At 43.4% G+C, this 115,343-nt stretch carries 102 protein-coding genes and 2 other annotated features (1 of these 104 running past the window's edge); of the genes, 72 read left to right on the top strand and 30 right to left on the bottom strand.

Features of this window, described 5'->3' with window-relative positions; genetic code table 11:
* From IGJ12_RS14600 to IGJ12_RS14590, 3 genes are all read right to left on the bottom strand, one after another.
* Positions 1-419, bottom strand: the start of a protein-coding gene (locus IGJ12_RS14600; protein ID WP_016612937.1) for a helix-turn-helix domain-containing protein. 634 nt of this gene lie to the left of the window's left edge; only the first 419 of its 1,053 coding nucleotides appear in the window; its start codon is at positions 417-419; its stop codon lies beyond the left edge, outside the window.
* 243 nt (positions 420-662) lie between these two features.
* Positions 663-980: a DUF960 domain-containing protein gene (locus IGJ12_RS14595; protein ID WP_005233624.1), complete on the bottom strand. Its 318-nt coding sequence runs from the start codon at positions 978-980 to the stop codon at positions 663-665.
* Between the two features lie 318 nt (positions 981-1,298).
* A complete protein-coding gene (locus IGJ12_RS14590; protein WP_005227923.1) occupies positions 1,299-1,913 on the bottom strand; it encodes a 50S ribosomal protein L25/general stress protein Ctc in 615 nt (204 codons plus the stop codon).
* 300 nt (positions 1,914-2,213) lie between these two features.
* On the opposite strand from IGJ12_RS14590, the gene IGJ12_RS14585 reads away from it, so the two are divergent.
* From IGJ12_RS14585 to udk, 3 genes are all read left to right on the top strand, one after another.
* The gene (locus tag IGJ12_RS14585) at positions 2,214-2,930 is read left to right on the top strand and encodes a pseudouridine synthase (protein WP_430619159.1); all 717 of its coding nucleotides are present in this window, start codon (positions 2,214-2,216) and stop codon (positions 2,928-2,930) included.
* Between the two features lie 14 nt (positions 2,931-2,944).
* A complete protein-coding gene (locus IGJ12_RS14580; protein WP_016612934.1) occupies positions 2,945-3,628 on the top strand; it encodes a YjjG family noncanonical pyrimidine nucleotidase in 684 nt (227 codons plus the stop codon).
* 83 nt (positions 3,629-3,711) lie between these two features.
* Positions 3,712-4,335: a uridine kinase gene (udk, locus tag IGJ12_RS14575; RefSeq protein ID WP_005227927.1), complete on the top strand. Its 624-nt coding sequence runs from the start codon at positions 3,712-3,714 to the stop codon at positions 4,333-4,335.
* Between the two features lie 352 nt (positions 4,336-4,687).
* Here udk and IGJ12_RS14570 read toward each other — a convergent pair whose 3' ends face one another.
* The 3 genes from IGJ12_RS14570 to IGJ12_RS14560 are packed head-to-tail and all read right to left on the bottom strand — an operon-like array spanning position 4,688 to position 7,167.
* On the bottom strand, positions 4,688-5,161 hold the full coding sequence (locus tag IGJ12_RS14570) for a GNAT family N-acetyltransferase (RefSeq protein ID WP_196043802.1): 474 nt from the start codon (positions 5,159-5,161) through the stop codon (positions 4,688-4,690).
* Positions 5,162-5,172: 11 nt separating this feature from the next.
* Complete coding sequence (locus IGJ12_RS14565; RefSeq protein ID WP_005233642.1) at positions 5,173-6,489, bottom strand: sensor histidine kinase; 1,317 nt, start codon at positions 6,487-6,489, stop codon at positions 5,173-5,175.
* Positions 6,490-6,492: 3 nt separating this feature from the next.
* Positions 6,493-7,167, bottom strand: a complete 675-nt coding sequence (locus tag IGJ12_RS14560; RefSeq protein WP_005233644.1) for a response regulator transcription factor — start codon at positions 7,165-7,167, stop codon at positions 6,493-6,495.
* A gap of 131 nt (positions 7,168-7,298) precedes the next feature.
* Here IGJ12_RS14560 and IGJ12_RS14555 point away from each other — a divergent pair, with 131 nt between their 5' ends.
* The 6 genes from IGJ12_RS14555 (at position 7,299) to IGJ12_RS14530 (ending at position 13,511) form a co-directional block, all read left to right on the top strand.
* Positions 7,299-8,021 (top strand): polyphosphate polymerase domain-containing protein, encoded by a 723-nt coding sequence (locus IGJ12_RS14555; RefSeq protein ID WP_005233646.1) that lies wholly within the window; start codon positions 7,299-7,301, stop codon positions 8,019-8,021.
* Positions 8,011-8,688, top strand: a complete 678-nt coding sequence (locus IGJ12_RS14550; RefSeq protein ID WP_005233649.1) for a DUF4956 domain-containing protein — start codon at positions 8,011-8,013, stop codon at positions 8,686-8,688. Before IGJ12_RS14555 ends, IGJ12_RS14550 begins: the two co-directional genes overlap by 11 nt.
* A gap of 15 nt (positions 8,689-8,703) precedes the next feature.
* Positions 8,704-10,560 (top strand): carbohydrate-binding domain-containing protein, encoded by a 1,857-nt coding sequence (locus tag IGJ12_RS14545; RefSeq protein WP_430619158.1) that lies wholly within the window; start codon positions 8,704-8,706, stop codon positions 10,558-10,560.
* A 170-nt stretch (positions 10,561-10,730) separates the two neighbouring features.
* Positions 10,731-12,215 carry an ABC transporter permease gene (locus IGJ12_RS14540; RefSeq protein ID WP_430619157.1) on the top strand — a complete coding sequence of 495 codons (1,485 nt, stop codon included), beginning with the start codon at positions 10,731-10,733 and terminating at the stop codon, positions 12,213-12,215.
* 10 nt (positions 12,216-12,225) lie between these two features.
* Positions 12,226-12,891 carry an ABC transporter ATP-binding protein gene (locus tag IGJ12_RS14535; protein WP_005233653.1) on the top strand — a complete coding sequence of 222 codons (666 nt, stop codon included), beginning with the start codon at positions 12,226-12,228 and terminating at the stop codon, positions 12,889-12,891.
* 167 nt (positions 12,892-13,058) lie between these two features.
* A complete protein-coding gene (locus tag IGJ12_RS14530) occupies positions 13,059-13,511 on the top strand; it encodes a YaiI/YqxD family protein (RefSeq protein WP_008379406.1) in 453 nt (150 codons plus the stop codon).
* 52 nt (positions 13,512-13,563) lie between these two features.
* On the opposite strand, the gene IGJ12_RS14525 is transcribed toward IGJ12_RS14530, so the two are convergent.
* Positions 13,564-15,306: an ABC1 kinase family protein gene (locus tag IGJ12_RS14525; protein ID WP_016612930.1), complete on the bottom strand. Its 1,743-nt coding sequence runs from the start codon at positions 15,304-15,306 to the stop codon at positions 13,564-13,566.
* A 182-nt stretch (positions 15,307-15,488) separates the two neighbouring features.
* Here IGJ12_RS14525 and IGJ12_RS14520 point away from each other — a divergent pair, with 182 nt between their 5' ends.
* The 12 genes from IGJ12_RS14520 (at position 15,489) to IGJ12_RS14465 (ending at position 28,288) form a co-directional block, all read left to right on the top strand.
* On the top strand, positions 15,489-16,583 hold the full coding sequence (locus IGJ12_RS14520; protein WP_005233659.1) for a D-alanine--D-alanine ligase: 1,095 nt from the start codon (positions 15,489-15,491) through the stop codon (positions 16,581-16,583).
* A gap of 86 nt (positions 16,584-16,669) precedes the next feature.
* Positions 16,670-18,019 carry a UDP-N-acetylmuramoyl-tripeptide--D-alanyl-D-alanine ligase gene (locus IGJ12_RS14515; RefSeq protein ID WP_430619156.1) on the top strand — a complete coding sequence of 450 codons (1,350 nt, stop codon included), beginning with the start codon at positions 16,670-16,672 and terminating at the stop codon, positions 18,017-18,019.
* A gap of 290 nt (positions 18,020-18,309) precedes the next feature.
* The gene (gene cshA, locus IGJ12_RS14510) at positions 18,310-19,836 is read left to right on the top strand and encodes a degradosome RNA helicase CshA (RefSeq protein WP_010749100.1); all 1,527 of its coding nucleotides are present in this window, start codon (positions 18,310-18,312) and stop codon (positions 19,834-19,836) included.
* Positions 19,837-20,038: 202 nt separating this feature from the next.
* Positions 20,039-20,404: a holo-ACP synthase gene (gene acpS, locus IGJ12_RS14505; RefSeq protein ID WP_016612927.1), complete on the top strand. Its 366-nt coding sequence runs from the start codon at positions 20,039-20,041 to the stop codon at positions 20,402-20,404.
* A 121-nt stretch (positions 20,405-20,525) separates the two neighbouring features.
* Positions 20,526-21,647 (top strand): alanine racemase, encoded by a 1,122-nt coding sequence (alr, locus tag IGJ12_RS14500; protein WP_008379416.1) that lies wholly within the window; start codon positions 20,526-20,528, stop codon positions 21,645-21,647.
* A gap of 9 nt (positions 21,648-21,656) precedes the next feature.
* Positions 21,657-22,028 carry a type II toxin-antitoxin system PemK/MazF family toxin gene (locus IGJ12_RS14495; RefSeq protein WP_005227961.1) on the top strand — a complete coding sequence of 124 codons (372 nt, stop codon included), beginning with the start codon at positions 21,657-21,659 and terminating at the stop codon, positions 22,026-22,028.
* Between the two features lie 8 nt (positions 22,029-22,036).
* Positions 22,037-22,333 (top strand): hypothetical protein, encoded by a 297-nt coding sequence (locus IGJ12_RS14490; protein ID WP_016612926.1) that lies wholly within the window; start codon positions 22,037-22,039, stop codon positions 22,331-22,333.
* Between the two features lie 305 nt (positions 22,334-22,638).
* Positions 22,639-23,706 (top strand): 23S rRNA (adenine(2503)-C(2))-methyltransferase RlmN, encoded by a 1,068-nt coding sequence (gene rlmN / locus IGJ12_RS14485; RefSeq protein ID WP_010749104.1) that lies wholly within the window; start codon positions 22,639-22,641, stop codon positions 23,704-23,706.
* A gap of 196 nt (positions 23,707-23,902) precedes the next feature.
* Positions 23,903-24,586 (top strand): DUF969 domain-containing protein, encoded by a 684-nt coding sequence (locus IGJ12_RS14480; protein WP_005233676.1) that lies wholly within the window; start codon positions 23,903-23,905, stop codon positions 24,584-24,586.
* A complete protein-coding gene (locus IGJ12_RS14475; RefSeq protein WP_005233677.1) occupies positions 24,587-25,507 on the top strand; it encodes a DUF979 domain-containing protein in 921 nt (306 codons plus the stop codon).
* Positions 25,508-25,537: 30 nt separating this feature from the next.
* Positions 25,538-26,185, top strand: coding sequence for a pyroglutamyl-peptidase I (pcp, locus tag IGJ12_RS14470; protein ID WP_034872152.1), 648 nt, complete (start codon positions 25,538-25,540; stop codon positions 26,183-26,185).
* 441 nt (positions 26,186-26,626) lie between these two features.
* Entirely contained in the window at positions 26,627-28,288 is a 1,662-nt protein-coding gene (locus tag IGJ12_RS14465; protein ID WP_005233679.1) for a peptide ABC transporter substrate-binding protein, read from the top strand.
* A gap of 100 nt (positions 28,289-28,388) precedes the next feature.
* On the opposite strand, the gene IGJ12_RS14460 is transcribed toward IGJ12_RS14465, so the two are convergent.
* The gene (locus IGJ12_RS14460) at positions 28,389-28,724 is read right to left on the bottom strand and encodes a DUF3899 domain-containing protein (RefSeq protein WP_005227990.1); all 336 of its coding nucleotides are present in this window, start codon (positions 28,722-28,724) and stop codon (positions 28,389-28,391) included.
* An 84-nt stretch (positions 28,725-28,808) separates the two neighbouring features.
* Here IGJ12_RS14460 and opp3b point away from each other — a divergent pair, with 84 nt between their 5' ends.
* From opp3b to IGJ12_RS14435, 5 genes are read left to right on the top strand one after another with little or no spacing between them, the layout of a single operon-like run.
* On the top strand, positions 28,809-29,750 hold the full coding sequence (gene opp3b / locus IGJ12_RS14455; RefSeq protein WP_005233681.1) for an oligopeptide ABC transporter permease: 942 nt from the start codon (positions 28,809-28,811) through the stop codon (positions 29,748-29,750).
* Positions 29,750-30,793 (top strand): ABC transporter permease, encoded by a 1,044-nt coding sequence (locus IGJ12_RS14450; protein WP_005233683.1) that lies wholly within the window; start codon positions 29,750-29,752, stop codon positions 30,791-30,793. The genes opp3b and IGJ12_RS14450 overlap by 1 nt, the downstream gene beginning before the upstream one ends.
* On the top strand, positions 30,793-31,845 hold the full coding sequence (locus IGJ12_RS14445; RefSeq protein WP_216593164.1) for an ABC transporter ATP-binding protein: 1,053 nt from the start codon (positions 30,793-30,795) through the stop codon (positions 31,843-31,845). Before IGJ12_RS14450 ends, IGJ12_RS14445 begins: the two co-directional genes overlap by 1 nt.
* Before the next feature lie 14 nt (positions 31,846-31,859).
* On the top strand, positions 31,860-32,798 hold the full coding sequence (locus IGJ12_RS14440; RefSeq protein WP_005233685.1) for an ABC transporter ATP-binding protein: 939 nt from the start codon (positions 31,860-31,862) through the stop codon (positions 32,796-32,798).
* Between the two features lie 30 nt (positions 32,799-32,828).
* Positions 32,829-33,827 (top strand): RNA-guided endonuclease TnpB family protein, encoded by a 999-nt coding sequence (locus IGJ12_RS14435; protein ID WP_008379437.1) that lies wholly within the window; start codon positions 32,829-32,831, stop codon positions 33,825-33,827.
* A gap of 145 nt (positions 33,828-33,972) precedes the next feature.
* Here the strand turns inward: IGJ12_RS14435 and IGJ12_RS14430 are convergent, their stop codons facing one another.
* Positions 33,973-34,803 carry an NUDIX domain-containing protein gene (locus IGJ12_RS14430; RefSeq protein ID WP_005233702.1) on the bottom strand — a complete coding sequence of 277 codons (831 nt, stop codon included), beginning with the start codon at positions 34,801-34,803 and terminating at the stop codon, positions 33,973-33,975.
* A gap of 50 nt (positions 34,804-34,853) precedes the next feature.
* Positions 34,854-35,129 (bottom strand): hypothetical protein, encoded by a 276-nt coding sequence (locus IGJ12_RS14425; RefSeq protein WP_430619155.1) that lies wholly within the window; start codon positions 35,127-35,129, stop codon positions 34,854-34,856.
* A gap of 356 nt (positions 35,130-35,485) precedes the next feature.
* Here IGJ12_RS14425 and metG point away from each other — a divergent pair, with 356 nt between their 5' ends.
* From metG to IGJ12_RS14375, 10 genes are all read left to right on the top strand, one after another.
* Positions 35,486-37,492 carry a methionine--tRNA ligase gene (metG, locus tag IGJ12_RS14420; protein ID WP_005233704.1) on the top strand — a complete coding sequence of 669 codons (2,007 nt, stop codon included), beginning with the start codon at positions 35,486-35,488 and terminating at the stop codon, positions 37,490-37,492.
* A gap of 262 nt (positions 37,493-37,754) precedes the next feature.
* Positions 37,755-40,433, top strand: coding sequence for a cation-translocating P-type ATPase (locus tag IGJ12_RS14415; RefSeq protein ID WP_008379442.1), 2,679 nt, complete (start codon positions 37,755-37,757; stop codon positions 40,431-40,433).
* Positions 40,434-40,604: 171 nt separating this feature from the next.
* Complete coding sequence (locus tag IGJ12_RS14410; RefSeq protein WP_034872150.1) at positions 40,605-41,033, top strand: hypothetical protein; 429 nt, start codon at positions 40,605-40,607, stop codon at positions 41,031-41,033.
* Positions 41,034-41,520: 487 nt separating this feature from the next.
* Positions 41,521-43,023 carry a ribosomal protection-like ABC-F family protein gene (abc-f, locus tag IGJ12_RS14405; RefSeq protein ID WP_101699362.1) on the top strand — a complete coding sequence of 501 codons (1,503 nt, stop codon included), beginning with the start codon at positions 41,521-41,523 and terminating at the stop codon, positions 43,021-43,023.
* Positions 43,024-43,492: 469 nt separating this feature from the next.
* Positions 43,493-44,566, top strand: a complete 1,074-nt coding sequence (locus IGJ12_RS14400) for an ABC transporter ATP-binding protein (protein WP_430619154.1) — start codon at positions 43,493-43,495, stop codon at positions 44,564-44,566.
* On the top strand, positions 44,566-45,447 hold the full coding sequence (locus tag IGJ12_RS14395) for a carbohydrate ABC transporter permease (protein WP_008379450.1): 882 nt from the start codon (positions 44,566-44,568) through the stop codon (positions 45,445-45,447). Before IGJ12_RS14400 ends, IGJ12_RS14395 begins: the two co-directional genes overlap by 1 nt.
* A gap of 4 nt (positions 45,448-45,451) precedes the next feature.
* Complete coding sequence (locus tag IGJ12_RS14390; protein ID WP_005228015.1) at positions 45,452-46,270, top strand: carbohydrate ABC transporter permease; 819 nt, start codon at positions 45,452-45,454, stop codon at positions 46,268-46,270.
* Positions 46,254-47,546: an MBL fold metallo-hydrolase gene (locus IGJ12_RS14385; RefSeq protein ID WP_005233728.1), complete on the top strand. Its 1,293-nt coding sequence runs from the start codon at positions 46,254-46,256 to the stop codon at positions 47,544-47,546. Before IGJ12_RS14390 ends, IGJ12_RS14385 begins: the two co-directional genes overlap by 17 nt.
* A gap of 16 nt (positions 47,547-47,562) precedes the next feature.
* Positions 47,563-48,846, top strand: coding sequence for an ABC transporter substrate-binding protein (locus IGJ12_RS14380; protein WP_005233730.1), 1,284 nt, complete (start codon positions 47,563-47,565; stop codon positions 48,844-48,846).
* Between the two features lie 175 nt (positions 48,847-49,021).
* A complete protein-coding gene (locus tag IGJ12_RS14375) occupies positions 49,022-50,569 on the top strand; it encodes a bifunctional metallophosphatase/5'-nucleotidase (RefSeq protein WP_430619153.1) in 1,548 nt (515 codons plus the stop codon).
* Between the two features lie 43 nt (positions 50,570-50,612).
* On the opposite strand, the gene IGJ12_RS14370 is transcribed toward IGJ12_RS14375, so the two are convergent.
* The 3 genes from IGJ12_RS14370 to IGJ12_RS14360 are packed head-to-tail and all read right to left on the bottom strand — an operon-like array spanning position 50,613 to position 52,200.
* The gene (locus IGJ12_RS14370; protein WP_005233739.1) at positions 50,613-50,774 is read right to left on the bottom strand and encodes a hypothetical protein; all 162 of its coding nucleotides are present in this window, start codon (positions 50,772-50,774) and stop codon (positions 50,613-50,615) included.
* A gap of 33 nt (positions 50,775-50,807) precedes the next feature.
* On the bottom strand, positions 50,808-51,158 hold the full coding sequence (locus tag IGJ12_RS14365) for a hypothetical protein (protein ID WP_196043791.1): 351 nt from the start codon (positions 51,156-51,158) through the stop codon (positions 50,808-50,810).
* A gap of 19 nt (positions 51,159-51,177) precedes the next feature.
* Positions 51,178-52,200 carry a lactonase family protein gene (locus IGJ12_RS14360; RefSeq protein WP_034878296.1) on the bottom strand — a complete coding sequence of 341 codons (1,023 nt, stop codon included), beginning with the start codon at positions 52,198-52,200 and terminating at the stop codon, positions 51,178-51,180.
* Positions 52,201-52,318: 118 nt separating this feature from the next.
* Here IGJ12_RS14360 and IGJ12_RS14355 point away from each other — a divergent pair, with 118 nt between their 5' ends.
* The 8 genes from IGJ12_RS14355 to IGJ12_RS14320 all read left to right on the top strand — a co-directional run bounded on the left by IGJ12_RS14355 (position 52,319) and on the right by IGJ12_RS14320 (position 61,115).
* Complete coding sequence (locus IGJ12_RS14355; protein WP_042890673.1) at positions 52,319-52,672, top strand: PTS glucitol/sorbitol transporter subunit IIA; 354 nt, start codon at positions 52,319-52,321, stop codon at positions 52,670-52,672.
* A 15-nt stretch (positions 52,673-52,687) separates the two neighbouring features.
* Complete coding sequence (locus tag IGJ12_RS14350; RefSeq protein WP_005233743.1) at positions 52,688-53,869, top strand: AI-2E family transporter; 1,182 nt, start codon at positions 52,688-52,690, stop codon at positions 53,867-53,869.
* A gap of 282 nt (positions 53,870-54,151) precedes the next feature.
* Complete coding sequence (locus IGJ12_RS14345; protein WP_086372380.1) at positions 54,152-54,733, top strand: TetR/AcrR family transcriptional regulator; 582 nt, start codon at positions 54,152-54,154, stop codon at positions 54,731-54,733.
* Positions 54,734-54,752: 19 nt separating this feature from the next.
* Positions 54,753-55,289: a flavodoxin domain-containing protein gene (locus tag IGJ12_RS14340; RefSeq protein ID WP_008379457.1), complete on the top strand. Its 537-nt coding sequence runs from the start codon at positions 54,753-54,755 to the stop codon at positions 55,287-55,289.
* A gap of 530 nt (positions 55,290-55,819) precedes the next feature.
* Positions 55,820-56,746, top strand: coding sequence for an ROK family protein (locus IGJ12_RS14335; protein WP_101699360.1), 927 nt, complete (start codon positions 55,820-55,822; stop codon positions 56,744-56,746).
* 129 nt (positions 56,747-56,875) lie between these two features.
* Entirely contained in the window at positions 56,876-59,143 is a 2,268-nt protein-coding gene (locus IGJ12_RS14330) for a helix-turn-helix domain-containing protein (RefSeq protein WP_430619152.1), read from the top strand.
* Between the two features lie 19 nt (positions 59,144-59,162).
* Complete coding sequence (locus tag IGJ12_RS14325; RefSeq protein WP_430619151.1) at positions 59,163-60,464, top strand: family 20 glycosylhydrolase; 1,302 nt, start codon at positions 59,163-59,165, stop codon at positions 60,462-60,464.
* A 150-nt stretch (positions 60,465-60,614) separates the two neighbouring features.
* Positions 60,615-61,115, top strand: coding sequence for a GNAT family N-acetyltransferase (locus IGJ12_RS14320; RefSeq protein WP_005233764.1), 501 nt, complete (start codon positions 60,615-60,617; stop codon positions 61,113-61,115).
* Between the two features lie 238 nt (positions 61,116-61,353).
* On the opposite strand, the gene IGJ12_RS14315 is transcribed toward IGJ12_RS14320, so the two are convergent.
* The 4 genes from IGJ12_RS14315 to IGJ12_RS14300 are packed head-to-tail and all read right to left on the bottom strand — an operon-like array spanning position 61,354 to position 65,716.
* Positions 61,354-62,658, bottom strand: a complete 1,305-nt coding sequence (locus IGJ12_RS14315; protein WP_086372375.1) for an alpha-L-fucosidase — start codon at positions 62,656-62,658, stop codon at positions 61,354-61,356.
* A gap of 25 nt (positions 62,659-62,683) precedes the next feature.
* Positions 62,684-63,181 carry a hypothetical protein gene (locus tag IGJ12_RS14310; protein WP_008379463.1) on the bottom strand — a complete coding sequence of 166 codons (498 nt, stop codon included), beginning with the start codon at positions 63,179-63,181 and terminating at the stop codon, positions 62,684-62,686.
* 18 nt (positions 63,182-63,199) lie between these two features.
* Complete coding sequence (locus IGJ12_RS14305) at positions 63,200-65,071, bottom strand: beta-N-acetylhexosaminidase (RefSeq protein ID WP_430619150.1); 1,872 nt, start codon at positions 65,069-65,071, stop codon at positions 63,200-63,202.
* A gap of 15 nt (positions 65,072-65,086) precedes the next feature.
* Complete coding sequence (locus IGJ12_RS14300) at positions 65,087-65,716, bottom strand: DUF624 domain-containing protein (RefSeq protein ID WP_429947790.1); 630 nt, start codon at positions 65,714-65,716, stop codon at positions 65,087-65,089.
* Positions 65,717-66,012: 296 nt separating this feature from the next.
* Here IGJ12_RS14300 and IGJ12_RS14295 point away from each other — a divergent pair, with 296 nt between their 5' ends.
* From IGJ12_RS14295 to IGJ12_RS14265, 7 genes are all read left to right on the top strand, one after another.
* Complete coding sequence (locus IGJ12_RS14295) at positions 66,013-67,371, top strand: alpha-L-fucosidase (RefSeq protein ID WP_430619149.1); 1,359 nt, start codon at positions 66,013-66,015, stop codon at positions 67,369-67,371.
* 55 nt (positions 67,372-67,426) lie between these two features.
* Positions 67,427-68,380, top strand: coding sequence for an ABC transporter permease (locus IGJ12_RS14290; protein WP_008379472.1), 954 nt, complete (start codon positions 67,427-67,429; stop codon positions 68,378-68,380).
* A gap of 15 nt (positions 68,381-68,395) precedes the next feature.
* Positions 68,396-69,310: a carbohydrate ABC transporter permease gene (locus tag IGJ12_RS14285; protein ID WP_008379474.1), complete on the top strand. Its 915-nt coding sequence runs from the start codon at positions 68,396-68,398 to the stop codon at positions 69,308-69,310.
* Between the two features lie 21 nt (positions 69,311-69,331).
* Entirely contained in the window at positions 69,332-70,984 is a 1,653-nt protein-coding gene (locus IGJ12_RS14280; protein ID WP_430619148.1) for an extracellular solute-binding protein, read from the top strand.
* 84 nt (positions 70,985-71,068) lie between these two features.
* Positions 71,069-74,116: an alpha-mannosidase gene (locus IGJ12_RS14275; RefSeq protein ID WP_430619147.1), complete on the top strand. Its 3,048-nt coding sequence runs from the start codon at positions 71,069-71,071 to the stop codon at positions 74,114-74,116.
* A 6-nt stretch (positions 74,117-74,122) separates the two neighbouring features.
* Positions 74,123-76,378 carry a glycoside hydrolase family 3 N-terminal domain-containing protein gene (locus IGJ12_RS14270; RefSeq protein WP_430619146.1) on the top strand — a complete coding sequence of 752 codons (2,256 nt, stop codon included), beginning with the start codon at positions 74,123-74,125 and terminating at the stop codon, positions 76,376-76,378.
* Positions 76,375-77,760, top strand: a complete 1,386-nt coding sequence (locus IGJ12_RS14265) for a glycoside hydrolase family 1 protein (RefSeq protein WP_016612898.1) — start codon at positions 76,375-76,377, stop codon at positions 77,758-77,760. Before IGJ12_RS14270 ends, IGJ12_RS14265 begins: the two co-directional genes overlap by 4 nt.
* A gap of 69 nt (positions 77,761-77,829) precedes the next feature.
* On the opposite strand, the gene IGJ12_RS14260 is transcribed toward IGJ12_RS14265, so the two are convergent.
* Positions 77,830-78,690, bottom strand: coding sequence for a MurR/RpiR family transcriptional regulator (locus IGJ12_RS14260; RefSeq protein ID WP_008379484.1), 861 nt, complete (start codon positions 78,688-78,690; stop codon positions 77,830-77,832).
* A 216-nt stretch (positions 78,691-78,906) separates the two neighbouring features.
* Between IGJ12_RS14260 and rpsO the strand changes: the two genes are divergently transcribed.
* The 4 genes from rpsO to celB all read left to right on the top strand — a co-directional run bounded on the left by rpsO (position 78,907) and on the right by celB (position 84,551).
* Complete coding sequence (gene rpsO / locus IGJ12_RS14255) at positions 78,907-79,176, top strand: 30S ribosomal protein S15 (protein WP_005228072.1); 270 nt, start codon at positions 78,907-78,909, stop codon at positions 79,174-79,176.
* Between the two features lie 294 nt (positions 79,177-79,470).
* The gene (pnp, locus tag IGJ12_RS14250; protein ID WP_008379486.1) at positions 79,471-81,588 is read left to right on the top strand and encodes a polyribonucleotide nucleotidyltransferase; all 2,118 of its coding nucleotides are present in this window, start codon (positions 79,471-79,473) and stop codon (positions 81,586-81,588) included.
* A gap of 219 nt (positions 81,589-81,807) precedes the next feature.
* Positions 81,808-83,208, top strand: coding sequence for a glycoside hydrolase family 1 protein (locus IGJ12_RS14245; RefSeq protein WP_008379488.1), 1,401 nt, complete (start codon positions 81,808-81,810; stop codon positions 83,206-83,208).
* Between the two features lie 2 nt (positions 83,209-83,210).
* Positions 83,211-84,551 (top strand): PTS cellobiose transporter subunit IIC, encoded by a 1,341-nt coding sequence (celB, locus tag IGJ12_RS14240; protein ID WP_034872146.1) that lies wholly within the window; start codon positions 83,211-83,213, stop codon positions 84,549-84,551.
* A gap of 81 nt (positions 84,552-84,632) precedes the next feature.
* On the opposite strand, the gene IGJ12_RS14235 is transcribed toward celB, so the two are convergent.
* The 5 genes from IGJ12_RS14235 to mvk all read right to left on the bottom strand — a co-directional run bounded on the left by IGJ12_RS14235 (position 84,633) and on the right by mvk (position 90,929).
* Positions 84,633-86,555: a heavy metal translocating P-type ATPase gene (locus tag IGJ12_RS14235; protein ID WP_051154593.1), complete on the bottom strand. Its 1,923-nt coding sequence runs from the start codon at positions 86,553-86,555 to the stop codon at positions 84,633-84,635.
* A gap of 294 nt (positions 86,556-86,849) precedes the next feature.
* On the bottom strand, positions 86,850-87,890 hold the full coding sequence (gene fni, locus IGJ12_RS14230; RefSeq protein ID WP_016612893.1) for a type 2 isopentenyl-diphosphate Delta-isomerase: 1,041 nt from the start codon (positions 87,888-87,890) through the stop codon (positions 86,850-86,852).
* The gene (locus IGJ12_RS14225; protein ID WP_005233792.1) at positions 87,887-88,969 is read right to left on the bottom strand and encodes a phosphomevalonate kinase; all 1,083 of its coding nucleotides are present in this window, start codon (positions 88,967-88,969) and stop codon (positions 87,887-87,889) included. Before IGJ12_RS14225 ends, fni begins: the two co-directional genes overlap by 4 nt.
* Positions 88,970-89,005: 36 nt before the next feature.
* The gene (gene mvaD / locus IGJ12_RS14220; RefSeq protein ID WP_034872145.1) at positions 89,006-90,004 is read right to left on the bottom strand and encodes a diphosphomevalonate decarboxylase; all 999 of its coding nucleotides are present in this window, start codon (positions 90,002-90,004) and stop codon (positions 89,006-89,008) included.
* Positions 89,997-90,929, bottom strand: a complete 933-nt coding sequence (gene mvk / locus IGJ12_RS14215; protein ID WP_172634709.1) for a mevalonate kinase — start codon at positions 90,927-90,929, stop codon at positions 89,997-89,999. Before mvk ends, mvaD begins: the two co-directional genes overlap by 8 nt.
* Before the next feature lie 305 nt (positions 90,930-91,234).
* Between mvk and IGJ12_RS14210 the strand changes: the two genes are divergently transcribed.
* Both IGJ12_RS14210 and IGJ12_RS14205 read left to right on the top strand, forming a co-directional pair.
* Positions 91,235-91,879 (top strand): deoxynucleoside kinase, encoded by a 645-nt coding sequence (locus IGJ12_RS14210; protein ID WP_008379503.1) that lies wholly within the window; start codon positions 91,235-91,237, stop codon positions 91,877-91,879.
* Between the two features lie 90 nt (positions 91,880-91,969).
* Positions 91,970-92,875, top strand: a complete 906-nt coding sequence (locus tag IGJ12_RS14205) for a magnesium transporter CorA family protein (RefSeq protein WP_008379505.1) — start codon at positions 91,970-91,972, stop codon at positions 92,873-92,875.
* Here IGJ12_RS14205 and IGJ12_RS14200 read toward each other — a convergent pair.
* Positions 92,872-93,507 carry a pentapeptide repeat-containing protein gene (locus tag IGJ12_RS14200; protein WP_005233801.1) on the bottom strand — a complete coding sequence of 212 codons (636 nt, stop codon included), beginning with the start codon at positions 93,505-93,507 and terminating at the stop codon, positions 92,872-92,874. The two genes, IGJ12_RS14205 and IGJ12_RS14200, sit on opposite strands and share 4 nt — an antisense overlap.
* A 332-nt stretch (positions 93,508-93,839) precedes the next feature.
* On the opposite strand from IGJ12_RS14200, the gene nox reads away from it, so the two are divergent.
* From nox to IGJ12_RS14175, 5 genes are all read left to right on the top strand, one after another.
* The gene (gene nox / locus IGJ12_RS14195) at positions 93,840-95,174 is read left to right on the top strand and encodes a H2O-forming NADH oxidase (protein ID WP_008379508.1); all 1,335 of its coding nucleotides are present in this window, start codon (positions 93,840-93,842) and stop codon (positions 95,172-95,174) included.
* A gap of 102 nt (positions 95,175-95,276) precedes the next feature.
* Positions 95,277-95,400, top strand: a sequence feature (ribosomal protein L20 leader region).
* A 47-nt stretch (positions 95,401-95,447) separates the two neighbouring features.
* Positions 95,448-95,969, top strand: a complete 522-nt coding sequence (infC, locus tag IGJ12_RS14190; protein ID WP_005228103.1) for a translation initiation factor IF-3 — start codon at positions 95,448-95,450, stop codon at positions 95,967-95,969.
* Positions 95,970-96,029: 60 nt separating this feature from the next.
* Positions 96,030-96,230 (top strand): 50S ribosomal protein L35, encoded by a 201-nt coding sequence (gene rpmI, locus IGJ12_RS14185; RefSeq protein WP_003128650.1) that lies wholly within the window; start codon positions 96,030-96,032, stop codon positions 96,228-96,230.
* A gap of 63 nt (positions 96,231-96,293) precedes the next feature.
* Positions 96,294-96,653, top strand: coding sequence for a 50S ribosomal protein L20 (gene rplT, locus IGJ12_RS14180; RefSeq protein WP_003128653.1), 360 nt, complete (start codon positions 96,294-96,296; stop codon positions 96,651-96,653).
* 194 nt (positions 96,654-96,847) lie between these two features.
* Positions 96,848-98,467: an ABC transporter ATP-binding protein gene (locus IGJ12_RS14175; protein ID WP_142968531.1), complete on the top strand. Its 1,620-nt coding sequence runs from the start codon at positions 96,848-96,850 to the stop codon at positions 98,465-98,467.
* A 24-nt stretch (positions 98,468-98,491) separates the two neighbouring features.
* Here the strand turns inward: IGJ12_RS14175 and IGJ12_RS14170 are convergent, their stop codons facing one another.
* Positions 98,492-99,067, bottom strand: coding sequence for a helix-turn-helix transcriptional regulator (locus IGJ12_RS14170; RefSeq protein WP_034872143.1), 576 nt, complete (start codon positions 99,065-99,067; stop codon positions 98,492-98,494).
* A gap of 549 nt (positions 99,068-99,616) precedes the next feature.
* Between IGJ12_RS14170 and IGJ12_RS14165 the strand changes: the two genes are divergently transcribed.
* From IGJ12_RS14165 to IGJ12_RS14140, 6 genes are all read left to right on the top strand, one after another.
* Positions 99,617-100,216 carry an MptD family putative ECF transporter S component gene (locus tag IGJ12_RS14165; protein ID WP_016609843.1) on the top strand — a complete coding sequence of 200 codons (600 nt, stop codon included), beginning with the start codon at positions 99,617-99,619 and terminating at the stop codon, positions 100,214-100,216.
* On the top strand, positions 100,213-100,914 hold the full coding sequence (locus tag IGJ12_RS14160) for an energy-coupling factor transporter transmembrane component T (RefSeq protein ID WP_430619145.1): 702 nt from the start codon (positions 100,213-100,215) through the stop codon (positions 100,912-100,914). Before IGJ12_RS14165 ends, IGJ12_RS14160 begins: the two co-directional genes overlap by 4 nt.
* On the top strand, positions 100,911-102,347 hold the full coding sequence (locus IGJ12_RS14155) for an ABC transporter ATP-binding protein (RefSeq protein WP_194199215.1): 1,437 nt from the start codon (positions 100,911-100,913) through the stop codon (positions 102,345-102,347). The genes IGJ12_RS14160 and IGJ12_RS14155 overlap by 4 nt, the downstream gene beginning before the upstream one ends.
* A gap of 141 nt (positions 102,348-102,488) precedes the next feature.
* Complete coding sequence (locus IGJ12_RS14150) at positions 102,489-103,196, top strand: response regulator transcription factor (protein ID WP_034878320.1); 708 nt, start codon at positions 102,489-102,491, stop codon at positions 103,194-103,196.
* Positions 103,186-104,544: a sensor histidine kinase gene (locus IGJ12_RS14145; RefSeq protein WP_301387896.1), complete on the top strand. Its 1,359-nt coding sequence runs from the start codon at positions 103,186-103,188 to the stop codon at positions 104,542-104,544. The genes IGJ12_RS14150 and IGJ12_RS14145 overlap by 11 nt, the downstream gene beginning before the upstream one ends.
* Positions 104,545-104,651: 107 nt before the next feature.
* Entirely contained in the window at positions 104,652-105,290 is a 639-nt protein-coding gene (locus IGJ12_RS14140; RefSeq protein WP_061053303.1) for a PepSY domain-containing protein, read from the top strand.
* Between the two features lie 68 nt (positions 105,291-105,358).
* Here IGJ12_RS14140 and IGJ12_RS14135 read toward each other — a convergent pair whose 3' ends face one another.
* On the bottom strand, positions 105,359-105,529 hold the full coding sequence (locus tag IGJ12_RS14135; RefSeq protein WP_008379536.1) for a hypothetical protein: 171 nt from the start codon (positions 105,527-105,529) through the stop codon (positions 105,359-105,361).
* A gap of 90 nt (positions 105,530-105,619) precedes the next feature.
* On the bottom strand, positions 105,620-106,054 hold the full coding sequence (locus tag IGJ12_RS14130; RefSeq protein WP_008379539.1) for an acyl-CoA thioesterase: 435 nt from the start codon (positions 106,052-106,054) through the stop codon (positions 105,620-105,622).
* Positions 106,055-106,243: 189 nt separating this feature from the next.
* Positions 106,244-106,448: a binding site (T-box leader), on the top strand.
* A gap of 488 nt (positions 106,449-106,936) precedes the next feature.
* Between IGJ12_RS14130 and hisS the strand changes: the two genes are divergently transcribed.
* From hisS to IGJ12_RS14110, 4 genes are all read left to right on the top strand, one after another.
* Positions 106,937-108,235 carry a histidine--tRNA ligase gene (gene hisS, locus IGJ12_RS14125; protein WP_034872142.1) on the top strand — a complete coding sequence of 433 codons (1,299 nt, stop codon included), beginning with the start codon at positions 106,937-106,939 and terminating at the stop codon, positions 108,233-108,235.
* Positions 108,236-108,246: 11 nt separating this feature from the next.
* Positions 108,247-110,022: an aspartate--tRNA ligase gene (gene aspS, locus IGJ12_RS14120; RefSeq protein ID WP_016612881.1), complete on the top strand. Its 1,776-nt coding sequence runs from the start codon at positions 108,247-108,249 to the stop codon at positions 110,020-110,022.
* Between the two features lie 156 nt (positions 110,023-110,178).
* Positions 110,179-111,054: a YitT family protein gene (locus IGJ12_RS14115; RefSeq protein WP_005233887.1), complete on the top strand. Its 876-nt coding sequence runs from the start codon at positions 110,179-110,181 to the stop codon at positions 111,052-111,054.
* A gap of 197 nt (positions 111,055-111,251) precedes the next feature.
* Positions 111,252-113,120, top strand: a complete 1,869-nt coding sequence (locus IGJ12_RS14110; protein WP_430619144.1) for an acyltransferase family protein — start codon at positions 111,252-111,254, stop codon at positions 113,118-113,120.
* Between the two features lie 78 nt (positions 113,121-113,198).
* Here the strand turns inward: IGJ12_RS14110 and dhaL are convergent, their stop codons facing one another.
* Genes dhaL through dhaM form a run of 3 tightly spaced genes read right to left on the bottom strand, consistent with a single transcriptional unit; the run spans position 113,199 to position 115,203 of the window.
* A complete protein-coding gene (gene dhaL, locus IGJ12_RS14105; protein ID WP_005233893.1) occupies positions 113,199-113,804 on the bottom strand; it encodes a dihydroxyacetone kinase subunit DhaL in 606 nt (201 codons plus the stop codon).
* A 14-nt stretch (positions 113,805-113,818) separates the two neighbouring features.
* Positions 113,819-114,802 (bottom strand): dihydroxyacetone kinase subunit DhaK, encoded by a 984-nt coding sequence (gene dhaK / locus IGJ12_RS14100; protein WP_008379550.1) that lies wholly within the window; start codon positions 114,800-114,802, stop codon positions 113,819-113,821.
* Positions 114,799-115,203, bottom strand: a complete 405-nt coding sequence (gene dhaM, locus IGJ12_RS14095) for a dihydroxyacetone kinase phosphoryl donor subunit DhaM (protein WP_005228160.1) — start codon at positions 115,201-115,203, stop codon at positions 114,799-114,801. Before dhaM ends, dhaK begins: the two co-directional genes overlap by 4 nt.
* Positions 115,204-115,343: the final 140 nt, after the last annotated feature.

Here is a 115,343-nt window from a genome sequence, read left to right as displayed (position 1 = left end):
AGTTGATAAGGTGCTAAAAAGTTAGAAAAGGATGAAAAGCGCCGATGCAAACTGGATGGGCTGAGATAATAGCGTTTGTAGAGGTCTGCAAAGGAAATAGTCGGCATTTTTAACAAGAGCAAGAGTAGCTGATAATTTACACTTTTATTGAATAATGCAGCAATCATTTCCATATGGGGGAGGGAGCAACTGGCTGATTGCTGCAAATGACGGTCTGCACGAATGTGCCCTTGTTGTACATCATAGTGGAAGAATGGGTCCTCGTTTAAATAGCTTGACAGCAGCCGGCGGATCGTTTTGACAGAGATATTTTGGGCGGAAGCAGCTTTATTCAAAGGCAGGGGATTTTCGGTTAAAAGTGTTGTGGAGAGTCGCAGCATTTGCATAATATCTTTTTCAAGGATATTTTTCAACATCATGCACCTCTTTCAGCTAAATTTTGCAACTGTCCTTATTATAAGGGAACTTCATTCGTTATTTTCACTCGCAAAAAATAGTCAATAAAACGTAATAAAAAACGATGTTTTTGTCGAGTATTTATTTGAAATTGCTGCTAGACAGAATTAAATGAAAGGAGGTATGCAAAAAAAAACCGCCTTCTAAAATAAAAAGGGTGGTTTTTTATATAGGTGTCGTTATAAAAAGAGAATGGCGAATGGGCGTTAACGAGTCTCGCTAGGCAATAAAATCGTTTGCCGTTGCCCATCGTCATATACATAGACTTTTTGGGGATACAGGTCGGAATACCGGTACGGTAGATCAACACCAAGTTCGATTTGACTTTGGGCTTGAGAAAAAAGCAGGGTGACACGACCATGATTGTTTTGGACTTCAAAGGTGAGCAGATTTGTCAACGGAATAAACCCTTTTAAATCAAGATCAATGATTAACCATATACTATCGATCAGTTCGCTAGGTAGTGTTTGAACAATACCGCCAGAAGCGTAACGACTGCGGTGATCATCAAATGTTTCAAACATAATAAACCCCTCCTTCAAGTAGGCTTGCCATTAACATCAAATTTGTCTATTTATCATAATGAAGAACCGTCAAAAATGCAACTACTTCTGCTTTTCTTTTTGGTCAGCGACGCATTTTAACTATTTTCTTAAAAATTTGTTGGGTTGGCTGGACCAAGCTTTCCCAAAGACGTCTTTCAATGGGAAATAGTCAGTTGCAGCATACCAGCTCTTCGTAAGAATGAAAAGGACTCTTGAAGGGAAATCCCTTCAAGAGTCCTACATTTCTTAGAAGTGTCTGTTGATTGAAGACGTGGTCTTAAGAACGGTGTTCTATGATTACTCTTCGTCTTCACCGATAACTGCTGGTTCAGCAGCTTCGCCGGCTTCTTCATCTTCAGAGATTTCTTGTGGTTCAGTAACCGCAACGATTTGTTCTTCTGGATCGGTCACGATCGTGTACTCGTCGTTCTTAGGCAGATCAGCCACTGTTAATGAATCGCCGATCTCTAATGACGTCACATCGATCTCAACACGTTCAGGCAATTTGTCTGGTGTTGCTGATACAACGACTGTATACAAGTTTTGTGCTAGAACACCACCAGCTTTGACACCAGCAGATTCACCAATTAAGGTTACTTCTGCTTCTACTTCTGTTTCTTCATTCATATCGACAGATAGGAATTCAACGTGGGTTAAATTGCGTGTGAAGGTATCTGATTGATACTCTTTGATCAGTGTATTGACTTTTTTGCCTTCTAAACTGATCGTGATTACGGTATTCAATCCATTTTCACGCAAGATTTTTTCTAATTCTGCTGCATTGACAGCAATCGGTGTGCTTTCTACTTTGTACCCATTGACAATTGCAGGTACTTTTCCTTCGTGACGCAACTTGTTCCGTAAAGAACGTGGGCGAACTTCTCTTTTCGTAACTTCTAATGATACTGACATAACTCAATTCCTCCTAAAATTTTCTCGTTAGTAACGAGATTTTTTAAGCAAATTTTGTTAACTCTGCACATTAAGTGGTACGTGAGTGAAAACACGCAAAAGGGCAGTTGTGTACACAACTGCCCCAGAAAGTTTTGGTTCAACTTTTCTCCACCAGGTCATAACGCTGTGTATGAGAAACTATATTTACTTTACTCTTTAACCTTACGCAAAAAGACAAAGAAAGTCAAATCATTTGAAATCCTGGCAGTTTCCTTTCGCTAAATCCTAAGCTATAATAGCCACTATGGAGAAAAATTTATGCGTTTAGATAAAGTGATCGAGCAACAATTGAATACATCCCGGAAAGAGATGAAACGGTTGTTTCAGCAAGGAAAAGTCTTTGTGGATCATAGGATTGAGCGAAGGCCCGAGCGCAACGTCGATAGCAGCTTGCATCAAATCATGGTTGCGGGGCGGCAGTTGGAAACACAGGAACGCTATTATATCGTCAACAAGCCCAAGGGTGTCGTTACAGCCAATCTGGATCAACAGCACCAGACAGTGATCGCTTTGATTGCACCCGAAGATCAACATCCTGATCTTTATGCCGTCGGTCGATTGGATCGGGACACGGAAGGGTTGGTATTAGTTACGACGAATGGTCAGTTAGGCTATGACTTGCTGCATCCCACCAAAAAGGTGACCAAGCGATATGAAGTGGTGGTCAATGACTTGGTGACTCCTGAGGATGTGGCGGCATTTGCTGCAGGGATCACCTTTCATGGTGGTGTCACTTGCAAACCAGCTGCCCTAACGATCATCGATGCCCGAGCGGATCATTCCTTTGTTTCGTTAGAAATTGCTGAAGGCAAGTTCCATCAAGTGAAAAAGATGTTTTTATCCCGAGGGAAAAAAGTCATTCATCTGAAACGAACAGCGATGGGTTCGCTGGTTCTACCAGATGATTTAGCAGTGGGCAGTTATCGCTCGCTGACGCAAGAAGAATTAAAAGGACTGGCGGCGCATTTCCGCTGAGAAAGAGGGAGAAAATGAAGTATAAAACATTATTATTTGATGTCGATGACACGATCCTCGACTTTCAAGATACCGAAGATCAAGCCTTAAAAGCACTGTTTGAAGCTCATGGCTTGGAAATGACTCCAGAGCGCAAACAAAGCTATCAAACGATCAATCATGATTTGTGGCAGCAGTTTGAGCAAGGGAAAATCACGAGAGACCAAGTCATCAATGAGCGTTTCGGCTTGTTTTTTGAAACGCAAGGCATTCAGGTCGATAGTCCAGCAGTTGAATTGGCGTACCGAGAATTTCTAAATGAAGGACATAAACTGTTAGACAACAGTGATGAGATCTTAGCGGAGTTGGCGCAGCATTTTGACCTATACGTGGTTACGAACGGGGTTTCTGAAACCCAGTACCGTCGCTTGGAAGATGCCAAATTGAAGCCCTATTTCCGTGATATTTTTGTTTCAGAAGACACGGGTTATCAAAAACCAATGAAAGAATATTTTGACTACGTGTTTGCCCGCATACCAAACGTTAAAAAACAAGAAACAGTCATTATTGGCGATTCACTGACTTCAGATATCTTAGGCGGACAATTGGCAGGGATCGACACGATTTGGTTTAATCCAAAGAAAAAAAACAGTGGTGAGATTCAGCCTACCTTTGAGATCGAACGCTTGCAGCAATTACTTCCTTTATTGCAGCACTGATTCTACAGAAACAGTAGTAATTTGCCGAATTTTCGCTATAATAGAACCAGTGTGAATTTTTTAAGATGAAAGAGGTTAATTGAATGACGAATGGCAAGCCCATTATTATTGGTGTGACAGGTGGATCAGGTAGTGGAAAAACAAGCGTGAGTCGGGCGATCTTTAATCATTTCCCCAACCATTCTATTATGATGCTTGAACAAGACTCCTACTATAAAGACCAAAGTGATCTGAGCTTTGAAGAACGGTTGAACACCAACTATGACCATCCTTTTGCATTTGATACTGATTTGTTGATCGATCACTTGCAGCAGCTGCTTGCATATCAAACGATCGAAAAACCTGTCTATGATTATGTCGCTCATACCCGCAGCGAAGCAACGATCATTCAAGAACCCAAAGAAGTCATTATCTTGGAAGGGATCTTGATTTTAGAAGATGAACGTTTGCGTAATTTAATGGATATTAAACTTTATGTTGATACAGATGATGATATTCGCATCATTCGCCGGATCAAACGTGATATGGAAGAGCGTGGCCGGACGTTGGATTCTGTGATCGAACAATACTTGACGGTCGTAAAACCGATGTATCATCAATTTATCGAACCGACAAAACGGTATGCTGATGTCATCGTACCAGAAGGCGGCGAAAACCACGTAGCCATTGATTTGATTACGACCAAAGTGGCAACCTTCTTATCCTAAGGTTTCTTGAATCCATCGATTTGAACGTTTCTTTTGAGAAGAAACAACTGGTTCATGTAAAACTGCTGATAAGTGCTCTTTCTTGAAAGATGTTTATCCGCAGTTTTTGATTTTATAAAAAAAAACAGTAGTATTCCGACTAATTTTATGGTAAAGTAATCCTCATGCGACGAGTCGAGAAGGTCTAGCATTAGCTGACCAGATTGATAGCAGAGGCACACCGCGTAAGCAACCTACCGGATTTGTAGGGTGTCGGAATATTCCTTTTGTGGAGATAGGGTATTCTACTAGCAATAGTACTGTGAGTGAAAAAAGCTGTGAACAATTTTGTTCACAGCTTTTTTTTGTTTATTTACGTGAGAGAACAGCGATAGATGGTGGAAGACTCTCCCCAAGGGTGGTATCCAGTGCCGATCGGTTCGAAAGCAAACTGCTCATAAAAAGTAGAAAGATCCGTACATAGATACAGAGAATCAAAACCAGCTCCAGCAGCGCGCTGTTTAGCTGTTTCGATCAAAAGGCGGGCACCGCCTTGGCCACGCCACAAAGGGTCCACATACAAGGCGCAAAGCCAAGGCGTCAAATCCATCCGACTGATGAAGTCGTTGGGGATCAAGCCGCCGCAGCCGATGATTTGATAAGGTCCGTCGGATGCCATCTCATCATTGACCAGCAGTAGCCATTGCGGCAAAATACTTGTTGAAAAACTATGGGTCAGGCTGTCTTCATAAACCATGAGGGAATCGGGGCCAGCCCACTGTTTTTGGAAGTAACGGATCGCTTCTGCTAAGTATTCAGGGTGTTCTTTAAGGGTGATGACCTGCATTTTTTTCTCCTTTATCCTTCTTTAGGTAAGCGAATCTGAAAAATAACCCCTCGTGGCTGCAGATCTTTGACCAGAATTTGTCCTTTGTGCTCTTCGACGATTTGCTTGGCGATCGCTAAGCCTAAACCATAGCCGCCGGTCTCCTTGGAGCGAGAACGATCCTCGCGGTAGAAGCGGTCAAAGATGCGAGCTTTCTCTTCATCGGAAATAGTTGGTCCCGTGTTTTTGACCTCGATCAGCCATTGCTTGTTAGAAATCTCCGATAAGAGCGTAATTTTATCACCACTGCTGGTATATTTTAAGGCATTATCTAGGAGAATCACGAGGACTTGATGAATTTTCTTTTGATCAAAGCAAGCGGTCGTTTTGGCAAAATTTTCGACAATAAAATGTTTTTGATCCAGTTCGGCAATTTCTTTGAAAGGTTTGACTAAGTCATCGATAAACGGAACTAATTCGACGGTTTCTTTCGTTAACAGCAGTTGATTGGAATCACTGCGGGCAATCGTTAGTAGATCAGCCGTTAATCCAGTTAGCCGTCGGGTTTCCGCTAACGCTTGTGCAATGCTTTCAGATTCTTCAATGATCGTATGATTGGGCTTGGTAAACAGGCGCTCCAGACTATTTTGAATGATCGTCAATGGTGTGCGCAGCTCGTGAGAAGCATTTTCGACAAATTCTTGTTGTTTCTTCCACGAGGCTAAAATTGGGCGCATGTTCAAGCTGGAAAGCAAGTAGCTGATCCCGATCGAGAGAATCCAGAAAAAAATCATCGATAAAATCAAGATGGTTTGGAAATTGTTCATGGCATTTTTGATTTGATTGGTGTTCGCTAAGACTTGGATATAGCCGACCCCGGCGTCATTGGTTGGGGCTTTGGTGGTGATTGAGCGAAACAAAAGTGTCTCTTCTTCCTCTGACAAGGACTGATCCACCACTGAAAAAGACGTGATACTGTCTAAATGGCTCGTATCTAAAGATAGACTTGCCAATTGTGAAAAACGGCCGCCTAAAGTCTGTTTGTTTAAAATCTCGCCGTCCTCAGACCAGAGGATCAACTGGGTGTTGAAGCGATTGGTACCAGGGATCTTCGGCATTGCACTATCTGGTGGCAATACCTCTAGATTGGATTGTGAAGCGCTGATCTCAGCTTGGATCAAGCGGGTATCTTTGACTGCTTGTTCCAAAGAAATATCGGTTTGACGATAAGCCGATTGGTTGAATAATTGGAGCACGATCGTTCCTAAAAGTAAGAAGACCAAAGCAAAGGCACTGACATTTAGGAGAAAGGAGTGCAGCCGTTGTCTCTTAGAGCGTTCTTTATTCATAGACTAGGCTCCTTGCATAATATAGCCGACATTTCGCAACGTACGGATCTCTTTGTCGATTCCTGTCTGGCGCAAGTGTTTTCGCAGATTGCTCATGTAGACTTCTACGACAGTCAGGGTCGTTTCTGAATCGAACCCCCAGATGCGATCAAAAATCTGTTCCTTGGTCAAAATAATGTTTCTATTTTGTAGAAAATAGAGCAGTAGCTCAAATTCTTTCCCTTGAATCGGTAAAAGCTCCCCTTGATAGCTGACCTCGTTGGTGCCAAGGTTACAGAGCAACCCATTATATTCCAGTGTATTTTCATTGAACAAACCTAAGGAGCGTTTTAGCAACGCTTTGATCCGCATCAATAATTCTTCCCGATAAAAAGGCTTGGTCAAATAATCATCAGCCCCTTTTTGAAAGCCGGTTACTTTGTCTTCTAAGCCGTCTTTGGCTGTTAAAATCAGGACGGGTGTTTGGAGTCCTTTTTTTCGTAATGCTGAAAGCACCTCATAGCCGTTCATCTCAGGCATCATCAAGTCAAGAATAATCAAGTCATAGATCCCCGTTTCCGCCTCGTACAAGCCTTCACTGCCATCATATGCTTGCGTGACTTCACCGATTTCGCTGACGATCTCTTTCATATTTTCAGATAATGTTTTGTCATCTTCGATTACTAATAATTTAATCATGTTCCCACCTCTTTAAGGATAAGAATAGCACGAATAGCATAAAAAATGCTTAAAAAAACTGTTTTGTCTTAAGCTGTATTTAAGATAGCTGCCGTAAATTCAGTGCATGGATTTCAAGGGAGGAACATTTTATGAAATTAAAAAAAGTCTTTCAAAGAAAAGAGACGAAATATCTATTGACTAAGGAGCAATTTCCAGCATTTCTTGGCGAGTTGCAGCAAAAAATGGCGATCGATGAATATGGGCAACACACGATTATGTCCTTGTATTATGATACCCAGGATTACCGCTTTATTCGTCATTCGATGGACAAACCGAAATACAAAGAAAAATTTCGGGTCCGCAGCTATGGGGTACCGACAGAGCAACAGTTGATTTTTTTAGAGATCAAGAAGAAAGTCAGTGGCGTGGTCTACAAACGCCGCGTTCCGATGCCCTATGCTGACTATTGCCGCTGGTTGCAAACGGGGGTCTTGCCGTCAATGGAGGAAGCCCCGCAAATCGCCGCGGAGATCCACTGGTTATTTAAGAAAAACCCGGACCTGCTACCAAAAGTCTTGATTGCCTATGATCGCCTGTCGCTGTTTGTTGATGATGATAGTGAATTTCGCGTGACGTTCGATCAAAACATTCGCTTTCGCACCTGCGATCTCATGTTAGGTTCCGGTAGTGACGGTGCACTAGTAGCACCGGAAGTCGGAGTGTTGATGGAAGTCAAAGCCCTCGGCTCTTATCCAATATGGTTTGTGGAACTGTTGAACAAATACAGTGTGCGCAAAGGCAGCTTTTCAAAATATGCCCAAACCTATCAACGGCATTTATTCAAGAAGGAGGAACGGTTACATGTTATCTAGTCTATTTTCTGGCGATACGAGCACCCTTGAATGGAGTAGCTTATTGATCTGTATCGCCGCCTCATTGCTTCTAGGATTATTAGTGGCAGCGATCCATATGATCCGCAATGTCTATACGAAAAACTTCGTCATTACCTTGGCAGTCTTACCGATTCTCGTTCAATCGGTGATCATGCTAGTCAACGGCAATCTTGGCACAGGGGTGGCGATCTTAGGTGCCTTCAGTTTGATTCGTTTCCGCTCGGTTCCCGGGGGTTCTAGAGAGATTACCAGCGTCTTTTGGTCGATGGGGATCGGTCTGGCAACTGGGATGGGGTATGTCGGCTATGTTGTCATTTTTTCCATTATCGTGGCGCTTTTCTTGACCCTTTTATATACGATGCCCTTTGGCGATCGACAAGCCACGAGTGAACGGGAACTGAAGGTCACGATTCCGGAAGATTTGGATTATCCACAATTATTCGATGATCTCTTTGAAAAATATACGCATTCTGCCAAACTGACATCGGTTCGAACGACGACGATGGGAAGCTTGTATGAATTGCGCTATCAGTTGCTGTTAAAAGACCAAGCGCAAGAAAAGCAAATCATTGATGAAGTTCGGGTTCGTAATGGCAATTTACCTGTTGTTTTAGGCAAGCTCACCGCTAACCGCGATGAGCTGTAGAAGGAGGAACCTTTTATGAAAAAACTCATTTATCCACTCTTGCTCTCATCGCTGCTCTTAGGCGCTTGCGGGCAAACCGATAGTACTAGCACGAGCAGCAGTTCCAGTTCCGCAGCAGCAGTTTCCAGTTCTGCCGCAGTGACCAACGTTTCAACGACCCTTGATGATTCTGTGGACTATTACGGTAGTTACGAAGAAGAAGATGTTGATGCTTCCTACGATGAGGCAACTGCTACGCAACTTGAATTGAATGGCAGCGACACGACGGCTGTTGATGGCGTTTCAGTGGAAGACCAAACCGTGACGATCACCCAAGCCGGCACCTATGTCGTCAGCGGGTCGTTAAGTAATGGCCAACTGGTTGTCAACGTCAACAAAGAAGAAAAAGTCCATCTGATCTTTGCTGGTGTCACGATCACCAATGAAGACGGGGCGGCCGTCGTCATCGAACAAGCAGAAAAAGTCATCACGACCTTAGCCAGTGATACGACGAATACTCTGACGGATGGCAGCAGCTACACCTTGGCTGAAGGCGAGACAGAACCAGATGCTGCCTTTTATAGTAAAGAAGATTTGTCCATCAACGGCGATGGGACGTTGGTGATCACAGGAAATTACAGCAACGGATTGCGCAGCAAAGATGATTTGGTTTTAGCAGGTGGTACGATTGAAATCACAGCGAAAAACAACGCCATCAAAGGAAAAGATTCCGTATCGATCTTGGCGGGGAACTACACACTGAACACCACTGAAGGAGATGGTATCCAAGCGAATAATACGGAAGATGCGGAAAAAGGCTACGTTGCGATCGATGGTGGTACCTTTACGATCCAAAGTGGTCGTGACGGGATCCAAGCAGAAACAAATTTAAGCATCCAATCAGCTGATATCACGATCAAAACGGCTGACGGAGCCCAAAGTCAGTCGCTAGTGACGGATGAAAGTTACAAAGGATTGAAAGCTGGCGGTGTGATGACCATCAGCAGCGGCACCTTTACGATCGATAGTGCGGATGATAGCTTGCATGCCAATGATACGATCAACATTGCAGGTGGCACGATCACTGCCAGCAGTGGCGATGATGGGATCCACGCCGACAATGAATTGACGATCTCCGACGGAACGATTTCTATCGAAGAATCCTATGAAGGATTAGAAGCAAGTGTAATCACGATTGCAGGTGGCACGACACACGTCGTGGCTAGCGATGATGGGATCAATGCCGGTGGTGGCAGTGATACGGATGAAACAACGGGACAATTTGGTCAAGACAGTTTTGGCGGCGGCCCTGGCGGCGGCGATACCGCGGATGACAGTAAACAGATCACGATCACTGGTGGAACGTTGGTCATTGATGCCGAAGGGGACGGCCTGGATAGTAATGGCAATGTCACCATGAGTGATGGCGTCGTCATCGTAAATGGTCCAACGACCGGTGGCAATGGTGCTTTGGACTATAACGGCACATTTGAACTCACCGGCGGCGTCTTGTTAGCGGCAGGCACGACCGATATGGCCATGAACGTTAGCGGTGGTAGTCAACAGTCGATCGGAATCAGTTTCGATCAAACCCAATCAGCCGAGACCCTAGTGACCTTAAAGGACAGTCAAGGTCAGACGATCTTGTCCTATGCCCCAAGCAAAAGCTACCAACACGTGGTTCTTTCCAGCCCAGATTTGACCGATAGCAGCTATACGTTGGTCAGTGGTGGGACGAATGATGCACAAGCAGTCTCCGGTTATTATGCTGGCGGAACCCTCAGTGATGGGACAGAGTTAGGAACATTGTCCGTCACGGATACTATCGCTAACTTGACCCAATCAGGTGCAACAGCGACAACCAATCAGATGGGCGGTGGTTTTGGTCGTTAGTTGAAGTTTCACCGATCATCACCAAATGGTTATCAATAAATCGAACAGATCGCAGGCAGCCGTTGCGGTCTGTTTCTATGATTCAAAAAATCAGGAGACGGTTTAAGGTCAATTTAAGCTAGGATCCTTATAGTCGAAAGACAATAAATAGCTATTCAGGAGGAACAAAGATGAATTTTTTGAAACGAGGTCTCCAAAGTTTATGGGCGAAAAAAGGCCGGAGCCTGTTGCTGATCGCCGTATTTTCTGCAATCTTGATTTTTGTATTGGCGGGTCTGACGATTCGCAGTGCGGCACTAGTAGCGACTGAAAATGCCCAGAAAAGTGTTGGCGCAACTGTGACGTTGCAAGCAAACCGCGAGCAGGCTTTTCAGCAAAGGAGCTCTTCTTCTGACAGCGATGACCAAAGCACCCGACCAGATCCAGGGAGTTTTCAATCGACACCAGTAGCGATTACTGATGCCCAAGCGATCGCCGATTTAGACGGGGTTGCCTCATATAGTTTTGAAGTCAGCACCTCTGCTGATGCCGTCAGCGGGATCGAACCGATCTCCAGCAGTGACTCATCGACAGAGTCAGAAGCAACCGATAGCAGCGAGACGGGGCAAATGGACGGTATGCCAGGAGGAATGCCTGGTGGGAATATGAGTACGGGTGATTTCCAAATCACTGGTGTATCAAGCAGTGCGGCGTATACGACTTTTTCGGAAGGAACAGCGACGATCACGGATGGAGAAGGAATTACTTCTGAGGATGAAGGTACGAACCAAGTCCTGATCGAATCCTCACTAGCTGAAGCGAATGATTTGGCGGTCGGAGATACGTTTTCGATCACTGATGCAGAGGACAATGAAGTAGAAGTGACGATCAAGGGAATCTATGAAACGAGTGAAGTTGGCAACAGCATGAGCCAAATGTTTAACTTTCTCAACCCAGCCAACACGATCATTGCCTCTTATACTCTTGCCAATACGTTGAGCGGCAATGAGGACACCATTGATTCAGCAACCTATACCTTGAGTGATCCGTCTGAGATGACAGCATTCGTGGAAGAAGCGGAAGGGTTGATCGATACAGAAACCTACAGCATTCAAACCAACGATCAAATGTATCAGTCGATGCTGACACCATTGAATAATGTCGCTAGCTTTGCAAAAAATATTATTGTGTTAGTTGCTGCTGCCGGTATCATTATTTTGACGTTGATCGTGATGATGTCGATTCGGGAACGTCGCTATGAGATTGGTGTATTGCTCTCTTTAGGCGAGTCACGGGCTAAAGTGATCCTACAGTTTTTCACAGAGATTTTTGTCTGTATGGTGTTTGCTTTAGGGATCGCGGCCGCTAGCGGCAATCTTGTCGGGAATGCCGTCGGAGAGCAATTATTGGCACAACAAACAGAGACAACGACTGATCAAGCAGCCACTGAAAACGCTGGTCCTGGAGGCGGGGAGATACCGCAAATGGGCGGAAATCGTGGTGGTTCTTTCCCATCCTTCACCCAATCAGCAGAAGTGGAGTCCTTGGAGATCACCGTTTCCCCTCAACAAATTGGTTTATTGGCATTACTCGGTCTAGGGATCAGTTTTGGCTCGATCTTACTCTCTTCCGCGGGCATTTTGCGGTTGAATCCGAAAAAAATCTTGGTTTCTTAGGAGGAACGACATGACATTACGAACAGAACAATTAGGATATTGGTATCAAAGCGAAGCAGAAGCGCTGTTTCGTGACGTTGATTTGACCTTTGAACCTGGCAAGATGTATGCGATCTTAGGTTCCAGCGGATCGGGGAAAACAACTTTCCTGTCACTGATCACGGGCCTAGATACACCGAAAGAAGGAAAGATTTTCTACAATGAAGAAACGTTAGCAAAAATCGGATTGCGAGAATACCGCCGCAAAGATGTTTCCATCGTGTTCCAAGCGTATAATCTATTGCCTTATATGTCGGCACTGGACAATGTGATCACAGCCATGGCGATCGCGAAGTCGCAGCAAGCCGATAAAAAGGCCTATGCTTTAGCCAACTTAGCCAAAGTTGGCATCACGGAAGAGCTGGCACTGAAAAAAGTGACCCAATTATCGGGTGGGCAACAGCAGCGGGTCGCTATCGTTCGCGCGTTGTGCTGTGAACATGAGCTGATCGTAGCCGATGAACCGACTGGAAATTTGGATGAAACGACATCTAAAGAAATCGTCAAACTGTTTCAAGAAATTGCCCATGAGCAAAAAAAATGTATCATCTTAGTGACCCATGAACAAGAAGTAGCAAAGGCTTGCGATGTCGTTTATGAGTTGAAGGAACGAGCATTTTCTAAAATTGAAAGGTGAGCTTTGCGTATGGTAACTGCTAGTTAGTGAGACAAAGATCGTCATTCTTATTCCCTCATTGAGCAAGACTGAAATGAAAATACCGCAAAGTCTGCTTGCATCTTCTAGGTGCTCCTCTTACAATAGAAGTAATTGTAAAAGAAGGAACTTTTGAGAGGAGCAAGCAGATGCGGCTTTTTATTGACGGCGACGGTTCGCCGGTGAAAAATGAAGTGATTGAACTGGCTCAGCAGTATCAGCTGCCGGTAGTGATCGTGACCAGTGTCGATCATTATACGACCAAAGACTATCCCGCCCATGTCCACTTTGTCTATGTCGACAAAGGCTCGGATCGCGCGGATTATGAAATCGTGAAGGAGATAGAACCCGGCGATTTTCTCGTCACCCAAGATTATGGCTTAGCCTCGTTAGTCTTGCCCAAAAAAGCACGAGTTTTTCACCATAACAGTACAGAGTATTTGCCAGAAACGATCGATTTTTTATTAGGTCAACGCTACTTAGGTGCGCAGATGCGTAAAGCAGGCAAGCGCACAAAAGGACCGAAGCCCTTTACGAAAGAGGATCGGGAAGTCTTCAAACGAATCTTTGAAAACGAATTGCGACAGACCCTTGCAAAATAAGCACCCTCAAGACCCAGCTTCTGCATGAAACACGGGAATTGAAGGTGCTTATTTATTTCTTACGAAAACGATCATAAAAGTATTTGCCGACTAAAGCTACGATCGCGAAAAATGCCAAGGTATATCCGAAGATCCCCATCTGATGGACGAAGGCTCCTTGTTGCGGGCTGGCGACCACCAATAAGGAAGAGCCAAGGATGACCGCAGCTAGAATAATACCGATCACCAGTCGATTGACCATCTGATCAAAGCGATCCAATAGCTGTTTTTGTTCGCGGATCTCTAAATTTAACCGGTGTTTACCAGTCGCAAAAGTGTCTAAGACAGCCAAGGTTCGATCAGGAAGATGGCTAAGTGCCCGCAAGCTTTTTGCGGTTGCCAAGGCGCTTTTTTTCACCTCGTCTTCAATACTCAGCTGCTGTAAGAAATATTTTTGTGCAAAAGGCTGAGTGACTTCCATCATTGATAATTCGGGGTCTAAGGCTTTGATCACACCTTCCAAGGTGCCAAAAGCCTTAATCAGCAAGGTGATGTCTCGATGCATCTGCAGTTGGTTATCATGGCAGATCGTGATGACTTCCCCCATCACTTTTTGCAAGTCGATATCCTTTAGCGGCATATTATAGTAGTTTTCAACAAATTTTTGAAGATCCTGATAGAAGGCGACTTCATCAAAGGAACTGCCGCTGCTGTTGCACAAACGCAAGACAGCTTTGCCGACTTCTTGGGTGTCTTGGGTATACAAAGCAATCAATGCATCAGCTAAGCGACTGCGTAATGACTGATCCAAGTGTCCCATCATCCCAAAATCTAAGAAAATCACTTGGTAAGGCGGCATAATCGCTTCTTCTTGCCACTTCAATGAATAATCAACACCGCCGAGGACACCGACGCGCTGTTTGACTTGGAATGGTTTTGGTCGGTTGGTTTGATCTGTGAAGACATGTAAAAAAAGATTGCCAGGATGCGGATCAGCGTGAAAGAAGCCATCTTCAAAGACTTGCTTCATAAAGTTTTCGACTAATAGCGTTCCCACTTGTTTTTTCACTGCTTTCACGGACTGATTGTCATAAACGATATCTTGATTGCTGCGGGTCAGCAAGCAGTTCAAACTTTCACCGGCCATGTAATCCATGACTAATACTTTTTGGGTGCACCATTCGGGATAAACTTTTGGCAATGCCAATTGCGGGTTTTGGTGATTGTTACGGTAGAATTCCTGCGCATTTTTCATCTCTTGTAAAAAATTTGTTTCATTGGCAAGGGATCGTCTGACTTCGCTTAACACGCTTTTTAAATCCACCACATTGGCTTCTGGAATTGCACGAACCAACGGTAGAGCCTTTTCAAAAAGATCGAGATCCACTTGAATCGCCGCAATGATTCCCGGATGCTGCACTTTGACGATCACTTCTTTGCCGCTGATCAAGTTTGCTCGGTGGGCTTGTCCGATGGAAGCTGAGGCGACTGGGATTTCATCAAAAGCGGAAAAAACTTCCGTTAGTGGCTGCTGTAGTTCTGCTTCCAGCAGTGCTTTGACCTTGGGAAATGGATCACTTTTGACATTGTCTTGTAACTGCTTGAAGGCATCAACGAAAGTGCTGGAAAGCAGGTCATTGCGGACCGAAAGCATCTGCCCGATTTTGATAAATGTTGGTCCTAATTCTTCAAACGCTTGACGCACCATTTCGGGATGCTGCTGTTTGCTGATATTTTGAACGACTTTGTATTTCAAAAAGACTTGAAGGATTTGTTTTAATCGTCCTTTTCTAGAAGGAGCAGTTTGTTCTGTCATAGGTCCCACCTCTTTAAACGTGCCGTGATATATTCATAGTACTGACAAAATGAAAAACATTCAACTAACGACTGTGTAAGCTTAAAGAAATTTCTGCAAGATTTAATGCCGGTTGGTCGATTTTGTGCTAAAATGTGGAAGACTTAGTTTGGTAGAATCAATGAATACAGGAGGAAATTCTTTTGAAAATCATTTTATTATACGGGGGACGCAGTGCAGAGCATGAGGTATCACTGTTATCCGCTTTTTCAGTTGTTAATGCTGTATATTATAATTACTACCAAGTTCAATTAGTAATGATCACTAAAGAAGGACGCTGGTTAAAAGGCCCATTATTGTCTGAGGCGCCAACGTCACCAGATACTTTGGCATTGACCAACGAAGAGACCAAAGGGGAAGAAATTTCACCTGGGGCCATCTATGAAGAAGACGCGATCGTCTTTCCATTGCTCCATGGACCAAACGGCGAAGACGGCACGATCCAAGGGTTTTTAGAAACCATCGGAATGCCTTATGTCGGTGCTGGTGTCTTGACTAGTGCCTGTGGGATGGACAAAATCATGACCAAGTACATCTTGCAAGCTGCGGGAATTCCGCAAGTTCCGTATGTACCAGTCTTGAAAAATGCGTGGAAAGAAAATCCGAAAAAGATTTTCGATCAATGCGAAGGCAGTCTCCTTTATCCGATGTTTGTCAAACCAGCCAACATGGGATCAAGTGTCGGTATCTCGAAAGCCGAGAACCGCGAAGAACTGCAAAATGCGTTGCAAGAAGCGTATCGCTACGATACCCGAGCGATCGTTGAACAAGGAATCGAAGCCCGTGAGATCGAAGTCGCTGTTCTTGGAAACGAAGACGTGCGGACCACCATGCCGGGAGAAATCGTAAAAGATGTTGCGTTTTATGATTACAATTCCAAATACATTGACAACCGAATCGAGATGCAGATTCCTGCGCAAATTCCCGAAGAAACACAAGCCAAAGCTCAAGAGTTTGCGAAAAAAGCCTATACGATGTTGGGCGGCAGTGGGTTGAGCCGTTGTGATTTCTTTTTGACCAATAAAAACGAGCTCTTTTTAAATGAGCTGAACACGATGCCGGGATTCACTGAATTCAGCATGTACCCACTGTTATGGGAGAAGACCGGATTGCCGTATGGTGATTTGATTGAAGAATTGATCCAATTAGGGATGAATCGTTTCAACCAAAGACGTTCTTTCTTGACGAATGTGGAAGAAGCAGAAGTTGAAGCAGAGAATGAAAAAGAAGCAGAATAAATAGCAGGAAGAAAGCCAGCTCAACTCAAGGAAAATACTTGAAGCGATCTTGTGCTTTCTTTTTTTGTAAAAAAGGAGCGAACCTGATGAATTTTACTGTAAAAGAAGCCGCTGCCGTATTTGGTCAGCCAATTGAAAATGAGACACCACTTGCCTCTGTGGAGTTTGACAGCCGTCTAATCAAAGAAAACAGTCTTTTTGTTCCCTTGGCGGGGACTCGGGATGGACATGAATTTGCCCAACAAGCCAAAGACAATGGTGCGATCGCGACATTGTGGAGTCATCCCACCATCCAACCACCGCAAGGCATCCTTGTGATCCCCGTCACGGATACTGTCAAAGCGTTCCAACAGTTAGCACGAGCCTACAAAGAAAAACTTGCGCCAAAAATCATCGCTATTACCGGAAGTAATGGGAAAACAACCACAAAAGATATGGTAGACGCGGTTATGGCACAAAAATACCAGACCTACAAAACTCAAGGTAATCATAACAATGAACTAGGCGTGCCTTTGACTATCTTGCATGCACCAGAAGATACGCAAGTGTTGATTTTAGAAATGGGAATGGACCATGCAGGAGAGATCGAAGTCCTTTCGCGCTTAGCAGAACCTGATGCTGCTGCTATCACGTTGATTGGCGAAGCCCACATTGAAAACTTAGGGTCCAGAGAAGGGATCGCCAAAGCCAAAATGGAGATCACCGCAGGATTGAAAAAAGACGGCTTCTTTATGATGCCGGTGGATGAACCATTGTTAGACCCCTTTGTTCCTAACTTGACGCAGCCCATTGAAACTTTTGGCTTAACAGAGGGAGATCTGCAAGGAGACATCGTAGAGGAATCGCAAGATCAAACGATTTTTACGGTAGCAGGTACGACTTTTACCTTACCGGTATTAGGCGGTTATAATGTCAAAAATGCCTTGATCGCGATTGGTTTAGGACGTCATTTTGGTGTATCAAATGAAGCCATCAAGGAGGGCTTGGCGCATTTTCAATTAACGAAAAATCGGACCCAATGGGTGACTGCCGGTAATGGAGCAGCGATTTTGAGCGATATATACAATGCCAATCCGACTGCCATGGGTCTCGTATTGGATAGTTTCCGCAAATTGCCGTTAGAAGGCCGACGGATCGCCGTATTGGCAGATATGCTTGAATTAGGACCAGATTCTGCACAAATGCATGAGCAGATGGCCGCACATTTAGATGACTCGTTCCAACTAGTTTTTCTTTATGGCAAAGAAATGCAAGCATTGCAAAAACGACTAGCTCAGTCACCACTGGCTGACAAGGTGCGCTATTTTGCGACAGATGAAAAACTACAACTGATCGCCTCCTTAAAGGAAACTTTAGAACCTTCCGACAGCTTGGTAATCAAAGGGAGCAATGGCATGGGCTTGAGCGAAGTCGTTGATGCACTAAAAGGAATGTAAAGCGGAGTTGAAATCTTGCTGAAACTTTCAAAACGTGTTATACTTATCTAACGCCGAAAGATGAAGCACAGAATGATTACTGTAAAAAACATTGACGTTTTGAGATAAAATGATGGCTGAGACAAACAACACTTGTTTTAGCCTTTTATAATGCCTTCGTGAAGCGGTTTTTCGGTACCGAGAGAAAGATAAGAGTAAATGGGACTACTCTTGTGTTTCTGAAGAACTAACCTACGCTTCGATGATAGAAAAACAGGCATCGAAAAGATGACCAGCCTAGGAGGATCCATTTGAAATTTAAAGATCTAGAATTATCCAACGAATTATTGACTTCTGTTGAGCGTGCCGGCTTTGAAGAAGCAACACCCATCCAAGAAGCAACGATTCCATTAGCCTTAGCAGGCAAAGACGTGATCGGTCAAGCACAGACCGGTACTGGTAAAACCGCCGCATTTGGTTTGCCAATGTTAGAAAAAATCGACCCAGCGAACCATCAACTACAAGGATTAGTGATTGCCCCAACCCGTGAATTAGCGATCCAAACCCAAGAAGAATTGTATCGTCTTGGTAAAGACAAAAAAATTCGCGTTCAAGCAGTTTACGGTGGAGCCGATATCGGCCGTCAAATCCGTCAATTAAAAGATCGTCCCCATATCGTAGTTGGTACGCCAGGACGTATGTTAGACCATATCAACCGCCACACCTTAAAATTAGGTACGGTTGAAACGCTTGTATTAGATGAAGCAGACGAAATGTTGAACATGGGCTTCTTGGAAGATATTGAAAAAATCATCAGCCAAGTGCCAGATGTTCGTCAAACGTTACTATTTTCAGCAACAATGCCGCCAGCAATCAAAAATATCGGCGTGAAATTCATGAAAGAGCCTGAACATGTTCAAATCAAAGCCAAAGAAATGACCGCTGATTTGATTGATCAATATTATGTTCGCTCAAAAGATTACGAAAAATTCGATGTCATGACTCGTTTGTTGGATGTGCAATCACCAGAATTGACGATCGTTTTCGGTCGTACGAAACGTCGCGTTGATGAATTGGCACGTGGTTTAGAAGCCCGTGGCTACAAAGCTGAAGGCATTCATGGGGACCTTTCTCAACAAAAACGAATGAGCGTTTTACGTTCATTTAAGAGTGGTCAATTAGATATCTTAGTTGCCACAGACGTAGCAGCTCGCGGATTAGATATTTCTGGTGTTACACACGTTTACAACTACGATATCCCTCAAGATCCTGAAAGCTATGTTCACCGGATCGGACGTACAGGTCGTGCCGGAAAAGGCGGAATGTCAGTGACTTTCGTTACACCAAACGAAATGAGCTACTTGCATGTCATTGAAAACTTAACGAAAAAACGGATGACACCAATGCGCCCACCAACCGAAAAAGAAGCTTTTAAAGGTCAATTAGGTGCCGCAATCGAATCTGTTGAAACAAAATTGGATGAAAATGGTTTGGATAAATACTTGCAAGCAGCCGACGATCTTTTGGAGCGTTATTCTGCACAAGATTTAGCAGCACTGCTTCTAAAAACAATGGCGAAAGATCCAGCTGATTTAGAACCAGTCAAAATTACACCAGAACGCCCATTACCTCAAGGAAAAAAATCATTCAATAAAAACGGACGTCGCAGCAATAACAGCAATGGCGGCAATCGTAACCGCAAAGAAAACGGTGGGAACCGTGGCGGCGGCAACGGCAATAAAGCCCGTGGTAACTATTCAAAAGATGGTGCCCGTAAAAACAATCGCCGTAGCAACGACAAAAAACGCGGTTTCGTTATCAGAAATAACCAAGACTAATTGAGTTTGTGGACCTTGTAAGGAAACTTGCAAGGTCTTTTTTATATAAAAAACAAATACGAGTGATTGAAAATCTTAATCTCCGTATAAACTCGTCAGATTTGAATGGTAATTCGCCATTTTTTTGGTAGAATGGTAACTAGCTAAACAAGGGCCAATTCCAATTTGGAAACCCCTATCTTAAGTAAAGGTAGCGAGAAGAATGATTAAAGGAATCGGGATCGATGCAGTCGAGCTGCTTCGAATGAAAGAATTAATTGAAAAAAAACCTCAGTTTATAACGCGTATTTTAACGGAGAAGGAAGCAAAATTATTTGCCCGTTTGCCCCTGAAACGTCAGGTAGAGTTCCTCGGGGGGCGCTATGCCTGCAAAGAAGCGTTCTCGAAAGCTTGGGGGACGGGGATCGGCAAAGTTTCTTTTCATGATATTGAAGTCTTGACCAATGAATTCGGTGCACCGATCGTTACCAAAGCACCGCACCCTTTAGAAAAAACGTTTGTCAGTATCACCCATACAAATGATACTGCCTTTGCACAAATTATCTTAGAATTATCGGATAGTGAGTAACCTGAGTGGAAGTCGTCACTTGGTGAAAAAACGACGATACTTTATGGACGAACAGCCGACTACATAAAACCAACTTAATTTGTTTGTCTGATCAAGCATTAGTAGAAAGAAGGAACTGGAAATGGTGGTTGCTTACCATAGACCAACGAAAGCGATTATTGATACGACCGCGATTACCGAAAACATCAAAAATGAGATTGCTCACTTACCAAGCGAGACGTTTCTTTTTGCGGTGGTAAAAGCCAATGGGTACGGGCACGGAGCGGTACAAACTGCTCAAGCAGCCAAAGAAGGCGGTGCAGCCGGTTTTTGCGTTGCGACGATCGATGAGGCAATCGAATTGCGAGAAGCAGGAATCACTGACCCGCTGCTGATTTTAGGGGTTGTGAACGTGCAAGATATTCCCTTACTTGCAGAATACGATTTTTCTTTTCCAGTCGCTTCGATGGACTGGTTGGTAGAAGCCGGTACTTATTTGGAGGAGAATCCTATAAAGACACCGCTTAAAGTACATGTCAAAGTGGATACCGGCATGGGGAGAATCGGTTTTTTGACCCCAGAAGAAGTGCTTCAAGCCGTTCTTTGGTTGGAAACTCATCCCACATTTGATTGGGAAGGAATCTTTACCCATTTCTCCACAGCCGATCAAGCTGATACAACTTATTGGGAAACACAGCACCAGCGGTTTAAAGAAGTCTTAACTGTTTTGCCTTATTTGCCGACATATATACATACAGGCAATAGCGCGACCTCCTTGTGGCACAAAGAGGCCGTTGGGAATATGGTCCGTTTTGGGATCGCGATGTATGGATTGAATCCGTCAGGTCATGCATTGAAGGAACCATTTTCCTTAAAACCAGCCCTTTCACTTGTTTCTGAACTGATCCAAGTGAAATTACTTGAAAAAGGAGCGGGGATTGGCTATGGTGAGACATATATCACGCCCCATCAGGAATGGATCGGCACTGTGCCTATCGGTTATGCGGATGGCTGGTTACGAAAAATGCAAGGCTTCTCACTCTTAGTAGAAGGTGAACCTTGTGAAATCGTCGGTCGGGTGTGTATGGATCAACTGATGATTCGTTTGCCGCGAGCCTTTGCTGTCGGTACAACGGTCACGTTGATTGGTGAGAATCATGGGAAACGAATTACGATGCAGGATGTTGCAGACCAGTTAGAAACGATTCACTATGAAGTAGCGTGCACCCTCTCAGCAAGGGTTCCGCGAGAATATAAAAGTTAGGGTGGTCCTATGGTAAAAAGGGGAGATATTTATTTTGCCGATCTTTCACCAGTCGTTGGATCGGAGCAAGGCGGAATACGACCGGTCTTGATCATTCAAAATGACTTGGGCAATCACTTCAGTCCCACCGTGATCATTGCGGCGATCACGGCAAAAATGGCGAAGCCGAAATTACCAACCCACATTGGGATTTCCGCTTCTTGCACAGGGATTGGCAAAGACTCCGTCATTTTGATGGAACAGATCCGCACGATCGACAAAAGTCGGTTGAAAGAAAAAGTTTGTCATTTAGACGATAAAGTGATGTGTGAAGTCGATGCTGCTTTGATGATCAGTATTGGTGTGGAGCCGACCTTTGCTACATCAACGATCGAGGTGTAAAACAAGCAATGGGGTATGTAGTATTAATAGTAGTTGTCATTTTATTGATTCTCTTTACTTATAAACATATTCGCCGTTTTCTTTCAGAAACCAAAAAGCGCAACGAAACCATGGAACAAGGGTATTACCTTGTCAGTCATACATATGAAGAGAAACGGGAACAGACCCATTATTACGGCGTTTTTCAACAAGGAGACAAAGAACTGATATTAGAAATGTCACTCCAGCTTTATTTACAGCTACAGCCACCGCAACGGGGGATGTTGACCGCCAAAGAAGGCCGAGTCCTTTCTTTTGAAGGGTGATCATGTGAAGAAAGCAGTGCCCATGAGAGAGTATCTCTTCAAGGAAAAGCAAACAAGCAGGAAAGAGCTGCTCCATTTATTTCACAGGAGTTGGTTCATTCACTGCTTGTTTTTTATGACTAAAATGTTTGTGAGAGCTATTTCAAGTAAGATGGCGTGATGGATGGGAACATTGAGCATCGAAAAAATGATCAACCAGCGCAGTAGAGCAACAGTTTTGCTTTGACAAACAACCAAGGTACGGTTGCTTTTCACAAAGAATTCAGTTATAGTATGTAGCGACTAGTTTGAAAAGAGGGAAAAAAGTGAACCCATCGATTTATGGACTTACCAAATCAGATCTATCTTTGTGGATAACTGAACAAAATGAAAAGAAATTTCGAGCCAACCAAGTGTGGGAGTGGCTCTATGAAAAACGAGTAACCAGCTTTGAAGAAATGACCAATTTACCGAAACCTTTGATTGAGAAACTGACGGCAGCCTTTGTGATCAATCCCCTGAAGCAGATGGTGGTACAAGAAGCCAGTGATGGGACCGTCAAGTATTTATTTCAATTGCCCGACAATCACATGATTGAAACGGTCTTGATGCGTCAAGAGTATGGCATGTCGGTTTGTGTGACGACCCAAGTCGGTTGCAACATCGGCTGTACCTTTTGTGCCAGTGGGTTATTAAAGAAACAGCGGGATTTAACAGCAGGCGAGATCGTGGCTCAAATCATGTTAGTACAACACTATTTTGATGAACGCAACGAGGGAGAACGGGTCTCTCACGTAGTCGTCATGGGGATCGGCGAACCCTTTGATAACTATGACAATGTGATGCATTTCTTGCAGATCATTAACGACCCAAAAGGTTTAGCGATCGGTGCGCGGCATATTACCGTGTCAACCAGCGGCTTGGCGCATAAAATCAAAGAGTTTGCGGAGAACGGCTTGCAAGTGAACCTAGCGATTTCGCTGCATGCCCCAAATAATGAAGTCAGAACCTCCATGATGCGGATCAATCGGAGCTTCCCGATTGAAAAACTGATGGCAGCGGTCGATTATTATTTAGAAAAAACCAATCGTCGCATCACGTTTGAGTATATCATGCTGGATCATGTCAACGACCGACCGGAACATGCCCGTCAGTTGGCAGCATTATTGAAGGATAAAAAGAAATTGTCTTACGTCAACTTGATTCCTTATAACCCAGTGAGTGAGCATGACCAATATGCTCGAAGTAAAAAAGCCGATGTGTTAGCTTTTTATGACATTTTAAAGAAAAACGGCATCAACTGTGTGATTCGTAAAGAACATGGGACAGATATCGACGCAGCATGCGGACAGCTGCGAAGCAAACAAATGAAAAAAGAAGCTTCTGCTTCTTAAACAAAAAAAACCAAAAGAAGGACTGCACAAGCGCAGTTCTTCTTTTGGTTTTTTATTATCTAAGCAATTAAAAAACACCTTAAAGAAAGCGTATTCCTGTAAAGAAAATTCAAAAAACATTGTTTTACAAGAAAAAAATAGATTATACTAAAAGCTGGTATTCATTAAAAATAACTTACTGTGAAAGGATGATTTGATGGAATGGATTAAATTAATTGGTATTCTAGTTATTTTAGTCGGCTTTTTGCTGAAGCTAGATACTATTGCTGTCGTAATCGTTGCTGGTTTTGTCACCGCGCTTGTATCGGGAATTTCTGTTGTTGATTTTTTAACAATGTTAGGAGAAGCGTTTGTCAATAATCGACTCGTTACACTGTTCTTGTTGACATTACCAATGGTCGGCTTGTCGGAACGTTTTGGCTTGAAACAGCAGGCCGTCATATTGATTGAAAAAATCAAAGGCTTAACACCAGGGAAGTTTTTGAGTTTGTACTTATTTATTCGGGAACTTGCTGGCTTTTTCTCTATTCGGATCCAAGGACATACGCAATTTATCCGCCCAATCGTTAACCCGATGGCGCAAGCTGCTGGGGAAAATAAATTTGGGGAACTGGATGAAAAAGATCAGGAAAAAATCAAAGCTCGGGCTGCCGCTAATGAAAATTTCGGGAATTTCTTTGCGCAAAATACCTTCGTGGCTGCTTCTGGTGTGCTGTTGATCGTAGGAACGTTGCAATCACTTGGATATGATGTGGCAGCTAGTTCGATCGCTCAAGCATCATTGCCGATCGCATTGATCGTCTTAGTTATTGCCACGTTATCGAACTTGCTCTTTGATCGCAAATTAGCAAAAAAATATGGCAAGAAGGAGGAGAAATAGATGGAAGGAATCGTTAACGGATTACTAGAATTCTTTTATATCTTGATTGGGCTGCTGTCGATCATGACGGCTGTCCGGGTTTTTCGTGAAGCAGACCATCCTACACGATTGGGCACCTCTGCCTTTTGGTTACTGCTAGGGGTCGTCTTTGCTTTCGGAAATTTTTTGCCGTATCTTGTGGACGGAATTTTGATCGTTTTGATGGGCTGTTTGACCTTCTTCAAACAAGTACAGATCGGTAAAATCGTCGACGTTGATGATGAAAAAGCCGAAGCGTCAGCAAAACGGATCGGTAGTACGATCTTCGTACCATGTATCAGCTTGGCATTGATCGCTGTGGTGATTTCTTATACACCATTAGGGGGCCAAGTGGGGATCGGGATCGCGTCGATCTTAGCACTCTTGTTGGCAGTCGTGCTAACTTCCGCTAAACCAAAAACAGTGTTAGACGATTCCGACCGGATGCTTCGCCAAGTCGGAACTGCCGGTATCTTGCCGCAGTTATTAGCAGCACTAGGTGTCATTTTTAACGCTGCTGGTGTTGGTGATGTGATTTCTCAAGGAATCTCTGGCGTCGTGCCAGAAGGCAATCGTTTTATCGGTGTCGTGGCTTACTGTTTAGGAATGATGATCTTTACTATGATCATGGGAAATGGCTTTGCAGCATTTACCGTTATAACTGCCGGTATTGGCGTACCTTTCGTAATGGCGCAAGGCGGCGATCCAGTTGTTGCTGGTGCTTTAGCAATGACCGCTGGTTTTTGCGGCACGTTGCTGACCCCGATGGCAGCCAATTTCAATGCACTGCCAGTGGCTTTGTTAGAGATGAAAGACCCTAATGGTGTCATTAAAGCACAAGCCCCAATTGCTTTATTATTGTTAGTGATCCACATCGCTTTAATGTACTTTTGGGCATTTTAGTGGTAAAACAGAGATGGAAGGATGATGGAAATGAAACTATTAATTACCGGATTTGATCCATTTGGCGGAGAAGCAATCAATCCTGCCTTAGAAGCAGTGAAATTACTGCCAGATACAATTCATGGTGCACAGATCGTGAAAGTAGAGATCCCCACTGTATTTGGGAAATCAGCGGCGATCGTCGAAGAGAAAATTGAAGAGGTCCACCCAGATGTCGTCTTAAACATCGGTCAAGCGGGCGGCCGGTTTGCCATCTCACCAGAACGAGTGGCAATCAATGTGGATGATGCCCGGATTCCTGATAATGAAGGCAATCAACCCGTCGATGAAGCGATCCAAACAGAAGGAAAGCCTGCCTACTTCACACAACTGCCAATCAAAGCAATGGTAGAAAATATGAAAAAAGCAGGAATACCTGCAGCCGTTTCTAATACTGCTGGAACCTTCGTCTGCAACCACATCATGTATCAAGTACAATACATGATCGATACAAAATACCCTGAAATGAAAGGCGGTTTTATTCACGTGCCATTTATTCCTCAGCAAGTCGTCGATAAAGCAGGACAGCCTGCAATGAGCATCGAAGACATCGCCAAAGGATTAACTGCAGCAGTGGAAGCTATCGTTGATTATGCCGACAAAGAAGATTTAAAAGCGATTGGCGGCGCGATCCATTAATCATTGAAGGACATCCTTTCGAGGACAAAACAAAAGTTCTTAAAATGAAAAGACCTGATCAGTAAGCATGCGATCAGGTCTTTTTTGTCTGAATTTGATAAGAAATCATCCTTGTTTTCTGCATGTTTACTTTTCTATCAGACATTTCTCATTTTGATGACTGAAATGAAAAAAGCAGACAGAAAATGAATGTAAGTTACATTTAACCATGTTTTTTTATTATTTTTTTCGCTTTATTTCTTATAAATAAAGAAAGGAAAAATAGCATTTAACGAATGTTTGATGAGAGTAAGGTAAGTAAATACCAAGAAAACTTTCTTCCAAAGGTGTTTTTTATCGAAAAAGGGATTGCTTTTTTAATAATTATTAATTAAAATCTTATCTAACTTCAGAAATCGAATGATTATTCTGAAAATTAATTCAATTAAGGGGTAGGACAGGATGAAAAATAAATGGGCCTATGGTTTAGTAGCTGTGTGTGGCGTGGTGTTAGCCGGCTGTACAACAGGCGGAACAAATAGTTCAAGCAATGACACAGCAACTAGCGGCGATAGCAACGCAGAACAAGTATTTAACGTAGTGGTTTCACAAGAAATGCCAAGTGCGGATCTTTCATTAGCAACCGATACGATCAGCTTCAGTGCATTGAACAATGTATATGAAGGACTGTATCGTTTGGATGCTGACAGCACACCACAACCTGCTGGTGCAGCTGAAGCAGCTGAAGTCAGCGAGGATGGACTAACTTACAAGATCAAATTGCGTGAAGATGCGAAATGGTCAAATGGTGACCCTGTTACAGCAGCGGATTATGTTTATGGCTGGCAACGGACGGTCAAACCTGAAACTGCATCAGAATATGCGTATCTATTTTCACCAGTCAAAAATGCGGATGCCATCACAGCTGGCGATACGGATCCATCAGAGCTAGGCATCAAAGCAGTGGGGGATTATGAATTAGAAATCACCCTAGAAAAAGCAACACCTTACTTTGATTACTTATTAGCATTCCCATCATTCTTCCCACAAAATCAAAAAGTAGTGGAAGAAAATGGCGATCAATATGCATCAACAAGCGACAATGCCGTTTATAATGGACCATTTGTCCTGACTGGTTTTGATGGACCAGGAACGGATACAGAATGGGCTTATGAAAAGAACGATCAGTATTGGGACAAAGACACTGTTAAATTACAAACGATCAACGTAAGCGTCGTGAAAGAATCCTCAACTGCCTTGAATCTTTTCCAAGATGGTCAAGCAGATGATGTCATCCTAACAGGTGAACTGGCGCAACAGATGGCTAACGACGAAGCATTCGTTTCTCAACCAGAAGCAACGACTTCTTACTTAGAATTGAATCAACGTGATGAAGATTCACCTTTCCGTAACGAAAATTTGCGTAAAGCAATCTCTTATGCGATCGACCGTGATGCCTTAGTAACATCCATCTTAGGTGATGGTTCAATTGCTTCAAGTGGTTTGGTTCCAGAAGGCATGACTTTCAGCCCTGGCGATCATACAGACTTCACAGAAGCAGCTGGCAGCGTCATTAGCTACGATCAAGAGAAAGCAAAAGAATATTGGGAAAAAGCCAAAGAAGAATTAGGAATCGATTCATTAGAATTTGATATCTTAGCTTCTGATACAGACTCAACCAAGAAAATCATTGAGTACTTGCAAGACACGATCGAAAAAACATTGGACGGTGTGAAAGTCACGTTAAGTCCAGTTCCATTCTCTGTTCGTTTGGATCGTTCAAATGCGGGTGATTTTGATACAGTAATGGGCGGTTGGGGTGCTGACTATGCCGATGCAAGTAGCTTTACTGACTTGTTTACGACAGGTAACTCATACAACCGTGGTCAATGGAGCAGTGAAGAATACGATGCAGCTGTAAAAGCAGCAGGTACGACCAATGCCAATGACCCTGACAAACGTTGGGAAGATTTAGTCAATGCAGAAAAAATCATTATGAATGAACAAGGTGTCATTCCAGTTTATCAAAAAGCGGAAGCACATTTACGTGCAACAAAAGTCAAAGGTGTTGTTGCTCACGCAGCGGGCGCACAATACGACTACAAGTGGACATCAATCGAATAATCACGAGTAGTTGACTTGAAATGCCGAAGAAAAGGCTGGGACAATTTCTTGTCTCAGCCTTTTGCTTCTCATTTCAATGAGTAAAAATATAAGAGTGAAATTAACTAGTAGCAATCATTAAAAAGAGCAATGAAAGGAATAACAAGAAGACACCAGGCCATAACCAAAAGGCGTAACTCTGTTTGCCGACTTGGGATAATTTCAGATAATCTGTTTTATTTTTGGAAAAAGCTTTCTTCATGGAATATTGAAAATGGTCAAAGAAACCAGAAGCAAATACCCATAAAAAACCGCCAATGATCAAAAAGAACAGCGCCCACAAGAAAAGGGCATCTGAAAGAGCTGCTATGGAAAATTCATTTTTTATGGCTAACCATCCGCCAGAAATTGCGAGGCATAGGAGGGGTATGAGCCCACTACTTTTTTTTATTTTCATGATCTGACTCCTTTTTAATGATTCGTACTATGTTAATTTACATAATTATTGAATAGAAGTCAAAATACTTAAGGGGGAAACTGCGTGAACAGCTTTTTGAAATATTTATTGAAACGAGTGTTCTACATGGTCTTAACATTATGGCTGATTGCCACGATCACCTTTTTCTTGATGCAATTTTTGCCAGGAACACCATATACGAATGCTGAAAAATTAAGTCCAGAACAAATTGCCTTGCTAAATGAGCAAGCAGGATTGGACAAACCGATCATTACCCAATATTGGCTTTATTTGACCAATCTACTAAAAGGTGACTTTGGGATCTCTTTCCAATTTAAAAACCAGCCAGTAGCGAATTTATTATCAGGAAGAATCGGACCTTCACTGCAACTAGGACTACAAGCGATCATCTTTGGTACCTTCTTTGGGATTATTTTAGGAACGATCTCTGCAATGAAACAAAATACTTGGGTCGACACAACGTCTACCTTAGTGGCGATCTTAGGGCGTTCGATCCCTAACTTTGTCTTTGCCGTTTTGCTGCAATATATTTTTGCCATCAAACTAGGGATCTTGCCGATTGCCAAGTGGGAGACCTTTGCCAGCACGATCTTACCGACCGTCGCCTTAGCGATGTCGCCGTTAGCGGATTCCGCTAGGTTTATTCGAACCGAGATGGTGGAAGTGCTGCATAGTGATTATGTCGAGTTGGCACGAGCAAAAGGTTTGAGCCGCTGGGAAATTGCCTTCAAGCACGGTTTGCGGAATAGTTTGATTCCGTTATTGACGTTGTTAGGACCGCTAGCTGTCGGTTTGATGACTGGTTCCCTTGTCGTAGAAAATATTTTTGCGATCCCGGGTATCGGTGAACAGTTCGTAAAATCAATCATGACCAATGACTATCCGACGATCATGGCGGTAACGATCCTTTATTCCGCAATGTTGGTCTTTGTGATTCTTGTTGTTGATATTTTATATGGAATCGTTGATCCGCGGATCCGAGTTTCAGAAGGGAGTCGTGGCTAATGGCAGAGAAACCTTACACAGCAAATGATGTTGCTGCCATCGATGCAGCCAAATTTCAACCGTTACAAAAAAATACCAATGAAGAGCGTGAAGCGATCGCAACCCCCTCATTAACCTTTTTCCAAGATTCGTGGCGTCGTTTGAAAAAGAACAAAGCCGCTGTTTTCTCAATCGTTTTGTTGCTGATCATTATTACGATCTCAATCATTACCATTTTTGTCTCGCCACATGATCCGACCGCGCAAAATGTGACCTTTACAAATCTGCCGCCGAAAATTCCCGGTATCAACATCAATGGCTTAAACGGCTATGCGATGGTGGGAGGCGAGCTAGTAGATAAGTATGCAGCTGCCAATGTACCTGACGGGACATATTTCCTTTTAGGAACGGATGGATTAGGTCGTGACTTATTGAGTCGTCTATTTGTAGGGACACGTATCTCCTTATTGATTGCGTTTATCGCAGCGATGCTAGATATCATCTTTGGTGTAACCTATGGTTTGATCTCTGGTCTTTTAGGTGGACGAATCGATAATGTGATGCAACGTTTCCTAGAAATCTTATCAGGTATTCCCAACTTGGTGGTAATGATCTTAATGCTGGTAGTTTTCGAACCTGGGATCTTCTCGATCGTGGCAGCAATGGCGATCACTAACTGGATTCCAATGGCGCGGATCGTACGGGCCCAAACAATGAAACTGAAAGATCAGGAATTCGTTTTAGCCGCAACAACGCTGGGGGAAAGCCGTCTTAAGATTGCGATGAAACACGTATTACCAAATATTTCCAGCGTGATCATCGTACAAATGATGTTCAGTATTCCCTCGGCGATTTTCTTCGAGGCCTTCCTAAGCTTTATTGGGCTAGGATTAAAACCACCTTCAGCATCTTTAGGGATGCTACTAAGCGATGGCTACAAAACCTTCTTGTTCCTGCCTTACCAAATGTGGGTACCGGCTGTGACCTTGTCTGTGATTATGATTGGGTTCAATTTGCTGGCAGACGGTTTGCGTGATGCCTTTGATCCGAAAATGAAAGAGTGATTGCTATGAAAAAAGTCTTAGAAGTGAAAAACTTAGAAATTTCTTTTGACACCTTTGCTGGGAAAGTCCAAGCGATCCGCGATGTCAGTTTCGATCTATACAAAGGAGAAACCTTGGCGATCGTGGGCGAATCCGGGAGCGGCAAGTCCGTGACAACCCGCAGTATCATGGGGTTATTAGCCAGCAATGCCAATGTCGATAATGGCCAGATCCTCTTCAATGGGACGGACATTTTGAAAAAATCCGAAAAAGAACTGCAAAAAATCCGTGGCAAGGAAATCGCCATGATTTTCCAAGATCCAATGACTTCACTAGACCCAACGATGCCGATTGGCAAGCAAGTGGCAGAGTCATTGATGAAGCACAACAAAATCAGTAAAAAAGAGGGCTTGCGACAAGCGTTGGAATTACTGAACCTTGTCGGCATCCCGAATGCTGAGAAACGCTTGAAAAATTATCCGCATCAATTTTCGGGTGGTCAGCGGCAGCGGATCGTTATTGCGATCGCGCTGATCTGTTACCCACAGATCTTAATTGCAGATGAACCGACGACTGCATTGGATGTAACGATCCAAGCACAGATCTTAGAGTTATTAAAAGATATTCAGAAGAAAATCAATTCGTCCATCGTCTTTATCACCCATGACTTGGGTGTCGTTGCCAATGTGGCTGACCGAGTAGCCGTGATGTATGGTGGGAAAATCGTCGAAGTGGGCACCGCAGAAGAAATCTTCTACAACCCGCAACATCCATACACCTGGGGCTTGTTGGGTTCGATGCCAACGTTAGAAGGGACAGGCGATCGTTTGTACGCGATTCCTGGTTCACCGCCGGATCTGTTGGACCCGCCAACCGGGGACGCTTTTTATCCACGAAACGAATTTGCTTTGCAGATCGATGCAGAACAGCAACCGCCGTTCTTTGATGTTTCACCGACCCACAAAGCAGCAACGTGGCTGTTAGCGCCGCAAGCACCGAAGGTAACTCCGCCGGATGAGATCTTGATTCGCTGGAAAAAATTCCAAGAAAAAAATACTCAGGCATCTGTCTAAAGGAGGAGAAACGGTTGGAAAAAGTTTTACTTGAAGTAAAGAATCTCAAACAATATTTTAACGTTGGCCGCAAAGACGAAGTCAAAGCCGTCGATGATATCTCCTTCCAAATCTATGAAGGAGAAACCTTTGGTCTAGTAGGTGAATCCGGAAGCGGAAAATCGACCACTGGACGGACGGTGATTCGTTTGAATAATCCTACCGGAGGCGAAGTTCTTTTTGATGGACAAGATGTTATGAAAATCAAAGGCAAGAAACCGCTGGCTGATTTTCGCCGGGAAGTTCAAATGGTCTTCCAAGATCCTTATGCCTCCTTGAATCCACGGATGAAAGTTCGCGACATTATTGCCGAAGGGATCGATATCAACGGATTAGCTAAAAATGAAAAAGAACGCAATGATCGGGTGGATGAACTCTTGCGAACCGTCGGACTAAACCCAAGTCATGGGACCCGTTATCCTCATGAATTTTCAGGGGGACAACGTCAGCGGATCGGAATCGCCCGAGCATTAGCCGTCGATCCAAAATTCATCATTTGTGATGAACCGATCTCGGCATTGGATGTTTCGATCCAAGCCCAAGTTGTCAACTTGCTGCAAGATCTGCAAGAAGAACATAAATTGACGTACTTGTTTATCGCCCATGATTTATCGATGGTCAAACACATCAGCGATCGGATCGGCGTGATGCACAACGGCAAACTGCTAGAAGTAGGAACCAGTGATGAAATCTATCATTACGGGGTCCATCCGTATACTGAAAGTCTTTTATCAGCGATTCCGCTGCCAGATCCTGACCATGAGCGTCAACGCAAACGGATCAAATACGTCAGCGAACCAAACGATAACCAAGAACGAGCAATGGAAGAGATCGCACCAGGACATTTCGTTTATGCCACGAAACAAGAAGCCAAGATCTACCAAGAAAAGTTAGCACAAAAAAAGGGGAACTAGCGTCAAAGGTATAGGGAGTGTTAGGAGGAGATGAAACTGGGTGTTTTAAAAGCATACAAATTTCGGATCTATCCTAATGGACAGCAAAAACAGTTTTTCATCGAAACCTTCGGCTGTGTTCGGTTTACGTACAATCAACTGCTGGAGGCGAAGATGGAGGAGCTGGCCAACAATGAAGCAAAGCAAGGGTTGACGCCAGCCAAACTAAAAAAGGAGTATCCTTTTTTGAAGGAGACCGATAGTTTGGCATTGGCGAATGCACAAAGGAATCTGGACCGAGCGTTTCGAAATTACTTTCAAAAGCGGGCTGGCTTTCCAAAAATGAAAACCAAAAAAAGTATTTGGCAATCGTATACTACGAATAATCAGCAGCACACCATTTACTTTGAAGAGGATCAAATCAAGCTGCCAAAGCTCAAAACACTGGTTCCAGTAAAAAAGCATCGGGAGATCAAAGGGAAAATCAAATCGGCAACGATCTCAGCGAAAAACAATGAAGAGTTTTATATCTCGATTCTTTGTTTGGAAGAGATCACACCACTCCCGAAACAGCAAGCGTCTATCGCGGTTGTTTATGATCCGCAGCAGCTGATCAAAGCCAACCAATCGGTACCGGTCACTTGTGAGCATGCGATCCAAACAAAACAGAAGCTGACACGAGCAGAACGCAAACTTCAGGTGAAAGCTACGGCGGTCAAACGGAAAAAAATCCTTTTGACTCAGGCACGGAATTATCAGAAGCTAAAAGGAAAAGTCGCTCGCCTCTATCGTTTTCACTGCTGTCAAAAGCGGGAATTCATCGATCAAGTCAGTTATCATCTCGTAAAACAGTACGATACAATCTATTTGGAACAAATTGCTGAAGAAACGGTTCTAAAAGCCGGTCATTACAGCATCAGCGATTGGCATCAGTTTGTTCGCAAAATCCAGTACAAAGCGCAGTGGTACGGCAAAGAACTGCGTTTTGTCACGTTGGACACGCAGGACCAACAGAAGCTAGAGCGGCTCTCAGGCGAAATGAGCAGCTGATCTGCTTGAACTGGAAGGAACGCCAGGGATCGCCTAGGGTATAGAAAAAATCTTTATGATTTTTGTTTCTAGGAACCACGTTCACTAATTATGATTAACCAGCAACCCCCTGCCAAACTACAGTTTAGCAGGGGGTTGTATTTTTTTACATTTTATCACCTAAAAATGCGTCATTTAAGCGATAGATCTTTGAGGGACGCCCGATGCCAACGGGCTTTTCGCCGACCTCCGTAAAATATTGAAGCATGGATTTTTTAAAGTTGGAATGATCGATCATTTTGAAATCGATCCCCAAAAACTTGGCGAATACTTTGCGGGCTTCCGTGATCGTAAAATCTTTGCCTAATACAAGAAGCACTTGCGGCTCGTGTTCCATCTTGTTGGCAACCCGTTTGAAGGCTTTGAGAATGATCGCGCTGTGGTCAAAAGCCAGCGTATCTTTTCCAACAGAGGCACCAGTCACCAGGTCAAGAATGATCTCGATCTCACCGCTGGTCAAATAGATTTGATTGGCTTTTCTTTCCAGAGAAAACCAGCGTACCTGATTCGCATCGTCCCCAGCACTTAAGGGCTCTTCACCAATAAATGCCAAATAGCTGACGGTGATTACCCACCCACGCGGATCACGACCAGGGGTGCTGAAGGTGTGCAGCTGTTCGATGTTTTGTTTGGAGATAGTGACCCCGATCTCTTCTTGGGTTTCACGGATCACACTTTGGCCTGTCGATTCATTCGGATTGACGAAGCCCCCCGGCAATGCCCAAGAATTGCGGAAGGGATGGCCTTTTCTTTGGATCAGCGCAATTTTGAGTTGTTCTTCTTCTTTGTTGTAACACATCAACACCATATCGACGGTTACGGAGGGTTTCTCGTATTTCGGCTGATCTTGTGCCTGATACCACGTAAGAAAGTCTGCTTCAGAAGCTTCTTTCTCATAGTAGTGTTTTTCAGCTGATTTTGAGGTAAATTCTTTCATTGGTTTCTCCTGCCTTAGATAAAGTAAGTAACTGAGCGCGATGGTTTTCCTTAACGGAAAAAATAAGGAACGATCAAATTAATGAAAAACAGTGCGAGATAAAGCCAAGAAGACCGAGGGTGTTCTTTGAGTGCTAAATAGCCCCAAAGAGCGAACCATAGCAGAAAAGCTACCCGTAGGATTGCCAGCGCTGTCGCAAAAAGCGCCGCGTAATCATGGCTGTTGAAGTAAGCAAACAAAAAGGGGTAACCTGTGGTTGAAAAGAGCAAGTGCCCCACAGAAAGCGCGGTTAAAAGCAAAAAATGCTGTTTGTTTTTTCGAGTCATAGCGTTCCTTTCTATAAGAGAAGTCTTCCTCATTATAGCAAAAGAAGTACCTGTTAATCAAAGAGAGATAAAACACCTTTATTTCTTATGAGATTCGTTGTCAGGATCAGATTCTTCCCCTAGAACATTGAAGTGAACGGCTATCTGCGCTATGATAACTAGTAGAAAAGAAATACTCAAATCTGCTGGTTTATTTGCTGCGTTTTAAGGACGAAAACGATTCCTTTGCTTCTTTTAGAGCATGAAGAAAGGTCTTATTATGTCCGCTTTTTTGATTAAATTTATAGCATTTTTGGGTTGCGAACTGTATACTACCTAAGTATACACTTTACTAGTGAAAAGGAGGACTTGCGTCCATGGCTGAAAAAGAAACATTCTATATTACGACGCCAATTTATTATCCAAGCGGCAAGCTGCATATCGGGAATTCTTACACGACGATCGCTTGTGATGCGGTAGCACGATACAAACGATTGATGGGCTTTGATGTCTTTTATTTAACGGGTGTCGATGAGCACGGTCAAAAAATCGAGAAAAAAGCAGAAGAACTTGGCGTAGATCCGCAAGAATACGTCGACAAAATGGCAGCTGACGTCAAGAAATTATGGAACACACTAGACATCAGTTATGACAAATTTATCCGTACAACGGATGACTACCATAAAACAGCCGTTCAAAAAATCTTCCAGCAATTGCTTGATCAAGGCGATATCTATCTTGGTGAATATGAAGGCTGGTATTCTGTTTCTGATGAAGAATACTTTACTGAAACGCAATTAGCAGAAGTTTACCGAGATGAAGAGGGCAAAGTCATCGGCGGCAAAGCGCCAAGCGGTCATGAGGTAGAATTGGTGAAGGAATCTTCTTATTTCTTCCGCATGAGCAAATACGCCGATCGTTTGGTTCAATACTATGATGAACATCCAGAGTTCATTCAACCAGAATCACGCAAAAATGAAATGCTGAATAACTTCATCAAACCAGGTTTAGAAGACCTGGCTGTTTCCAGAACGACCTTTAAATGGGGCATTCCTGTCACGGCTAGTCCTGAACACGTGGTGTATGTTTGGATCGATGCGTTATCTAACTATATTACGGCATTAGGCTATGGCTCAGAGGACGATTCCTTGTTCCAAAAATACTGGCCAGCTGACGTGCATATGGTTGGGAAAGAAATCGTGCGTTTCCATACGATCTATTGGCCAATCATGCTGATGGCCTTAGACTTGCCCTTACCGAAAAAAATCTTTGGTCATGGCTGGTTGATGATGAAAGACGGCAAGATGTCGAAATCAAAAGGCAATGTCGTTTATCCAGAAATGTTAGTGGAGCGCTACAGCTTAGATGCGTTGCGTTACTATCTATTACGGGCGGTTCCTTTTGGTAGCGATGGTGTGTTTACACCAGAAGATTTCGTTTCTCGTTTGAACTACGATCTAGCCAACGACTTAGGCAACCTGCTGAATCGGACGATCGCCATGATCAATAAATATTGTGATGGCTTAGTGCCCGATTATGCCTCAAAAGTAACGCCTTTTGATAGCGAGCTGTCAACGACTGCGGCCAATGTGGTTGGTCGTTACCATGAAGCCATGGATAAAATGGAATTCAGTACGGCATTGTCAGAAGTTTGGACATTGATTTCCCGTGCCAACAAATACATTGACGAAACCCAACCATGGGTGTTAGCCAAAGAAGAAGAAAAGCGCGCGGAATTAAACAGTGTGATGGTTCATTTGGCGGAAAGCTTACGCATCGTTGCGATCTTATTGCAACCGGTGATGACAGAAACACCAGCCAACATTTTCCAACAATTAGGACTGGCTTCTGTTGCCATGGATCTGAAAGATTTACGCTTTGGTGAATTTCCAAGTGGCACGAAAGTCGTTGCCAAAGGCACACCGATTTTCCCTCGGTTGGAACTTGAAACAGAAGTAGCCTACATCCAAAAGAAAATGGCTGAAGGGACACAAAGTCCAGAAGAAACAGTCAAATGGAATCCAGAAGAAACCACATTGCAATCAGACAAAGCCGAGATCAAATACGAAGACTTCGACAAGATCGAATTAAAAGTGGCAGAAGTCGTTGATTGTCAAAAAGTCAAAGGGGCCGACAAGCTGCTACAATTCCGCTTAGCTGCGGGAGATGATCAAGATCGTCAAATTTTATCGGGGATTGCTGAATTTTATCCAGAACCACAAGATTTGATCGGCAAAAAAGTCGTGATCGTTGCCAACTTGAAACCACGGAAAATGCGGGGGCAAGTCAGCCAAGGAATGATCCTTTCTGCAGAAGACAATGATGGTCGTCTGCAAATCGTGGAAGCGCCAAAAGGCATGCCAAACGGCTCGGTCATCGCTTGATTTTTAAGAGAAATTCTTTGTTGAATTTCAGCGAAAATAAAATTGCCAGACCCGAAAAGTTTTTGTATAATGTAGGTTATTGATATGAACATGAGGGAGTAATTGGCGGATTTTATCTGCGGCAGTATCACCATCCTGAAAGAAATTTCTGGTGCTGTCTTAAACAGTGAGACTTATGTATGCTTAGACAGTGCATACATAAGTCTATTTTTTTTCATATCATGTACAATAAAGGAAGAGTAAGTATAAAAGGAGGAGAAACATGTCAGAAGAAAACAAAAAGGAGCAGCTATCGCAGGCGTTTTATGCGCAAGAAGCGCAGCATGTTCTGGAAGAAATGCAAACAGATGCCAATGGATTAACGAACGATGAAGCGCAAAAACGCTTATCTGAGTATGGTCCCAACGAATTAGAAGAAGGCAAAAAGAAATCGATGGCACAAAAATTCTTTGAGCAATTTAAAGATTTGATGATCATCGTTTTGCTAGCGGCGGCAATTATCTCAGCAGTCGTTTCCCATGAAGTCGTGGACTCAATTATTATTTTAGCAGTTGTCATTATCAACGCGATCATGGGTGTTGTTCAAGAGGCAAAGGCAGAGCAGGCCATCGAAGCACTAAGAGAAATGTCCACACCAAATGCCAATGTACTGCGTAATGGTCATACCGTCACCATCAAGAGCGATGAATTGGTTCCGGGGGATATTGTCCTATTAGAAGCTGGCGATGTCGTACCGGCAGATTTACGCCTCTTAGAAGCAAGTTCGTTAAAAATTGAAGAAGCCGCTTTGACCGGTGAATCCGTACCAGTCGAAAAAGAATTGACTGTCATCGAAGGGACGGATGTCGGGATCGGCGATCGCGTCAATATGGCCTATTCAAACAGTAATGTGACCTATGGCCGCGGAAAAGGGGTCGTGGTCAATACAGGAATGGGAACCGAAGTTGGGAAAATCGCTGGCATGCTAGCTAGCGCCCAAGAAACCGAAACACCATTGAAACGTAACTTAAATGAACTAGGAAAATTCCTGACGATCGCCATCATTATCATTGCAGTGATCATGTTCTTTGTTGGAACGATCTTTAACAATACGTCATGGGTCGACATGCTATTGACTTCGATCTCATTAGCAGTAGCGGCGATCCCAGAAGGGCTGCCAGCGATCGTAACGATCATCTTAGCCTTAGGTACGCAAGTAATGGCGAAACGAAATGCAGTGATCCGTAAATTACCAGCGGTTGAAACCCTTGGGGCAACGGATATTATCGCTTCTGATAAAACTGGTACTTTGACGTTGAATCAAATGACCGTGGAAAAATTGTATGTCAATAACAAACAACATGCTGCTTCAGAAGATATTCCGTTAGACAACATGGCATTAAAAGTCATGAACTTTGCCAATGATACAAAATTTGGTGAAGAAGGCAACTTGATCGGTGATCCGACCGAGACCGCATTGGTGCAATTCGGGATGGATCAAGGATTCCATGTGCGGGATCTCGTCAATCAAGAACCACGGGTAGCGGATCTGCCCTTTGATTCTGACCGAAAACTTATGAGTACGATCCACCAACAAGAAGACGGCCGCTATTTAGTTGCTGTCAAAGGTGCACCGGATGTCTTACTAGGCAGAACCTCAAAAGTACTATTGGATGGCCAAGAGCTACCAATGACGAATGAAGAAAAAGAAAAAATCTTATTCAACAATACCGATATGGCAAAACAAGCGCTGCGGGTATTGGGAATGGCCTACAAATACGTAGATCAAGTGCCAGAAAACTTAGAATCAGAAATCGTCGAAAATGATTTGGTCTTTGCTGGCTTAGTCGGAATGATTGACCCAGAACGGGCAGAAGCAGCCGATGCGGTACGTTTAGCCAAAGAAGCTGGGATTCGTCCCATCATGATCACCGGAGACCACCGGGATACAGCTGAAGCCATTGCGGGACGTTTAGGGATCATCAAACCGGGCGATGATGATGCTGTCTTGACCGGCGCTGAACTCAATAAAATGAGCGAAGAAGAGTTTGCCCAAAAGGTAGCCCACTACTCAGTCTATGCGCGGGTATCGCCGGAACATAAAGTCCGCATCGTCAAAGCTTGGCAGCAAGAAGGCAAAGTCGTTGCCATGACCGGTGATGGGGTCAACGATGCACCATCACTGAAGCAAGCCGATATTGGTGTTGGCATGGGGATCACAGGTACCGAAGTTTCTAAAGGTGCTTCCGATATGGTCTTAGCCGATGACAACTTTGCTACGATCGTCGTAGCGGTGGAAGAAGGACGTAAAGTCTTCTCCAATATTCAAAAAGCGATTCAATACTTGCTAGCCGCTAACCTAGGGGAAGTTTTGACCTTGTTCTTAGCAACCTTGTGGGGTTGGGACTCGCTATTGCCGATCCACTTGCTTTGGATCAACCTAGTAACCGATACCTTCCCAGCAATTGCCTTAGGAATGGAGCCTGCTGAAAAAGATCTAATGAAACATGCACCGCGGGGACGCAGTTCCAACTTCTTCTCCGGTGGTGTGATGAGCAGTATCATCTACCAAGGGATCTTAGAAGCAGCAACCGTGCTGTTCGTTTATTGGTCAGCGATCCAATGGCCCGTTCACAATACGTACGATGCGATCCATGCCGATGCCTTAACGATGGCCTTTGCCACGTTAGGATTGATGCAATTGTTCCATGCCTTCAACGTCAAATCGATCCATCAGTCGCTCTTTAAAGTAGGAGCATTTAGAAACAAAGCCTTCAACTGGGCGATCCTACTTTCCTTTGCATTGATGCTAGTGATCTTCATTGTGCCAGGATTGAATGATATCTTCCGTGTCGCACACCTTGACTTGTATCAATGGGGCATCGTTTTAGGCGCCTCCTTTGCGATCATTCCAGTCGTTGAGATCGTCAAAGCGATCCAACGAGCAATGGGACGCAAATAAGCCAAAAATAAACAGAAAAACAACGAATGGTCTGCTGTCCTTCTCCATGGGCAGCAGGCCTTTTTTTGCTGGCTTATTTTCGATAAACCCTATGGCTGTTTCTTGACCTTTTCATTTGCAGCAAGAAACGGTAAAATAGAAGATAATAACAAAGAAAGTAGGGGACCCACTGTGCGACCAAACTTAGGTTTTTATGTACAAACAATCAACGATCTTGTCAAAGAAACAGAAGCGATCGGGGAGAAAATGAATCCCAATTATGAAGAGATCCGCAAAGCGATCGACGAGAAGAAAGAAGCAGAGGTAACACCTGAGCGGCTAGCTGAGATTACCAGAATTTTTAAAGAAGGCACGGACAAATACCGCTTGATGCTGGAAAAAATCAGCAAATTGCGTCCACCAGCGAATGTGATGGGGATCCATAAAAAATTCGAGCGAGCGTATATGAAATATGTTGCCGGCTGTGATGAGATGATTTTGAGTCTGGATAACAAAATCGACCAAGAAGCCTTTGATTCAGCTGAAGCTAAGCAAGATGAAGCAACGGACGAAATTTCTTTTGCTATCCAACGGATGACCGCTTTATTGTTAAAAAAATGATAAACATTCAAGTTAAACAAGAGTTATTTAATTTAACTGTTATGTTTTTCACATGTAAAATTTTTTTATCGGAGGTATAATGAATTCACAACCAACAACCTTTTTATTTTTCATTTTACTCCTTTTGCCATCAGGACTAACCAACCTGATGGTTTTTTTTTTGTTTTTTAATGAAATATTTCCATCAAAAGCGGGGATAGTTTGTGAACAAAATATAAAGTTGAAATAGCAAGGAATAGCAAGCTTGCGCTTTTTTGTCGATCAATGCTATACTTAGGGCACTATTAAACGAAATGAGGGATCCTCCATTGAAAAATTAACTAATTTGTTGAAAGCTGCATGAAACTGTTCCTCCAAGGGGATAGTCTGCAGATTTTCAGGATTGGTTGACTTTTTCAATGGAGGATCTTTTTGTGTACCTCTAAAAACTGATTCTGAAAATAGCTTTAGGTCTACTCTATTCCGTGAATAGAGACGAGGTATATTTATGTCGAATATCAGTATTAATCATTTAACTTTTGGCTTTGATAGCCAGGAACGGTTGCTTTTTGAGGATGCCAACTTGAACCTTGATACACAATGGAAATTAGGGTTGATTGGTAGAAATGGTCGCGGCAAAACGACCTTGCTGCGTTTGCTGCTCAATGAATTGCCTTATAGCGGCTCGATTACCCATGAGCAGCAATTCGTTTATTTTCCCTTAACAGTCGCTGACGAACAGCAACTGACGCTTTTTGTTTTACAAGAATCTGGTGAATTTGAGCAGTGGCGTTTGGAACGAGAATTGAACCTGCTGCAACTTGATCCAGAAGTTCTTTGGCGGCCCTTTGCCACTTTATCTGGCGGCGAGCAAACGAAAGTTCTATTGGCGCGTTTGTTCGTTGATGAAGAGAATTTTGCTTTGATCGATGAGCCAACCAACCATTTGGATGTGACTGCTCGCCAACATGTTGCCCGCTATTTGCAGCAAAAAACCGGGTTTATCGTTGTGAGCCATGATCGACAGTTTGTCGATGAAGTCGTCGATCATGTATTGGCGATCGAAAAAAGCCGCTTGGTGTTGTACAAAGGGAATTATTCAGTTTATGAACTGCAAAAGCAGCAAAAAGATGCCTATGAGCAAGAACAAAACAGCAAGTTGAAAAAAGAAATCGGTCGTTTGAAGCAGACGGCAGCCGAGAAAGCGGAGTGGTCCCGAGGACGCGAACGGGACAAATTAGGGTCGCCGACCAAAAAAGGCAGTGGGGCAATCTATGATACGGGGGCGATCGGTGCCCGAGCGGCACGGACCATGAAGCGCTCGAAAGCGATCGTTAAACGGATGGAAGATCAAATTCAAGACAAGTCTGCGTTGTTAAAAGATATTGAGTGGATCGATCCTCTGAAAATGACCCCGCTTGTTAGCCATCATGACGTGTTGCTGGAAGCAGAGCATTTTCAGCTCGGCTATGAGAAGCCTTTGTTTAAACCGCTGACGTTTGCGATCCGTCAAAAAGAGCGCTTGGGGATTCAAGGGGCCAACGGATCTGGCAAGTCCAGTTTGATTGCGAGTATTTTAGGTACTTTCGAAGGACAGCAGACAGGGAAGATCAAAACAGCCCATGGGATCACCATCAGTTATGTTCGACAAAACTACGAGGACAACTGTGGGATGCTGACAGAGTTTGCCCAAGAACATGGCTTGAATTATCAAGATCTGCTAAATAATTTGAAAAAACTTGGCTTGGAAAGAGCTGTTTTTCAAACGCCGATCCAGCAAATGAGCATGGGGCAGCGTAAACGCGTGGAACTAGCCAAATCATTAGCAACACCAGCAGAATTGTTTATCTGGGATGAACCTCTGAATTATTTGGATGTCTTCAATCAGAAGCAATTAGAGGAAGTAATCCATTTGGTGGAGCCTTCTATGCTGATCATTGAACACGACCGTTATTTTCTTGAGCAAGTCTCAACGAAATTGCTGACGTTGACGATCGATGAAGTCGAATAACTGAAGGGGAAAAAGGACGATTGTTTTCTTTGGGGAAACCGTCCTTTTTTGTTATTTTAATCGGAGAGATACTGACGATTTTAGTAAGTATTTAATAAGGGTGCTTTTGATAAAAAAGCTGTGTAAAAATAGTGTTATTATACACAGGTATGTATATTTGATAAAATTCATTCATTTTTTCATGAAAATTTTCGAAAAATGACGAAACGTTCGGGATTAGCGGGTAGAATTCCCTTTGAATCACTCATCGTTTTCTCATTGTTTGGTAAATTAATTAAAAATTCTTTCATAATTCCCATTGGTTTTTACAAAACATTTACAATAATAGTATCGAATAAAAACATTCGTTTGTTATGATTAAAATCGAATTTCTTTGAGCGTTTGACCGAAACATCAAGAGTTCGTTTTTTTTGTGACTTGAAATGCCAGTCAACTATTCGGAGGAAAAAGAGAAAATGGAGGGGCAGTTTTGATAGAAGTAGTCGGGTTGAAGAAGGTTTTTGATAATAAGTTCGAAGCCTTGAAAGCAGTAGATTTTACAATAGAAAAAGGCGATTTGGTTTGTTTGTTGGGACCTAGTGGTTGCGGGAAATCGACGATATTGAATTTGATCGCGGGGTTGTTAAGTCCCACCGATGGTGATATCCGCTTTAATGGTACTTCCGTTGTTAAGACGGAGCCGAAAGACCGCAATATCGGGTTTGTTTTTCAGAACTATGCCCTTTATCCCCATATGACTGTGTTAGAAAATGTCATGTTTCCCTTGACAGTCGGAGAGAAAAAAATCAAGAAAAACGAAGCACAGAAAATTGCTGAAAAGTTCATGAAGCTGACCAATATTGAAGAATTAAGTCAGAAAAAACCAGGAACCCTTTCCGGTGGACAACAGCAACGGGTCGCCATTACTCGTGCTTTGGTGCAAAGTCCAGAAGTGTTACTGCTGGATGAACCATTGAGTAACTTAGATGCCCGTTTGCGCTTGAAGATCCGTGAAGAAATTCGTCGGTTAGTCAAAGAAGTAGGAATCACTACGATCTTCGTGACTCATGACCAAGAAGAAGCTCTTTCTATCAGTGATAAGATTATTTTGATGAATGAAGGGATCATTCAACAAAATGATGATCCGCAAAACCTTTACTTAGAACCAAACAATCTTTTCGTAGCGAAATTCATTGGTAATCCAATCATCAACATCTTGCCAGTAGAAGTCAAAGAGGGACAAATGATCCATCCAGCATTCACGATCCCAGTTGACCGCTTTACCGACATTCGCTTCAAGAAACCATTGACAGACGGCCAATATACGTTAGGTATTCGTCCAGAAGATGTGCTGACCACCTTACAAACGGGGTTGTTCCAAACAGAAGTCAAGAGTGTGGAGCTGATCGGACGAGAACGAATCTTGAACTTTGATCTGGCTGCAAAACATATGAAATCGATCGTTAGTATTGAAGAGATCATTGAAGAAGGCGCGCAAGTGTCATTTGATTTTCATTACAAAAAAGCCTTTATCTTTGATGAAAAAGGAGAGCGGGTCTACTAATGTTCAAAAAAAATTATAACCCTGAGAATCAACCAAAGGCGTGGCTGTTTTTACTGCCTTCATTGGTCATTATTTTCTTATTCAGTGTGTATCCGCTGTTTCGTTCTTTCATCATGAGTTTCCAAAAAGGAACCTTGATTAACCAACAGTATGCTGGGCTTGAGAACTATCAAAGGGTTTTAACGGACCCCGTATTCTTTCGAGCACTGCAAAACACAGCACTGTTTGCTTTTGCGGTCGTGCCGATCTCGCTGATTCTCTCATTAGCGATTGCTTGGATCATTTTTGAAAAAGTCAAATACAAAAGTTTTTTTGAAACGATCTTCTTTATGCCCTATGTCACAAGTACGATTGCGATCGGGATCGTGTTTCGTTACTTTTTCAATGGCTCTTACGGGATCATTAATTATCTGCTAGGTCTTGTCGGCATTGCGCCAGTCAACTGGCTAGATAACGTCAACATGAGTATGACGACCTTGATCATCTTCGGCGTTTGGACGAGCCTCGCCTTCAACATTATTATCTTGTTGGCAGGAATGCGCAACATCGACAAAGAACATTATAAAATCGCAAAAATGTTTGGCGCTACCGATGGCGAAATTTTTCGGAAAATCACCTTTCCGCAGTTGATCCCGACCTTTGCTTTCTTGTTGACGGTCAATCTGATCAGTGCCTTTAAAGTTTATACCCAAGTATATGCTTTGTTTGGCGGCCAGCCAGGGATCGCTCGTAGTGCCACGACAGCAGTCTTTTATATCTACGACAAATTCCATATCGCCGGACGTCCGGGGATTGCAATGGCGGCAACCGTGATCTTGTTTATCATTATTTTGCTCGTCACCTTTATCCAAAATAAACTTTTGAAGAAAGTGGGCGAATAAACGAATGAAAAAAATTGTCACGATTGTTTCGATGCTGTTTTTAGCAATTTTAGCAGTGATCACGCTGTTTCCCTTTGTCTATATGATTTTAGCTGGTCTAATGACCTACAGTGAAGCAACCAGTATTCCACCGACGATCATGCCAGAGTCCTTCCAATGGAGCAACTACGGGGAAGTCTTTACCCGAGCACCGTTTTTACGCTACTTCTTCAATACGGTCTTTGTTTCAGCGGTCACTACCATAGCGACGCTGATCACGGCAATTTTAGCTGCTTTTGCATTAACGAGTCTTGAATTCAAATACAAGCGTCTCGTGATTGGTTTGATGATCTCCTTACTGATGGTTCCTTATGAATCCATCATCTTTACCAATTACAATACGATTGCTCGAATGGGCTTATTGAATACGTATAGTGCCTTGATCATTCCGTTTCTGACCAGTATTTTTTACATCTATTATTTAAACGGTTATTTACAAAGTATTTCTAATACCTTTTATAAGGCAGCCAAAATTGACGGTGCCAGCGACCTAGCTTATATCCGCCGAATTTTGATCCCCATGTCTAAACCAGCCTTGGTGACAGTCGGGATTCTGACGTTCATCTCTAGCTGGAATTCTTTCTTATGGCCGTTGTTAGTGACGAATGAGAAAAAATACCGTCTCTTAAATAATGGATTGGCTGCCTTTACCACAGAAAGCGGCAGTGACGTTCATTTACAAATGGCGGCAGCGACCTTGACCGTCATTCCAATTCTGATCATTTACTTGATCTTTAGAAAAGAAATTATCAAAGGAGTGGCTAAAGATGGCATCAAAGGATAAAACAACGATCACCTTCCATAGCGGAATTTTAACGATTGGAGGAACCGTCATCGAAGTTGCGTACAAAGATGCCCATATCTTTTTTGATTTCGGTTCGGAGTATCATCCAGAAACACCCTTACCAGATGAAGAATTACAAACGTTAGTTGCGCATCGCTGGATACCAGAACTGAAAAATGTCTACGATCCACGCTTAGACTACACGTACCAAGGAAGCGAAACGAAAGAATACCAAGAAACAGCAGTTTTTCTTTCCCACGCCCATCTGGATCATTCCAAGATGATCAACTTTTTAGACCCAAATATTCCTATGTACACCTTGAAGGAAACCAAAGCGATCCTCGAAGTGTTGAATCAAAAAGGGGACTTCTTGCTGCCCGTTCCTCATGAGGAAAAAAGCTTTGTCCGTGAATTGATCGGCTTAGAACCCCATGATGTGATTCGGATCGGGGAAATCGAAGTCGAGATCATTCCAGTCGATCATGATGCGTACGGTGCGGCGGCCTTGTTAATTCGCACGCCGGATCATTTTATCGCTTATACCGGTGATTTGCGTTTGCATGGCTATCACCCAGAGCGTACCAAAGAATTCTGTCAATTAGCCAAACACACGGATCTATTGATGATGGAAGGGGTCAGCATCAGCTTCCCAGAAAGAGAACCGGACCCCAAAGCGATCACGGTGGAAAGTGAAACAGAATTGATTGAGACCTTCGTGCGTTTGGTCAAAGAAAATCCCCAACGACAAATTACCTTCAATGGCTATCCAGCCAATGTTGAGCGCTTTATGGCGCTTGTTGAAGCCGCGCCGCGGACGGTTGTTTTAGAGGCGACGCAAGCTGCTTTGTTGAAAGAAATTTTCAATAAAGATGTACCGTTCTATACGATCGATGATCAAGTACCAGCGACTCTCGATCCAGCCTTCGCCATTTCTTATCAGGCATTATGTGCCGACACGAGCCAGTACCTTTGGCAAGCAGTCGCGCATTTTGAAAACTTGCAAACAGGTGGATTGTATATTCACAGTGATGCGCAGCCGTTAGGCGATTTTGATCCAGCTTATCAAGTCTTTTTGGATCAACTGGCAGCACTGGAGATCGAATTTGTCCGTTTGCCAAACTCGGGACATGCGAAACCAGCTGATTTAGATCAGATCATTGCCTGGATCGAGCCCCAACGATTGGTTCCAATCCATACGCTGAAACCAGAAAATCTGGTGAATCCGTATGGTGAAAGAATATTGCCGCAACGCGGTGAAAAAATTATTTTAGAGTGATAGAGGAGAGGAAAAAATGAAAACAAAGAAACTTGCATTTGCAGCAGCTGCAGCCGCGACATTGGTATTAGGGGCTTGTGGAAACAACAACGATTCATCTGGTTCTACCGAAAGTGATGAAATCGTTACAGAACTAAGCGAAGATACGACTGTCACCTTTTGGCATGCAATGAATGGTGCGCAAGAAGAATCATTGACGAAATTGACGGAGCAATTCATGGACGAAAATCCAAACATCAAGATCGAATTGCAAAACCAATCCAGCTACTCTGATCTACAAGCAAAGGTGAATTCAACCTTGCCTTCACCAAAAGATCTACCAACTATCACCCAAGCATATCCTGGTTGGTTATGGAATGCTGCCCAAGATGACATGTTGGTTGACCTTGGCGAATACATCAACGATGATACTATCGGTTGGGGTGACCAAGAAGAGATCCGCAGTGCCCTTTTAGAAGGCGCGCAGATCGACGGCGTGCAATACGGGATTCCTTTCAACAAATCAACAGAAATGCTGTTCTACAATGCAGACATGTTAGACGAGTATGGTATTGACGTACCGACAAACCTTGAAGAATTAAAAGAAGCTTCTCAAGAAATCTTTGAAAAATCAAACGGTGAAGTAGTAGGTGCTGGTTTTGACTCATTAAACAACTACTACGCCATCGCAATGAAAAACCAAGGTGTTGATTTTGACAAAGACTTGCAACTAGACAGCGATGAATCAAAAGAAGTCATCAACTACTACCTGGATGGTGTCAAAGAGGGCTACTTCCGAATCGCTGGTTCTGATCAATACTTGTCTGGACCATTTGCCAACGAGCAAGTCGCAATGTATGTCGGCTCAATCGCAGGGGAAGGTTTTGTTAAAAAAGATACCGAAGGCAAATTTGAATATGACGTAGCAGCTCGTCCAGAACCAATCAACTTGCAACAAGGAACTGACTTGTACATGTTCAACAGCGCAACACCAGAGCAACGTACTGCTGCTTTTGAATACATGAAATTCTTGACTTCTCCAGAAGCGCAAAAAACATGGGCAATCGATACCGGCTACATGCCAGTTGTTGAATCTGTTTTGGAAAGCGATGAATACAAAAACAATCCTGAAACAAAAGTGGCTGCCAAATTAGAAGATGCAACCAAAGAATTGTTCTCGATCCCAGTGATTGAAAATGCTGATCCTGCTTACAATGAAATGCGTTCAATCATGGAAAACATTTTGTCTAATACAGATCAAGATGTCGATCAATTGATTGAAAACGCAAAACCACAATTAGAAGATGCTTGGAACCAATAATTCTGAATTTCTTCGTCAAAATAGGGTATAATCAGGGAAACACCTGAGATGAAACACCAAAGGGTTTGTATCATAAGGTTTGAAGACGCAAGGAAGCAAAATTTGCTGGCTTTCGAGGGTTTTCGACTTATGCGCATGCCCTTTTGGTGTATTGAGGGGAAAAGGAGTCTTTTGAATGAAAATCACGTTTTTAGAAACGAGCGATATGCATGGCTATGTCTATCCAACCAATTTTGCCGATGACACGGAACAAGGATTCGGCGTGGCAAAAGTTGCCACCAAAATGAAAGAACTGCGCCAAGCAGCCACCGGACCGGTCGTAACGATCGAAAATGGCGACTTTATCCAAGGCTCGCCCTTAAGCTATTACATTGCCAAAAGCCAGCACTCCGTTGCCGCATTGACCGCTGTCGTCAACCACCTAGACGTTGATGTTCATGTCTTAGGCAATCATGAGTTCAACTACGGTCTGCCTTATTTGCAAGAAGCGATCGCCAGCTACCAAACGCCGGTACTTGCAGCCAATATTTTAAATGAAGCGGGGGAACCATTCTTTGGGCAAGCTTACACCATCATTGAAAAAGAAGGGGTAAAGATCGCGATTTTAGGAATGGTGACGCCCTATATTCCTCATTGGGAACAACCTGCGACGATTCGCGGGATGCAATTTGTCAGTATTGTTGAGACAGCGAAAAACTATGTACCTTACTTACGAGAACAAGCCGATATTGTTGTTGTCAGTTATCATGGCGGCTTCGAGCGTGATTTAGTCACTGGGGAACCGACTGAATTATTGACCGGCGAAAATGAGGGCTATCAATTATTGCAGGAAGTTTCAGGAATCGATGCCTTCTTCACAGGACACCAACATCGTGAGATCGCCACAAAAATCAATGGTGTCCCTGTTGTGCAGCCCGGTTATCGTGGAAGCTTTATCGGCGCCATCGAATTGACGGTTGAAAAAAATCAGACAGGGATTCATGTCACAAACAGTACGGCTGCGTTGATCCCTGTTGCGGATGCTGTCCCAGATCAAGAGACGTTGGCTTTGTTAGCACCCATCGAAGAAGAGTTACAAACATGGCTAGATCAGCCGTTAGGCAAAGTCAGTGGGGACATGCGAATCAACGATCCGATGGGGGCACGCTTGAAAGAGCATCCTTATATTGAATTCATCAATCGTGTTCAGATGGCTGCCAGCGGTGCTAAAATTTCTGGCACTGCTCTTTTCAACAATGAAGGCAAAGGCTTTGGCGCAACCATCACGATGCGGGATGTGATCACCAATTATATTTACCCAAATACATTAGCTGTAGTCAAAATAACAGGTGCCGAATTAAAAGCTGCTTTAGAACAAACGGCGGATTATTTAGCCGTTGTTGACGGTCAGATCGTTTTCAATCCTGCTTTTATTGAACCAAAACCGCAATATTATAACTACGATATGTATGAAGGCATCGAGTATACGATCGATCTTAGTCAACCCGTTGGTCAACGAATCACCCGTTTGGACTTTGAAGAAAAAGCCATTGCGATGGACCAAGAATTAGAGATCGTCATCAACCAATACCGTGCCGTGGGCGGTGGCAACTACGCCATGTTTTCTGCCGAAAAAATCGTTCGTGAGATTCAAGTCGATATGACGGAACTGATTGCTGACTATTTGAAACAGCATCCTCAGATCGAAGCTACGACGAATCAAAACTTTCTAGTGACGTTATAATAGCAAAACAGCCTGCGATGAATGAATCATCGCAGGCTGTTTCTTAATTTTCTACATTACGTACATAGTCATCAAAGTATTTTACCAAATCCGCTTTGACTTGTTGATAGTCTTCTTCGGAATAGTCTTTGTCTTCTAGTTTTGCTTCGAAAAATGGCATGGCCAATTCTTCTCGTAAACGATCCAACACTTGTTCTTGGTTCATAACGTCACCTTTTTCACTTTTGATTTGATTTCATCATAACAAATGAAATGAGGCTGTCAATGCTTCGTAAGTGTCTTTCATTTTTTCTAAACGATTTTTTAAAGAAACAAAATCATCGTCATCATGAAAAAGGACTTGTTTTAATTCAAAATAATAGATCTCAAAAGCATCAAAGAAAGCAATGACTTCCGTTGTTTGCAGCTCTTTGGCAGTATCACAGCGAATATAGGCTTTTTCAGCGATCGCATACGTTTCTGCAGTCGTTAATAGGACCAATGATTCATTGTATTTGCGGCTCGTCACTAGTTCAAAGGTTGATTGACATTTATTGTAGATATTAGAAAAATCTTTGAGCACGAGTTCCTTTGGTGTTTTATCAAACATGGGGGAATCCTCCAAAACTTTATTTTTTGAATAAGACGCAGACACATTCTGGTGCGTAGATGTCTTTTTCTAAGACAGTCAATTTGCCAGTGGCTTCATCGCGTTTGTATAACGTTAGGTTATCAGAATTTTGGTTGGCACAAACCAGATAATCGTTTGTCGGGTCCAAATCGAAATCGCGAGGGAAGTCGCCTTCTGTTGAGATTGATTGAACAAAAGCCAGGCCAGCGCCTTCATCGGTTACTTCAAAAACAGCGATTGAATTATGGCCGCGATTTGAGCTGTAAACAAAACGTCCATCGTTCGAGATCCGTACCGCAGCGCCACTGTTGAAATCCGTAAAGTCCGCAGGGATCGTTGGCACCTTTTGGATTTTCTCAAAACTGCCATCTGCTTGATTGTAGCGTAAAACAGTCAATGAGCTGTCTAATTCGCCCACTAAGTAAGCGTATTGGTTATTTGGATGGAAGACTAAGTGACGAGGACCAGTTCCGTCTTCTGCCACATAGACAGCTACTTCTGTCAGTTTGCCATCTTCTGAAATATCATAAGTATAGACCCGGTCCGTTCCAAGGTCACAAACTGCTAAACGTTGGTCTGGTGTTAAGTCAGTATAATGGACATGAGGTTTGTCTTGGTTTTCATGAGAGCCGACGGGTTCATCATGGTAGATGCTGTCCGTTGCTTCGATGCTGCCATCTTCTAGAATTTTATAAACATTCACTTCACCTTTGTGGTAGTTGGCACCATATAAAAGCTGACGGTTTTCATCAACTGCTACATAGCAAAGGGGTGCGCCTTCTTCCGTTGCGGTATTCAGCAAGGTAAAGTCTGGGGTATAAGCAGCGGCGCCGCCGTTGCCAGCTACTTCTGTGACGCTGTAAACTGCTTCTTTTTTACTGCGGGCAAGATAAGTCGGACTTTTTTCTTCCGCACATAAGGTCAAATCGGTCAGTGTTCCTTTTTCCGTATCTAAAGCGATCGAATAGATCCCCTTACTTTCGCGACGAGTGTACGTACCTAAATAAATCGTTTGCAACATAAAAAAACCTCCTAATAGTTTCATTCCTCTTTAATTCTACCATAGAATGCGGTTTTGGGCGGGTAGAAAAACTCTTTATGTTATAATAAACGAGAAGATAGAAAGGGGAGTTTGTCATATGAAAAAAGGGACGATCAAAGAAATTGGTCCACAAGCGATCGATTCGCAAGAAAGAATGATCATCTTCTTTGGGGAAGAAGCGACCGATACATTGCGAGAATATTCAGTCATCCAAACGATTCCTGATTCGCAAGCGTTAGTCGTAAAGAAAGAGGATCAGATTACTTTTGGTGATCAGACCTATCAAGTCCAATATGTAGGAACGGTGGCTAACCAAATCCTGCAAACGATCCAGCATGTGACCTTTGTCTTTGACGAAGTGCCGGCTGAAGAACCGCTTTCAAGTGCGATTTATTTAACGCCAACTGTTTTGCCGAACCTAGAAGTCGGCATGCAAGTGACGTACAACTAGGAGGCAAAGAATGTCATGAAAGAAACGCAGAAAAAGCCGCATTCCTGGTTTTGGAAATGGTTTTTAAACAATCAAGCAGTGACCAGCTTGCTGGTCATTTTATTGATTCTCTTAATTTTGCTGCTCTTCACGAAAGTTTCATATTTGTTTGAGCCTGTCTGGCAATTTTTAGCCATCGTCGGATTGCCAATCATTTTGGCGGGGATCTTGTATTACTTGATGAATCCCACTGTTGACTATTTGGAGCGCAAAGGAATCAAACGAATTTACAGTATTTTTGGTCTTTTTGTTTTGGTGGTTGGTCTGATTGTCTGGGGGGTGGTGGTCATCATTCCTAAGATCCAAGAGCAATCCATGAGTTTTGCGGATAATCTGCCGGGGTATTTGACGATTATTGAGAATAAGGTGAATGAAATCTTGTCTGATCCAATCTTCTCGCAAGTCCAAGATCAGATCGAAGCTTCCAATGAGAAGTTGATTTCTTCTCTGACGGATATCGTCCAAAATCTTTCCCGTAGTACGATTCAAAATCTAGGTAGTTTCTTCGGGGCCGTTGCGACGATCGTTTTAGCGGTCATTACCATGCCGTTTATTTTGTTCTACCTACTGAAAGATGGCCGCAAACTAGCCCCTTATTTTGTCAAATTTTTACCAACCAAAATGCGCCAGCCGTCACTGATCGTTTTAAAAGAAATGAATGACCAGGTATCCTCCTATATTCGGGGACAGCTGACAGTGGCGTTTGCGGTCGCAGTGATGTTTATGATCGGCTTTAGTATTATTGGCTTAGATTATGCCATCACACTGGGGATTGCAGCGGGATTTCTAAATTTGATCCCTTATTTAGGCTCCTTTTTGGCCATGATCCCTGCGGTTTTTTTAGGAATCGTCGGCGGACCAGTGTTACTGATCCAAGTTCTGATCGTCTTTGTTATTGAGCAAACCATTGAAGGACGCTTGATTTCGCCATTAGTTCTAGGAAATGAGTTGTCGATCCATCCTGTCACGATCCTGTTAGTCCTCTTGACTTCAGGAAAATTGTTTGGTCTTGTTGGGGTCATTTTAGGGATTCCTGTCTATGCGGCTGCCAAGGTGATCATTACCCATGTGTTTGAATGGTATACGCGGGTTTCCTCCTTGTATGAAGAGGAAGAACCAATCCTCGAAGCACCACCAGAGGACACCCCAGAAGTTTAGCAGCTTCGAGTGCAAAAGAGTCCATACGTATTATCAACGGTACAGCCTTTTTCTGTGGGCTGTACCTTTTTTGTGCGGATAAAAGAGCCAGCAATCACTGGGAAGTAATGCAAGATTTACAACCTATGAACGGTGATTTGGGAGAAACCGACAGTTCTTTATTCAATAGAAAGAGTGAGGGAGTAGTGTCTTGAACCCGATTGACTTCGCAGGAACAAAAGAATATAATCGAGTTATATAAATCGTTTATATAATGTGACTTGTGCTTAAGGAGGGACTTGGATGCCAAAACAACGAATAACAAAGGAAATGGTGGTTGATGCCGCTTTTGAGATTGCTCGAAAAGGCGGTATGGAGCAAGTGATTGTAAAAAATATTGCGGAAAGGTTAGGCTGTTCAGTCCAGCCCATTTATAGTTATTGCACCAATATGGAAGGACTGCGGACAGAAGTAGAGCAGAGAGCACGGCAATTTTTACAAGAGTTTTTAGAAGCCCATAGTGACACCCAGGATCTGTTTCGCAGTACCGGACACGCATATTTGCAATTGGCGAAAGAAGAACCCCAAATTTTGAGAATTTTTGTCTTACAAAAAAGAGCGAATGTTTCGTCATTAGAAGAGCTGTATCAGTTGGAGACGAATCCTCAAGTAGCCCAAAGGATTGCCGCCGATTTGAATATTAGCATAGAAACCGCCAAACAGCTACACATGCATATGCTCATTTACACGATCGGAATCGGTACGATTTTCGCAGTAACGACACCTGGTATTCCACTAGATGAAATCTATGCACAACAGGAAAAAGCTTACGAGATGTTTTTGAAACAGGCAATAGATGGCGCAAAAAGTAGGTCGCAGTCCTAACTGCAGGGAGGAATTCCTCATGAAAAATGGCATTATTGTTTATCAATCGAAATACGGCGCTGTCAAAAAGTATGTCCACTGGCTTCAAGAAGCAACAGGTTTTCCCTGCCTAGAAACCCCAAAAGCCAAAATAGCTGAAGTAATGGATTATGACACAATTATCTTCTGTGGGGGAATCTATGCTTCGGGTATTGCTGGACTGTCCTTTTTAAAAAAGAATAGCAATCAGCTAAAAGGCAAAGAGATACTCATCTTTTGTGCGGGAGCTTCTGTTCCTGAAAAAGTGGTAGTGAAAAAACTCAGAGAACAGAATCTCACGGGTCCGCTAAAGGACATCCCCTTTTTTTACGGAAGAGGACAATGGCAGGAAAGCAAAATGAACTTTTTCGATCGAACCTTAGTGAAAATGTTAAGAAAAGCGGCCGCTAAAAAAGAGCCACACACCTATGACCCACAGACGAAGGTACTCATGGAAGCCAATGGACAAGATTGCGATTGGACGGATAAAAAATACTTGGTTCCGTTGGTGGATTATTTGGAGCAGGAATTGTATTGAACGAGCACAAGCGCTTTATTGAGGTTTTATGAATCAAATGAGCAATAAGTGACCAGAGTGTAAGAACAGAACAAAATTAGTTTACTGCGAATAGATTTTTTGTTGTGACACCAAGAGTCTGCAACTAAGTTCTTAAAATTGTTTGATCTATTCCTAAAATTCAATGAGTAAGTAGAATGCCGATCACGCATGAGAGGATGTCTTATGCGTGACGGTTTTTTTGTTTATAGCTTATCTTAATAGAAAAAACGGGAGTAGCTGATTCCTTTGTTTATAAAATTCTCAGACATTGTATCTAATAGTTCTATTTTTTAGCTTTGCATGATGAACATTTTTGTGAAGCTGAACGTTAAACCAGATCATTCAAGTGCTAAAAAAATAAGCAGAGAAGCTATCTCTGTATGTACAATGTATATTCTTTCTAAATGCAAGATATCTTTCGTTGCGGGCTTTTTTATGGCTTGGACGGATTTGACATATTGTTGCAAGAAATACATATGGTCGCTGAAAACATTGGTTGCGTATACTGAATGCAAGACAAAAGAAAACCTTGTGAGGTCAAGAAAATGTGGATTTTAGCAATTGATATTGGCGGTACTGCTATTAAATGTGGGTTAGTGAATAGTCAAGGGGAACGCAGACAATTGACTCAATTTCCTATGAACAAGGAATATTCCACAGTCACGCAACGTATATGTCGACAGATCGATGCATTCTATGCAGCAGCATTTGATGGCATCGCTATTAGCTCAACGGGACTGGTTGATCCCCGAAGCCAAGAAATCGGGATGACATCACCTTTATATGAAGGATTTGGTAAAAGACTGGTTAAGCATTTGCGCAGTACATACCAATGTCCAGTGGCTGCCGAAAATGATGGCAACTGTGCGTTATTGGCAGAAAAATGGTTGGGTCACGCTCAAAATTGTGCGTCCTTTGCGACAATTGTCCTAGGTACATCCGTTGGCGGTGGCTTGATGATCGATCATCAATTGATTCGCGGCAAACACTTACTAGCAGGAGAGTTTGGTTATCTGCTTTTTCCGACCGAAAGGAAGGATTGGGAACTTTGGAGCATTGCAGGGTCAACCAGAACATTAGTAGAGAAAACAGCAAAACGTATCGGAGACCCAACAATCAATGGCCAGCGTATTGATACACTGGTTCAAGAACAAGATCCGCGATGTCTGCCAGTAGTAGCTGATTTTGTCGATAAACTGGCGGCGGCTTGCTATAGCCTGCAATATATGATTGATCCGGAAATCATCTTGATTGGCGGTGGAATCAGTGCGAGCCGTTTCTTGATCCCACATGTAAACGCACGATTAGCTATGATTGCTGAGCAGATTCCTAGTACTGTTATCGTGCCAAACATTTGTGCCTGTCGTTTCGGCAATGAATCTAATTTATTGGGCGCTTGTTATAACTGGTTAAGAAAATACAAGCCTGATAGCTGACTTGTAAAAAAGCATTGTTTTTTATTAAAATAAAGCGTATTTTATTAGAGTATCATACATTCTTTTCTCCTAAATAAGTACCGATAAATGAAAGCGTTTTTGAGCTTTCGAAATAACAGAGAATAGGTGATGCAAATGGGAAAGTACACGGAACTGAATCGTCAAAAACTATTTAGGGAAATCATTCGTGCCATCAGCTCTTATTTAATCGTATTTTTAGTGCCTTTTTTAGCCGTGTCATGGATTTGGTATGATACCTCTGTCAAAAGTATCAATGAACAGGTGATGCTGACCGCTAGAAACCAATTGATTCAGTTGAAATATTCTTTAGAAAATACGTTTATTCAATTGAATTATCTGACGCAAAAAATGACCAATGATCATGTTGTCTCAATGAAATATTTGCAGCATCCTTACTTGACCAAAGAAGCAAGAGAGGCCATGCAAACATACAAAATCACCAACGACTTAGTCGAAGAAGTCTATTTATATTATAAAGAGTCCCCAGCAACCTTGTATTCAACCGTAGGATCATTCTCTTTTGACACATTTTTGAAAAAAGTACTGCCGAAAAATGAAATGGGCCAGGAACAGTTAGCCGCACAATTGGATTCCTCAGCGCCTACATTGTTGACATTAGAAGGCGCCGGTGAGGAACAGCGCTATTCCCGCTTTTTTTATATCGTTCCCATTCAAAGTGAAGAGATGACTGTCTATGGCTCAGCGATCTATGAAATCAAAGAGAACAATTTGAAGAGAATTCTTGATCTTAGCAATAACGATGGGATCAGTAACACCTATATTATCAATGATGAGTACCAGTTATTAGCCAGTACCACCAATGATGAGTTAGCGCGCTTTTTAAATCATCCCGAACGCATGAAAAAAGGCATTCAAACAGGACGAATGCGGTTTGAACAATCAACGTATTTTGTTCAAGCGATTGCCAATAATGAATTGAATATTTCAGTGGTAGCCGTTGCTAATCCGAATCAAGCGCTGGCTTCAGTCAACCGTGTCCAAGAGCAGTTCGTCCTAGTATTTATTGCCATATTGTTTACGGGGATCACCGCAGTCGTGATGCTTGGTTTACGCAGTTATCGGCCGATTCGCAAAATCGAAAATCTGGTTCAGGAGTTTCATCGGGACCCCAAAATGACCCTTCATTCGATGGATGATGTCCATAATACCTTGGCGGCATTTTTGGTTGAGCACCAAGAACTACATCAGGAAGTCCGCCTGCAAACACCTCATGCCAGAGAGCAAGTGCTGCGCAAATTAATGAGCGGACGTTTTCGGTCCGAGCAAGAACTGGCTTTGCTTTTAGAAGCGGTTCATGTCTGCTTTCCTAAGTCAAATTACTTTGTGATCGCCATCGATACGAAAACTGTGGATTCCAAAGCCAAGCAAGGAGATAAAAAATTTCTGATCGATTATATCGAGGAAATCAAAGAGGCGGATTATACGGCATATGCGACGGAAATTTTATCCAAAGAAATGTTAGCCTTGACCGTAGGGTTTGTTGATGGCAAAGAACAACAAGAAATTGTGGATGCCATTGCGGAAAAAATTACCCATGCGATCTCCCTAACACCCACAATGGGTGTCGGTATGACGGTCGATCAACTAACCGCCATCAATGAATCCTATATCGAAGGGTTGGCAGCACTGGAAAATCAAGGGAGTCAAGGCAAGCAAATCAGCTACTATGCGGAGCTTTCCAAAGAGACCAATCATTTGCCAATCAATTATCCAGACAATCAAAAATTAAAATTGATCCAAGCCTTGAATCAAGGAAATATTGAGATTGCCAGTGAAACGATCCAGCGGTTGATCGAAGAAGGCGAGAGTAAACAGACTTCGCCTCGTGTCCAAAAAATGTATGGCTACTACTTGTTGAATACGATCGCGCAAGTCGGCGGTGAATTGGTGGGGGCAGAAGTACTGCATACCGCTTCTGAAAGTGCTGATTTCAACAGCTTGAATCAATTGCAGTCTGCCTTGTTAACGATTGCCCAGCAGATTTGCACGAAGGTGCAGAAACAGCCGCTGGATGATGAGTCGGAAATGAATGAGAAAATCTTCAGTTTTATCCAAGAAAATTACCATTCCTCACAGCTCTCCTTGGAATCGGTGGCAGAGGAGGTTGGTGTTTCTGTCTCTTATGTCAGCCGTTTTGTAAAAAAAGAAAGCGGCAAAACCTTCTCCAAATATATTCAAGAACTAAGACTGAAAAAAATCAAAGAGGAACTGATTGAAACAGATTTGCCAATCAAAGAAATTATTCGCAACAATGGGTATTATGATGTTTCCAATTATACGAGAAAGTTCCGAAAAATAGTGGGTGTGACACCAGGGCAATACCGTGAAATGAACCAAAAAATGAGAAATTATTGAAAGTATGGGGGAAAATGAGATGAACAAACAAGTTGATTTGACAAAAGTTCAGCAACGAGCAGCCGTCTTTTTTGAGGAAATAGGTTGGCAGTCGGCGAAAGATCCGTTACCGAAAATAGTGATCGATCCGCAGCTGGATGCTGATTTTCGATTTGAAAACCAAACAATCAGTGTGTCCTCGCCAGAACATGCCTTTTACGCGTTAACCAAATATGGCCGAGATCAGGCGACGGGTCAATTAGCACAGAAAAGCTATCTAGCAGCGCTTAAAGAACGCTGTCTGATGATCGATATCGGGCGCAAATTTTATTCGCTAGCTGATTTGAAAGCAATCGTCCGCAGCATGGCTTGCTTCCAATTCACGCATCTGCAACTTCATTTTTCGGAAAACGAAGGCTTTCGGATTGAATCCCAGCAATTTCCAGAAATTGTTTCGGAAGAATGTTTGACCAAGCAAGAAATTCGTGAATTGATTGCGTATGCTCAAAACCATGAAATTGCCATTATCCCTGATTTTGATTCTCCTGGTCATTTGCGTCAAGTCCTAGCACAAAAACCTCAATGGCAATTGCTGACAGCAGATGGCACTCGTGATGATCGAGCATTGAACATTTTGGATTCAGAAGCGGTAGCCTTTATTCAGGAAGTTTATCGGGAATATGCGCAACTGTTTGAAGACAGCACCTATTTTCACATCGGGGCCGATGAGTTTATTGATTTTGACCAGTTAGAAAACTTTCCACAAATGATCGAAGCTGCCCGCGAGCGCTATGGGGAAAAAGCCAGCGGAATCGAAGTCTTTATTGATTATGTCAATGAGCTGGCGGCCTTTGTTGAAAGTCTCGGCTTTGTTGTACGGGTCTGGAATGATGGGTTTTACCGCTTGAATCGCCAAGAGCAGACAACGTTGACGGAGAATTGTCAAATCTCCTATTGGACCCGTTGGAACCAGAATATGGCGCCGGCGGATGTCTTTTTTGAAAAGGGCTATACCATGATCAATCACAATGATAATTTTTTCTATTATGTCTTAGGAGAAGCAGCAGGGTATACCTACCCAACTTACGAAAAAATCAGCAATGAATTCCAGTTGACGACGTTTGCCAATGGACAACCAGTTGCACAGGAACAGCTTGCCCAAACACAGGCGATCGCTTTATCCGTCTGGGCGGATGTGCCTGAGTCTCAGACTAGTCGTGAAGTGATCCAAGCGATTTTTTGGCTCCAAGCGGCCATTAGCCAAAAAGTTTATAATGAACCCAATCAACCAAAAGAGACATTTCGAAAGCTTTATGATGGGTGGGAAGCGACATTTAGCTGATTGTTAGAGGAATTGGGTGAAAGGGCACATCGCTGACAACCCCTGTTGCTTTCTTTATGATGAATAAGTTTAGCGACAAGTGAAACAAAAGCCAATAGTATTTTGATAAAATGAACGTAACTCCGAGTGAGGGGAGAAATGGAGCAATAAGTGATCATAGACATTCAACCGTTGAAGAAAAAAGATATCCTTGAAATGGATCAAATGTTTTTAAAGCAAGGGTGGCCTTCTCGCCAGCAGCTCTTGATGGAGTATTTAAACGAGCAAGAAGCGGGGGAGAGATACATTTTGCTTGCCAAAATAAACAACAAAACTGCCGGGTATTTGACATTGGTCCCTCTAGCAAAGCACGGACCATTTAAAGGCTTGTACCCAGAAATTGTGGATTTTAATGTTTTTGAATCTTATCAAAAACAAGGGGTAGGCAGTCAGCTTTTAAAAGCAGCCGAAGAAAAGGCACGAGAAATAGCTGCCGTGGTGACATTAGGGGTAGGTTTACACAATGGTTATGGATCGGCCCAGAGACTGTATGTAAAACAAGGCTATATTCCAGATGGATCTGGTGTTTGGTTCAATAATCAGAATTGTGCGATGAATGTGCCTTGTTGTAACAATGACGATCTTGTTCTTTATTTGTCTAAGGAACTTTGACCCTCCCGTGGTAAGTACCTTTAAAAAAGGATTAATCCCGCAGCTTGTTTGCATGTTCTCATCACCTGTTCAACAAGCTAGCTCGCTACTTTCGTATAAGCGAATTTGGGGAGTTTTTGAAAAAATAGCCATAAAAAATGACTAGAAACGATCAGTTTCTAGTCATTTTTTTGTAAAGAAAGTAAGGACAATGTTTTTGTATCAATAAAATATTCATTTAGTACAGTGCAATAGGCGCTTATATTTCTTTTAAAGTGATTTCGACCACTGGTACCAACACATCTGGGGAGCAGACGGGTAAGCTGAGAACAAGGTCCTCTTTGTTGATGATGGCTTCCGTTGACGTGAGAACTTCCTCGGGATCAAATCCTCGATAAAACAACTCGGAGCCATCATGTAAGAAACGGATATGCTTCACGCATCCTGCAAGTCCCGGAAGATGCAAGGATTTGTAGGGGTAGGAGAAGAGGTGCAAGTAAAGTTTATTCCCGTTTTGGGTGTAACGACTGTCAATAGGCGGTTGAAAAGTGCTGGCACCACAGCCGATAATCGCTTGCTGATGATAATGCATCCATGAACCGATGGCTTCTAAATGGCCGCGAGTTGGTAAGTTGATTTCTCCACGAGCATTCGGGCCGATATTTAAGAGAAAGTTCCCATCTTTTGCTACTGTGTCAATCAGCATTTTGGTCATCATTTCACTGGATTTCCAGTGCTGAGCATCACGATCATATCCCCACGTTTCGTACATCGTTTGGCACGCTTCCCATATTAAAGGCAATCCATTCGCTTCTAATGGTTTGTCTGGTTGGAATTGCTCAGGGGTGGTAATCCCTCGGCCCAAATCCAAACGATCATTCAGTAACATCTCCGGCTGTAGACTTCGGCAAATTTCTTCGATTCGCTTACTATCCCAATCGGCTGCACCCTTGCCTTTTGACCAGCCCCAATCTCGATGGCTATAAGGAAAATCAAACCACATATAATCGATGGTTCCATAATTGGTCAATAGTTCGGTGACTTGACCAGCCAAAAAATCTTGATAACGGCGCATGTCCCGCTGGTCATTGGCTTGACGGGCTTGAATAGTCTCTCGTTGCGGATGCAGGCCGTCGAGCGTGAAATCTGGATGATACCAATCGATCAGCGAATGATACAGTCCGACCTTAATGCCTACCTTGCGAAATGCCGGCAGCAGTTCTGCTAAGAGGTCTCGCTTGAATGGGGTGTTGGTTACTTTGTAGTCGCTGAGCGCGGTGTCCCAAAGGGCAAAGCCTTCATGATGTTTCGTCGTGAAGACCATGTATTGAAAACCGGCCTTCTTTGCGGTTTGAGCCCATTCCTCCGCGTTGAAAAGATCAGGATCAAACTGAGAAAAATAGTTCTCGCGATAGGTGGTGGGTTCAATTTTTTCTGTCGTCATAAACCATTCGTGTCGAGCGCCAATACTGAATAGGCCGAAATGGATGAATAAGCCAAACCGATCATGGAGGAACCAGTTTGGATCAGGGTAGTTGGCAGGCCAATTCTTATACGTTCTCATTAAAAATCACTCCTTTTTCACTCACTTAAAGAAATTCTGTATTCGTCATGACTGTTTCTTGAATTTTCCAGCCATCTGCTTCCTTAACGAAAGTATGGTAAGCCTCTGTGATGTGATCACGGTAGGAAGAATCTTTTGGGCTGATCGTTTTCTGCTGCGCCGCGACCAGCATGGATCCTGTCTCTTGTTTAACGACTTCAAAAGAAAGCAGCGTGTGCTGCAGCTGTTCTTCTGCAAAAAAAGCAGCCAATTCTTGGCTCGTCTCTGCTCGCGCCGCTGCCACGAGCGTGGCGGCATAAGCTGTCGCATCTTGGTCAGAGGCTGCTTGTAAATTTTCTTTCAGCACTGCCAAACAAGCCTCCGCCGCTGCTTGATTTGTAATATTACCTGTCATCTCCAGTTTTTCTGAAGGTTGGGCATGAACTGGAGCAGAAGAATCGGTTGTTAGAAAATAGAGAAAGAATAGGCTAACAACAGCCAGCAAACTCACGATGATGGTTCGGCGCAGCAAGGATGTTTTCATAATTTCTCACTCCTTCTTTTAAACATCAGAAATTTTCCCCGCACTATAGATTCCATGAAATAAATTGCGACCCACAGAAGTGTTGCCGCTGAAAGGGGTCACCATTGGTAAGGACGGTTGAGTCAATTCTTCCAAAGTATCGAGCTCCCCGTCCAAGAAGGCAGTAAGCCGCCAGAGTGTCGTGTCGCAGCGCATCAGCAAGGCGCCGTAGCGCAGATCGATACTCTCAAAACCGAAAGGTCGATTCCAGTCAAACCAGACTTTACGATGGGCTTCATAAAGGGATTGCAAGGCGGATTTATAGACACTGAGCTCATCGACTGCTTGGCGCAATTCCGTGAAGTCCTTGCTTTTATAGGCACTGGTGATTTGGTCGGTAATACAAGCTTTTTGTGCCAAAACATCAGCCAGCTGCTGATAAAAGGCAAACATCGTTTGTGTGTCCCGTGTTGATTTCACAGCTGCCAACTCTTGAGCCAATGTTTGATAGTGGGATGCTAAAGAAAGATCGGTTAAGTTTTCCTGATACAAACCATACAGCAAGTCTTGGTAGAGCATTAGCTTGCTGGGGTTTTCTCCGTGAGGATTGTTTTCTGGTACACCTGCAGTTTGATCAAAACGATCAAGCAGCAAGAAATCGCTACTAACTGACTCGTGAAAGAGCTGGAATTTTTCATTTAATTTCTCTAACGAAAGGTCGTTTCCAAACTGCGCTTCACTGAAATATTGCAAACCTAGTAGCGCAGCAATCAATGGTGTTTCGGCTCCGTCGTCGCCCCAAAGTGTGGCATAAACTTCCTGAACATCGTTTTCTTTGGCGGCTTGCAAGGCATGACGCATGGTGGCAAAACTTTTGCCATAGTTCGGCGCCAAACCGTTCCAAGTCCAGATACCTCCAGCAAAGGCGATCGGCTGTTTTAATTCCCGATGTTTCGCAAACATTCGCTGATAAGAGGCATGATCATGGTGGTAATAATCCCAGTAAACCATTTTGACAGCAGGAAGGTCAGCAAACAATTCTGTGGGAAAACACACGTCTGGATCGTAATAATCACCAGTAGGTGCACCGATCCTAAAAAACATATCGCTCCACATCATCGGCTTAAAACCCACTTTTTGACAAAGCGCAGCTACCCGCTGCAGATGTTCGGCCATAATCGAGAAACGGTCTTTTAAACCGTGCAATACCAAATATCTTCCTTTCCCCAATTGGTGTGCTTCATCCATGCCAATGTGTAGCTGATCCGTCGTAAAACACGAACGGATCGAACAGATCGCTGCTTCCAAAAAGGTATATGTTTCTTCTTCTCCCACCAGTAAAATATCTTCCGTGTCCCGAATGTTTTTAGCAAATCCCCATTTTAAGGGATTCGTTAAGTGTGCCAATGTTTGAATCGCCGGAATCAAAGTTACACCTATAGATTGCGCGTAGCTATCAAGCTTCTTTAACTCACCTTGTGTATAACGGCCTCGTAAATGACCAAAATAAGGATACTCTGGAATTTCATAAGTGTCTTCCATATAAAGCGTGAGACGATTAAGCCCCATCTTGCTTGTCAATAGAATAAAGCGTTGCAGTTTTTCAACGGTCATTACTGCATTGCGGGACAGATCGATCATTGGTCCAATTGCTTCAAAATGCGGCTGTTCTTCTAAGACATAGACTGGGCGGTCTTCATGCACCCATAAAGTTAATGCCCGAAATAAATGGGCCTTTTCTTGATAGTAAATGATTGTTGCTAGCGGACCGTGGCAAATTTTCAGAGAACCGGGCCGTTGAATCAGCTGTAATGGATGCCCTTGCGGTGATTCTCGCAACGCTAGTTCCGGTAGTATGTTACTAAAAAAATCATCAAGATTTTCATTACTTTGGATAAAAATGTCTTTCATTACGAACGTCCCTTCTTAAGTTTCTTTTATCAGCAATGATTCTGAACGTTGGATCGCTTGAAAAGAGAACCAACTATTTGGAAAAAGGAAAAAAGGAACAAAGCCGATGACTAATAAAATCGGTAAAAAAGTCAAAATGATTGTAGTTACTAAGATTCCCAAAATCATCGCAATCGTTTGGGGAATACTGATAACCATCAGTATTACTGCTTGCTTAAAATAGTGAAGAAGGGGCAAGTCATAACGCAAATACACTGGCAGCAGATACAAGCTGATCAAAAGGGCACTGATAAACAACAGCAGCAAAAAAAAGTGAATCAAGCTATTTTGGATAAAGGTACTAGAGATGCGCAATTCTAGCCATAAGAAAAGCAGCAAACCCGCTTGCATGGCTCCTAATTGATTGGCGCGACGGAAATTTTTTTTCACGACAGTTCTGAACCAAGGCTTCAAAGCCGCTGGGCGTTCCTTTTTTTGGAAACTGCTGAAAAAAGCTTGGATAATCGTAGCGGTGGCAGGGAAAATGCCTAAAAATATCCCATATCGAAATACCCAATAAAACCAAAGAAACTGCAATTTTAGGCAATGGAGGAGCCATTCACCGACTTGATAGGAAACATGATAAAGGCCATTGGATTGTTTCATAAAATCCTCACTTTCTTACGGATTACCATTTTGTATCCGCTTTAATTGTTGTCCTTATCGTACCATTGATCCATGGATAATGGGCATGGATGAAAAAATCACACATCCCATACAGGAAAAACACAGCAAATATATTTGATCCGCTTTATTTCTCCTAACGTTTTTATGGAAGGAAGCTTTCTTCATTACAAATTTTACAAACGCTCTTGCTTGGTTTAACACAGTGAAAAAAGTTACATATTGTTAGATGAACTTTTTTTCGCTTACATTTAGAACAAAGAAAGGAGTGCAAATGCATGACAAAAATTCGCGGTGATATTGAAGAAGCCAAGGAGAGAGAGCAAGCAGCGTGGGTCCCAGAAACAGAAATGCTCAAGCAGCGTCTGGAATGGTTTCAAGACTTGAAATTCGGAGTGATCTTCCATTATGGGCTGTATGCCGAAGCGGGGATCGTTGAATCATGGCAATTATCTGAAAAAGATGAATGGGCTAGAGAAAACCAGCCCTATCGAGAAACTATCGAAGCACTGCGTTTGGATTATTGGCAGTTGATTAATCAATTTGAGCCGAAGAAGCTGGATACCCGTAAATGGGCCAAGATCTGTAAGAAGGCGGGATTTAAGTACTGTTTATTCACAACAAAGCATCATGATGGGTTTTCGATGTTCAACACAATGGAGTCAGAGTTTAAAATCGGCGGGAAATTAAGTCCCTTTAAACGCGACATTTTACAAGAAGTGTTTACGGCGTTTCAAGAAGCAGGGATTGTAACAGGAGCCTACTATTCTAAAGCTGACTGGTATTCTCCTTTTTACTGGTTGGATGATGACACCGTCAAAGGTCGTCATGCCAGCTATGACACCCACCTTCATCCAGATATCTGGGCGCGCTATGTGTCATTTGTGCATCGTCAGATTGTAGAGATTACTTCCAATTATGGAAAAGTCGATTTTCTTTGGTTAGATGCTGGTTGGTGCGGGCAAGGAAAAGAAGACCTACAAATGGATCGTTTAGCTGAGATTGCACGTGAGAAACAGCCGGAATTGATCATCGTTGATCGAATGATGGGTGGCCGTCATGAAAACTATGTGACACCAGAACGCAAAATTCCTGCATTAGCAGAAATTCCTAAAAAAGTTTGGGAAAGCAATATCCCGATTGGGAATGATTGGGGCTATGTGCCGAATGATACCTTCAAGAGCAGCCAAGAACTGCTGGAAACCTTGATTGAGGTAGTCAGCAAAGGGGGAAATTTGATTTTAGGTGTCGGCCCAACACCTGATGGCGAATTTACATTCGAAGAGACCCAACGCTTAGAAGAAATCGGCAATTGGTTGGCGCTATATGGTGAAGGTATCTATGAAACGCGGGCGAAACCAATAGCTTGGACAAATGAATGGCATTTGACCTATCAAAAAGAGGGCAAGGCTCATTTTGCATTTCGCAGTATCGCTGCAGGCGCTTGCGAACAGATTCCTTTAACAGAGATCGGCGCAACTGAAGAAGACGAGCTAATTGATCTAGCCACTAAAAAAGCGTTACCAGTCTATAAAAACGCTACCGAACCGTACCTCTTATGGTCGGATATCAGTCAGCCGAACGTTGGGGCAGTTGGGATTCGCGTTTCGACACATAGGGAAAAAAATACACATTGATTTGAAAGCGAATACAATTCATGATAAGGCTAACACCAAGCAAGGAGGAGGAAGAATGGAAACAGCGCCAATCAGACAAACCGTTTCAGTACCTAAAACAAAGAAACAAGATATAAAAATGAAGATCAAGAAAAATCGGCAATTGTACTTGTTTGTGTTGCCAGCATTTTTGATTATTTTGATTTTCTCTTATGGACCGATGTATGGAATCATTATTGCATTCAAGGATTATATGCCTTCATTAGGGATTTTGGGCAGTCCTTGGGTTGGATTTAAACATTTTCAACGTTTCTTCGATTCCTATTATTTTTGGGAACTCATCAAAAATACTTTAGGAATCAGTATCTATTCATTGGTTGTCGGTTTTCCGCTGCCGATCATCCTGGCATTGGCTTTGAATGAGATCAAAGACGGCCCGTTTAAAAAGATTACCCAAACAGTCACCTATGCCCCAAACTTTATTGCTGTGGTGGTCATGGTTGGTATGGTCATTGCTTTCTTATCTCCCTCAACAGGGATCATCAATCACCTATTAGAATTTTTGGGTTTCGAGCGGATCAGCTTTATGACTAATCCCCGTTGGTTTAAAACGATTTATGTCCTGTCCGGAGTTTGGCAAGGAACGGGATGGGGGTCTGTGATTTATCTGGCAGCTCTATCTGGAGTCGATACGCAACTGCACGAAGCGGCAACGATCGATGGCGCTTCTCGTCTGCAACGCGTTTGGTATATCAATATTCCAACGATCATGCCCACGATGGTGATCTTATTGATCATGAGCTTCGGCAGCTTGATGTCAGTTGGGTTTGAAAAAATCATCTTGATGCAGAATCCTTTGAACATGCAATCCTCGAATGTGATTGCGACCTTTGTTTACCAGCAAGGGCTGTTAGATGCGCAGTACAGTTTTGCTGCGGCAGTCGGCCTATTTAACTCATTGATCAATTCCGTATTGTTGATCGTAGTCAATCATATTGCCAAACGTTTAAGCAATTCTAGTCTATTGTAGGAGGGAGGACCAAAAGTGAAAACAACTTCTTTAATAAAAGATACCCGTGCTGATAAAATCTTTTTGATCTTTGTTTATGTGTTTTTAGCAATTTCATTGCTGATCGTTTTATATCCGCTGATCTATATCGTCAGTGCTTCGATCTCAAATCCGCATCTGGTAAACTCAGGTGAAATGTGGCTTTTACCAAAAGGAATCACCTTCGAAGGCTATCGAACATTATTGGGCAACAGCAGTATCTGGCGTGGCTATTTGAACACGATCTACTATACAGTGTTAGGAACATCGATCAATCTCTTGGTAACCTTGCCTTGTGCCTATGCGTTATCGCGAGAAGATTTTTATGGGCGACGAGCCTTCACCAATTTTATGCTGGTTACCATGTTCCTGTCTGGTGGCTTGATTCCCAGCTATTTGCTGATTCGCAGCTTAGGTATGCTGAATACCGTTTGGGCACTGGTGATTCCAGGGGCCGTCTCGGTTTACAATGTGGTTGTCACACGAACGTTTTTTCAATCCACAATTCCGCGAGAGATGGAAGAAGCAGCGATTGTGGATGGTTGTTCCGATTTTCGTCTATTCATGCAGATCGTTTTACCATTATCAACGCCGATCATTGCGGTAATGGCTTTGTTCTATGGCGTCGGACATTGGAACAGCTTCTTTAACGCATTGATCTATCTTTCTGATCGATCGATGTACCCGCTGCAGATGATTTTAAGAGAAATTTTGATTCTTCAAGATATGTCTTCAAATACCGTCAGCAATGTGACTTCAGAAATGGCGAATATGCTATACAGCAAACAGCAACTCGCTCAAGTCATCAAATACGGCGTCATGATCGTTTCTTCGTTACCGGTAATCATCGTCTATCCGTTCTTACAAAAGTATTTTGTCAAGGGCATGATGGTCGGTTCAATTAAAGGATAAAAAAATCAAAGGAGGAAGAAAATGGGATTAAAAAAGAAACTTTTAGGAATGGCGGGTGTCGCTTTATGCAGTACCCTCGCCTTGGGTGCCTGCGGCAATTCTTCAGATGAGGGAACTGGAGAAAAGAAAGAGGTTGCTATCAATCATGACAGCCAATTTCCAATCATCAAAGAAGGCGAAGAGCTGACCTTGAATATCATGGCACCAGGTGTGGGAATGGCCGAGTGGGAAGACATGCCGACGCTACAGGATTACCAAGAAAAAACCGGTATCAAACTGACTTATACGACACCGCCATCGGCTGACTTTAGTACGAAACTGAACTTAGCTTTTGCTTCCGGCGACTTGCCGGATATCGTTTACGGTGCTGGTTCGCAAGCACTGACGGCTTCGATGGAGATCGATTACGGTTCACAAGGGATTTTACTTCCCTTAGAGGAGTATATCACGCCAGAAATCATGCCAAATCTTTATGCACTGACGCAAGAAGATCCTTCTATTTTAAAATCGATCACCACGCCAGATGGGCACATTTACTCCTTACCAATGATCTCTCGGAATGCGACTTCAATCTGGTGGCAAGGCCCGATGTGGTACAACGGCACGTGGCTAGATAATTTAGGTGTATCAGAACTGCCGAAAACCACAGAGGAACTGCAAGAATTGTTGACGCGTTTCAAAGACGAAGATCCTAACGGAAATGGTCAAGCAGACGAGATTCCATTGACGGATGTCGATATGAACTCGACACGTGTTTGGTTGATGGCCGCCTTTGGCTTACGGACTCGCGGGATTCAAGTGGACGATGATGTGGTCTCCTACACACCGACATCAGAAAACTACAAAGCATTCTTGGAATACATGAATACACTTTACGATGAAGGCTTGCTGGATAAAGAAGTTTATGGACAGTCAGATGAGCAGAAAAAAGCGAAGGGTGAAAACAATCAACTAGGGCTTTTTGCCGACTATTTCAGCTTCTTTACTACTGGTCGCAGTGAGGCAGAGGCGATGAACGATCCGATCTTCCAACCGTTGACCTCTGAATGGGCACCAGAAGCCAAGATTCCTGGCAGTCCACGAATCTCTCGGGGAACTTTTGCATTGACCAATGTCAATCCTTCCCCAGAAGCTTCCATGCGTTGGGTGGATTACTTCTATTCGGAAGAAGGCACAAAATATATTGAACAAGGGCCAGAAGGTGTTCTTTGGGAGTACCAAGAAAATGCGGATGGCGAAAAAGTCCGGGTTTATGTGGATGGCATTGATACAGACAACACGGAAGACGAACGCGGCAAAATCACGCCGGCATATGGATTGACTACACCAAACATAGTCATTGATACAACAGGTGAATACCATATTCGCAAAACGGCTGATGAAGAACCAGATACTCGTTTTAGTGATTGGGTTGCACAAGAAACGGCAGAAAAGATGGAAGACATCGCTGAAGTACCATTCCCGCTACTGTATTTAACGATTGAAGAAAATGACAAAGTAGCAGCCACTGCCACTGATTTGACAACTTATGTAGAACAAATGGAAGCGAAGTTTATCACAGGTGTCGAGCCATTAGACAATTGGGACGATTATGTGAAAACGATCGAAGCAATGGGCATTGACGAATATGTCGAAGTCTATCAAACGGCCTATGACCGCTGGAAAGCAAACTAATATCATACGATAAGGGAAACGGGTCGAGACAATCAATCTCCACCCGTTTTTTTTCAAAAAATAGATAGAGGAGTCAAATGAAAAATGAGAGTTATGCAGCCTTACGAGTTTGAACGCATCCGAAAAATTTTCTACAAATTAAAACAGTACCGTGTACGCTATCAACAGCCAATAGACCCGCTTTTTTTAAAACAAGAGGATTGGGTACCGTATGAGCAAGGGAGTTATTTCGGAGAAAAAAACACCTATTATCAGCTGAAAGGCAGCTTTCAAGTTCCCAATGATTGGGTAGGGAATCCTTGTGTCTTACAAGTCTATTCAAGCCTCTCAGAGTGGGACAACACCACCAATCCCCAAATCAAAATTTATTTGGACGATACCTATGTCCAAGCTATCGATGTCAATCATCGAGAGGTCACTTTGGCTGAAGGATATCAACAAAAAGCAGTCAAACTGAAGATTGATCTGTTCTCGGGCCGTTCCGATAAACCATTCCCACTGCATATCAACTTATTGGCATTGGATCCTGTCGTCAATGAACTCTGGTTTGATTTTTATACGCTGTTTGATAGTTGGCGTGCCATTCGTGCGTTTGGCGGTGACGAAGCATTTTATCAACAAGTTCTTGGTCAAGTCGCCAATGTCTTGGATTTTCGTACGCCCTACTCAGCGGCATTCTATGAAAGTCTCGCAAAAGCCAAGCAACTGCTTGCGTCATGTTACTTACCAGCGCATACACCAAAACAAAAAGTGACGGCTGTCGGCCATACCCACATCGATCTGGCGTGGCTTTGGACGGCACAGCAAGCAATTGAAAAAGGTGAGCGCAGTTTCCAGACGGTCTTGAAATTGATGGAGGAGTATCCAGATTACACGTTTTTTCAAAGCCAACCACAACTGTATCTCTCCATGAAAACACATTATCCTGAACTTTACGCTGCAATCAAAGAAAAAGTTCGAGAAGGAAGATGGGAAGTTGACGGGGCGATGTGGGTGGAAGCCGATTGCAATTTGACTTCAGGGGAATCACTGGTTCGTCAGATCCTTTATGGCAAACGGTTTATGAAAGAGGAATTTCAAGTCGATAGCCGAGTCTTATGGCTTCCAGACGTCTTCGGTTATTCAGCCGCCTTACCGCAAATTTTACGCAAAACAAATACGCCCTACTTTATGACGACGAAGCTGTCATGGAACCAGTTCAATCAAATTCCTTTTGATTCTTTCTACTGGCAAGGAATTGATGGCAGCCGAGTTTTGACGCATTTTATTACCACCATCAGTGAAGGGTACAGTCCCAGAGATTATTACACGACATATAATGGATTGCTAGATCCTTACACGATCAAAGGCAGTTTTGAACGTTATCAGCAAAAAGATCAGCACGACGAAATTTTGATTGCCTATGGGTATGGTGACGGTGGCGGAGGCCCGACGAAAGAGATGCTAGAAGTCCAGAAACGGCTGCAAAAAACATTGCCGGATATGCCGACGATTACTGGCAATCATGTGGGGGGCTTTTTTGATCGACTGGCAGATTCTTTTAAGGAAAAATCTGGCCCAGTCTGGTACGGCGAATTGTACTTTGAATACCATCGTGGAACACTGACTTCGATTGGCAAAAACAAGAAGGCCAATCGCCAAGGAGAATTTTTCTTACAGACGATTGAAAAACTTTATAGTATTTGTGCAATCAATCGTTATCCGCAAGCTGAATTAGAACAACTTTGGAAACAGCTGCTATTTAATCAATTCCATGACATTCTGCCGGGAAGCTCGATCAAAGAAGTTTATGATCAGACGGATCAAGAGTATCAACAGCTCTTTGATAAAGGCTGCAAGCTGATCGAAACTTTGTTTCCAGCGGTGCAAGCAGCCGAAGCTACGTCATGGCATGTCTTTAATCCGCTGGGACAAGAGCGGACGGGTCTGGTCTATTTATACGATCAGACAGGGATCAAAGAAGCTTACCTGACTCAGCGGACCTATGATGACCGGCTCTTAGTCAAAATTCCCGCCATGGCTGGATTGAGCTGCAAAACACTGACCCCTGTCTCAGCTGTGCCTCAATCAAAGCAAGTGGCAATGCGGCTGGAGGAATCGTTTGAAACGGTTGATTTTAAAGTGATTTTTGACGAACACTTTGACATCATCTCTTTATTTGACAAACGGCAGCAGCGAGAAATCGTGCCAAAAGGCGAGCGGTTGAATCAGTTAGTGGCTTACGAAGATCTGCCAATGGATTATGATGCGTGGGACATTGATATTTATTACCAGAAGAAGCCTTATCCTGTGAAGCAAGTTCTCTCAGCTGAGGTTGTTGAGCAAGGGGAGATTCGCGATACCTTGAAGATCAAACGTCAGTTTGAAGATTCTTTTATTACGCAATGGCTGCATTTTTACCATGGCACGGGAAGAATCGATTTTGAAACAGCGGTTGATTGGCACCAGCATCAACTGCTGTTAAAGGCATTGATGCCGATTGATGTTAACACATTGGAAGCAACGTTTGATATTCAATTCGGGCAGGTAAAACGACCTGTGCATCAAAACACGACATGGGACCAAGCACGTTTTGAGAGCTGTGGTCAAAAATGGGTTGATCTCTCAGAAGGAAATTATGGGGTTAGTATTTTGACAGATTCGAAATATGGGTTCAATACGGATTATCAAAAGATCGGGCTTTCTTTGATCAAATCGCCGATCGATCCGTATCCAGAAGCGGATCAAGGCTTTCATGAGTTTACCTACTCCTTGTACGCCCACGAAGGGACTTGGCAAGACGCGCAAACGATGGAAGAAGCTTTGGCATTGAATGTTCCCGTTCTAACCGTTCCAAGTGTGCCACAACTATCAGCAGAAGCTTTTCTAGCAGTCGACCAAAAGAATGTCTTGCTGGATACGGTGAAAAAAGCCGAAGATGAAGAGGCACTGATCGTGCGGTTGTATGAATATCACAATCAAACCACCGCCTGTCAAATGCGCTGCCAGAAAAGAATCAAAAAAGCGGTTTTAACGAATCTTTTGGAAGAAACCGTCGCTGAACTGCCGGTCGAGCCGCTGGATGCCCAAAGCATCACAATCCATTTCCAGCCTTTTGAGATCCAGACCATCATGCTTTATTTAGAAGACTAAATAGAAATGGAGAAGCATATGATTGAGACACTTTTACAACAAATGACATTGAAAGAAAAAATTGGCCAGCTGAATCAGCGTCTGTATGGTTGGGAAGTTTACGAAAAAAACAATGGGGAAATTATTTTAACTGAAACCTTTAAAAAAGAAGTAGCTCGTTTTGGCAGTCTTGGCTGGATTTACGGCGTGTTTCGAGCTGATCCTTGGTCAGGTAGAAATCAGCAAACAGGCCTGACGACCACGGAGTCCTATGAGCTGTCCCTTATGATTCAAACTTATTTGCAGGAGCACACTCGGCTGGGGATTCCGGCCCTTCTCAGTGAAGAGTGTCCTCACGGGCACCAAGGTTTAGAAGCGACGACGTTTCCGGTCAATTTTAGTGTTGGTTCTAGTTGGAATCCAGAGCTGTATCAAGCGGCCCAAACTATCACTGCTCAAGAGATTCGGGCAAAAGGAGCCCATGTTGGCTTGGTTTCCGCATTGGACATTGCTAGAGATCCGCGTTGGGGGCGAACTGAAGAATGTTTCAGTGAAGATCCGTTTTTAACCAGCAGCTTTACCAAAGCGGCCGTCAGAGGATTACAAGGATCAAAAACAACGATAGAAAAGCAGAACGTTTTAGCGGTATTGAAGCACTTTGCTGCCCAAGGTGCAGGAATTGGGGGACACAATGCAGGGCCAGTGGCAATCGGTGATCGGGAATTCCGCGAGATCCATCTGCCACCAATGAAAGCAGGGATTGCTGCTGGGGCCTTGGGGTGTATGGCTGCATACAATGATCTAGACGGTATCCCGTGCCATGCCAATGCTTATTTGCTGCAAGATGTTTTACGAGAAGAAAGTGGCTTTACGGGAATTGTGATGGCCGATGGGTGTGGGCTGGATCGGATTGCTGACTGGCTGGGGAGCCACCCACAAGCGGCCGCCAAATCCTTGACCAGCGGTGTGGATGTTAGTTTATGGGATGAAGTTTTCCCAGTGTTAGAAGAAGCTGTCCTTGAGGGGCTACTTGCGGAAACGGCGATCGATGATGCAGTCCGTCGTGTGCTTCTTTTGAAAGAAAAACTTGGCTTGTTTAAAGAAGCAACGCCCCGTGTTTCATTGCCCCGTAAAGAAAAGGCGCAACAAGTTGCCTTGAAATTGGCGGAGGAATCGATTGTTTTACTAGAGAACAATGGTATTTTGCCTTTGAAGAAAACGCGACAAAAGATTGCCGTCATCGGTCCTCACGTTAAACAGCTCTATCATCAGCTGGGGGATTATACGCCATTCAAGGAAGAAACAACATGTACGACCCTTTGGGAAGGTTTGACCAGTTTAAGTACGCATCAAGCTGACTTCTTCTACGAGAAAGGCTGCGAAATCTCTAGTGGCACACTGGCTCAACGAAGGCAAGCCTGTCAGATTGCAGAAAAAGCGGATGTCGTCTTAGTGACGATCGGCGGCTCCAGTGCCCGTGATTTCACAACGGATTTTGACAAAAACGGTGCCGCCTTAAGGGGATCTCAGGAAATGACCAGTGGAGAAAACATCGACTTGGCTACCCTCGATTTGCCGCAATGCCAGTTGGATTTACTGTTTGCGTTGAAGAAGAGTAAAAAGCCGCTGATTGGGATCGTGATTTCCGGTCGACCGCATTGCTTAGCTCCTTTGCAAGACTTGTTCGATGGGGTGCTTTACGTTGGCTATCCCGGCCAATATGGAGGGGAAGCGATTGCTCGGATTCTTTTTGGTGAAACGGTACCTAGTGGGAAATTAGCAGTTTCTATTCCTGATACAGTTGGACAACTGCCTGTCTGTTATAATTATCGCAACACAGCGTTTCAAAAAGACTACCTCGATCAAAAAGGCGCACCAGTATATTCTTTTGGTTATGGGCTTAGTTATGCCTCTTTTATTTGCAGCTCGGTTTCGGCTGAATATGCAGGGGAAGGCATTATCGTCAGTGGCACACTTGAAAATCATTCTACTGTGTCTGGTAAAGAAGTGGTCCAATGCTATCTAAAAGAGTATACAAAAGCATATGTGCCGAGGAAAAAAGTCTTATGCGGCTTTCAAAAAGTATGGGTGCCTAGTCAAGGACAAGCAACTTTTCAACTCGTGATCGGTGAAGCATCATTGCAGCAGCTGGCAATTTCCTTGGAAGAAACAACATCGTTTTGTCTGGAAGTCGAAACAGCAGGTCAGCAGTATCGATTTGTATTTCAACGGTCCAACCCTGACCGCACGTGGCAGGTAATTCAGAAAGGAGCAAAAGAATGATTCACTTTCCAAAAAACTTTTTATGGGGAGCGGCCGCGTCAGCACCGCAAACCGAGGGGGCCGCAGTGGTTGACGGCAAAAGTCCCTCTACATGGGACAAATGGTTTGAGTTGGAGCCGTCACGCTTTTACGATGGTGTCGGACCAAGCGACACCTCAAATACCTACTATCAATACCGGGAAGACGTAGCAAACATGAAGGCCATGAACTTGAATTCCTATCGGACATCGATTGCATGGACCCGCTTATTACCAGATGGAAAAACATTGAATCAGACGGCAGTCCGGTTTTATCGGGCATATTTTCAGGAAATGCTGGATCAAGGCATCGAACCGATCATTAATTTGTTTCATTTTGACATGCCTTGGTGGCTGATGGAAAAAGGAGGTTGGGAGGCGCGGGAATCCGTGGACCATTTTGCATTTTATGCAAAAACTGCTTTTGAACAATTTGGCGATTTAGTGAAAAAATGGGCGACCTTTAATGAACCATTGGTGCATATTGAATGTGGGTATTACGGAGATGCTCATTGGCCGCAAGTGCGTGATTTCAAGCGGGCAATTCAAGTTGGTTATCATACCTTGTTAGCCCATGCGAAGGCAGTTGCTGAGTTTCGTAAAATCGCACTTCCTGATGGAGAAATCTGTATCATCTTGAATTTGTCACCTGTTTATCCAAAAAGTCAAGAAGCGGCTGATCGAGAAGCCGCTGAATGGGCAGATCTCTTGTATATTCGCAGTTTTTTGGACTGTGTCGTTTATGGACAATTTCCAGAAAAGCTAACGAGCTTATTCAAGGAGCATCAATTGTCCCCTGAATATGAAGCAACAGATGCGGAAATTTTTCGTGAAAATACCGTAGATTTTATTGGTTGCAATTATTATCAACCGTTGCGGATCCAAGCACCACTTCCGCAGAAGGCAGCATCCGGTCCCTTTGAGCCACGTCAGTTATTTCGTGGGTACGATTGGCCAGAGAAAAAAATCAATCCTCATCGCGGCTGGGAAATCTATCCAGAAGGGATTTACGATATCGCGATGCGTCTAAAGAATGACTATCAAAACATGCCATGGTTTGTTTCCGAAAATGGCATGGGGGTATCTGAGGAAGAACGGTTCATGGACGCCACGGGGCAGGTCAATGATACGTATCGGATCGCCTTTGTTGAAGACCATTTGCGTCAGCTGCATCATGCAATCGAAGACGGGTCTCCTTGTTTCGGTTACCATATGTGGACCTTTATGGATTGCTGGAGCTGGTTGAATGCATATAAAAACCGTTATGGGTTTTATCGAGTGGATTTGAAAAATGACTTCAAGCGTTATCCCAAAGCGTCCAGTTTTTGGTTGGCAGAAGTAGCTGCCAAGAATGCCCTTGATTGATCAAAGTGTCCTTAGAAGAAAAAATACCGCAGGAAAACTTTCCTGCGGACTTCTTTGGCTATGAATATTTTATAAATACTTCTCACGAAAATCGGCAATGGCTTGGCGTGAGGCATAGATATTGCGTGCCAGCTTTTCATTCTTGCTTAAAAAGACATAGAAAAGGACATCGACCGCCAATAGGTGGGCGATAATCGAATTCGTAGCAGCACTACGTTGGTTGGCTTCTTTGGAACGGGACACTTGCAGGGGAACATCCGCCAACTTTGTTAACGGATTACTGCCAAATCGGGTGAGTGACAGAATCGGGACGCCAAGATTTTTAACGATTTCTGCTAAGTGAACCATCTCAGGCGTGTGTCCACTGTTGGAAATGACCCAGAGGAGACTTTTTTTCTCGTTTTTGACGAGTTGCGGCAACAAGAGATTGTAGTCATTTTCAAACACGACGATTTTGCCTAAACGGGTCCATTTTTGTTGGATATCTTGTGCGATCAATGAAGAAGCACCGATCCCGCAGACAAAGATTCGCTCACGAGTCGCGATCAGTTCAGCGGCAGCCAACATCAGCTGTTCTTCTAACAATTGAGCCGTCTCATTCATAGTCACCTGTGCATTGTGGCTTAATTTAGATGTGATGGCATGAAAGGGCTCATTTAATTCAACATCGGCATAGCCCAAGTTTTCATTGGCATTTTGGCGCAAGCCGGATTCCGCAGATAATTGTATTTTTAAATCTGTCAAACTAGCAAAGCCGGTTTTTTTCGCAAAGCGTACGACAGTCGGCGCACTGATCCCAGTGGCTTCTGCTAATTGACTCGCAGTCATCGACGGCACTTTTTCAGGATTGGCCTCCATGAATGCGAAGAGTTTCTTCTCAGAAAGCGATAATTCATTTTTCATGCTCTCGATTCGGGAAAGAACGCTCATCCTTACACTTCCTTTAGATAGAGTAGTATCCTCAGTATAACATAAGTTTTGGAGGAGCTTTCAAAAGAAACGAAAAGAATAGGTAGATAAACTTGCTTTTTTACTTAGAATCAAGTAAAGTAATTACGTGTGAAAAGCACAGTACCTGTTACTTGGTTTAACGAATCACCAACGTTTTACTCAGTCGCAGGGGAAAAAGAAAAAGAGGTGAAAAACATGGCAATTTCAAAAGAACGCAAAAACGAAATCATCAACAAATTTGCACGTCATGAAGGAGATACTGGTTCTCCAGAAGTTCAAATCGCTGTTTTAACAGAAGAAATCAACCATTTGAACGAACATGCACGTATGCACAAAAAAGACCACCATTCATACCGTGGGTTGATGAAAAAAGTTGGACATCGTCGTAACTTATTAGCTTACCTACGTCAAAAAGACGTACAACGTTACCGCGAATTAATCCAAGCTTTAGGATTACGTCGTTAATCAAACAAAGAAAAGTGAGGTTCAACCCGAATCTCACTTTTTTGCTATGAATCACTGCGACTGCAGTGTCGGCTAAAACAGCTGATGCAGTCTGACAGGTGATCTCGAGTCATCTAAAAAGTGAAACACCGAAAGAGCGGCCTTTTGACTGGTGAATCAAAAAGCGCAGCTAAAAAGAATTTTGGGTCCTTGTAAGCAGCATCCTACTAACCAAATGAAAGCAGCGGAACGACATTCCGATTTTTTCATTTGTTTAGTAGTGACTTGCTGGGATCCGATGAAAAGGAGCAGAACATGACAGAAAAACAAGTATTCAAAACAACTTGGGGCGGCCGCCCATTAGAAGTAGAAGTTGGCCAATTAGCCAAACAAGCAAACGGAGCTGTATTGGTTCGTTATGGCGATACGGTTGTCCTAAGTGCAGCGGTTGCATCTAAGGAAGCAAAAGATACCGACTTTTTCCCATTAACAATCAATTACGAAGAAAAAATGTATGCCGTAGGGAAAGTACCTGGTGGCTTTATCAAACGGGAAGGACGTCCAAGTACGGAAGCAACCTTGACTGCCCGCTTGATCGATCGTCCGATCCGTCCAATGTTTGCGGAAGGTTTCCGTAACGAAGTACAAGTAACAAACATCGTAATGAGTGTTGAACAAGATTGTACGCCAGCAATGGCGGCAATGTTAGGTTCTTCTTTAGCATTGTCTATTTCAGATATCCCGTTTGACGGACCGATCGCTGGTGTTGATGTTGGTCGGGTCAATGGTGAGTACGTCTTGAATCCAACAGTAGAACAAGCAGAACAAACTGATATCGAATTGACAGTAGCTGGAACGAAAAAAGCTATCAACATGGTTGAATCAGGCGCGAAGGAAGTTTCTGAAGAAGACATGTTAGGTGCGTTATTATTCGGTTTTGATGCTATCCAAGAATTGGTTGCCTTCCAAGAAGAAGTTGTCGCAGCTGTGGGTAAACCAAAAATGGAAGTCAAATTGTTACAAGTAGATGCTGACTTGAAAAAAGAAATTTTCGACGGCTACTACCAAACAATGAAAACTGCTGTTATGACTGAAGAAAAATTGGCTCGTGAAGACGAGATCGATAAAGTCAAAGACACAGTGAAAGAAGTGTATGCAGAAAAATTTGCTGGACATGAAGAGGAAGCACAATTCTTGAAAGAAGTGAAACAAATCGCGGAAGATCTTGAAAAAGATGTGGTTCGCGAATTGATCACCATCGACAAGATTCGTCCGGATGGCCGTCAATTAGACGAAATCCGTCCATTGGCATCAGAAGTTGGCTTATTGCCACGTGTTCATGGTTCTGGTCTATTTACTCGGGGACAAACCCAAGCATTGTCTGCTTGTACATTAGCACCTTTAGGCGAACACCAAATCATTGATGGATTAGGGGTTGAAGAATCAAAACGATTCATCCACCATTACAACTTCCCTCAATTTTCTGTTGGTTCGACTGGTCGTGCCGGCTCACCAGGACGTCGTGAAATCGGTCATGGTGCATTAGGCGAACGTGCCTTAGCACAAGTGATTCCTGATGAAACAGACTTCCCTTACACAATCCGTCTCGTTGCAGAAGTATTAGAATCAAATGGTTCTTCTTCTCAAGCAAGTATCTGTGCAGGAACCTTAGCATTGATGGATGCAGGGGTGCCAATCAAAGCACCAGTTGCAGGTATCGCAATGGGACTTGTATCTGATGGTGAAAACTACACGATCTTAACTGATATTCAAGGCTTAGAAGATCACCTTGGCGATATGGACTTTAAAGTTGCTGGAACCAAAGATGGGATCACTGCGTTACAAATGGATATCAAGATTCAAGGAATCACTGAACAAATCTTGACAGAAGCATTAGATCAAGCGAAAAAAGCACGGATGGAAATCTTAAATGAATTGACATCAACATTGGCTGCTCCTCGTGAAGAGTTAAGCCAATACGCACCGAAGATCGAAATGATCCAAATCGATCCTGCGAAGATCAAAGATGTAATCGGTAAAGGCGGCGACACCATCAATGGCATCATTGATGAAACTGGCGTGAAAATCGATATTGATCAAGACGGAAAAGTTTCGATTGCTTCTGCTGATGCAGAAATGATCCAAAAAGCTATCAAGATCATTGAAGAATTGACGAAAGAAGTAAAAGTTGGCGAAGTGTACCTTGGGAAAGTTGTCCGTGTTGAAAAATTCGGTGCGTTTGTCAACTTGATCAAAGGCAAAGACGGCTTAGTTCACATTTCACAACTTGCGAACGAACGGGTCAACAAAGTAGAAGACGTTGTCAAAGAAGGCGACGAAATCTTAGTGAAGGTCACAGAAATCGACAAACAAGGCCGTGTGAACCTTTCAAGAAAAGCACTATTGAACGAAGATAAAGCAGAGCAAAAATAAGCTGCTATTTCTAAATTATCGCATTGAAAAGCAAAGTCTAGGAAACTAGACTTTGCTTTTTTTTTGTCTAAGTAGCACATCTTCAAAAGGGTCTTACTTGACAGGAGTTATTTTTTGCTTTAGTGCGAAAAATAAGAGATAATTCAGAATATTGTCTTTGCCATGCAAGCAATAATTCTAAGATGTTAAACGCATCTTATTTAGGATAAGGAGTACGATATGAAACAAACATTTCCAACTGATTTTTTATGGGGAGCATCGATTTCCGCTCACCAAACCGAAGGAGCGTATCAAACCGATGGCAAGGGACTGAGTGTCCAAGATACTCGTCCAAGAGACAACCACAAGATCGCGGATTTTACTGTGGCTGTCGACCATTACCACCAGTACAAAGAGGATATCGCCTTGTTAGCAGAAATGGGGATCAAAATTTTCCGTTTTTCGATCGCTTGGTCGCGAATTTTTCCAGAAGGGCGCGGTACTATTAATCAAAAAGGATTGGATCATTACAGCGATGTCATTGATGAATTGCTGAAACACGGCATTCAGCCCTTTGTAACGTTGAACCATTTTGACTTGCCGCAAGCATTGGAAGACGAAGGCGGCTGGACAAAACGCAGCACCGTTGAGGCATTTGCCGCATACGCCAAAACGCTGTTTACAGCCTATGGGGATCGAGTGACGCACTGGCTGACGATCAATGAACCAAATATCATGCTGTTGGTGGATCAAAAAATATTAGGGAAAAAGATTCCATTATCAGAAAAATACCAGCAATTTCATCACCTGATGATCGCTGAAAAATATGCTTTCGAAGCGTGTCATGAAATCGTACCGAATGGCAAAATCGGACCGGTGCCGAATATTTCGTTGGTCTATGCGGCGACTAGTCGACCAGAAGACAACCAAGCGGCGCTGTATTTCAACAGTGTCCGGAACTGGGCGTACCTTGATTTCGCCTGCTTCGGTCGTTACAATACGGTCTTTCAAGATTATTTGAACCAAAACGGCCTCACGATTGACTTTGGTCCGGAAGATGAGGTGTTGATGAAACGGGCTCTGCCTGACTTTGTCGCAATGAACTTCTACACCACGGTGACAGTGGAGCAGCCGACGGAAGCTGGGGACATGAAAAACGGCATCAGTGATCAGCAAAGTGAAGACATTATGGAGCGTGGTTTTTACAAAGGGTTCACCAATACGTTCTTGAAGAAAAATGCCTTCAATTGGACCATCGATCCCTTGGGACTGAAAACGACGTTGCAAACACTTTATGATCGTTACCACTTGCCGATCATCATTACTGAAAACGGCTTAGGGGCCGAAGACCATCTAGAAGCAGATGGCGCGGTTCATGATCCGTACCGTATCGATTATTTGTCGCAGCATATCAATCAATGCTTAGCCGCGATCAATGCTGGGGTGGATCTGATCGGATATAGCCCGTGGTCTGCCATTGATTTGATTAGTGTGCATGAAGGGATTCGAAAACGGTATGGTTTTATTTACGTAGATCGCAATGATGCAGAGGAAAAAGAACAAAAACGAGTGAGAAAAGACAGCTTTTATTGGTATCAAAAGCTGATTGAAGAAGGGGCGATCCCTTCGTTGGAGGAGTAATGATGACAAGTGTTTTTACCTTTTTAGAAACGCGTTTGATGCCGCCATTGAATAAGTTGGCGAATTTACGCTTTATTCGCGCAATCATGCAAGCTGGGATCATTACGGTCCCTTTTACGATCGTCGGATCGATTTTTTTAATCATCAATAATTTACCACAAATCATTCCACCACTGGCTGGCTTTTTCGAACAAACGATTTTACGATTTTCACCGCTTTATAGTGTCGTAACTACCATGTCTGTTGGCTCGATTGCTGTTTTTTATTGTTTAGCAACAGGGTATTATTTAACTGAGATCTATCATAAAGAAGAGCATTTGACTATGAGCAGTTTTGTAGGGGCGTTATTAAGTTTGTTTGCCTTTTTAATGACGATCGTCCAAGTCGATATCACAGATGGTGCGGCACAATTGCTGCAGTCAGAGAGCGAAACCGCCATTGTTTATAATGGGGTCGCTTTAGGCGGTTGGATCACTCGCTTCAGTGGAGTAGGGATCTTCATCGGGATTATCACTGCAGTACTTGCTACGTCAGTCTATCGTTTTTGTGTAAAAAGAAAGATCACCATCCAGATGCCTGAAGGGGTTCCTGATGGAGTCAGCAAAGCATTTGCGTCATTGATCCCAGCGATTTTGATTGCCTTTTTGATGGTGGCGATCAATGGAGTACTGGCGGTTTTCCACACGGATCTTCACGGATTGCTATCCAAACCATTTGAATTCGTGAAGGAGTTGACGGGTTCGTGGTTAGGAATCATCGTGATTATGCTCCTTATCCATCTCTTATGGGCAGTGGGGGTTCATGGGACGGCAGTTATAAAAAATAGTTTCATCAATCCCATCCTATTGGTGGCTCTAACTGAAAATATCGATGGTGCCAATAATATTTTTGCTGGGGATTTTGTGAACATGTATATTTTTATGGGTGGCGCAGGAAGTACACTTGGATTGGTTTTATTGATGCTGTTTGTGGCAAAATCACAACAGCTCAAAGTCTTAGGAAAAGCAGCGATCTTACCGGGGCTTTTTAACATCAATGAACCAGTGATCTTCGGGGCACCGATCGTCTACAATCCGTATTTGATCATCCCCTTTATCGTAACACCTTTGATCAACGTGACGATTGCTTACTTTGCTAGCTCGTTTGGCTTTGTCGATAAAGTCATTACGGGAATTCCCTGGATTTCACCGGTGGGCATAGGGGCGTTTTTAGGAACCGGCGGTGATTTCCGAGCCATCCTGATCGCTTTGATCAACTTAGGGGTTTCCATTCTCTGCTATTATCCATTCTTTAAGATGTACGATGGCAAACTCTACACGGAACAACTTGCCAATCAAGCATAAGTAGAAAAAACAGCAAAACGCCCGTTGATGGACTTCTAGTGAAGTGCCAACAATGGGCGTTTTTGCTAGTGCAAATAGTGGTCACGTATGCAAAGACTGTTGATACAAGACACAATCATCGCAATCTTTGCGGGTTGGTTTGGCTTGCTGGGGTGTTTCTTTGTGTAATGGCAAAAGCATACGCAACCCGTTTAAGATAACTAAGATCGTGCTTCCTTCATGACCCACGACCCCTAGAGGTAGCGTGAGAAATTCAAGGAAGTTTGAAGCGATCAGCAACAAGATGACACTGATAGAAAAGACGATGTTTTGTTTGATGATCCGCTGTAATTTCTTAGCCAAACGGTGACTGTCGACCAAACGCAGCAAATCATTTTTCATCAAGACGATCTCCGCCACATCCATTGCGACATCTGTTCCTTCGCCCATCGCGATCCCTACACTTGCGGTCGCTAAGGCGGGGGCATCATTGATCCCATCACCGACCATCGCATTGATTTGGTAGGTTTCTTTCATTTCTTTGATCCGAGTGGTTTTCTCATCAGGCAGGCAATCACTTTCGTAGTCAGACAAGCCGATTTCTGCGGCGATCACTTTGGCAGTACCTAAATGATCACCCGTCAGCATCGTCGTGTGAATTCCTTGCTTATTGAAGTAGGCAAGACTCTCACGAGCTTCAGGACGGGGCTGATCCAATAGTGCTAAATACCCTGCTAATACACGGTCACGATTGATATAAATCAAGGTTTTTCCGGCTGCTTTCAATTCTTGGATGCGGGTTTGTTCACTGACAGCAACAGAGGTTAGATCGACTTCTTTTCCAATCGTCCAATGGGCAGCTTGGTAAGTGGTGGCTAGACCGACCCCCGCTTGTTCTTCCACTGCTAATTCCAATGGTCTTTCATCGTGGAAATACGCCAAGATCGCTTCAGCCAATGGGTGATTTGATTGTTTTTCCATCCCAACAATCAGTTGGGGGATAAACGGTTCATCCAGCAATAGATGAACATCAGTGACAGCAGGTTTGCCTCGAGTCAGCGTTCCGGTTTTGTCAAAAGCGATCGCTTTGACATTGGCAAAGGCATCCAAGGCTTGTCCGCCTTTGCATAAAACGCCCAAACGAGCAGCGTGAGAAATGGCTGCTAACGTCGCAGGAGTAGCAGAGGCGACTAAGGCACAAGGGGATGCCACTACTAGTAAGACCATGCCACGATAAAAACTTTCTTGGAACCCCCAATTCGTGAAAAACGTACACAAAACGATCATTAGTGGGACGGCGATCAGGACGATCGGCACATAGATCCGTTCGATTTTTTCGATCAGGGTCGCCGTTTGACTTGGCATTTGCTGCGCTTCTTCCACCAATTGAATGATTTTTGCAAAGCGGGTGTTTTCACTCGTTTGAGTAACTTCAATGTACAATGGCTGCCCAAGGTTGATGGTTCCCCCAAAGACTTCACTGCCTAAACGTTTCTCGACAGGAATGGATTCGCCACTGATGGCCGCCTCATCAACACTGCTGGTTCCTTGGATCACGATACCGTCGATCGGGATCGCACTGCCTTTTGCCACCATAATCGTATCTTTTAACTGAAGGGCTTCGACTGGTACTTCGACGAGCTCCCCAGATTCAATCATTTTTAAGGCAGTCGTTGGTTGCAGTGCCATTAATGAACTAATTTCTCGCGTACTTTTGTTGGTCGTATATTCCTCAAGGGCACCGCTCAAACAAAAGATAAAGGTCAGCATCGCCCCTTCAAACCAATGCCCAATGATACAGGCACCAATGGCGGCTAACGCCATCAGTAGATCGACGTTCAACCGTTTGTCGTGCACCAATTCTTGCGTGCCTTCCCAGGTTTGTTTCCAACCCCCGGCAAGAATCGCTAACAGATAAGGGACAAAGCTATAAGGAATGGAAAAAGATGCCATAAGAAAGCCAGTTGCCATCAATAGCAAACAAGCAATCGTTGAAAAAACAGCCGACGATTCGGATTTACTCATAAGAAACGCCTCCTTTTGAATGTAGTCTATGAATGAAAAAACCGATCCTTTTCTCAAGAAACAATCGATTGTTCCTCCCTCAACTTGAGCATAGCACATTCGAAAACAAGATGGTAAAAAAACAACGTACCTGATAATGAAAGTGATTATCAAGTAGCGATTAAATAACGCTACTATCCAAATGATAAATGGAAACTCACTATTATAGAAAAAAGAACACAAAAAAAGCAGTACAATAAAAAACGAATTGTACTGCTTTTGCTTGTTCGATGTGGTAGTCAGCGACTGGATCGGTTAACGCAAACTATACTTTGCTAAGGGAATCTGACGTGCTTCACACCACTCTTTGACAGCACCAGAAAAAATCAGCTGGATCTTGGTGAGGTCTTTGGTACTTGTCTGTCCTGCCATAGTGTAGAGCAGCTGTAGCTGTTCCTTCCATGATTGCAAGGTGGCGATCGTTTCTTCTTTGCCTTTTGACAAAAGCAGCACGAGGATCGTGGCGGATAGTCCTACACTATCCGCACCAAGGCAAAGTGCTTTGAAGATATCGTAAGCATCCCGAACGCCGCCTGAAGCGATGCGGGTAAAGGGCTGTTGGATCTCATTTGCTTCCAGCAAGGAAATCACGGTGGATTGACCAAAGGTGTCTAAATACGCCAATTCACGTTTTTTTCGACGAGCATTTTCGATTTGAGTAAAACTTGTGCCGCCGCTGCCAGCAACATCAATCGTTTGTACGCCGATCGCCAGTAACTGCTGAATCGTTTCACGAGACATCCCAAAGCCGACTTCTTTGACGACAACCGGAACGGCAACGGAAGCAACCGTTTTTTCCAATAAGGACAGCCATTGGCTAAATTGACGATCGCCTTCGGGCATCACTAATTCTTGTGGTGCATTAAGATGGATCTGCAAGGCGTCGGCGCCAAACAGTTCTACTGCCCGTTGTGCATTTTCAACGGGACTGCCCGCACCAATATTGGCTAATAAGAAGCCGTCAGGATTGGCTTTACGGACGATACGGAAAGAATCGGCGACACTTGGGTCTTTTAAGGCAGCCGAAACGGAGCCGGTTGCCATCATCAAGTCACAGGCTTGCGCGATCTCTGCTAACTCTTGATTGATTTTTAAGGTTTTTTCACTGCCGCCTGTCATGGCATTGATGAAAAAAGGGCTGGAAAATGAGCGGTCAAAGACAGTCGTCGTAATTGACACATCAGCCACGTCAATTTGCGGAAAGGACTGGTGGACCAAGCGAACTGCATCAAAATCGTTGCTGTGTTCTTTATGGAACGCTTTTGCTAAGGAAACATGTTCATCTTTTCGATTCATGATAGGTCCTCCCGGTAATGGTAAACATGCAGCGGCAATGGGGTGATCTCGGCTTTTTCCCACGCACTCATCAATGGTAAAATACCGGTTTTCTGGTCAACGATCACGATGCCACAATCGCCACCGCCGGCACCAGAAGATTTGGCTGCGCCACAATAATTTTCTGCTAGATCACAAAGCTTTTTAAGTGCGGGGGTTTCAATCGGTACACCAGTTAGTGCAGACAACTCCCGCAGGAGCTTTCGATTTTCCGTGATCATTTTTTTGATCGTGCGACTGTCTTCATTTAAAAAGCCGTCGATCAATCGATTGACGCAGTCTTTGCTGGCTGCTAAAAAGGCGGCATAGGCGTTTTCTTTTTCTTCTTTGGATTGATAGACTTGATCCACTAAATCAGAAGTAGAGGCAGGAGAGCCTGTCCAACCAATCAATAGTCGAAGCGATTTCGGAACCGTCAAGGGACGGATCGATAATCCTGGCCAATCGAAAGCAATCAATTCTGTTAAGGTATGGTCCTTTTGTTTGGCTAAGACCCAGTCGTGATCGAAGGTTGAAAAAGCGATCCAGCCGCCATAACAAGAGGCCGCAATATCACCGCACGACCCATTGCCTTGAACAGCGAGATGGGCAAGAGCCGCAATTTTGAATTGGGTCAACCGATCCATTTCCATTTGATAGTACAGATTCAATGCTTTGACCGTGGCAACAGTCACGGCACCGCTGGAACCGAGGCCATATTTGCGACCATTCGAGTTATCCAGTTCACTGGTCACTTTTAAATCGTAAAAGGAAAGGGGGATGCCTTTTTCTTGGGCATATTTTTCCGTCAGACGAATGGCTGCCAAAATATAGTGGAAAGGATTATCCCGATGGTCTAAGACTAATTCGCCTTTGCGACGCGTCCAGCGAATCGGCAGGTCGCTGTATTGGGCAGACTGGATGCTGCCGTTTTTACGGGCCTCTTCCACATTGACTGTAATAAATTGGTCAACGGCAACGATGATTGCAGGATGACCAGGTTCGACAACGGCGTATTCACCAGCAATAAATAGTTTTCCGGGAACGGATAGTTCAATCATTTCGACACTCCTAATCGATGGCTTCTTAATGGCTTCTTAGTTGATGGCAGAAGATTCTTCCACCGGTAAAAAGGCTAATCCTTTACCCGCGTGAGCAGTTACTAATTGTTCTGAGGCAAAGTGAGCACTTAATTCACGTAAAATCGTTTGTTCTTCTTGTTTTTGGCATAAAACTTTGACATTGGGACCAGCATCCATCGTGAAATAGCAAGCCAATCCTTTTTTTCGCAGCATTCGGACACATTCCATGGCTCGTAAAGATTCAGAAGACCAATAAGTAAAAGGTGGTTCGGCGGCTAAGGTCGTTCCATGCATTTTCAAGGCGTTGGCCTCGGTCGTTTCACCTAAAGCAGTAAAGTCTTTCTCGGCAATCGCTTGTTTCATTTTCACGAGATCAGTTGCGGTGGCAGTAAGCCAACCCGGATAAAAACTCGAGGTTTCAACGGTTCGACGCATCCCCTCACGACTGGAAACTTCTTTGGCTTGTGCGTTGATCAAAATAAAGATCATACTCAATTCTTCTTCCCAGCCATTCGACGGCACTTGCGTGGCAAAAGAAGTCTCATCGGTGCCTTGATGCCATTCAGCAAAGCCGCCGTAGATACTCCGACACGCCGAACCAGAACCGCGACGGGCCAAACGGGATAACTCTTGCTCCGACAAGTTTAATTCCAGTGCTTCACTACAGGCACCCGCCAATGCCGCTAATCCACTGGCAGAAGAGGCAAGTCCGGCAGCGGTTGGAACAAAATTTTGACTTTCCACCGTGGCATACCACGGGCAGTCCGCTTTTTTTCGTACCAGATCCAAAAAGTCCGCAACTTTTTTTGTGGCAGCGTCTGTTTGAACCACGCCATCCAATGTAAAGCGATCTTGCGTAAAATCGGGTGAAAAAGCCACCGTTGTTTCTGTGTAAAAAGCATCGAGGGTCAGGGACAAACTATTGTTCATCGGTAAAATGAAAGTTTCATCTTGTTTTCCCCAATACTTGATCAATGCGATATTCGTGTAGGCGCGAGCCTTTCCCTTATACATGTTCATAAACTCCTAATCCTTGTATCCATGCCGCACGAGCGCCATCGGACAATAAAATACGGCTGATATTCTCAGCCTGTTCCTTCGTTTTGGTTAGTGCGATCATACAGCCGCCCCGGCCCCCGCCGGTCAGCTTTGCCCCGTAAGCACCGTGTGCCAACGCTAAGGAAACCAACTGATCCAGTTGCTGATTGCTGACCCCTAGCTGCTGCAGGGCCTGATGGGCGTTGTTCATGCTTTCACCTAATACTTCTAATTGATTGGCTATGATGGCCTCTTTAGCTTTTTTGGTTTCGATCCCTAAACGCTGGATTGCTTGACTAGCCAGCTGCTTGCTGGTTTCAAAAAGATGGGCGACACTTTTGACTGCTTCTCTCGTTTGCCCTTTGATTCCAGTATCAGCGACGAGCAAATAACCGTCGATCGTGAGGGGAAACGAAGTGATGGGATGCCCTTTGATAAAGTAAATGGCATCTGTCCCACTGGCTGCCGCAGCATCGATCCCGCTAGGATTGCCATGAGCGATTTTTTCAGAAAAGTTGACATAGGTCATCAATTCTTCTTTTGTAAAGTCTTTTTTGATCCAATCAAAAAAAGCGCGAGTCAGTGCAACAGCGACCGCCGCGCTAGAACCCATTCCCCGTTCAGAAGGGATAGTGCTGACGATGGAGGTTGCAAAAGGACCCGTGTGGAAGTCTTGTTGCAGACGATGCAGCAAGTCTTTGACATTTTTTAAGTGGCTGGGGACTTCTTCAAGCAGACCGTGATAGTAACTTGAAATCAAGGTGCTTGTTTCATTTGCTGTGATCTCGACTTGTACTTTTGCTCCCGCAAAAGGGAAAGCAATTGCTGGTTCACCGTAAACAACCGAATGTTCACCCATTAAGATGATTTTTCCTGTAGCTATGCCAGTACCAATTGACATTATTTTCCTCATTTCTCTAGGGAGCTTACCCCACATGATTCATTTATCGTTTGTCAGTCAATTGTAACTATCTCCTGACAAAAACACAATTTAATTAAAGATCCTTTCCTATTTTACTAGAAGAAGGCTCTTTCGTTAAGCATTCCGTATGAGATTTCAAAAAAAAGCAAAAATCTTTAAACTTTTATTGAAAAAATTCTTGATCTGTGCTTCAAAAGTTTCAGTTGACGGCACAAGATATAGTGTTGTATAGTTGATATCGCAAAGGCAACATACAATATTTAGTGATGAGTGAGTTGGGGGATATGAGCGTGATCGTATTAGCAGGAACGATTGGTGCCGGTAAATCAAGTTTGACCGCATTGATCGCCAATCATTTTGGCAGTCAAGCCTTTTATGAATCGATCGATGACAATGAAGTGTTACCATTATTTTATGCAGATCCAAATAAATATGCGTTTTTACTGCAAATCTATTTCTTAAATAAACGATTTGAAAGTATCAAGCAAGCCATGAAAGACGACAATAACGTCCTGGACCGTTCCATTTATGAGGATTCACTGTTGTTCCATTTAAATGCGGACCTTGGGCGAGCGACCGATACCGAGGTCAAAGTCTATGATGAATTGTTAGCCAATATGTTAGAAGAGCTGCCGTATGCAGCCCACAAAAAGCATCCAGATCTTTTGGTGCATATTCGCGTTTCTTTTGAAACGATGCTCGAGCGTATTGAAAAACGTGGGCGGGAATATGAGCAGTTGACCTTTGATCCTTCGTTATACGACTATTACAAAGAGTTGAACAAACGCTACGATCAATGGTACGAAGAGTACAATGAGAGTCCAAAGATCCAGATCGATGGCGATCAATTCAATTTTGTCGAAGACCCGCAAGCGGCACAGGCCGTTTTAACGATGGTGGAAGAGGCCTTGAAAGACGCCCGTAAATAAGTAATAGCCAATACAGCCAGGAAAGTCCTTTGATTGGGCTTCTGGCTGTTTTCTTTTATAATAGAAGAAAGCAAGAGTGGAGGATGGATTGTGGAAAACAAACATGTCTTTTATGACGGAAACTATGAATGGATTCAAGTCGACCAACAAGACGCAAAAAGCGTGATGGCACTGCAAAAACAATATCATTTGTCTGACGAGATGCTTACGTACTCTTTAGATAAAAACGAACGCGCGCGGGTCGAATATGATGCCGAAGAGGAAGCATTGCTGCTGGTTTTCAATGTACCTCAGCAAGAAAAGCGTGAAAATCATTTTGAGACCAGCCCGATGACGTTTATTTTAAAAAGGAAGCAACTCTTTACTTTTGCATCCCACAATACCCGTTATGTGATTCCAATGATGGAGCGCTTGATCCTGCAAAACCCGCTGCAAACGCCCATTCATTTTTTGTTTCAAAGCTTGTTCTTGATTTCTGGCACGTTTTTTCCGTTAGTCGAAGAAGTCAATAGTGAGCGGATTCGCTTGAATCAGCGACTACGGGAAAAAACAACCAATAAAAACTTACTGCAAATGTCTGATTTGGAAGTTGGACTGGTTTTTTTAGTGTCTGCCACGAAACAAAATGCGGTCCTCTTGGAGCAAATCAAAGCATTATCCATTTATCGTTTGATGGATGATGATGAGCGGGAACAACTGGATGATGCCTTGATCGAAGCCAAACAGGCAGTGGAAATGACCCAACTGGCATTCCAAATTTTGGAACAATTGTCTGGTACCTACAATAATCTATTAAACAATAACTTGAATGATACCATGAAGTTTTTGACCGTTTGGTCCCTCTTATTGACTGTGCCTTCCATCGTCACCAGTTTCTTTGGCATGAATGTTCCGCTGCCTTTTACCAATAGTATTTTCGGTTGGGGTATTGCCTTGTTGATCAGTTTAGTGTTATCCGTCTGGATGTTGATTGCTTTATGGCGCAGAATTCGTTAGTCGATCACCAAACCTAGACCGGCGGCGATGACCAAGGCTTGTTCTTGATCGACTGTTAGTCCTCGCAAGTGTTCAAAGGACAACGCGATCTTTTGAAATTGATTGGTCCGAAAATCTAAAGTTGCTAATTTTGTGTGAAACCAGTTGCTATTGTTCAACTGGTTTTCTTGTAGCGTCAAGTGTTTCCAATCCATCTCATAAAACTCACTGTCGTTTAGTTGGCACTGACGAAACAGCATCGTCCGTAAATTGGTATTGCTAAAAGAAGCAAAGTTTGCCACGCAATCTTCAAAGGTACAGTCACGGAAATAGCTTTCCGCAAAATTCGTACCAGTCAATTTACACTGTTTAAAGTGAACACGATGAAAGCTGGCACCAAAACATTCCAGATTAGAAAAATCGCAGTTCTCAAAGAGGACATTTTGACATTCCCATTGACTCAAGCGTGTTTTTTGCATCGTCACTTTCTTGAAATGACATTGCTTCAAGATAAGGTTTTTGCAAGTATCATAGCTATAATCACCGCCTTCGAACACCCCCCCTTCGAAAAGCAGTTCTTCTTCTAAATAAAAATCCTGTGGCTCTAATGCCGACAATAAGGGCGGTAGTGGCAATACGATTTTTTTCTTCATCAAGATCCCATCCTGTATGTTTTTCTCTCAGTATAACACGGCGAATCGATGCCGCGATAGTTACGAAAAAGCGGCAGGGTATTGTGAAATTTATTCAATCGGTTTGCAGAATGCTTTTATAACAAGGAAAATCTTTGATTTTTAATACATATTTTTTCACAATCTTTTTGCTTGCAAGACGAAAATAATTTTGATATAGAAACTTAACCCGCTGAAAGTGACGTATATCAACGAAAAACTGTCACAAATTTTTAAAATCGCGAAAAAGTTGATAGTTTTCAAATTCACAAGCGAGCTATAATGACAATGTAAACAAAAGGAGGAAATTTTCCATGACAAAAACAGTTATTATCGGTGCAAACCACGCGGGGATTGCTGCTGCCAATACACTATTAGATAACTACAAAGACCAAGAGGTCGTAATGATCGACCGTAATACAAACTTAAGCTACCTAGGTTGTGGGACTGCTTTATGGGTTGGACGTCAAATCGATTCATACGAAGGCTTGTTCTATACAAAACGTGAAGATTTTGAAGCAAAAGGTGCAAAAATCCATATGGAAACAGTGGTTGACCATATCGATTTTGAGAAAAAAGAAGTACACGCTGTGACCAGTGAAGGTGAAACGATCGTTGAATCTTATGACAAAGTTGTCATCGCAACTGGATCTGTTCCGATCTCACCCAAAGTACCTGGACGTGACTTGAAAAACATCCATTTCTTGAAAAAATTCCAAGATGGACAAACGGTTGATAAAGAGTTAGCCTCAGAAGACGTGAAAAACGTTGCCGTTATCGGTGCTGGTTACATCGGTGTTGAAATTGCTGAAGCAGCAAAACGCCGTGGTAAAAATGTGTTGCTTTTTGATGCAGCGACACGGGCATTGCCAAACTACTACGACAAATGGTTCACAGAAGATATGGACAAAAACTTAGCTGACAATGGTATTGAATTGCATTTCGGTGAATTAGCACGTGAATACAAAGGAACAGAGAAAGTAGAAGCAGTTGTAACAGACAACGGCGAATACCCAGTTGATCTAGTGATCAATGCGATCGGTTTCTTACCAAACAATGAGCTAGGCAAAGATCATTTGGAATTGTTTGCTAACGGCGCGTACTTAGTGGACCGCCATCAACGGACAAGCGATGCAGATGTTTACGCAGTCGGTGACTGTGCAACTGTGTACTCAAATGCTTTGCAACAAACCACTTATATCGCATTAGCAACGAATGCCGTACGTTCAGGGATCGTCGCTGCCCATAATATCGGCGGAACTTCTTTAGAATCAACAGGTGTTCAAGGATCAAACGGGATTTCGATCTTCGGCTACAACATGGTTTCAACTGGCTTGTCAGTAGAAGCTGCCGAACGTAATGGCATGAAAGTGAAATACTCTGATTACGAAGATACCCAAAAACCAGGCTTCATGAAAGAAAATGCGACGGTTAAAATCCGCATCGTCTATGAAGAAGAATCACGCCGCATCGTTGGTGCACAAATGGCATCACGAACATCTGAAATCGCAATGGGCATCCACATGTTCTCACTAGCGATCGAAGAAGGCGTAACGATCGACAAGATGAAGCTATTAGATATCTTCTTCTTGCCTCACTTCAATCAACCATACAACTACATCACGATGGCTGCGTTGAAAGCAGAATAAGAAACACGAAAGTCGGAGCGTATGCTCCGGCTTTTTTTTTTTGAAACAATCATGAAAACTGTTGACAATAAGAGGAAAAAGCAGTATACTATAAAAGTTGAGAAATAAAAGCAGAAGCACCCGCTTCTCGCCTGAGTGAAGATATCGCTGGGCAGAATAGGATTCCTACTATTTATTTGTGTGGAGTACGTGCGGGTTCGTGAAGAACTCGTTTTTTTATTGTCTGATTTCGAATCGACAAGCTTTTCTTTCTCTCAAAAAACTCGGAGGTGAATGACCATAGCAAAGGATATGATGGTAAACGACGGCATTCGTGCACGTGAATTGCGTTTGATTGATCAAAACGGCGAACAACTTGGTGTAAAGAGTAAAGCTGAAGCATTGCAAATTGCAGAACGAGCAAACCTTGATGTGGTATTGGTGGCACCAAATGCTAAGCCGCCAGTAGCAAGAATTATGGATTACGGGAAATTCCGCTTTGAGCAACAGAAAAAAGACCGTGAAGCTCGTAAGAAACAAAAAGTAATCAACATTAAAGAGGTTCGTTTAAGTCCAACGATCGACGTCAATGATTTCAATACAAAATTGCGTAATGCACGTAAATTCCTTGAAAAAGGGGACAAAGTGAAAGCTTCGATCCGTTTCAAAGGCCGTGCCATTACCCATAAAGAAATTGGTCAGAAAGTGTTAGATCGTTTGGCGGAAGAAACTGCTGATTTGGCAACTGTTGAGCAAAAGCCAAAAATGGATGGCCGCAGTATGTTCTTAGTATTAGCACCAAAAAACGATAAATAATGACTCACTGAGTTTCAGTTTAAAGTCAGATAACGAAAGATTTTGAGGAGGAAATTAGTTATGCCAAAACAAAAAACACACCGCGGATTAGCAAAACGCGTAAAACGCACTGGCGGCGGCGGATTGAAACGCTTCCGTGCCTTTACCAGTCACCGTTTCCACGGCAAAACAAAAAAACAACGTCGTCAATTGCGTAAAGCTTCAATGGTTTCAGCTGGCGATTACAAACGTATCCGTCAACAACTAGCACGCATGAAATAATTGCGTAACCCAAGCTTCACGTATACAAACAATTATCGATTTTCATATTAGGAGGAATTATACATGGCACGTGTTAAAGGTGGAACAGTAACTCGTAAACGTCGTAAAAAAGTGCTTAAATTAGCAAAAGGTTACTACGGTTCTAAACACACTCTATTTAAAACAGCAAAAGAACAAGTAATGAATTCATACAACTACGCATACCGCGATCGTCGTCAAAAGAAACGCGACTTCCGCAAATTGTGGATCGCTCGTATCAACGCAGCGGCTCGTATGAATGGCTTAAGCTACTCAAAATTGATGCACGGCTTGAAATTAGCTGAAATCGACATCAACCGCAAAATGTTAGCTGACTTGGCTGTAAACGATGCAACAGCATTTACTGCATTAGCTGACCAAGCAAAAGACGCTTTAAACAAATAATCAATCGTTGGCAACAACGTTAGCCCCGCTCTTTGAGCGGGGTTTTTTTGTTTTTCTCGATGACCGAGGAATGGTTTCTCACTATCTTTCATACGTTTCTTTCCATTAAGCGAAAAATAGATTATACTTTTGAAAGCGGTTATTTTATTTATCTCACGACTTTTCCACGAACACTGCAGCAAAAGGAGCTTACGATGGCGATTGATTTATGGCGGCATTTTAAAAAAGGATTGACGGTATATATTGGGATTGGAATTGCGGTCTCATTTTTGAGTGCCGCGAATGTCTTTTATTTTCAAAAATTACTCGATTCATTTGGCAAGACATTTGATTGGTCAGTTATTTTTATCTATGGGTTAACGCTTGTACTGGTACCGCTTTTGTCCTATCTCGAGCAGAAACCCAAAACGAAATTGCACAACAGCATGTATTTCTATCTCAAAGAACAAGCTTTAGTGAAAATCAGCAAGATTACCTATTCTGAATACTTGCAGATTGGCTCTGGAGCACTCTTACAGAAAACTGAAGCGGGAGCAGCGGCGGGTAGAAATATCCATTTGAATTTTTATGGACGCTTGTTTAAAGAATTGCTTCCCGAAACACTGTTTAACTTAGCTTTTATTGCTATGATCGATAAAAGGTTGATTCCAGCGATCCTTGTGGGCTATCTAATGGTGTTTATCGTGACCAATTTGCTTTTGAAAGTTTTACGCTCTCTCAAAGAACATGTGCTAGTTTCAGAAGAAGCCATGAACAGCACCTTTATCCGCGGATTAACGGAAATGGTCACGTTTCGGATCAATAAACGGTTTGAAAAAGAGATCGCACAATATAAAAATATGTCTGCTGATACAACAGAACGTTTGACGAAAATGACGATGATCCATGAGTTTTTCTTTGGTTTTTTTGCAGTTTTAGTCGCATTGATCAAAGTCGCAATTGTGGTATTGGCATTTACAAATCAGATTACGGTCAGCTTGGGTGGTTTAGCAGCATTGATTATTTATGTGGATCGAATCTACACGCCTGTTGCAATATTTAACGTGATTTTTGTTCAATACAGCTTAGATAAAGTTGCCTTTGCACGGTTAAATGAATTTTTCTATCTGCCAGAGGACAAAGCATTAACACAAGGAGATGCATTGTCTGAAACCATCAACTACATCACAGTTAAGGATCTATCCGTCATACTTCAAGAAAAGAAAATCTTAACCGATAGCACACTGGAGCTGAAGCGGGGAGTGATTTATGGGTTAGTAGGAGAAAGCGGCGCAGGAAAATCAACGCTGGTCAAAACGATTTTAGGCTTGTATCAGCCGACGACCGGTGCAGTTCTGATCAATCACAAAAATTTGGCTGCTTACAACTTAAATGATTACTATCAGCATGTCTTTTATCTATCGCAAGATGCGCCAATATTCCAAGGAACGCTGAAAGAAAATATCATTTTTGATAAGGAAATCGCAGACGAGGAAATCATAGCGGTATTAGAAAAATGTCAATTAGGCGCATTCTATCAGGCACTCAAGGGAGGACTGTCTGCTGAAATTGGAGAAAAAGGAGCCAACCTTTCTGGTGGGGAAAAACAGCGGATCGCTTTTGCCCGATTGTTTTTCACAAACGCAGAAGTCATTGTCCTTGATGAAGCCACCTCTGCTTTAGACGAAACAACAGAAGAAAAGCTTTTTGCAGCGATCAAAGACCAATTGAAAAATAAACTAGTCATTATGATCACCCATCGCCCGAAAAATTTGATTTATGCGGATGAGATCATTGAATTGAAAAAAACACAGGTTGAAGCGGCTTCATCATAAAAGCAGCTTCAACCTGTGTTTTGATCAGCGCATCAGTAAATGCGGCAGTGTACTAAGCCATGCAAGCATGCCGACAATCAAGGCAAAGACCAAGACGATGACTGTTTTTGAGAGGAAATCTTTTTTGATGTCCCGCTTTTTCCTAATGGCATCGAGGTCTTGATTTTCCATGAAGGCAACGATCTCTTTATACGTTTTGATATTTTGGGTTTTCTTGATTTTTTCGATCTTCAATGCGGCATACATGGAGACGAGCCAAAAACATAGAGGCGGGGCAATCCACCAGTGTCCTGGTAAAAAGAGAGCAGGCCCAACAGATAATGCGGCCAACAATGTAAAGACCAACATTATTTTCGTGTAGTGATCCATTGCTGTTTTCTCAATCGTTTCTTTCATTTGTTCAACATCCCCTTTGACTAATTCATCTAAAGAAACATCAAATAGAACACTGAGCAATAATAAGTTGTGAACATCAGGATAACTTTTTTCATTCTCCCAATTTGAGATCGTTTGTCGGGAGACATAGAGTTTTTCTGCCAGCCCTTCCTGAGAGAGACTTAATCGTTCCCGATGTTTTTTTATTTGTTTGCTTAAGTTCATTTTATCCGCTCCTTCTACCATTAGTGTAGGACAATGTCTGCGTTCTAACGATCAAATGTCTTTGACAATGCCTTGAAATCAAGTGTCAAAATGTTTTTACAGTTGGGTTTATGCTTTTTACACAGCAGTACAGCGTCGATTTTCTTCAACGAATAAGCGACAGTCAGCTTTCTTATTGTTTTTTTTAGAAGCACCTGCTGGTTTCTTAATAAAGAAAATGATGAAGAGTCTGTGCTGATTTTTAATGTTTGTCTTTATCTATTATTCATTAATTTCGCAAAGATGGGAAGAGGAGAAAACAACTAAGCGTGTGAAAGATTCATTTTTCCATTAGTGGATCTTTAAAGGTACCTGTGTGTTGAAATGGAGCCATTCAGAAGACACCTCTGTTTGTTGGTTTTGTTTTAGAAGAAAATCGACTGTTGGTAAGCATATCTCCCCATAAAAACGTCTGCTTTGTGCTATACTGAGGCTTTGTAAAAATAAGTTTGTACAAGCAAGCAGCAACGGTTTTTTCATTGATTGCTTGCAAGAAGGAGCGTATACGCAGTGAAAAAACTAAAGGTTCAAGATTTAATTGCAGTAGGGATCTATACAGCGATCTATTTTCTTTTAATGAGCGTCTGTCTATTGATTTTGCGTTTTGTGATCCCAGGTTTTCATAATTTATTTATTCCAGCAGTCACCGCTTTGTTTTCTGGCATTATCTATCTGATTTTATTGAATAAAGTACCGAAATTTGGCGCAATCACCATTATGGGTACCGTGGTAGGGCTCTTTTTTTTGATTTCAGGACATTTTCCATTGGCCTTTTTGCCGAATATGATATGTGCCTTAGCAGCTGATTTGATTCAATACAAAACAAAGCTCAAAGAGAACGTTCGCGTACTGGCGAGTTATATCGTCTTTAGTTTTGGCTTGATGGGCCCGATCTTGCCCCTGTGGTTTATGAAAAATGCCTATATCGATTCATTAGTGGCTCGCGGAAAAGATGAAACCTACATTGCCGGCGTGTTTGCTCATACCTCCAATTTGATGTTAGGGCTTTGTGCATTGGCGGTTTTGATTGGTGCGGTGGCTGGTTTAGGTATCGGCAGTCGCTTGATGGAAAAACATTTTCAACCAACGATCCAATCGCATAAAGGGTGAGGAATGTGTCGAAAACAAGGTTTGATCCCCGCAGCAAATTAGCGGTGATTCTCTTTGCTAGTTTTACTATGATGGTGTCCATTAGCTGGATCGATGAGTTTGTCTTTGTCACGTTCTTGCTGCTGCTATTTTTAGTCAGCGGCTTTTGGAAAAAAGGCTTGCTGCTCTATGGCGTGTTTGTCTTGCTGACAATGGCAGATAGTTTTTTGTTTCGCCAAGGCAACCACGTACTAATCGTGTTGCTGGATTTCTTTTCCGTCGGTTATCGCCGCTTATTGCCAACGATCATGGCGGCGGCTTTTGCCATTAGCGGGACGAAAAACAGTGAGTGGATGGCTGCGCTGCAAAAAATGCACGTGCCCAACGTATTATTAGTCCCGCTGGCAGTCTTATTTCGTTTTTTCCCCACACTGGTACAAGATTTCAAAAGTATTCGCCAAGCGATGCGCTTTCGCGGCATCTCGCTGTCCGCAGGATCGATCTTGCTTCATCCGCTGCAAAGTGCGGAGTATTTTTTGATCCCATTACTGATGTCGGCTGAAAAGACCGCAACCGAACTGTCGGCTACGGCCCTCGTTCGCGGGCTAGCATCAGAAAATCCCCATACCACCGTCCACGAACTGAAGCTGCGCTGGTGGGATGGCTTGGTCTTTTTAGCATTAGGAGGCTTTATCGTGAAAAGGATGTGGCTTGGATGATCAGATTAGAACAAGTGTCAGTGAAGCGAGAAAATCGAACCGTATTATCTGAGCTCTCTTTGACGGTCGCAGCTGGGGAAGTCATCGTTTTGTGCGGCGCTAGCGGCAGCGGCAAATCGACCTTGCTCAATGTTTTGAATGGCTTGATCCCTGAGCTGTATCCCGCCGAAGTGCAAGGAAAGATCCGTGTCGGAGAAACAGACTTGCCAGTTGCCGATTTCTCCCATTATGCCCAGACGATTGGCGTCGTCTTTCAAAACCCCAAGACTCAATTTTTCACCACGGATGTCTATTCGGAGTTGGCTTTTTCGATGGAAAATGCGGGCGTCGCACCAGAAAACATTCGGCAGCGAATCACCGAAGTAGCGCAGCAGTTTTCCCTGACCCCGTTGCTTGATGCTAGTGTCTTTGACCTATCTGGTGGGGAGAAGCAGCTGATTGCTCTCGCTGCAGCCACGATGCTGCCCCATGATGTGTTCTTATTGGATGAGCCTTCCAGTAATTTGGATCAAGAAGCGATCCAAAAGTTGACTCAAGGATTGGCTTCTTTAAAACAACAAGGGAAAACCATTGTGATCGCCGAACACCGCTTGGCGTATTTGGCGCCACTGGCAGATCGCTTCTGTCTATTAGAAGCAGGACGATTGCGGGCGTCTTATCCAGCAGCTCAGCTTTTGTCACTGCCCGAGGAGGCAATTCACGAGTTGGGATTGCGAAAAGTAGGCGAGGCGGCATTGGAAAATCAGCACTGCCGAGAATCTTTGCCAGAAAAGTCTGGATTAAGGGCAACGCATCTGCAGATCAAGCAATCGAAACGCTCAGCAAACAGCAGGAATTGGGCGCTTAACTTGCCTGAACTACAATTGCCGACGAAGCAAGCTGTGGGGATCGTTGGACCAAATGGTGCTGGCAAAAGTACGTTGGTGCAAGTCCTGTCAGGATTGAAAAAATGTCCAGAAGCAGTATTTGCCATCAATGGACAAAAGCGGACCCAAAAGCAGCTGCTGCAGGAAAGCTTTCTTGTGATGCAGGATGTTAACTTGCAGCTGTTTTTTGAAACGGTGGAAAAAGAGCTGCTGATCAAAGCCCAAAACCCAGCTCGTTTTGAAGAAATTGTCTCATTGTTGCACTTAACACCACTCCTTGCCCGACATCCGCAAAGCTTGTCGGGTGGGGAAAAACAACGAGTTGCGATTGGCAGTGCCTTGCTTTCTGGCAAACGTTTGTTGTTTTTCGATGAACCAACGAGTGGATTAGATTTGCAGCAAATGGAGGAAGTCGCAAAACTACTGCGAATAGTTGCCAAAGAAGTTGATTTATTAGCCGTGATCAGTCATGATCGTGAGTTTTTAGCTGAAACATGTCCTTACATGATTCAACTCGAAAAAGGAGAACTTGTTGGCACGTATCAGCTGGCAAAAAATATGGAATAACTGAAAGACGGAGTGAACCTTGGTTCATGCCGTCTTTTTTTGGTCGAACATGAAAAAATCTTCATGTTTTTTTCTTTCAATCAGTTAGGAAGTTTTGAAAAAATCCGTTATGATAGAAGCAAAACCAGAGGAGGAGCGCATATGACTTTGAAGATCTTGCTAGTAGAAGACGAAGAAAGTTTAGCCAGTTTTATCCAGTCCGAATTGACTTTTGAGGGATATGGCACGGTCTGGGCCAAAGATGGGCAAGAGGCATTGACCTTGTTCAATCAGCAAGCAAATGCTTTTGATCTGATTTTATTGGATTGGATGCTGCCAATCTATGATGGCATCACAGTGGCGCGGCGGATACGCAAAGAAAGCGACATCCCGATTTTGATGATGACCGCCAGAAATCAAACCGCCGATGTGGTGACGGGGCTTGATGTTGGGTTAGATGATTATTTAACGAAACCTTTTGAAATCGAAGAACTGTTTGCCAGAATTCGCGTGATCGAGCGGCGGCTGCAAAGAGAAGCCAAACAACAAAAGAACCAGCAAAACCAATTAGTGGCGGGGGAGCTGATGATGGACATCGCCAAGCACTTGGTTCAGGTTGCCGGTGAAACCATTGAGTTGACGCCCAAAGAGTTTGGGATTTTATATGAATTGATGAAAGAGCCGGAAGTCGTCAAAACCAGAGATGACCTATTGAATGAGATTTGGGGTTATGAATACGACGGTCAAACGAATGTTGTAGATGTCTATATCCGTACACTGCGGAACAAGCTGGATGTTTGCGGCAAAGGCAAAATGATCGCAACCGTTCGAGGATTAGGCTATGTCTTGAGGACCGACCATGAAGAATAAGTCAGTCAACCAACGTAGAAAAACAGCCCAGTTTCAATTGACGAGCCGCTTTTCCTTGATACTCTTTGGTCTGCTGATTCTCTTCAATCTGCTGTTTATTTTATTATCCGTAGGTTATTTGTTTGAACATATCGAAAATCGTGCCAGCAACATTCTTGAAGCCATCGAAAAAGGCGAGGCATCAGGGGATACCTGGGACACTCTCGTCAATGCCTATGTTTCGGCAGATGAAGAAGACGCCCTGCAAGTGATCTTAGCCGATGGCAGTGTCGTTTCATCAGAAGATGCGGAAGAGATTTTTGCCGATATCAATCAAGGACGAGTGATGCCATTTCTCGAAGACATCGTTTTTACAGAGGATGGCATCTATTACACGAAAACCCAAGAAGTCGATGGGGATCAGGTGACGATCGCTATCAATGGGGAGGATAGTGTGGAATTAGCCTATGGTCTCTTTATGATCAGCAGTTTCTTGAATCTGATCGCTGTTGTGATTGGCAGCCTGCTGATTTATTGGAGTGTCGGGAAATGGAGTCAGAAACTTACCGGCATGGCGCAAGAAATTGCTGCCATTGAACAAAGCCGACAAGGAGAATTGTCAGTGTCTGAAGAACCCATCGAGATTCGTTCGGTGGCCTTGGCGTTCAATAAATTGTTGAAAGAACAGCGTGAGACGATCGAACGGGAAAAACGATTCGTTGCCGATGCTTCCCATGAGCTGCGCACACCTTTGGCTGCGATTCGCGGACATGTCCAATTGATCCAGCGGCGTGGAACCAAACATCCCGAAGTCATTCCTTCCTCGATGGCATTTATTGACAAAGAGTCGAAGCGTTTGGAAACATTGAGCAATCAATTGCTAGACCTAGAAAAAAATCAATCCCAAGAAGAAATGACCCTTGTTAATGTTTCCCAGATCGTCCGAGAAGAGTGTGAAAAACAAGCGACGATCGTTCCGCAATCGATTGAATATTTTGTGGAGAACCAATGTATGAAGCGAGGACATAAACGTGACTTCCAGCAAATCATCCAAAACCTGTTAGAAAATGCCGCGAAGTATTCGCCTGTTGATCAGCCGATTCATGTGACCTTGACACAAGAGCAAAGGCAGTTGTCTTTAACCGTCGTCGATTTTGGCATTGGGATTCCCGATGATAAGAAAGCCTTGATTTTTGAACGGTTCTATCGGGTAGAAGATTCTCGTTCTAGCCAGATTGCCGGTTCAGGCATTGGGCTTTCACTGGTAAAACAGCTGGCAGACAAATATCATGCCAAAATCACCGTGACAGACAATCAACCGCAAGGCAGTATCTTTAAGCTGGCCTTTCCAAATGAAAGAGAAAGATGAAGATTTTTTTAGATTTTCTTCAAGCAATTTTGATTCTTTTTCTTTGGGAACTTGTTATTCTAAATATATAGAAAAAAGGAATACACAAACAATTGGAGGAATGAAACATGAAAAAAACAACTATTTTATTCGGAATTGCCGCATTAGGGTTATTGGCAGGATGTACACAAAACAACACGGGAAATTCAGAACCTGCGCAAAACAGCAGCTCAAGCACAGCAGTTGCCTCATCAAGTGAAACAACCTCATCACAAGCAGCGGACAGCTCTTCAAGCAGTGCAGCGATCGCCAATGGGGGCTTGCCTACGGTGACCGTAGAAGAAGCGATCCAAGTATTCCAAGACAAATACCCAGATGCAGCGATCACTTCGATTGATTTGGATACTTCTTTTGGCAATTACTTCTACCAAGTAGAAGGCGTGGATGAAACGAATGAGTTTGAATTAAAGATCGATGCAGAAACCAAAGAAACTTCTGAAGAAAGAACGGAAAAATTGGATGCCGATGAACAAAACGGTGTCAAAAAAGATGCCGATCAATTGGACCTAACCAACTTGCTTTCATTGGAAGAAATTTCTGATATCGCCGTGAAAGAAGCTGGCGGTGGTCAAGCAACAGATTGGTCATTAGACAAAGAAATGAATGTAACCTATTGGGAAGTCAAAGTAGAAGATGGCAACAAACAAACAGATGTGAAAATCAATGCCCAAACAGGTGAAGTACTTGAAACAGAATTGGATGACTAATCCTTTTACGCAGTAAAAAAGATAAGCCGCTATCGTCTATGCGCAAAAGACGATAACGGCTTATTTCTTTACGTATGCTGTTTGACTTCAGTTAACGGTTTGACGCGACCACCAATTTTATCTGCAAATGCTTCGGACTGCTTCCGATCTTCAAAGACCCATAACTTGTCTGGAATTTTTTCACGAGTGCGACGACCATCTTTGCCAATGTAACCATGCAAAACTTTAATCACGTACATCGCCATCATCCTTCCCTGAAATTACTTTTGATTATACGAAAGCCGTTTCAAAAAGCAAGGATTTTGACTTAAATGAGTGATCAGAATTGATTATTCTCCTGACAGGGCAGCATAATCAGCAAATCGTTGATGGATTTCAGGAAAACTACGCTTCAGCTGCACGATGCGATTGGTCTCTTTTGCTAAAAAACAATGCTTTGAAGTCCCCGTCGTAGCCAACTGACCATCGCTAGTTTTGTAGATCTCATAGCGAAAATCCAAACGCGTGCCCGTATATTTGTCGACCAAAACATCGATTCGCACCTCATCTTCGTAACGAATCATCGTTTTGTATTGCGCACTGACTTCCAGCACGGGAACGATCAAGCCAGCTTCTTCGATCGTATGATACGGTAAATCCAAAAACGCCAGTAATTCCACGCGGGCCTCTTCAAACCAGCGGATATAATTGGCGTGATGGATGATCGCCATTTGATCGGTCTCATAGTAGTGTGGTTGACGGATATAGCCTGAATATAAAGACATAAAAACAGCTCCTTTCATAGAAACAAAACCTTCGTTATTCAGCATAACGCAAAAAGAAAGAAAAGCAAACAGAAGGGTAACTTCTTTGCGTTGACTACTAGAGAAAACGCTACTTGAAAGCAGCGGAGTGAAAAAGACAGTGAAACACCTTGACTTTTTCATAGCTTTCTTGTAGTTTATAGATAATATCAAAAATCAGTGAAGGATCGAGTACTTTATTCTATTCCTTAAAAGAGAAAACTGCCCCGGCTGAAAGCAGTTTAGGACGTGTAAAGGAAAGACAATCTGGAGATGAACAGAAGAAAAGCTGTTCCGTGACCGAGCGTTAATCGAGAGGAGAAGAACATTTCTCGAATTTAGGTGGTACCGCGTGTAATCAAAACTCGCCCTTGTATAAAAAAACAAGGGCGAGTTTTTTGCTGTGAATCACTATGATTGGCTTGCGGAGCAAGACAGAATAGATGATGAACAGTACTAGGCGACCACAGGGAGCGTAGTAACCATACTAGGAATCACTGGGGTTGGCTTGCGGAGCAAGACAGAATAGATGATGAACAGTACTAGGCGACCCTAGGGAGCGTAGTAACCATACTAGGAATCACTGGGGTTGGCTTGCGGAGCAAGACAGAATAGATGATGAACAGTACTAGGCGACCTAGGGAGCGTAGTAACCGAACTAGGAATCACTGGGATTGTCTTTTGGAGCAAGACAGAATAGATGATGACCAGCAGCAACCAACCACTAAAAGCGCAATAACCCAAAAGCCAAACACGAGAACAACCCACCCATATCAACGAGCAACAAGCAATAGGTGAATAAGCAAACAAGTAATGAAAGCAAAGAACATGGGCAACCATGAAACAAATAGGAGGATGCATACGATGAGTTACCAACGTCCAAAAGGAACCAACGATATTTTGCCAGGAGAATCCGAAAAATGGCAATTTGTGGAAGAAACAGCACGTTTAGTGTTTCGCGATTACCAATTCAATGAGATTCGGACACCGATTTTTGAGCACTTTGAAGTGATTGCCCGCAGTGTCGGGGACACAACGGATATCGTTTCAAAAGAAATGTATGATTTCTACGATAAAGGAGAGCGGCATGTGACGTTGCGTCCAGAAGGCACCGCACCGATCGCTCGTTCTTATGTCGAAAACAAACTATTCGGACCAGAACATACGAAGCCTTATAAAGTGTTTTACATGGGACCAATGTTCCGTTATGAACGTCCGCAAAAAGGCCGTTTGCGTCAATTCCACCAAATCGGTGTCGAAGTTTTCGGTTCAGCAAATCCAGCGACCGATGTTGAGACAATGGCGATGGCAATGGATTTTTATCGTCAATTAGGACTGAGTCAATTGCGCTTGGTCATCAATTCATTAGGTGACAAAGAGACACGCCAAAACTATCGTCAAGCGTTGATCGATTATCTAGCGCCCCATGAAGCGGAGCTTAGTGAGGATTCAAAACGCCGCTTGCATGAGAATCCTTTGCGGGTCCTTGACAGCAAAGACAAGCGAGACCAAAAATTTGTGGCAGATGCGCCATCGATCTTAGACTACTTAACGCCAGATGCCAAGGCACATTTTGAAACCGTAACGAGTATGCTGGATGCGTTGGAGATCCCTTATGAGGTCGATTCGAATATGGTGCGTGGTCTGGATTATTATACCCACACGATTTTTGAGATCATGAGTGATGCACCAAAAATGGGGGCGCAAGCCACCATCTGTGCCGGCGGTCGTTACAATCATTTAGTGGAAGAGCTAGGTGGACCAGAAACACCTGGTTTTGGTTTTGCTTTGGGGATCGAACGTTTATTGATCACTATGGAAGCCGAAGAAGTTGTGATTCCTGCTTTGAATGAGTTAGATGCGTATGTGGTTGGTCTGGGACAAGAAACCAATTTAGAAGCGCTGAAAGTCGTGCAAGCGATTCGTAATTTCGGCTTTTCTGCCGATCGTGATTTCATGGATCGTAAAGCCAAAGCCCAGTTCAAATCTGCTGATAAACAAGGGGCACGGTTGGTTCTGACTCTAGGCGAAACAGAATTAGCAGAACAAGTGATCAATATCAAATCCATGGCAAGCCGTGAAGAAAAACAATTTCCGTTAGCGGATCTTTATGCCCGCTTCGATGAGATCTACGATGAAATGACAACCAAAATGTTTGAGTGAGGAGAAAAAGAATGACAAAACGTACAGTATATTGCGGGTTAGTAAATGAGACCCATTTAAACCAGACAGTGACACTAAAAGGCTGGGTGCAAAAGCGCCGTGACTTAGGTGGCGTGATTTTTATTGACTTGCGCGACCGGGAAGGGATCGTGCAAATCGTCTTCAATCCTGAGGTTTCGAAAGAAGCCTGGGAAATCGCGGACAAATGCCGCAGCGAATATGTATTAGAAGTAACAGGTCAAGTAATCAATCGTGCACCAGAAGCCATCAATCCGAAAATGGTGACAGGTGCCTATGAAGTGATGATCAGCGAAATCACGATTTTAAACACTGCAAAAACACCAGCCTTTTTGATTGAAGATGATCAAACCGTTGGCGACGAGATTCGCATGAAATACCGTTATTTAGACTTGCGTCGTCCAAAAATGACGAACAACATCGTGATGCGGGCGAAAACGACGCAAGCGATCCGCAATTTCTTAGACACGAACGAGTTCTTGGATATCGAAACACCTTATCTAGGAAAATCAACACCAGAGGGCGCGCGGGATTATTTGGTTCCTTCACGGATCTATCCAGGTCATTTCTATGCGTTGCCGCAATCACCACAAATTTTTAAACAGTTATTGATGGGCGCCGGCTTCGATCGCTACTATCAAATCGTACGTTGCTTCCGTGACGAAGATTTGCGGGGCGACCGTCAACCAGAATTTACCCAAGTCGATATCGAAACCTCTTTCTTGACGGCAGAAGAAATCCAAACCTATACGGAAGAGCTATTGGCAAAAGTGATGCGAGAAGTCAAAGGCATCGAAGTTACCTTGCCATTCCCACGGATGACCTATGATGAGGCAATGGGACGCTACGGCAGTGACAAACCAGATACACGGTTTGACATGGAGCTTATCGACTTATCAGAAGTTGTGAAAGACGTTGATTTTAAAGTCTTCCAAATGGCTCTTGAAAAAGGCGGCGTTGTGAAAGTCTTGAATGCCAAAGGGGCTGCAGACAAATACTCAAGAAAAGACATGGACAATCTAGGCCATTACGCTGGCCAATTTGGTGCCAAAGGATTGGCATGGGTCAAAGTTGAAGAAGATGGATTGAAAGGACCGATCGCTAAATTCTTGACGGAAGCAACCGACGCGATTATTGCAGCAGCCAATGCGGAAGTTGGCGATATTCTGATGTTTGGTGCCGATTCCTTTGAGATCGTTTCAGCAACGTTAGGTGCGATTCGTAATAAATTAGGAAAAGAATTAGGCTTGATCGACGAGAGCAAATTCAACTTCCTATGGGTTACTGACTGGCCGCAATTTGAATACGATGAAGAAGCAGGCCGCTATGTTTCTGCTCACCATCCATTCACATTGCCAAAAGAAAGCGATCTGCCATTGTTAACGACAGACCCTTCAAAGGTCTATGCGCAAGCCTACGATATCGTGCTAAACGGTTACGAGTTAGGTGGCGGATCATTGCGTATCCATACACGGGAAGTGCAAGAGCAAATGTTTGAAGCGCTGGGCTTCTCACGTCGCGAGATGCAAAATCAATTTGGCTTCTTATTGGATGCTTTGGATTATGGTTTCCCACCACATGGTGGCATCGCCCTTGGGTTAGACCGGTTAGTGATGCTCTTGGCTGGTGAAGAAAACATTCGCGAAGTCATTGCCTTCCCTAAAAATGGGAAAGCGGCTGATCCAATGTCACAAGCGCCAAGTACCGTTTCGCCAATGCAACTGTTTGACTTGAGCATTGATGTAACAACGGTTGAAGAAAACGAATAAGCGTTAAACCCATGATGAAATGAGTGATGAAATAGAAATTGGTGAATGAATGAAAAAAGTTCATGAGAATTCACCCATTTCTTTCATTGCTCGTTTCTTTTTTTATGTGCTGAAGTATAATAAAGGCAAATCAAAAAAGTGAGGCTATGAAATGCAATGACTCCTCTGTTTAAATGGCTCCCTCATCCGGAATATGCCAACAAACTTTCATTCTCGATCGTGTACGCACTGCTGGCATCGATTGCGGTCAATTTTTTCTATCAGCCGGGCAATATTTATTCCAGCGGCATTACCGGTGTCGCTCAGATCATTACTACGATCTCAAGAGAATGGATCGGGTTTTATATCCCCTTATCTCTTGCGCTATTATTGTTGAATGTGCCATTATTTTTTCTTGGCTGGTTTAAGATCGGCCACAAATTTACGATCTTTACTGGAATCACTGTTTTATTGACATCCTTATTCGTGCAAATTTTGCCAGAAGAAACCGTCACGACGGACCCGATGATCTGTGCGATTTTCGGTGGTGCCATCAATGGAGTGGGGATCGGCTATGCCTTGAAGAATGGTCTTTCTTCCGGAGGGCTGGATTTTGTCAGCATTGCCATCCGCAAACGGACAGGGAAGACGATCGGCTCGATATCGATTTTCTTTAACATTGTTATTTTGTTCGCCGCCGGAATCTTGTTTGGCTGGCAATATGCGTTGTATAGTGCAATCGCGATTTTTGTCAGTGGAAAAGTGACGGATGCGGTCTTTACGAAGCAAAAGAAAATGCAGGTGACGATCATCACTCGCAACCCAGAAGAAGTCATTCAAACGATCCAAAAACATATGCGGCGAGGCATTACCATCATCAATGAAGCCGAAGGAGCCTACAAGCATGACAAACAAACGGTTTTGCTGACGGTAGTCACACGCTTTGAACTGCCGATGCTGCGCAGTGCTATGAAAGAAGCCGATCCAAAAGCCTTTGTTAGTATTGCGGAAAATGTCCAGATTTTGGGTCGATTTTATGAAGAAGAACTGTAAAAAAGGAGTTGGAAAAGTATTTCTTTATAGAAGTACTTTTTTTTCGCCAAAAATTAATTTTTTTGAAATATAGCAGATGTTGCTAGCTTTATATGGGGGATTTCTGGTAAATTATGAGAGTATGGAATCAATAGCGTTCATGCTGAAATTGTTTTTTTATGAAACAATTGGATCAATTAGAGAAAAGTGGTTGAAAAATGAATAAACGTTTAAGCACAAGCCGCTATATTACCGGGTTTGACGGCATTCGAACCTTGGCAGTCATCGGCGTTATTTTATATCATTTACTACCTACTCATATGCGAGGCGGGTATTTAGGAGTTCCAGTATTCTTTGTCGTATCAGGTTATTTAATCACTGACTTGCTGAGGCAAGAGTGGGATCAAAACGGCAAAATCAAAGTCAAAGATTTTTATATTCGGCGGATGAAACGGCTCTATCCAGGAATGGTGGTGATGCTGCTTATCTCAGCAGCGTATATCACTTTGTTCCAGCGAAACCTGCTGAATAATTTGCGCGGGGTTTTTGTTAGCTCGCTGCTGTATTACAACAACTGGTGGCAGATCAATCATGGGTTATCCTATTTTGATCGGTTCGGCAATGAATCCCCCTTTACCCATCTGTGGTCACTGGCTGTGGAGGGACAGAACTATCTGATTTGGCCTTTAGTGTTTATTTTGTTGATGAAAATCGGCAAGCAGAGGCATCGCGCCTTTAAATTTACTGCCGCAGTCACGATTTTATCGGCAATTCTGTTAGCGGTCCTTTACACACCAGGCGCTGATCCGACACGGGTCTATTATGGAACAGATACGCGGCTCTTTTCGATCTGGATGGGGAGTGCCTTAGCATTCATTTGGCCAAGTACCCACTTGAAGAAAGAGATACCGCAAAAAGCCAAACGGGTCTTAAATATCTCTGGTTTTGCTTCCTTGGCTGGTCTGATCGCAGCGTTCTTTTTCTTAGATGATCATTTGACCTTTGTCTATTATGGCGGCATGTTCTTGATCAGTATCCTATGTACGATTCTTGTGGCAGTCACCGCTCATCCCGGAGCCAGTTTGAATCGTGTATTGAGTAATCCGATTTTCAGTTATATCGGCAAGCGCAGTTATGGGATCTATTTGTATCAATTTCCAGTGATGATTTTTTACGAAGCAAAAGTGGGAAATATCGGTGAGAACGTGCTGATGCACACGTTAGTGGAACTATTCTTGATCTTGTTTATCAGTGAATTGTCCTATCGGTTTATCGAAAACCCAATGCGTAAATTCCAGTACAAAGATACATTCAGAACGGTCCGCGGTTGGTTCAGTAAACCAATTTTTAGTTGGAAAAAACCGTGGTTAGTGCCCAGCTTACTCATTACCCTCGTTGCTTTGTTTGGCGTCGTGACTGCACCGACGAATTATGTCGATGCCCAGCAGCAGCAGTTGAAAGACAACATTGCGGCCAATAAAAAAGCGGCAGAGCAATCGCAAAAGAATGCGAATGCTGAAGGCAATGAAGCAGACGATGAGGCGAGCACGAGTGAAGATGAAAAAAATATCATGGAAAAATATGATTTAACAGCAGCTCAAGTGAAAAAAGCAGAATCTCTTGAAATCACGGCTTTTGGTGATTCCGTGATGCTGGATGCAACGGCTGACTTGAAAGAAGTCTTTACCCAAGCGGTAGTTGATGGGGATGTTGGGCGCCAGCTGTATGCGAGCCCTGAATTGATCAAAGACTTGAAAGAAAAAAATCTTTTGCGGGATACCGTCCTTGTGGGGCTAGGGACGAATGGTTCCTTTACAGAAGCCCAATTTGACAGCTTTATGAATGAGATCGGTGATCGCAAAGTCTACTGGATCAATGTGCGGGTACCGACACAGCGTTGGCAAAATGAAGTCAATCGGATGTTGGAGCGCATGGCGGAAAAATACGACAATATGACCTTGATCGATTGGTATGATTTGAGTAATGACCAAGAATCATGGTTCTATGAAGATCGGGTCCATCCAAATCCAGATGGCATGGATCAATACGTGAAGCTAGTTGCCCAAACGATTTTACAAGATGAATAAACAAGAAAAAGACAAACCTTATGCAATCATAAGGTTTGTCTTTTGTCTTAAACGGTATTTTGTAAGAGCATCGTTTTTTTAATCCTTTTCTATCACCGTTAACAAAGACTCAAATAAAATCGCACTAGAAGCCGATCCGGGATCGATATGACCGATGGCACGTTCACCAACATAAGAGGCACGGCCTTTTTTAGCCACTAGTTCTTTGGTATGCTCTTTCGCTGCTTCGATCGTGTCTTTGGTCAATTCACCTTTTTTCAAGGCTTCTGCGACAGGTTGCCACACATCGACCATCGTTTTGTCTTCAAACTCAGCTTTTCCCCGCATTTTGATGCCGGTCAAGCCTTCTTCAACGATCGTACCTAATTGTTCAAAGGAGTCGATCGTTTCTAGTTCCTTCGTTGCTTTGGTCATATTCATAAACGCCGAACCATAAAGGGGACCCGAAGCTCCGCCGACTTTTGAGATCATTGCCATCGAGAAGACTTTAAAGGTATCACTGATCGTCGTTGGCTGTTGTTTGGCATAAGCTTCTTGATAAGCGGCTACGCCGCGTGCCATATTGTTGCCATGGTCACCGTCGCCGATCGGTGTATCTAAATCGCTTAAATAGGCCTTGTTTGCTTCGATTTCTTTCGTGAAGGTATCTAACCATGCTTGCACCGTTTCTGTTGTCAATTGCATCTCTATTCGCTCCTTTACCAGGCTATTGTTGTGACGGCTTCATTTAACGCATCGGTGTGATCCGTTTCGCTGAAGTCGATCAAGGTCAGTGAAAGTCCCTGCATATCGATGGAAGTCATGAAATTGCCGACTTTATGGAAGGAGACAGGGATGTCTTTTTCTGCGAGTAATTTCGCGACATCATTGGCAAAAACGAATAACTCCATTTGCGGCGTACCACCCATACCGTTGATCAAGACACCGACTTTTTCTGGGGTCTTTTCATAATCCGCCAAGATTTTTTCCACCAACTCTTTTGCTAGTTCACGTGAGGGTTTCAGTTTTTCTCGACGGTAACCAGGTTCGCCGTGGATACCCACGCCATACTCGATCTCATCATCGGCTAAGTCAAAACCTGGTTTCCCAACTTCAGGAACTGTTGCCGCTTTTAATGCGACCCCAATGGTTTTGATCGATGCAACCAAGGCATCGCCCAGTGTTTTTAATTCACTTAAGCTGGCACCATTACGAGCAGCTGCGCCTAAAATCTTGTGGACTAAGACCGTACCGGCAACTCCTCGTTTCCCAGCAGTATAGGTGCTATTTTCAACAGCGATATCATCATCAACGACCACGATCTCCGTTGTGATCTCTTCCATTTCTGCCATATCTTTGGCCATCTCAAAGTTCAAGATATCGCCAGTATAGTTTTTGACGATCAACAAGACGCCTTGTCCTTGATCAGAATCTTGGATAGCCGTCAAAATCTGGTCGGGGGTAGGGGAGGTGAAGACATCGCCTAAAACGGCGGCGCTAAGCATCCCATCACCGACAAAGCCAGCATGGGCCGGCTCATGTCCGCTCCCACCGCCAGAAACAAGACCGACTTGTTCTTTTTGATTATTCTTAGCGATCACCCGTGAGTCGGCGACTTGATGGACCAGTTCAGGATAACTGCCTACGATACCAGCCAACATTTCTTCTACGATCATTGAGGGATCATTAATGATTTTTTTCATGCTTCATGCCATCCTTTCTCGGCTGCTTTTTTTGCTTCTGCAACGATTTGCGCCAAATCATCACTAAAACCAGCGGTGATCGCTGCAGCAAAGGCACCTTCCACCAGCGGCGCGTCGATCAGGTGATAGCGTTCTTGTTGCTGAGGTTCCAGCATGTCGTAAGCAAGTTCGGCATTCAAAACGGCACTGCCTAGATCGGCAAAGACTAAGATCAGTTCAGCATCTGCGGATTCGTTGACGGCATCCACGATTTTCGTGGCGTCAGAACCCAGCTCTCCTTCTGCTGTCCCGCCTAAAGAATAGATCGTGACTGACTCGCCATCAGCCATTTCTTCGATCATCTGTTTTAATCCTTCGGTGAGTTGCTGACTGTGAGAAACGAGTAAAATACTTTTTTTCATCCAATTTCACCAACACTTTCTGATTAAATTTGGCTGTTTGACAAGGGGGTTGCCTTTTCCAAAGAAACACCGTCCTTGTTGAAACCGCCTACAGGTTCAGTATACCAAATTTCTTTCTTCTTGTATGGTTGCACCTATGG

Source organism: Enterococcus sp. DIV0802b, from assembly GCF_050543535.1.
GTDB lineage: Bacteria > Bacillota > Bacilli > Lactobacillales > Enterococcaceae > Enterococcus_D > Enterococcus_D entomosocium.
Note: the sequence above shows the minus strand (reverse complement) of the source record. Positions and strands in the feature narration are given on the sequence as shown.

Coding starts and splice junctions, on each gene's coding strand:
- IGJ12_RS14595 (WP_005233624.1), bottom strand. CDS start 980: ATGTTTGAAACATTTGATGATCACCGCAGTCGTTACGCTTCTGGCGGT.
- IGJ12_RS14590 (WP_005227923.1), bottom strand. CDS start 1,913: ATGTCAGTATCATTAGAAGTTACGAAAAGAGAAGTTCGCCCACGTTCT.
- IGJ12_RS14585 (WP_430619159.1), top strand. CDS start 2,214: ATGCGTTTAGATAAAGTGATCGAGCAACAATTGAATACATCCCGGAAA.
- IGJ12_RS14580 (WP_016612934.1), top strand. CDS start 2,945: ATGAAGTATAAAACATTATTATTTGATGTCGATGACACGATCCTCGAC.
- udk (WP_005227927.1), top strand. CDS start 3,712: ATGACGAATGGCAAGCCCATTATTATTGGTGTGACAGGTGGATCAGGT.
- IGJ12_RS14570 (WP_196043802.1), bottom strand. CDS start 5,161: ATGCAGGTCATCACCCTTAAAGAACACCCTGAATACTTAGCAGAAGCG.
- IGJ12_RS14565 (WP_005233642.1), bottom strand. CDS start 6,489: ATGAATAAAGAACGCTCTAAGAGACAACGGCTGCACTCCTTTCTCCTA.
- IGJ12_RS14560 (WP_005233644.1), bottom strand. CDS start 7,167: ATGATTAAATTATTAGTAATCGAAGATGACAAAACATTATCTGAAAAT.
- IGJ12_RS14555 (WP_005233646.1), top strand. CDS start 7,299: ATGAAATTAAAAAAAGTCTTTCAAAGAAAAGAGACGAAATATCTATTG.
- IGJ12_RS14550 (WP_005233649.1), top strand. CDS start 8,011: ATGTTATCTAGTCTATTTTCTGGCGATACGAGCACCCTTGAATGGAGT.
- IGJ12_RS14545 (WP_430619158.1), top strand. CDS start 8,704: ATGAAAAAACTCATTTATCCACTCTTGCTCTCATCGCTGCTCTTAGGC.
- IGJ12_RS14540 (WP_430619157.1), top strand. CDS start 10,731: ATGAATTTTTTGAAACGAGGTCTCCAAAGTTTATGGGCGAAAAAAGGC.
- IGJ12_RS14535 (WP_005233653.1), top strand. CDS start 12,226: ATGACATTACGAACAGAACAATTAGGATATTGGTATCAAAGCGAAGCA.
- IGJ12_RS14530 (WP_008379406.1), top strand. CDS start 13,059: ATGCGGCTTTTTATTGACGGCGACGGTTCGCCGGTGAAAAATGAAGTG.
- IGJ12_RS14525 (WP_016612930.1), bottom strand. CDS start 15,306: ATGACAGAACAAACTGCTCCTTCTAGAAAAGGACGATTAAAACAAATC.
- IGJ12_RS14515 (WP_430619156.1), top strand. CDS start 16,670: ATGAATTTTACTGTAAAAGAAGCCGCTGCCGTATTTGGTCAGCCAATT.
- acpS (WP_016612927.1), top strand. CDS start 20,039: ATGATTAAAGGAATCGGGATCGATGCAGTCGAGCTGCTTCGAATGAAA.
- alr (WP_008379416.1), top strand. CDS start 20,526: ATGGTGGTTGCTTACCATAGACCAACGAAAGCGATTATTGATACGACC.
- IGJ12_RS14495 (WP_005227961.1), top strand. CDS start 21,657: ATGGTAAAAAGGGGAGATATTTATTTTGCCGATCTTTCACCAGTCGTT.
- IGJ12_RS14490 (WP_016612926.1), top strand. CDS start 22,037: ATGGGGTATGTAGTATTAATAGTAGTTGTCATTTTATTGATTCTCTTT.
- IGJ12_RS14480 (WP_005233676.1), top strand. CDS start 23,903: ATGGAATGGATTAAATTAATTGGTATTCTAGTTATTTTAGTCGGCTTT.
- IGJ12_RS14475 (WP_005233677.1), top strand. CDS start 24,587: ATGGAAGGAATCGTTAACGGATTACTAGAATTCTTTTATATCTTGATT.
- pcp (WP_034872152.1), top strand. CDS start 25,538: ATGAAACTATTAATTACCGGATTTGATCCATTTGGCGGAGAAGCAATC.
- IGJ12_RS14465 (WP_005233679.1), top strand. CDS start 26,627: ATGAAAAATAAATGGGCCTATGGTTTAGTAGCTGTGTGTGGCGTGGTG.
- IGJ12_RS14460 (WP_005227990.1), bottom strand. CDS start 28,724: ATGAAAATAAAAAAAAGTAGTGGGCTCATACCCCTCCTATGCCTCGCA.
- IGJ12_RS14450 (WP_005233683.1), top strand. CDS start 29,750: ATGGCAGAGAAACCTTACACAGCAAATGATGTTGCTGCCATCGATGCA.
- IGJ12_RS14435 (WP_008379437.1), top strand. CDS start 32,829: ATGAAACTGGGTGTTTTAAAAGCATACAAATTTCGGATCTATCCTAAT.
- IGJ12_RS14430 (WP_005233702.1), bottom strand. CDS start 34,803: ATGAAAGAATTTACCTCAAAATCAGCTGAAAAACACTACTATGAGAAA.
- IGJ12_RS14425 (WP_430619155.1), bottom strand. CDS start 35,129: ATGACTCGAAAAAACAAACAGCATTTTTTGCTTTTAACCGCGCTTTCT.
- metG (WP_005233704.1), top strand. CDS start 35,486: ATGGCTGAAAAAGAAACATTCTATATTACGACGCCAATTTATTATCCA.
- IGJ12_RS14415 (WP_008379442.1), top strand. CDS start 37,755: ATGTCAGAAGAAAACAAAAAGGAGCAGCTATCGCAGGCGTTTTATGCG.
- abc-f (WP_101699362.1), top strand. CDS start 41,521: ATGTCGAATATCAGTATTAATCATTTAACTTTTGGCTTTGATAGCCAG.
- IGJ12_RS14395 (WP_008379450.1), top strand. CDS start 44,566: ATGTTCAAAAAAAATTATAACCCTGAGAATCAACCAAAGGCGTGGCTG.
- IGJ12_RS14390 (WP_005228015.1), top strand. CDS start 45,452: ATGAAAAAAATTGTCACGATTGTTTCGATGCTGTTTTTAGCAATTTTA.
- IGJ12_RS14385 (WP_005233728.1), top strand. CDS start 46,254: ATGGCATCAAAGGATAAAACAACGATCACCTTCCATAGCGGAATTTTA.
- IGJ12_RS14380 (WP_005233730.1), top strand. CDS start 47,563: ATGAAAACAAAGAAACTTGCATTTGCAGCAGCTGCAGCCGCGACATTG.
- IGJ12_RS14375 (WP_430619153.1), top strand. CDS start 49,022: ATGAAAATCACGTTTTTAGAAACGAGCGATATGCATGGCTATGTCTAT.
- IGJ12_RS14370 (WP_005233739.1), bottom strand. CDS start 50,774: ATGAACCAAGAACAAGTGTTGGATCGTTTACGAGAAGAATTGGCCATG.
- IGJ12_RS14365 (WP_196043791.1), bottom strand. CDS start 51,158: ATGTTTGATAAAACACCAAAGGAACTCGTGCTCAAAGATTTTTCTAAT.
- IGJ12_RS14360 (WP_034878296.1), bottom strand. CDS start 52,200: ATGTTGCAAACGATTTATTTAGGTACGTACACTCGTCGCGAAAGTAAG.
- IGJ12_RS14355 (WP_042890673.1), top strand. CDS start 52,319: ATGAAAAAAGGGACGATCAAAGAAATTGGTCCACAAGCGATCGATTCG.
- IGJ12_RS14350 (WP_005233743.1), top strand. CDS start 52,688: ATGAAAGAAACGCAGAAAAAGCCGCATTCCTGGTTTTGGAAATGGTTT.
- IGJ12_RS14345 (WP_086372380.1), top strand. CDS start 54,152: ATGCCAAAACAACGAATAACAAAGGAAATGGTGGTTGATGCCGCTTTT.
- IGJ12_RS14340 (WP_008379457.1), top strand. CDS start 54,753: ATGAAAAATGGCATTATTGTTTATCAATCGAAATACGGCGCTGTCAAA.
- IGJ12_RS14335 (WP_101699360.1), top strand. CDS start 55,820: ATGCAAGACAAAAGAAAACCTTGTGAGGTCAAGAAAATGTGGATTTTA.
- IGJ12_RS14330 (WP_430619152.1), top strand. CDS start 56,876: ATGCAAATGGGAAAGTACACGGAACTGAATCGTCAAAAACTATTTAGG.
- IGJ12_RS14325 (WP_430619151.1), top strand. CDS start 59,163: ATGAACAAACAAGTTGATTTGACAAAAGTTCAGCAACGAGCAGCCGTC.
- IGJ12_RS14315 (WP_086372375.1), bottom strand. CDS start 62,658: ATGAGAACGTATAAGAATTGGCCTGCCAACTACCCTGATCCAAACTGG.
- IGJ12_RS14310 (WP_008379463.1), bottom strand. CDS start 63,181: ATGAAAACATCCTTGCTGCGCCGAACCATCATCGTGAGTTTGCTGGCT.
- IGJ12_RS14305 (WP_430619150.1), bottom strand. CDS start 65,071: ATGAAAGACATTTTTATCCAAAGTAATGAAAATCTTGATGATTTTTTT.
- IGJ12_RS14300 (WP_429947790.1), bottom strand. CDS start 65,716: ATGAAACAATCCAATGGCCTTTATCATGTTTCCTATCAAGTCGGTGAA.
- IGJ12_RS14295 (WP_430619149.1), top strand. CDS start 66,013: ATGACAAAAATTCGCGGTGATATTGAAGAAGCCAAGGAGAGAGAGCAA.
- IGJ12_RS14290 (WP_008379472.1), top strand. CDS start 67,427: ATGGAAACAGCGCCAATCAGACAAACCGTTTCAGTACCTAAAACAAAG.
- IGJ12_RS14280 (WP_430619148.1), top strand. CDS start 69,332: ATGGGATTAAAAAAGAAACTTTTAGGAATGGCGGGTGTCGCTTTATGC.
- IGJ12_RS14275 (WP_430619147.1), top strand. CDS start 71,069: ATGAGAGTTATGCAGCCTTACGAGTTTGAACGCATCCGAAAAATTTTC.
- IGJ12_RS14270 (WP_430619146.1), top strand. CDS start 74,123: ATGGAGAAGCATATGATTGAGACACTTTTACAACAAATGACATTGAAA.
- IGJ12_RS14265 (WP_016612898.1), top strand. CDS start 76,375: ATGATTCACTTTCCAAAAAACTTTTTATGGGGAGCGGCCGCGTCAGCA.
- IGJ12_RS14260 (WP_008379484.1), bottom strand. CDS start 78,690: ATGAGCGTTCTTTCCCGAATCGAGAGCATGAAAAATGAATTATCGCTT.
- rpsO (WP_005228072.1), top strand. CDS start 78,907: ATGGCAATTTCAAAAGAACGCAAAAACGAAATCATCAACAAATTTGCA.
- pnp (WP_008379486.1), top strand. CDS start 79,471: ATGACAGAAAAACAAGTATTCAAAACAACTTGGGGCGGCCGCCCATTA.
- IGJ12_RS14245 (WP_008379488.1), top strand. CDS start 81,808: ATGAAACAAACATTTCCAACTGATTTTTTATGGGGAGCATCGATTTCC.
- celB (WP_034872146.1), top strand. CDS start 83,211: ATGACAAGTGTTTTTACCTTTTTAGAAACGCGTTTGATGCCGCCATTG.
- IGJ12_RS14235 (WP_051154593.1), bottom strand. CDS start 86,555: ATGAGTAAATCCGAATCGTCGGCTGTTTTTTCAACGATTGCTTGTTTG.
- fni (WP_016612893.1), bottom strand. CDS start 87,890: ATGAATCGAAAAGATGAACATGTTTCCTTAGCAAAAGCGTTCCATAAA.
- IGJ12_RS14225 (WP_005233792.1), bottom strand. CDS start 88,969: ATGATTGAACTATCCGTTCCCGGAAAACTATTTATTGCTGGTGAATAC.
- mvaD (WP_034872145.1), bottom strand. CDS start 90,004: ATGTATAAGGGAAAGGCTCGCGCCTACACGAATATCGCATTGATCAAG.
- mvk (WP_172634709.1), bottom strand. CDS start 90,929: ATGTCAATTGGTACTGGCATAGCTACAGGAAAAATCATCTTAATGGGT.
- IGJ12_RS14210 (WP_008379503.1), top strand. CDS start 91,235: ATGAGCGTGATCGTATTAGCAGGAACGATTGGTGCCGGTAAATCAAGT.
- IGJ12_RS14200 (WP_005233801.1), bottom strand. CDS start 93,507: ATGAAGAAAAAAATCGTATTGCCACTACCGCCCTTATTGTCGGCATTA.
- nox (WP_008379508.1), top strand. CDS start 93,840: ATGACAAAAACAGTTATTATCGGTGCAAACCACGCGGGGATTGCTGCT.
- infC (WP_005228103.1), top strand. CDS start 95,448: ATGACCATAGCAAAGGATATGATGGTAAACGACGGCATTCGTGCACGT.
- rpmI (WP_003128650.1), top strand. CDS start 96,030: ATGCCAAAACAAAAAACACACCGCGGATTAGCAAAACGCGTAAAACGC.
- rplT (WP_003128653.1), top strand. CDS start 96,294: ATGGCACGTGTTAAAGGTGGAACAGTAACTCGTAAACGTCGTAAAAAA.
- IGJ12_RS14175 (WP_142968531.1), top strand. CDS start 96,848: ATGGCGATTGATTTATGGCGGCATTTTAAAAAAGGATTGACGGTATAT.
- IGJ12_RS14170 (WP_034872143.1), bottom strand. CDS start 99,067: ATGAACTTAAGCAAACAAATAAAAAAACATCGGGAACGATTAAGTCTC.
- IGJ12_RS14155 (WP_194199215.1), top strand. CDS start 100,911: ATGATCAGATTAGAACAAGTGTCAGTGAAGCGAGAAAATCGAACCGTA.
- IGJ12_RS14150 (WP_034878320.1), top strand. CDS start 102,489: ATGACTTTGAAGATCTTGCTAGTAGAAGACGAAGAAAGTTTAGCCAGT.
- IGJ12_RS14145 (WP_301387896.1), top strand. CDS start 103,186: ATGAAGAATAAGTCAGTCAACCAACGTAGAAAAACAGCCCAGTTTCAA.
- IGJ12_RS14140 (WP_061053303.1), top strand. CDS start 104,652: ATGAAAAAAACAACTATTTTATTCGGAATTGCCGCATTAGGGTTATTG.
- IGJ12_RS14135 (WP_008379536.1), bottom strand. CDS start 105,529: ATGTACGTGATTAAAGTTTTGCATGGTTACATTGGCAAAGATGGTCGT.
- IGJ12_RS14130 (WP_008379539.1), bottom strand. CDS start 106,054: ATGTCTTTATATTCAGGCTATATCCGTCAACCACACTACTATGAGACC.
- hisS (WP_034872142.1), top strand. CDS start 106,937: ATGAGTTACCAACGTCCAAAAGGAACCAACGATATTTTGCCAGGAGAA.
- aspS (WP_016612881.1), top strand. CDS start 108,247: ATGACAAAACGTACAGTATATTGCGGGTTAGTAAATGAGACCCATTTA.
- IGJ12_RS14115 (WP_005233887.1), top strand. CDS start 110,179: ATGACTCCTCTGTTTAAATGGCTCCCTCATCCGGAATATGCCAACAAA.
- IGJ12_RS14110 (WP_430619144.1), top strand. CDS start 111,252: ATGAATAAACGTTTAAGCACAAGCCGCTATATTACCGGGTTTGACGGC.
- dhaL (WP_005233893.1), bottom strand. CDS start 113,804: ATGCAATTGACAACAGAAACGGTGCAAGCATGGTTAGATACCTTCACG.
- dhaK (WP_008379550.1), bottom strand. CDS start 114,802: ATGAAAAAAATCATTAATGATCCCTCAATGATCGTAGAAGAAATGTTG.
- dhaM (WP_005228160.1), bottom strand. CDS start 115,203: ATGAAAAAAAGTATTTTACTCGTTTCTCACAGTCAGCAACTCACCGAA.